The 115,343-nt window shown below is 35.8% G+C and carries 107 protein-coding genes, 10 pseudogenes and 2 riboswitches (2 of these 119 only partly in view); of the genes and pseudogenes, 24 read left to right on the forward strand and 93 right to left on the reverse strand.

Annotated features, from left to right (window positions below):
* A protein-coding gene (locus J6L97_RS05310; protein ID WP_057726703.1) for a hypothetical protein crosses the window boundary here: on the reverse strand, positions 1-334 show its 5' end (the start). It extends 695 nt beyond the left edge of the window; the window shows 334 of its 1,029 coding nt (coding positions 1-334); its start codon is at positions 332-334; its stop codon lies beyond the left edge, outside the window.
* Positions 335-508: 174 nt separating this feature from the next.
* Between J6L97_RS05310 and J6L97_RS05315 the strand changes: the two genes are divergently transcribed.
* A complete protein-coding gene (locus J6L97_RS05315; RefSeq protein WP_054832827.1) occupies positions 509-721 on the forward strand; it encodes a hypothetical protein in 213 nt (70 codons plus the stop codon).
* 36 nt (positions 722-757) lie between these two features.
* Here the strand turns inward: J6L97_RS05315 and J6L97_RS05320 are convergent, their stop codons facing one another.
* The 6 genes and pseudogenes from J6L97_RS05320 to J6L97_RS05350 form a co-directional block, all read right to left on the reverse strand.
* Positions 758-1,204, reverse strand: coding sequence for an HIRAN domain-containing protein (locus J6L97_RS05320; RefSeq protein WP_054832821.1), 447 nt, complete (start codon positions 1,202-1,204; stop codon positions 758-760).
* Positions 1,205-1,288: 84 nt separating this feature from the next.
* Complete coding sequence (locus J6L97_RS05325; protein ID WP_054832822.1) at positions 1,289-1,864, reverse strand: tetratricopeptide repeat protein; 576 nt, start codon at positions 1,862-1,864, stop codon at positions 1,289-1,291.
* An 8-nt stretch (positions 1,865-1,872) separates the two neighbouring features.
* Positions 1,873-2,538, reverse strand: a complete 666-nt coding sequence (locus tag J6L97_RS05330; protein WP_143436820.1) for a DUF6557 family protein — start codon at positions 2,536-2,538, stop codon at positions 1,873-1,875.
* 148 nt (positions 2,539-2,686) lie between these two features.
* A pseudogene (locus tag J6L97_RS11095) lies at positions 2,687-3,253 on the reverse strand (DUF3841 domain-containing protein).
* Positions 3,254-3,398: 145 nt separating this feature from the next.
* The gene (locus J6L97_RS05345) at positions 3,399-4,625 is read right to left on the reverse strand and encodes a protein NO VEIN domain-containing protein (protein ID WP_057726700.1); all 1,227 of its coding nucleotides are present in this window, start codon (positions 4,623-4,625) and stop codon (positions 3,399-3,401) included.
* Positions 4,626-4,647: 22 nt separating this feature from the next.
* Positions 4,648-5,565: a restriction endonuclease gene (locus J6L97_RS05350; RefSeq protein ID WP_057726699.1), complete on the reverse strand. Its 918-nt coding sequence runs from the start codon at positions 5,563-5,565 to the stop codon at positions 4,648-4,650.
* Between the two features lie 328 nt (positions 5,566-5,893).
* Between J6L97_RS05350 and J6L97_RS05360 the strand changes: the two genes are divergently transcribed.
* The gene (locus J6L97_RS05360; protein WP_263974522.1) at positions 5,894-6,697 is read left to right on the forward strand and encodes a restriction endonuclease subunit S; all 804 of its coding nucleotides are present in this window, start codon (positions 5,894-5,896) and stop codon (positions 6,695-6,697) included.
* A gap of 148 nt (positions 6,698-6,845) precedes the next feature.
* Positions 6,846-8,024, forward strand: a complete 1,179-nt coding sequence (locus tag J6L97_RS05365) for an IS256 family transposase (RefSeq protein WP_005728142.1) — start codon at positions 6,846-6,848, stop codon at positions 8,022-8,024.
* A 92-nt stretch (positions 8,025-8,116) separates the two neighbouring features.
* Here the strand turns inward: J6L97_RS05365 and J6L97_RS05370 are convergent, their stop codons facing one another.
* From J6L97_RS05370 to J6L97_RS05420, 12 genes are all read right to left on the reverse strand, one after another.
* Complete coding sequence (locus J6L97_RS05370; RefSeq protein ID WP_057727079.1) at positions 8,117-9,049, reverse strand: site-specific integrase; 933 nt, start codon at positions 9,047-9,049, stop codon at positions 8,117-8,119.
* A gap of 262 nt (positions 9,050-9,311) precedes the next feature.
* The gene (locus J6L97_RS05375) at positions 9,312-10,346 is read right to left on the reverse strand and encodes an IS30 family transposase (RefSeq protein WP_123811765.1); all 1,035 of its coding nucleotides are present in this window, start codon (positions 10,344-10,346) and stop codon (positions 9,312-9,314) included.
* Between the two features lie 37 nt (positions 10,347-10,383).
* Complete coding sequence (locus tag J6L97_RS11100) at positions 10,384-11,196, reverse strand: restriction endonuclease subunit S (RefSeq protein ID WP_318780433.1); 813 nt, start codon at positions 11,194-11,196, stop codon at positions 10,384-10,386.
* Positions 11,130-11,438 carry a restriction endonuclease subunit S domain-containing protein gene (locus J6L97_RS11105; protein ID WP_225907793.1) on the reverse strand — a complete coding sequence of 103 codons (309 nt, stop codon included), beginning with the start codon at positions 11,436-11,438 and terminating at the stop codon, positions 11,130-11,132. The genes J6L97_RS11100 and J6L97_RS11105 overlap by 67 nt, the downstream gene beginning before the upstream one ends.
* Positions 11,431-13,068: a type I restriction-modification system subunit M gene (locus J6L97_RS05385; protein WP_023488766.1), complete on the reverse strand. Its 1,638-nt coding sequence runs from the start codon at positions 13,066-13,068 to the stop codon at positions 11,431-11,433. Before J6L97_RS05385 ends, J6L97_RS11105 begins: the two co-directional genes overlap by 8 nt.
* Positions 13,069-13,077: 9 nt before the next feature.
* Positions 13,078-16,176 (reverse strand): type I restriction endonuclease subunit R, encoded by a 3,099-nt coding sequence (locus J6L97_RS05390; protein ID WP_057727052.1) that lies wholly within the window; start codon positions 16,174-16,176, stop codon positions 13,078-13,080.
* 126 nt (positions 16,177-16,302) lie between these two features.
* Positions 16,303-17,337 (reverse strand): IS30 family transposase, encoded by a 1,035-nt coding sequence (locus J6L97_RS05395; RefSeq protein WP_123811765.1) that lies wholly within the window; start codon positions 17,335-17,337, stop codon positions 16,303-16,305.
* Positions 17,338-17,526: 189 nt separating this feature from the next.
* Positions 17,527-18,228 carry a CPBP family intramembrane glutamic endopeptidase gene (locus J6L97_RS05400; protein ID WP_057727073.1) on the reverse strand — a complete coding sequence of 234 codons (702 nt, stop codon included), beginning with the start codon at positions 18,226-18,228 and terminating at the stop codon, positions 17,527-17,529.
* Between the two features lie 167 nt (positions 18,229-18,395).
* Entirely contained in the window at positions 18,396-18,536 is a 141-nt protein-coding gene (locus J6L97_RS05405; RefSeq protein WP_155515511.1) for a hypothetical protein, read from the reverse strand.
* 144 nt (positions 18,537-18,680) lie between these two features.
* Entirely contained in the window at positions 18,681-18,839 is a 159-nt protein-coding gene (locus J6L97_RS05410) for an LPXTG cell wall anchor domain-containing protein (protein ID WP_005719604.1), read from the reverse strand.
* 565 nt (positions 18,840-19,404) lie between these two features.
* Positions 19,405-20,631 carry a metallophosphoesterase family protein gene (locus J6L97_RS05415; protein WP_057727068.1) on the reverse strand — a complete coding sequence of 409 codons (1,227 nt, stop codon included), beginning with the start codon at positions 20,629-20,631 and terminating at the stop codon, positions 19,405-19,407.
* Between the two features lie 103 nt (positions 20,632-20,734).
* A complete protein-coding gene (locus J6L97_RS05420) occupies positions 20,735-21,100 on the reverse strand; it encodes a pyridoxamine 5'-phosphate oxidase family protein (protein WP_057727069.1) in 366 nt (121 codons plus the stop codon).
* A 202-nt stretch (positions 21,101-21,302) separates the two neighbouring features.
* On the opposite strand from J6L97_RS05420, the gene J6L97_RS05425 reads away from it, so the two are divergent.
* Positions 21,303-22,481, forward strand: a complete 1,179-nt coding sequence (locus J6L97_RS05425; RefSeq protein WP_005728142.1) for an IS256 family transposase — start codon at positions 21,303-21,305, stop codon at positions 22,479-22,481.
* 372 nt (positions 22,482-22,853) lie between these two features.
* Here J6L97_RS05425 and J6L97_RS05430 read toward each other — a convergent pair whose 3' ends face one another.
* The 3 genes from J6L97_RS05430 to treR form a co-directional block, all read right to left on the reverse strand.
* Positions 22,854-23,291 (reverse strand): hypothetical protein, encoded by a 438-nt coding sequence (locus tag J6L97_RS05430; protein WP_023488760.1) that lies wholly within the window; start codon positions 23,289-23,291, stop codon positions 22,854-22,856.
* Between the two features lie 178 nt (positions 23,292-23,469).
* The gene (gene treC / locus J6L97_RS05435) at positions 23,470-25,137 is read right to left on the reverse strand and encodes an alpha,alpha-phosphotrehalase (RefSeq protein ID WP_057726919.1); all 1,668 of its coding nucleotides are present in this window, start codon (positions 25,135-25,137) and stop codon (positions 23,470-23,472) included.
* 9 nt (positions 25,138-25,146) lie between these two features.
* Positions 25,147-25,872 carry a trehalose operon repressor gene (gene treR, locus J6L97_RS05440; protein ID WP_005726728.1) on the reverse strand — a complete coding sequence of 242 codons (726 nt, stop codon included), beginning with the start codon at positions 25,870-25,872 and terminating at the stop codon, positions 25,147-25,149.
* A 195-nt stretch (positions 25,873-26,067) separates the two neighbouring features.
* Here treR and J6L97_RS05445 point away from each other — a divergent pair, with 195 nt between their 5' ends.
* Positions 26,068-28,002 (forward strand): PTS sugar transporter subunit IIABC, encoded by a 1,935-nt coding sequence (locus J6L97_RS05445; RefSeq protein ID WP_057726920.1) that lies wholly within the window; start codon positions 26,068-26,070, stop codon positions 28,000-28,002.
* 64 nt (positions 28,003-28,066) lie between these two features.
* On the opposite strand, the gene spx is transcribed toward J6L97_RS05445, so the two are convergent.
* On the reverse strand, positions 28,067-28,468 hold the full coding sequence (gene spx, locus J6L97_RS05450) for a transcriptional regulator Spx (RefSeq protein WP_054832959.1): 402 nt from the start codon (positions 28,466-28,468) through the stop codon (positions 28,067-28,069).
* A 140-nt stretch (positions 28,469-28,608) separates the two neighbouring features.
* Between spx and J6L97_RS05455 the strand changes: the two genes are divergently transcribed.
* The gene (locus J6L97_RS05455) at positions 28,609-29,871 is read left to right on the forward strand and encodes a replication-associated recombination protein A (protein WP_023488756.1); all 1,263 of its coding nucleotides are present in this window, start codon (positions 28,609-28,611) and stop codon (positions 29,869-29,871) included.
* 335 nt (positions 29,872-30,206) lie between these two features.
* Here J6L97_RS05455 and pepT read toward each other — a convergent pair.
* The 8 genes and pseudogenes from pepT to J6L97_RS05495 form a co-directional block, all read right to left on the reverse strand.
* Positions 30,207-31,489: pseudogene (gene pepT, locus J6L97_RS05460) on the reverse strand (peptidase T).
* Between the two features lie 12 nt (positions 31,490-31,501).
* On the reverse strand, positions 31,502-31,957 hold the full coding sequence (locus J6L97_RS05465) for a GNAT family N-acetyltransferase (protein WP_013086343.1): 456 nt from the start codon (positions 31,955-31,957) through the stop codon (positions 31,502-31,504).
* 446 nt (positions 31,958-32,403) lie between these two features.
* The gene (locus J6L97_RS05470; RefSeq protein WP_057726921.1) at positions 32,404-33,609 is read right to left on the reverse strand and encodes a L,D-transpeptidase family protein; all 1,206 of its coding nucleotides are present in this window, start codon (positions 33,607-33,609) and stop codon (positions 32,404-32,406) included.
* Positions 33,610-33,683: 74 nt separating this feature from the next.
* Positions 33,684-34,250 carry an ECF transporter S component gene (locus J6L97_RS05475; protein ID WP_005719583.1) on the reverse strand — a complete coding sequence of 189 codons (567 nt, stop codon included), beginning with the start codon at positions 34,248-34,250 and terminating at the stop codon, positions 33,684-33,686.
* Between the two features lie 2 nt (positions 34,251-34,252).
* Positions 34,253-35,083 carry a pyridoxamine kinase gene (locus tag J6L97_RS05480; RefSeq protein WP_057726922.1) on the reverse strand — a complete coding sequence of 277 codons (831 nt, stop codon included), beginning with the start codon at positions 35,081-35,083 and terminating at the stop codon, positions 34,253-34,255.
* Positions 35,084-35,148: 65 nt separating this feature from the next.
* Positions 35,149-36,219 carry a serine hydrolase domain-containing protein gene (locus tag J6L97_RS05485; protein ID WP_005722311.1) on the reverse strand — a complete coding sequence of 357 codons (1,071 nt, stop codon included), beginning with the start codon at positions 36,217-36,219 and terminating at the stop codon, positions 35,149-35,151.
* Positions 36,220-36,400: 181 nt separating this feature from the next.
* Positions 36,401-37,015, reverse strand: a complete 615-nt coding sequence (locus J6L97_RS05490; protein ID WP_005719579.1) for a sugar O-acetyltransferase — start codon at positions 37,013-37,015, stop codon at positions 36,401-36,403.
* A gap of 16 nt (positions 37,016-37,031) precedes the next feature.
* Positions 37,032-37,334, reverse strand: coding sequence for a GNAT family N-acetyltransferase (locus J6L97_RS05495; RefSeq protein ID WP_081036429.1), 303 nt, complete (start codon positions 37,332-37,334; stop codon positions 37,032-37,034).
* A 71-nt stretch (positions 37,335-37,405) separates the two neighbouring features.
* On the opposite strand from J6L97_RS05495, the gene J6L97_RS05500 reads away from it, so the two are divergent.
* Together J6L97_RS05500 and J6L97_RS05505 are read left to right on the forward strand one after the other, a co-directional pair.
* Complete coding sequence (locus J6L97_RS05500; RefSeq protein WP_005728142.1) at positions 37,406-38,584, forward strand: IS256 family transposase; 1,179 nt, start codon at positions 37,406-37,408, stop codon at positions 38,582-38,584.
* Between the two features lie 204 nt (positions 38,585-38,788).
* Positions 38,789-39,967 (forward strand): IS256 family transposase, encoded by a 1,179-nt coding sequence (locus J6L97_RS05505; RefSeq protein WP_216786107.1) that lies wholly within the window; start codon positions 38,789-38,791, stop codon positions 39,965-39,967.
* Between the two features lie 34 nt (positions 39,968-40,001).
* Here J6L97_RS05505 and J6L97_RS05510 read toward each other — a convergent pair whose 3' ends face one another.
* Positions 40,002-40,241: a hypothetical protein gene (locus J6L97_RS05510; protein WP_223876407.1), complete on the reverse strand. Its 240-nt coding sequence runs from the start codon at positions 40,239-40,241 to the stop codon at positions 40,002-40,004.
* Between the two features lie 95 nt (positions 40,242-40,336).
* On the opposite strand from J6L97_RS05510, the gene J6L97_RS05515 reads away from it, so the two are divergent.
* Positions 40,337-40,969, forward strand: a complete 633-nt coding sequence (locus J6L97_RS05515) for a phosphatase PAP2 family protein (protein WP_054833094.1) — start codon at positions 40,337-40,339, stop codon at positions 40,967-40,969.
* Between the two features lie 336 nt (positions 40,970-41,305).
* Complete coding sequence (locus J6L97_RS05520) at positions 41,306-42,340, forward strand: IS30 family transposase (RefSeq protein ID WP_123811765.1); 1,035 nt, start codon at positions 41,306-41,308, stop codon at positions 42,338-42,340.
* Between the two features lie 61 nt (positions 42,341-42,401).
* Here J6L97_RS05520 and mmuM read toward each other — a convergent pair whose 3' ends face one another.
* The 7 genes and pseudogenes from mmuM to J6L97_RS05555 all read right to left on the reverse strand — a co-directional run bounded on the left by mmuM (position 42,402) and on the right by J6L97_RS05555 (position 53,028).
* Positions 42,402-43,391, reverse strand: coding sequence for a homocysteine S-methyltransferase (gene mmuM / locus J6L97_RS05525; protein ID WP_057727053.1), 990 nt, complete (start codon positions 43,389-43,391; stop codon positions 42,402-42,404).
* Positions 43,392-43,552: 161 nt separating this feature from the next.
* Positions 43,553-45,790, reverse strand: a pseudogene (locus tag J6L97_RS05530) (excinuclease ABC subunit UvrA); the annotation flags it as partial.
* Positions 45,791-46,071: 281 nt separating this feature from the next.
* Complete coding sequence (locus J6L97_RS05535) at positions 46,072-46,524, reverse strand: flavodoxin family protein (RefSeq protein WP_054833059.1); 453 nt, start codon at positions 46,522-46,524, stop codon at positions 46,072-46,074.
* 101 nt (positions 46,525-46,625) lie between these two features.
* Complete coding sequence (locus tag J6L97_RS05540; protein ID WP_123811765.1) at positions 46,626-47,660, reverse strand: IS30 family transposase; 1,035 nt, start codon at positions 47,658-47,660, stop codon at positions 46,626-46,628.
* 121 nt (positions 47,661-47,781) lie between these two features.
* On the reverse strand, positions 47,782-49,551 hold the full coding sequence (gene recQ / locus J6L97_RS05545; protein WP_057727012.1) for a DNA helicase RecQ: 1,770 nt from the start codon (positions 49,549-49,551) through the stop codon (positions 47,782-47,784).
* A gap of 119 nt (positions 49,552-49,670) precedes the next feature.
* The gene (locus J6L97_RS05550) at positions 49,671-50,930 is read right to left on the reverse strand and encodes a methionine gamma-lyase family protein (RefSeq protein ID WP_057727011.1); all 1,260 of its coding nucleotides are present in this window, start codon (positions 50,928-50,930) and stop codon (positions 49,671-49,673) included.
* Positions 50,931-50,940: 10 nt separating this feature from the next.
* Positions 50,941-53,028 (reverse strand): putative ornithine decarboxylase, encoded by a 2,088-nt coding sequence (locus J6L97_RS05555; RefSeq protein ID WP_057727010.1) that lies wholly within the window; start codon positions 53,026-53,028, stop codon positions 50,941-50,943.
* Positions 53,029-53,260: 232 nt separating this feature from the next.
* On the opposite strand from J6L97_RS05555, the gene J6L97_RS05560 reads away from it, so the two are divergent.
* Positions 53,261-54,733 (forward strand): APC family permease, encoded by a 1,473-nt coding sequence (locus J6L97_RS05560; RefSeq protein ID WP_057727009.1) that lies wholly within the window; start codon positions 53,261-53,263, stop codon positions 54,731-54,733.
* A gap of 47 nt (positions 54,734-54,780) precedes the next feature.
* Here J6L97_RS05560 and J6L97_RS05565 read toward each other — a convergent pair whose 3' ends face one another.
* Positions 54,781-55,287 carry a pyridoxamine 5'-phosphate oxidase family protein gene (locus J6L97_RS05565; RefSeq protein WP_005720258.1) on the reverse strand — a complete coding sequence of 169 codons (507 nt, stop codon included), beginning with the start codon at positions 55,285-55,287 and terminating at the stop codon, positions 54,781-54,783.
* A gap of 148 nt (positions 55,288-55,435) precedes the next feature.
* Entirely contained in the window at positions 55,436-56,614 is a 1,179-nt protein-coding gene (locus J6L97_RS05570) for an IS256 family transposase (RefSeq protein WP_005728142.1), read from the reverse strand.
* A 239-nt stretch (positions 56,615-56,853) separates the two neighbouring features.
* On the opposite strand from J6L97_RS05570, the gene pepV reads away from it, so the two are divergent.
* The gene (gene pepV / locus J6L97_RS05575) at positions 56,854-58,260 is read left to right on the forward strand and encodes a dipeptidase PepV (protein WP_057727013.1); all 1,407 of its coding nucleotides are present in this window, start codon (positions 56,854-56,856) and stop codon (positions 58,258-58,260) included.
* 101 nt (positions 58,261-58,361) lie between these two features.
* On the opposite strand, the pseudogene J6L97_RS05580 reads toward pepV, so the two are convergent.
* The 4 genes and pseudogenes from J6L97_RS05580 to J6L97_RS05595 all read right to left on the reverse strand — a co-directional run.
* Positions 58,362-59,201 (reverse strand): annotated as a pseudogene (locus tag J6L97_RS05580) (amino acid permease); the annotation flags it as partial.
* Positions 59,132-59,362, reverse strand: coding sequence for a hypothetical protein (locus tag J6L97_RS05585; protein ID WP_057727014.1), 231 nt, complete (start codon positions 59,360-59,362; stop codon positions 59,132-59,134). The pseudogene J6L97_RS05580 and the gene J6L97_RS05585, both read right to left, overlap by 70 nt.
* A 10-nt stretch (positions 59,363-59,372) precedes the next feature.
* The gene (gene crcB, locus J6L97_RS05590) at positions 59,373-59,750 is read right to left on the reverse strand and encodes a fluoride efflux transporter CrcB (protein ID WP_057727015.1); all 378 of its coding nucleotides are present in this window, start codon (positions 59,748-59,750) and stop codon (positions 59,373-59,375) included.
* A complete protein-coding gene (locus J6L97_RS05595; protein WP_005727168.1) occupies positions 59,747-60,145 on the reverse strand; it encodes a fluoride efflux transporter FluC in 399 nt (132 codons plus the stop codon). The genes crcB and J6L97_RS05595 overlap by 4 nt, the downstream gene beginning before the upstream one ends.
* 42 nt (positions 60,146-60,187) lie before the next feature.
* A riboswitch (Fluoride riboswitch) is annotated at positions 60,188-60,248 on the reverse strand.
* Between the two features lie 161 nt (positions 60,249-60,409).
* Here J6L97_RS05595 and J6L97_RS05600 point away from each other — a divergent pair.
* Complete coding sequence (locus J6L97_RS05600) at positions 60,410-61,225, forward strand: phage integrase N-terminal SAM-like domain-containing protein (protein WP_013086325.1); 816 nt, start codon at positions 60,410-60,412, stop codon at positions 61,223-61,225.
* Positions 61,226-61,321: 96 nt separating this feature from the next.
* Here J6L97_RS05600 and apf read toward each other — a convergent pair whose 3' ends face one another.
* The 3 genes and pseudogenes from apf to J6L97_RS05615 form a co-directional block, all read right to left on the reverse strand.
* Positions 61,322-62,014, reverse strand: a complete 693-nt coding sequence (gene apf, locus J6L97_RS05605) for an aggregation-promoting factor (protein WP_013086324.1) — start codon at positions 62,012-62,014, stop codon at positions 61,322-61,324.
* A gap of 287 nt (positions 62,015-62,301) precedes the next feature.
* A pseudogene (locus J6L97_RS05610) lies at positions 62,302-63,026 on the reverse strand (aldo/keto reductase).
* Between the two features lie 17 nt (positions 63,027-63,043).
* Positions 63,044-63,940 carry an aldose 1-epimerase family protein gene (locus J6L97_RS05615; RefSeq protein WP_057727016.1) on the reverse strand — a complete coding sequence of 299 codons (897 nt, stop codon included), beginning with the start codon at positions 63,938-63,940 and terminating at the stop codon, positions 63,044-63,046.
* A gap of 360 nt (positions 63,941-64,300) precedes the next feature.
* Here J6L97_RS05615 and J6L97_RS05620 point away from each other — a divergent pair, with 360 nt between their 5' ends.
* The gene (locus J6L97_RS05620) at positions 64,301-65,530 is read left to right on the forward strand and encodes an IS110 family RNA-guided transposase (RefSeq protein WP_080668519.1); all 1,230 of its coding nucleotides are present in this window, start codon (positions 64,301-64,303) and stop codon (positions 65,528-65,530) included.
* Positions 65,531-65,768: 238 nt separating this feature from the next.
* Here the strand turns inward: J6L97_RS05620 and hslU are convergent, their stop codons facing one another.
* The 6 genes from hslU to dprA all read right to left on the reverse strand — a co-directional run bounded on the left by hslU (position 65,769) and on the right by dprA (position 72,987).
* Positions 65,769-67,166: an ATP-dependent protease ATPase subunit HslU gene (gene hslU / locus J6L97_RS05625; RefSeq protein WP_057727017.1), complete on the reverse strand. Its 1,398-nt coding sequence runs from the start codon at positions 67,164-67,166 to the stop codon at positions 65,769-65,771.
* Positions 67,167-67,177: 11 nt separating this feature from the next.
* Positions 67,178-67,702 carry an HslVU peptidase proteolytic subunit gene (gene hslV, locus J6L97_RS05630; RefSeq protein ID WP_005720240.1) on the reverse strand — a complete coding sequence of 175 codons (525 nt, stop codon included), beginning with the start codon at positions 67,700-67,702 and terminating at the stop codon, positions 67,178-67,180.
* Positions 67,703-67,710: 8 nt separating this feature from the next.
* A complete protein-coding gene (gene xerA, locus J6L97_RS05635) occupies positions 67,711-68,619 on the reverse strand; it encodes a site-specific tyrosine recombinase/integron integrase (protein ID WP_005726225.1) in 909 nt (302 codons plus the stop codon).
* A complete protein-coding gene (gene trmFO, locus J6L97_RS05640) occupies positions 68,619-69,935 on the reverse strand; it encodes a methylenetetrahydrofolate--tRNA-(uracil(54)-C(5))-methyltransferase (FADH(2)-oxidizing) TrmFO (RefSeq protein ID WP_057727018.1) in 1,317 nt (438 codons plus the stop codon). The genes xerA and trmFO overlap by 1 nt, the downstream gene beginning before the upstream one ends.
* Before the next feature lie 22 nt (positions 69,936-69,957).
* Positions 69,958-72,069, reverse strand: coding sequence for a type I DNA topoisomerase (gene topA, locus J6L97_RS05645; RefSeq protein WP_057727019.1), 2,112 nt, complete (start codon positions 72,067-72,069; stop codon positions 69,958-69,960).
* Positions 72,070-72,138: 69 nt separating this feature from the next.
* The gene (gene dprA / locus J6L97_RS05650) at positions 72,139-72,987 is read right to left on the reverse strand and encodes a DNA-processing protein DprA (RefSeq protein ID WP_057727020.1); all 849 of its coding nucleotides are present in this window, start codon (positions 72,985-72,987) and stop codon (positions 72,139-72,141) included.
* Between the two features lie 98 nt (positions 72,988-73,085).
* Here dprA and J6L97_RS05655 point away from each other — a divergent pair, with 98 nt between their 5' ends.
* Positions 73,086-74,120, forward strand: a complete 1,035-nt coding sequence (locus J6L97_RS05655) for an IS30 family transposase (RefSeq protein ID WP_123811765.1) — start codon at positions 73,086-73,088, stop codon at positions 74,118-74,120.
* A gap of 106 nt (positions 74,121-74,226) precedes the next feature.
* On the opposite strand, the gene J6L97_RS05660 is transcribed toward J6L97_RS05655, so the two are convergent.
* The 5 genes and pseudogenes from J6L97_RS05660 to J6L97_RS05680 all read right to left on the reverse strand — a co-directional run bounded on the left by J6L97_RS05660 (position 74,227) and on the right by J6L97_RS05680 (position 78,562).
* A complete protein-coding gene (locus J6L97_RS05660; RefSeq protein WP_054833030.1) occupies positions 74,227-74,979 on the reverse strand; it encodes a ribonuclease HII in 753 nt (250 codons plus the stop codon).
* A complete protein-coding gene (gene ylqF / locus J6L97_RS05665) occupies positions 74,976-75,815 on the reverse strand; it encodes a ribosome biogenesis GTPase YlqF (protein WP_057727025.1) in 840 nt (279 codons plus the stop codon). The genes J6L97_RS05660 and ylqF overlap by 4 nt, the downstream gene beginning before the upstream one ends.
* Before the next feature lie 20 nt (positions 75,816-75,835).
* A pseudogene (locus J6L97_RS05670) lies at positions 75,836-77,429 on the reverse strand (cation:proton antiporter).
* 48 nt (positions 77,430-77,477) lie between these two features.
* The gene (locus J6L97_RS05675) at positions 77,478-77,708 is read right to left on the reverse strand and encodes a YozE family protein (protein ID WP_005722332.1); all 231 of its coding nucleotides are present in this window, start codon (positions 77,706-77,708) and stop codon (positions 77,478-77,480) included.
* A 2-nt stretch (positions 77,709-77,710) separates the two neighbouring features.
* Positions 77,711-78,562: a DegV family protein gene (locus J6L97_RS05680; RefSeq protein WP_005722333.1), complete on the reverse strand. Its 852-nt coding sequence runs from the start codon at positions 78,560-78,562 to the stop codon at positions 77,711-77,713.
* Positions 78,563-78,675: 113 nt separating this feature from the next.
* Between J6L97_RS05680 and trhA the strand changes: the two genes are divergently transcribed.
* Positions 78,676-79,341, forward strand: coding sequence for a PAQR family membrane homeostasis protein TrhA (gene trhA, locus J6L97_RS05685; protein ID WP_005720215.1), 666 nt, complete (start codon positions 78,676-78,678; stop codon positions 79,339-79,341).
* Positions 79,342-79,377: 36 nt separating this feature from the next.
* On the opposite strand, the gene J6L97_RS05690 is transcribed toward trhA, so the two are convergent.
* Positions 79,378-80,577 carry a CCA tRNA nucleotidyltransferase gene (locus J6L97_RS05690; protein ID WP_057727024.1) on the reverse strand — a complete coding sequence of 400 codons (1,200 nt, stop codon included), beginning with the start codon at positions 80,575-80,577 and terminating at the stop codon, positions 79,378-79,380.
* Positions 80,578-80,665: 88 nt separating this feature from the next.
* Here J6L97_RS05690 and J6L97_RS05695 point away from each other — a divergent pair.
* A pseudogene (locus J6L97_RS05695) lies at positions 80,666-81,118 on the forward strand (YitT family protein); the annotation flags it as partial.
* A gap of 60 nt (positions 81,119-81,178) precedes the next feature.
* Here the strand turns inward: J6L97_RS05695 and J6L97_RS05700 are convergent.
* Positions 81,179-82,357: an IS256 family transposase gene (locus J6L97_RS05700; protein WP_005728142.1), complete on the reverse strand. Its 1,179-nt coding sequence runs from the start codon at positions 82,355-82,357 to the stop codon at positions 81,179-81,181.
* 132 nt (positions 82,358-82,489) lie between these two features.
* On the opposite strand from J6L97_RS05700, the pseudogene J6L97_RS05705 reads away from it, so the two are divergent.
* A pseudogene (locus tag J6L97_RS05705) lies at positions 82,490-82,930 on the forward strand (YitT family protein); the annotation flags it as partial.
* A 43-nt stretch (positions 82,931-82,973) separates the two neighbouring features.
* On the opposite strand, the gene J6L97_RS05710 reads toward J6L97_RS05705, so the two are convergent.
* Together J6L97_RS05710 and J6L97_RS05715 are read right to left on the reverse strand one after the other, a co-directional pair.
* Positions 82,974-83,474, reverse strand: a complete 501-nt coding sequence (locus J6L97_RS05710) for an SLAP domain-containing protein (RefSeq protein WP_023488717.1) — start codon at positions 83,472-83,474, stop codon at positions 82,974-82,976.
* Positions 83,475-83,672: 198 nt separating this feature from the next.
* Positions 83,673-84,851 (reverse strand): IS256 family transposase, encoded by a 1,179-nt coding sequence (locus J6L97_RS05715; RefSeq protein WP_005728142.1) that lies wholly within the window; start codon positions 84,849-84,851, stop codon positions 83,673-83,675.
* A 228-nt stretch (positions 84,852-85,079) separates the two neighbouring features.
* On the opposite strand from J6L97_RS05715, the pseudogene J6L97_RS05720 reads away from it, so the two are divergent.
* Both J6L97_RS05720 and J6L97_RS05725 read left to right on the forward strand, forming a co-directional pair.
* Positions 85,080-86,392: pseudogene (locus tag J6L97_RS05720) on the forward strand (APC family permease).
* Positions 86,393-86,677: 285 nt separating this feature from the next.
* Positions 86,678-87,493, forward strand: a complete 816-nt coding sequence (locus J6L97_RS05725) for an AAC(3) family N-acetyltransferase (protein WP_005720204.1) — start codon at positions 86,678-86,680, stop codon at positions 87,491-87,493.
* Positions 87,494-87,534: 41 nt separating this feature from the next.
* On the opposite strand, the gene J6L97_RS05730 is transcribed toward J6L97_RS05725, so the two are convergent.
* From J6L97_RS05730 to J6L97_RS05800, 15 genes and pseudogenes are all read right to left on the reverse strand, one after another.
* Entirely contained in the window at positions 87,535-88,299 is a 765-nt protein-coding gene (locus tag J6L97_RS05730; protein ID WP_057726933.1) for a nucleoside phosphorylase, read from the reverse strand.
* A gap of 31 nt (positions 88,300-88,330) precedes the next feature.
* The gene (locus J6L97_RS05735) at positions 88,331-89,092 is read right to left on the reverse strand and encodes a nucleoside phosphorylase (protein ID WP_013086307.1); all 762 of its coding nucleotides are present in this window, start codon (positions 89,090-89,092) and stop codon (positions 88,331-88,333) included.
* Between the two features lie 49 nt (positions 89,093-89,141).
* Positions 89,142-89,642, reverse strand: coding sequence for a kinase (locus tag J6L97_RS05740; protein ID WP_057726938.1), 501 nt, complete (start codon positions 89,640-89,642; stop codon positions 89,142-89,144).
* A gap of 25 nt (positions 89,643-89,667) precedes the next feature.
* The gene (locus tag J6L97_RS05745) at positions 89,668-90,381 is read right to left on the reverse strand and encodes a coenzyme F420-0:L-glutamate ligase (protein ID WP_023488710.1); all 714 of its coding nucleotides are present in this window, start codon (positions 90,379-90,381) and stop codon (positions 89,668-89,670) included.
* Between the two features lie 2 nt (positions 90,382-90,383).
* Positions 90,384-90,779 carry a cytidine deaminase family protein gene (locus J6L97_RS05750; protein WP_057726934.1) on the reverse strand — a complete coding sequence of 132 codons (396 nt, stop codon included), beginning with the start codon at positions 90,777-90,779 and terminating at the stop codon, positions 90,384-90,386.
* Complete coding sequence (locus tag J6L97_RS05755; protein ID WP_081036431.1) at positions 90,739-91,551, reverse strand: MFS transporter; 813 nt, start codon at positions 91,549-91,551, stop codon at positions 90,739-90,741. The genes J6L97_RS05750 and J6L97_RS05755 overlap by 41 nt, the downstream gene beginning before the upstream one ends.
* The gene (locus J6L97_RS05760) at positions 91,475-91,939 is read right to left on the reverse strand and encodes an MFS transporter (RefSeq protein ID WP_081036432.1); all 465 of its coding nucleotides are present in this window, start codon (positions 91,937-91,939) and stop codon (positions 91,475-91,477) included. Before J6L97_RS05760 ends, J6L97_RS05755 begins: the two co-directional genes overlap by 77 nt.
* 25 nt (positions 91,940-91,964) lie before the next feature.
* On the reverse strand, positions 91,965-92,747 hold the full coding sequence (locus tag J6L97_RS05765; protein ID WP_057726936.1) for an alpha/beta hydrolase: 783 nt from the start codon (positions 92,745-92,747) through the stop codon (positions 91,965-91,967).
* A 39-nt stretch (positions 92,748-92,786) separates the two neighbouring features.
* Positions 92,787-93,308, reverse strand: a complete 522-nt coding sequence (locus J6L97_RS05770) for a GNAT family N-acetyltransferase (protein WP_005729577.1) — start codon at positions 93,306-93,308, stop codon at positions 92,787-92,789.
* A 256-nt stretch (positions 93,309-93,564) separates the two neighbouring features.
* On the reverse strand, positions 93,565-94,947 hold the full coding sequence (locus tag J6L97_RS05775) for a fibronectin type III domain-containing protein (RefSeq protein ID WP_054832971.1): 1,383 nt from the start codon (positions 94,945-94,947) through the stop codon (positions 93,565-93,567).
* Positions 94,948-94,996: 49 nt separating this feature from the next.
* A pseudogene (locus tag J6L97_RS05780) lies at positions 94,997-95,793 on the reverse strand (glutaminase).
* Positions 95,794-95,918: 125 nt separating this feature from the next.
* A complete protein-coding gene (locus J6L97_RS05785) occupies positions 95,919-96,284 on the reverse strand; it encodes a DUF6176 family protein (protein WP_057726939.1) in 366 nt (121 codons plus the stop codon).
* Positions 96,277-96,579 (reverse strand): MazG-like family protein, encoded by a 303-nt coding sequence (locus J6L97_RS05790; RefSeq protein WP_013086297.1) that lies wholly within the window; start codon positions 96,577-96,579, stop codon positions 96,277-96,279. The genes J6L97_RS05785 and J6L97_RS05790 overlap by 8 nt, the downstream gene beginning before the upstream one ends.
* A gap of 11 nt (positions 96,580-96,590) precedes the next feature.
* Entirely contained in the window at positions 96,591-97,400 is an 810-nt protein-coding gene (locus J6L97_RS05795; RefSeq protein ID WP_057726937.1) for a DUF2785 domain-containing protein, read from the reverse strand.
* Between the two features lie 4 nt (positions 97,401-97,404).
* Positions 97,405-97,857, reverse strand: a complete 453-nt coding sequence (locus J6L97_RS05800; RefSeq protein ID WP_054832970.1) for a GNAT family N-acetyltransferase — start codon at positions 97,855-97,857, stop codon at positions 97,405-97,407.
* A gap of 167 nt (positions 97,858-98,024) precedes the next feature.
* Here J6L97_RS05800 and J6L97_RS05805 point away from each other — a divergent pair, with 167 nt between their 5' ends.
* Entirely contained in the window at positions 98,025-99,203 is a 1,179-nt protein-coding gene (locus J6L97_RS05805) for an IS256 family transposase (RefSeq protein ID WP_005728142.1), read from the forward strand.
* Between the two features lie 129 nt (positions 99,204-99,332).
* Positions 99,333-100,094 carry a GNAT family N-acetyltransferase gene (locus J6L97_RS05810; protein ID WP_374197046.1) on the forward strand — a complete coding sequence of 254 codons (762 nt, stop codon included), beginning with the start codon at positions 99,333-99,335 and terminating at the stop codon, positions 100,092-100,094.
* A gap of 52 nt (positions 100,095-100,146) precedes the next feature.
* Here the strand turns inward: J6L97_RS05810 and J6L97_RS05815 are convergent, their stop codons facing one another.
* The gene (locus tag J6L97_RS05815) at positions 100,147-100,482 is read right to left on the reverse strand and encodes a hypothetical protein (protein ID WP_013086293.1); all 336 of its coding nucleotides are present in this window, start codon (positions 100,480-100,482) and stop codon (positions 100,147-100,149) included.
* 138 nt (positions 100,483-100,620) lie between these two features.
* Between J6L97_RS05815 and J6L97_RS05820 the strand changes: the two genes are divergently transcribed.
* Together J6L97_RS05820 and cls are read left to right on the forward strand one after the other, a co-directional pair.
* Complete coding sequence (locus J6L97_RS05820; protein ID WP_057726523.1) at positions 100,621-102,201, forward strand: ATP-binding cassette domain-containing protein; 1,581 nt, start codon at positions 100,621-100,623, stop codon at positions 102,199-102,201.
* A gap of 161 nt (positions 102,202-102,362) precedes the next feature.
* A complete protein-coding gene (gene cls, locus J6L97_RS05825; RefSeq protein ID WP_013086291.1) occupies positions 102,363-103,853 on the forward strand; it encodes a cardiolipin synthase in 1,491 nt (496 codons plus the stop codon).
* A 40-nt stretch (positions 103,854-103,893) separates the two neighbouring features.
* On the opposite strand, the gene J6L97_RS05830 is transcribed toward cls, so the two are convergent.
* The 14 genes from J6L97_RS05830 to pyk all read right to left on the reverse strand — a co-directional run.
* Positions 103,894-105,141 (reverse strand): tetratricopeptide repeat protein, encoded by a 1,248-nt coding sequence (locus J6L97_RS05830; RefSeq protein WP_005720185.1) that lies wholly within the window; start codon positions 105,139-105,141, stop codon positions 103,894-103,896.
* An 80-nt stretch (positions 105,142-105,221) separates the two neighbouring features.
* Positions 105,222-105,497 (reverse strand): HU family DNA-binding protein, encoded by a 276-nt coding sequence (locus tag J6L97_RS05835; protein ID WP_005720183.1) that lies wholly within the window; start codon positions 105,495-105,497, stop codon positions 105,222-105,224.
* Between the two features lie 158 nt (positions 105,498-105,655).
* A complete protein-coding gene (gene der / locus J6L97_RS05840; RefSeq protein WP_005720181.1) occupies positions 105,656-106,963 on the reverse strand; it encodes a ribosome biogenesis GTPase Der in 1,308 nt (435 codons plus the stop codon).
* 70 nt (positions 106,964-107,033) lie between these two features.
* Entirely contained in the window at positions 107,034-108,242 is a 1,209-nt protein-coding gene (gene rpsA, locus J6L97_RS05845) for a 30S ribosomal protein S1 (RefSeq protein ID WP_005720179.1), read from the reverse strand.
* 72 nt (positions 108,243-108,314) lie between these two features.
* On the reverse strand, positions 108,315-108,986 hold the full coding sequence (gene cmk, locus J6L97_RS05850; protein ID WP_057726524.1) for a (d)CMP kinase: 672 nt from the start codon (positions 108,984-108,986) through the stop codon (positions 108,315-108,317).
* Between the two features lie 51 nt (positions 108,987-109,037).
* Positions 109,038-109,499, reverse strand: coding sequence for an SAG1386/EF1546 family surface-associated protein (locus J6L97_RS05855; protein ID WP_054832727.1), 462 nt, complete (start codon positions 109,497-109,499; stop codon positions 109,038-109,040).
* 101 nt (positions 109,500-109,600) lie between these two features.
* On the reverse strand, positions 109,601-110,290 hold the full coding sequence (locus J6L97_RS05860) for an ECF transporter S component (protein ID WP_005720173.1): 690 nt from the start codon (positions 110,288-110,290) through the stop codon (positions 109,601-109,603).
* Positions 110,291-110,366: 76 nt separating this feature from the next.
* Positions 110,367-110,479, reverse strand: a riboswitch (FMN riboswitch).
* Positions 110,480-110,507: 28 nt separating this feature from the next.
* Positions 110,508-111,224 carry a pseudouridine synthase gene (locus J6L97_RS05865; protein ID WP_057726525.1) on the reverse strand — a complete coding sequence of 239 codons (717 nt, stop codon included), beginning with the start codon at positions 111,222-111,224 and terminating at the stop codon, positions 110,508-110,510.
* Positions 111,225-111,227: 3 nt separating this feature from the next.
* Positions 111,228-111,818, reverse strand: coding sequence for an SMC-Scp complex subunit ScpB (gene scpB / locus J6L97_RS05870; protein ID WP_005720170.1), 591 nt, complete (start codon positions 111,816-111,818; stop codon positions 111,228-111,230).
* The gene (locus J6L97_RS05875; protein ID WP_005720168.1) at positions 111,808-112,548 is read right to left on the reverse strand and encodes a segregation and condensation protein A; all 741 of its coding nucleotides are present in this window, start codon (positions 112,546-112,548) and stop codon (positions 111,808-111,810) included. Before J6L97_RS05875 ends, scpB begins: the two co-directional genes overlap by 11 nt.
* The gene (locus J6L97_RS05880) at positions 112,535-112,897 is read right to left on the reverse strand and encodes a hypothetical protein (RefSeq protein ID WP_005720166.1); all 363 of its coding nucleotides are present in this window, start codon (positions 112,895-112,897) and stop codon (positions 112,535-112,537) included. The genes J6L97_RS05875 and J6L97_RS05880 overlap by 14 nt, the downstream gene beginning before the upstream one ends.
* Positions 112,898-112,905: 8 nt before the next feature.
* Complete coding sequence (gene xerD / locus J6L97_RS05885) at positions 112,906-113,811, reverse strand: site-specific tyrosine recombinase XerD (RefSeq protein ID WP_013086287.1); 906 nt, start codon at positions 113,809-113,811, stop codon at positions 112,906-112,908.
* Positions 113,798-114,691, reverse strand: a complete 894-nt coding sequence (locus J6L97_RS05890; protein ID WP_013086286.1) for a CvfB family protein — start codon at positions 114,689-114,691, stop codon at positions 113,798-113,800. The genes xerD and J6L97_RS05890 overlap by 14 nt, the downstream gene beginning before the upstream one ends.
* A 126-nt stretch (positions 114,692-114,817) precedes the next feature.
* On the reverse strand, positions 114,818-115,343 hold the 3' portion of the coding sequence (gene pyk / locus J6L97_RS05895; protein WP_013086285.1) for a pyruvate kinase. It continues 1,244 nt past the right edge of the window; the window shows 526 of its 1,770 coding nt (coding positions 1,245-1,770); its start codon lies beyond the right edge, outside the window — the gene reads right to left on this strand; the stop codon is at positions 114,818-114,820.

The raw sequence follows: 115,343 nt of genomic DNA on the forward strand, positions 1-115,343 counted from the left end.
CCATGTAGGCTACTCCGCTACCTTCATTCATATATGAATAATCTGATTGATTCTTCAAGTCAACTTCGAGCCCGTTTTGCTTGCCATCAAGCAAAGCCTTATTCCAACTGCCAGAGTAACGATTACCTGCATACGCAACTACAACTGCAACAGTTTTTTGTGGAGTTAAGTCCTGAGCAGATAAATGCCTCATTCTTGTAGGCTTTTTATTATTTTTAACAGTTTTTGTAGTTGCATTTTTCTTTGGTGCAGTATTTTGCTTAGAGTTTTGACTGCATCCCGTTAAAGCTAAGCCAGCTAACAAAACTAACGATAGTTTCCCGATTTTTTTCATTTCATCCTCAACTTTCTAATCAACAATATTTTATCATTTATTTACCAGCTAAAAAGTGTCCAGAGAAAATGTTTCTAGCTGTCATTATACTTTCAGCTATTAAAGCACTACAATAGTGTGTACAGGGATACAGTCAAAGTAGCTGCAATTCTAAATATTGGAAAGGAAGATTTCATGAAATATCTATCAAGAAATCAAGCAGAGCAATGGCTGAATCAACATACGCTTTACGGTCAAAAGAAAAATGGTTTCACCAATAAATTTATGAGAACGTTAAAGAATAGCTATCGTTTGGTTCCTGATAAAGATAGCATCTTCGGCAAGAAATACAGCATGCGCGAATTAAAAGAATATGCGAATGATGTAAATCCTAGACAAATCGCTTAAGCAAAAAGGGCACCACTTCAATGTGATGCCCTTTTATTATGCTCTCATATAAACTTTTACTACTAAATACAAACGCTTGCCGTCCCAATGAAAAGTCTTGGTTTTGCCAAACAACAAATTGCCTTCATCCATCAAACGACTTAAGATCAAATTATTGCTTCTAGGTAAATAGCCTAGCTTAAGTCCGCCAGTTGTGTGCACGCTAATTGCATGCTCGTCGAATTCATTATTGGGCTCACGCATTAAAACCAGCGGATCATTTTCATGCAGTTTTGGCACAACGTGATCTGCTAAATCAAGGTACTGACTGCCAGCTAATTCGCAGCCATATAGAAAAACGTCACGTGCGTTGCTGGAATTACTATATTGAAGCCGCTTGAGTTCGTCCACTTGCGTTTGCAACTTTTCGACCTGATCAAGTAAGTCTTCAAAAATATTTTGTGGTGGAACATGGATAGTATCGTTAGGATTGTGGAATTGCATAGGTGTAGTCCTTTCTATGGTTGAGTTTTATTTTTCAATGACCTGATAAAAAATCATAATTGTATTAGTTGTAGTTATTTGTAGTTATTTGTTTTCTAATGCTTCATCCAAGCTGTGTTTAATCTCGCTTCTTAATAATTCAATTCTCTTAGCTATTGATTGCCACATGAATTTATCAGTAAAACGATCACAATAAGAATAAAATTCAGCTTCATTAATATAGTGAAATGCGATTAATATATCTTGATCCGTGCCATATCCTTTATACCAGCATAAGGCCAAGCGATAATAAATATCTGACATAATATCATCATCGTCGTTTGTTTCATTAAGAAGTTGCACAGCTTCTTGATAATATTCGAATGCTAGACCATAGTCTTTCTCTCCTGCATCCCCGTAAAAATAAATATCGCCAACTTTATAGCAAGCTTCTGCACTACCACTATCTGCAGCTTTCTTAAAACAATAGAAAGCCTTCTCATAGTCTCGCTTACCAGTGCGGCCATATTCATAAATGTAACCTAGATTGCACATAGCTTGAACATTTCCAAGTTTAGCTGCTTGAGTATAGTACTCTTGTGCTGTCACATAATCACCTTTGCGGTATGCCTTAGCACCGATATTTAATAATTCATTTGATTTTTGAAAATTCTCGTCCATTTTATGCCTTATTCTTTAGCTAAATTCTTAAGTATTTTATCAATCTCTTGTTGATGTAAATGATGATTGAACTTTTTATGCAAGCGATTGACTTCTTGAATTAACTTTTGCTTTTTAACTTCATCTTCTTTACTCAGTTTCGGTGGACGTGGTTCATCACCATATATGAAGTCCTCGAATTCTTCATATGAGCTAAAAGATTCCTCTAGGCCCTCATCTATTTCTTTGTCGGCTGCTTCCAACTCCTTAACCGCCTCGGGCAATTTTTCCTGTTCAACTCCGAAAAAAGATGCATCCCACAAAATCTCAATTATCAAATCATTAAGATAATATTGTGTCATTTCTGTATCAGCTACCCAGTAACCCATGATTTCTTCTTGAGGAGTATATTCAATCCCATAGTTGGGTGCTTCAACGCCTTTTTCTTGAAGATCAGCTACAGTACACAGTCCACGATTTGGGTCTAATTTGTAACTACCCAAATATTCATACATGTAAAAAATCATTTGTCTATCATTTGGCTTGACTTCCATGGTTTCGAGACGTTCTATATATTTTCCAATAACTTTATTTGCTCTTTCTTTTGCTTGAGCAATTGTTAGATCATCATCAAAACTATCCAATTTGTTAGGATGCTCATAGAAAAACTTTCGCAGTAATTCTTTTTTATCCATCTCACGCAATGTCTCTTGGACTGTTTTCATCTGCATCACCTTCCTTATATTGAATCATAACTAGATTATATTTGTTCATCGCCCATCAAACTACATTTTATATTGAAAAAATCCATGCACGATTAAAATATTGCACATGAATTTTCCGTTAATCAAATATTTTTCTTTTAGGTGTAAAAATCTTTAGCTGATGATTATCATAGTGATGGTAAACTTTGATAACATCATCATAGTTAATTTGCCAAATACAGCCTTGAATCCATTGACCATCTTTTTTTACATCAAAAATATGTTGCCAAGATTGTTCGATTATCTTTCGTTTTTCAAGTTCTGGAAGAGCCTCAATTCTGTCATCTACCTTAGAATACTTTTCAGAATCCATATCATCTGGAGGTACAAAACCATCCATTAAAACTACATGCCATAGATCAAAATCGCTTAATAAAATTTTATTTGCAGGCAATTCTAACTCGATACAAGCTTGATTTGAATAATACCTATTTTTGGAAACAGTGCGGTCATCTTGCGCATACCAACATCAGATAGGTGTAGTTGCATTTTCCGGAGGTAAAGAAATTTTTTCTTGCATCTGTTTAGCCATCCAGCGATAGGCTTTAGTAAATTCATCTTCTAGTAAATGATCACGAGGATGAAGTAACTGTGATAAATTTTCGTTGGTATAATAAACACCATTCTTTTTGATTTGCAACCACACTGACCATGGTTGGATTGTCCATACTTTAATGTTATATTCCCCCCTCCAACACCAGACGCGATAACTACCAATTTATTTTTTGATATTGATCAAATCTTTTTGAAAAATGGTTTTCATTAACTTTTCGGAATCATATCTGCCATGGTTACATATCTTTGACTCTAATATTAACTTTGTATTTAATGGGTTCAATTTGTACTAAATCATCCTTAAATGGATTTTTGATTTTATAAATAGTCGGTTGATTATCAATACTAAAAACATAGTAGATCCAATAATTAGTCAATTTCAATGCATGTTGTCTTTCATTTTCTGTCAGAACAAAATGAAATTTATCACTAGGCTGAGCATTGGTACTTTTGACTTCTATTTGACGCTCAGTACCATCTTTGTCATAAGATAGAATATCGTATCCAATTGCATCAGATTCTTGAGATTGCCATTTTATTCGTCTTTGTAAATCAGGATGATTACTCAGCCTTTTTCTCTCATATTCAAGTACTTGTTTTTCTCCAGTATATCCAATAACAATGTTTGTCTTTTGTTTCTGAACGTAGTCTATTTTTGAAATACCTTGACTATATTTTTTTACTTTTCGAGAGTTAAATTTTACAGCTTGCTTTTCATAAACAATTGGCTCTTTAATGATTGTTTTATTATCTATATCGGGAGTTAATAACTGGTACTTTTCCTGTATCTGTTCCTTGTTTTCCTTACCTAGAGCAAAAGCTTGCGGAAACAAATGGTATAAATAATTACCAAACTTAATATTATTCCAGTTCTGCATAGCTTTATCTTCAGATTTTAAATCTAAGAGTAATTTTTGTTTTTCAAATCTAGTAAGATTCTTAGATACATCGTCTTCATAAAATTGATATGTAAAAAAGTTTAGCATTCTATCTGAAAAAATATTGAGATATTTATCAGGGTAATATACAGATAAAATCTTCATCTTTACCATTGTTGCTAAGGGATGCTTTTGGATAGCCTCTTCATCTCCTGCCTTTCCTAATTCGATTAGGTCTGCAATTGCATTTCTTAGCTTATCAAAAGAAAACTTTAAATTCGGATTATTCTGAGGTATTCGCCAAACCTTATTTATAAGATACTTGTGTTTTTCTTGACTGTAATAAATTCCAAATTTTGAAGCAGTTGCGCCTTTAATACTGCCTAAACCAATTAGCTCTCTTTCTAAACGATTACAAAAAGTATCTTTTTTACCCTTTCCCTCACAATAATCATCTAATGTCATTTGGTTTCTAATGTATTCAACAGGATAAGAATTAACAAAGTTTTCTCTTAAGTCCTCTAAAATTTGATCATTTGAAGTATATGTATCTAATTTATAATCAAATTCACTTAGTTTGCGCATAATCTTTTGCTTTCTAATACAATTAATTTTCTTCTCTAAAAAAATCTTCTAGTTTATAAACAGTGACCGGCTTTACATATAACTCGTATTTGGTCACTAGATCAATTAACTTATCTCCGTCAATTAGAGTTATCACTCTGGTTCCGGCTCTCGAGGCTTTGATAGCATCCCTAGTAAACGTCGAAGTAGTAATAAAAATACCAAATTCTGCTCGAAACTTATCCATTGCACCTCTGAATTTATCAATTTCAGGAGACGAAACTGAGTTATTTGTTGACCAACGTTTAGCTTGACTGGCAACACGAGAAGTTCTAAAGTCATCGGTTGTTATATAGCCATATCCGTCTAATCCGCCATCACCAGTTAACTTAGTTCCAACATTCTCATCTATATCTACTTTCATTCTTTTAACTAAAGCACGACAGAATAATTCAAATTTTGCTGGCGAGAGGTTCATCAACGCACTTAAAATTTCACTTCGCCAACTCTCTTCGTCATCTGAATCTTCATCTGTTTTGGCCACTACCTCTTCATTATTACTAGTATCATTTATACTTTGATTTTCCTTACTCTTGTCTTTCCATAAAGGCACTGATATTTTATATACTTGTTCACTTAATTCTGTCCCATTTCCTTCAAATTCTCTACCCTTTTCAGTTAACTTTACGATTCCAGTTTTAGGTCGTTTTAGCATTTCAGCTAAGATTAAATTTGCAATAGCAAAATTAAAACTAAAGTTAAAAGGTAAATATTTTGAACCTTTTCTAGAAGTCTTAAAATCAGTTAATGTATTTTCTGGAATACTTGAGTCATTAGCAACCACAGATCGTTTCAAATCCTTAGTAGTTGATTGCCCACCTAATTTCTTAAGTTCGGTTAATATGGGAAGCATTAAATAAGCTTCTTGTTCATGCCTAGTTAACTCATTATATTTCTTCATCACTTTACTCTTTTCGTTTATGTTAATAACCCAAGTATAGCAAAATTCTCTAAGTTATTTGTCTCATTTTCGATTGGGCGCAACGTAAGTTGAGAAATATATTGATTGTGAATTCTGGTAAAGACTATAAAGAATTAAATAAAGGTAATGTACCTGTATACGGGACTGGTGGATATATGATGATATCCGTAGATCACGCACTTAGTCACAAAGATGCTGTAGGTATAGGAAGAAAAGGTAGCATAAATAAACCCCAATACTTAAAGGCTCCATTCTGGACCGTGGATACACTGTTTTTACTACGAAAGAAAACAATAATTTAGAGTTTATTTATTCCTTGTCTCAAACCATAAATTGGAAAAAATACGATGAGTCTACAGGATTACCAAGTCTATCTAAGAATACAATCAACAACATTTCAATAAAGACCCCTTCATATTTTGAGCAAAAAAAAATAGGTAAAATAATTTCACAAATAGATACTTTACTATCACTTCAGCAACGAAAAGCTAAACAATTAAAGCTGTTGAAAAAAGCGATGCTTCAAGATTTATTTACTGATAAGAATGTTCCTAAATTACGATTTAATGGCTTTGATGCAAATTGGATACAGTGTAAATTAGAAAAAGAAGCATTGCTTACTATGGGACAATCTCCTTCCGGATCTACATATTCTGATCAACCTTCTACTTATATTTTAGTTCAAGGGAATGCCGATCTTAAAAATGGATGGGTAAAGCCAAGGATTTGGACTACTCAAATTACTAAACTGGCTAAAAAAGGAGATATAATAATTACTGTACGTGCTCCTGCAGGAAAAGTTGGAAGAACAAATTTTGATGTGGTTTTAGGACGTGGTGTAGCATCAATACAGGGAAATGATTTTATTTTTTATTTGCTATCTAAAATGGATATGAATAAATATTGGAAGAAGTATGCTGCAGGATCAACCTTTGAGTCAATAAACTCTAATGATATAAAAAATACTAGGGTACACGTACCGAATCTGCCCGAGCAAAATCGAATTGCTAATTTATTTTTACGTTTGGATGATCTTATACGTTTTCAGCAAAATAAATTAAATAATTTACAAAAAAACAAACAATTTTTACTTCAAAATATGTTTATATAGCACAAAAGGGCATCTTGGAGACTGTAAAATAGTTTGTGTAAGGATGAATGATTCCTTAAATTTATTTCTTTAAACATTAGAAAAAGGAGTTCCTTTCTCGTATGATTGGTTTGAACAAAAAAACACATACAGAAAGAAGAACTCCTTCATGAATGATTTTACCAAAGATTTTGCTCAAGCTCTATTCAATCCAGACAAAATAAATGATTTATTGCGCAAAGAGCTACAACAGGCTGTTAATAACTTGCTAGAAGCTGAGTTGACTGCCTTTCTAGGCTATGATCCCTATGCCAGAAATGGCTGGAATACTGGCAATTCTAGAAATGGTGCTTATTTCCGCAAGGTTGATACCCAGTTTGGACCAATTGAAGTGCAAGTGCCTCGAGACCGCAACGGTCAGTTTCATCAGCACACGCTGCCTGACTACAAGCAGCACTCTGATGTTTTGGAAAGCACGATTATCAAGCTATACTCCAAAGGCGTAACTACCAGAGAAATCGCTGACTTGATTGAGAAAATGTATGGCAGTCATTATAGTCCAGCTCAAGTATCAAATATTTCCAAGCAGATGCTCCCCAAGATTGAGGCTTATCACAAGCGCAAGCTAAGCGACAAGTTTTTCTGTGTCTATTTGGATGCGACATACCTTCCTTTGCGCCGAGAAACGTTTGAGCGTGAAGCAGTATATATTGCCATTGGCATTAAACCTAATGGACATAAGGAAGTCATTGACTACTGCATTGCTCCTAGTGAGAACATTGAAGTTTGGACAGAGATGCTTCAAAACATGAAGTCCAGAGGCTTGAAGCAAGTTGAGCTTTTTCTTTCTGATGGTGTTGTTGGCATGAAAACAGCCTTGGCCAGGACTTATCCTAAAGCTCATTTTCAACGCTGCCTGGTTCATGTCATGCGCAATATCTGCGCTAAAGTACGCGTCGACGATCGTGAAAAGATCATGAACGAATTCAAGCAGATACATCAACAGACAAGCAAAAAAGAAGCTGCAGCTGTCTTGCACAAATTCTATGCCAAATGGAATAAAGCTTATAGCCATGTCATCAAAGGTTTGAAGGAAATTGAGCCCGATCTGCTAGTCTTCTACAATTATCCCAAACAAATCAGAGCTTCAATTTATTCAACCAATATGATTGAATCCTTTAACAACGTCATCAAGCGTAAAGCTAAGCCTAAGGCAGAATTTCCAACTGAACAGTCGCTTGATGCATTTATTGGCATCCAGGCAATGAGCTACAATGACCGTTATTTCAATCGAATTCATAAAGGCTTTGGTCAGGTTCAGGACACCTTAGAATCCTACTTTGATTAAATAAATAATTAAAAAATCAATTTACGAGAAAGATCTATTTACACAAAAGATTTGACAGTTTCGCATCTTGTATAAATGCCCTTTTGTTTCATTTATAATTGCGACAAGTGATGCAAGATTTTATCATTATCCTTATTTTCAAGTTCACGAATAATATGAATGTACGTTTCTTGTGTGGTTGCAGTATTGCTATGTCCTAATCTTTTGGCAACACTTGCAATAGAAACTCCTTCATATAAGAGCAATGAAGCATGTGTATGTCTTAACCCATGAATTGAAATTACTGGTATATCTAGTTCTTTACAATATGATGCCAGTTTTTGATTTAAAGTAGAATTGTAAATTCTCTGTTTTTTATCAAAAAAGATTAACTGCTCTTCTGCTTTATCATTGATCAATGATCTAAACTGTTGCATTAACTGCCAATCTACCATGACTGTTCTATTAGATGATTCATTTTTAGTTGGTTGGAAATACCCAATCTTTTCTTTATAATTCCAAGATTTACTGATAATGATCCTTTGCTTTTCAAAATCAAAATCTTTAGGCGTTAAAGCTAATGCCTCTGCAAAACGTAATCCAGTCTTAGCAATGAGTAAGAAGAACCAATCCCAATTAATTTCAGAGCCTAAATCCAAGGATCTGATTAATTTCTGTAGATCAAATAAATTTAAGTATTTGATCTTCTTTTTACTTGGTGGGCATCCCTTAATTATTGCTCTTCGAGTAGGATCACTTTTCAATAGACCATCATCAACCGCATCAAAAAGACTAGCTTTTAAATGGTGATGAAAATCTAACACGGTTGTCTTTTCATGATCTTGAGCATACAAATTTAAAATCTGTTGATAGCTACGGCGATCAAGTTCATGCATATGCAAGTTAGGAACAAGTTCCTTCAATTTTCTTTGCACTAAATAATATTTATTTAGTGTAACTGGACGAACAGCATTATCTTTGTAGATGTGAATCCAGTCAAGGTAATATTTGTAAAACAATTTAGTACTATACTTTTTCCGTGACATAGAAAAACCTCCTTAAATATTAAGTCACGTACTTAATTGTTTAGGGAGGTTTAATTTTTGCAAGATTTTAGATAAACATATTTTGGAGTAGGAACTGCTTTACTTTAGTTAATATTTTTATTTTTCGTTTAGAAAATTCAAGTTGGTCATCTAACCCTTTTAATAAATGACTTATCTTTTTCATTTCACATGAATTAGGAACAGCTATTTTTTGTTTTAAAAAATCTTTTCCTGAATTGTCAAATTAAGTGCAACAGTTAGGCTATGAGGAAATATATTGCTTGAAGAGTTCTTCTGCTGTGTGATATTGAAGGATTCGACGATGTTTGCGGTTAATGGCATCAGTTGCCTGTTGAACATAAGCAGCTGACTTATCTTTCATGCTTTTGCCTTTAGGGAAGAATTGACGCAGAAGTCCATTGCAGTTCTCATTGGTGCCTCTTTCCCATGGAGAATATGGGTGGGCGAAGTAGATCTGGCAGCCTTTGATCTTGGTCATATCCGCAAACTCAGAGCCATTGTCAAACGTGATCGATTTAAACCAGGCAGGATGTCTGTCAATCTCATTTTGAAGCAGCCTTTGGCATGTGCTTGCCCGATAGTCAGGAATCTTGATAACTACTTCAAAGCGTGTGGTTCTTTCGGTCAAAGTCATTAAAGCAGGCTGATTCTTGCGTCTGACGCCTTTAACCAGATCTCCTTCCCAGTGCAGCGGCGTTTTTCTGTCTTCAATCTCTTTAGGACGCTGTTCAATGGAATTGCCAAGATTCTTCTTGTGCAAAGCATGACCGCTCTGGCCGTGATGACGCTTGTTCCTGCGTCTTTTGAGCTTCATAGGCAGATCAATATTGCTTATGTCCAGCAAGCCCTGATCAATATAGCGATAGACAGTTGGTGTGCTGGGACAAGGGTAGCCTGGCATAGTCCTTTTGAATTCACCAACGAATTCATCGATGCTGGTGGCATCAAATTTAGCTTTGAAGCGTCTGGAGAGCATTCTCAAAAAGACAGCATAATGCTTCAATGGATTGCGCTGATAGCAGTTTTTGCGACGCTTCTCATAATAAAGCTGTGCAGTATCAGCGTAATAGTGCTCATACAATAAATAGCTGCTGTCTCTTTGCAGGACGCTTCCGCGTTTGATTTCGCGACTGATTGTCGACTTATGGCAGCCGACTTCTTGAGCGATAACAGTACGGGAAGTTATGCCGGAATCCAGCATTGCTTGAATTTGTCCACGTTGTACGCTGGTTAATTGATGATAGTGCTTAGAAATGCTAGAATTTGAATTGGTCATGAAGATCTTCCTTTCTTGATTTTTCGTCACTTCAAGTTTAGGTCTTCATGGCCTTTTTGTTTAACACTTGGTGTTGCACTTCAATTTTAAATCCGGGTAAAAAATCTTTTGTAGAAAGATTATTCATCATAGTAGCTTTAGTTGTGGATTTTACCAATACATATTTCATAATATGCTCATTGTGAATAGCATACTTCCAATAATTCAGATTTTCTTTATTTAAAGGTGTAAAAACATCAAAAACGTGAGAGACAATCCCATCACCTATATTATTTTGAACAAATCGACCGTGTGAAAATCCTTCACTTCGATTTCCCTCAAAAGCAATGTCTCCTTTTTTAAAAACATTATATGTTTTTAGATAATCTTTAGAAGAATTTTGTGATTCATGTTTAAAATACATTTTTGCAACAGAAATAATCTTGTCTTCACCATATGTTAAATCATTCTTTTCTTTAGATTTTTTATATAGTTTGTTAAAGGAAACAATACTCCAATCTTTATTAAATTCTCTATGTCTAATTATGGGTATTTTAGTCCCATATTCTGGATAAATATTATAGTAAATTGCTTGTTGTATTTGTTTTAAGAGTTTTTCTTTTCGTTGCTGAAGTGATAGTAAAGTATCTATTTGTGAAATTATTTTACCTATTTTTTTTTGCTCAAAATATGAAGGGGTCTTTATTGAAATGTTGTTGATTGTATTCTTAGATAGACTTGGTAATCCTGTAGACTCATCGTATTTTTTCCAATTTATGGTTTGAGACAAGGAATAAATAAACTCTAAATTATTGTTTTCTTTCGTAGTAAAAACAGTGTATCCACGGTCCAGAATGGAGCCTTTAAGTATTGGGGTTTATTTATGCTACCTTTTCTTCCTATACCTACAGCATCTTTGTGACTAAGTGCGTGATCTACGGATATCATCATATATCCACCAGTCCCGTATACAGGTACATTACCTTTATTTAATTCTTTATAGTCTTTACCAGAATTCACAATCAATATATTTCTCAACTTACGTTGCGCCCAATCATCATTGAACCCTTTAAAACGTAGAGCTGGCACACGTTTATCATCAATTTTAGTCATGATTTTCCTCCTTTAACTCCTTGATAATTGCATTCAAGCCATCCATGATATCGTCATCATCAGATGTTAAATCCTTAAGCATCCCTACCAACTCTTTTTGAGTTTTCTCAATTTCAATGTTAGTTTCATGTAGATCAGCTGCAACTTCTTTCAAATCTACAGGCGGCTCAGGAACAAAAGTATCGACATATCTTGGAATATTTAAATTGAAATCATTTTCCTTGATTTCATCAAATGAAGCCACATGAGCATAACGTTCAACATCTTTACGAGCCTTATAAGTTTCAATTATCTTATCAATATCTTCATCCCTTAAGATATTTTGGTTCTTTCCCTTTTCAAATCCCTTAGAAGCATCAATAAACAAAATATCCTTATTAGTTTTATTTTTCTTTAAAACCAAAATAACAGTAGGAATCCCAGTTGAATAAAACAAACCAGCTGGCATACCAATAATTGCATCAATCTGATTTTTCTTAAGTAGAGTTTCACGAATTTTACCTTCTTTAGCCCCTCTAAAAAGTACACCATGAGGTAAAACAATAGCCATAGTTCCATTCTGATCCAAGTGATATAAACCATGAAGTAAGAATGCATAATCGGCTTTAGTTTTAGGAGCTAAACCGTAATCTTTAAATCGTGGATCTTTAAGTTTCCGATCATTGTTATCCCATCTTTGTGAATATGGTGGGTTAGCAACGACTACGTCAAAATTAAGTGGATGTTCAACTCCTTGTGCATCAGTTTCACTAGGCCAATCCTCTTCTAATGTATCTGCATTTCTTAACTTCATTCTGTTATAGGGAACATTATGCATCATAAGATTCATACGAGCTAAATTGTAAGTAGTCGTATTTAATTCCTGACCATAATACAAAATTCGCTTATAATTCTTAATTTCATCTTTAACAGTTAAGAGCAAAGATCCACTCCCACATGTAAAATCATAAACAGAAGGTTTAATGCTATTTTGATCAAAAGAAACTGTTGCAAATTTAGCTAACAACTTTGAAACTTCATGGGGAGTGTAAAATTCACCGGCTTTTTTTCCAGAATTACTTGCAAATTCTTTAATCAAATACTCGTATATTCTACCTAGAATATCTTTTCCATTTTCATCCTTGTACTCAATCTGATCTACCAAATTTACAATCTCAGTCAAAGCTTTAGCTCTAGCCGTGGTTGTACCACCTAATCTAGAATTATTTAAATTCATGTCTGCAAAAATATTACTAAAGTCGCTTTTAGAGTTAGTATTCAGCTTTAAATTAGTATCAAAGCTATCTAACATTCTCTGAAAAGTGTCCGGCTTAATGGTACTATTGTTCACTTCATTGACAATAGATTTCCAAGTATATTCTGGTCCAATAACATATCCATTAACGCTAGCAATATATGCTAATAAGTCATTTCCATCCTTCTCAGAAGCTGCTTTCCTATACTCTTCATTAATATCTTCGGACTTAGTATCTGTTAGTAGCTTTTTTAAATACTGTTCTTGATTTTCAGAAAGATATCTATAGAACATGAAACCTAGAATATAATTTCTGTACTCTGAAGCATCCATGTTCCCCCTCAATCTATTAGCCATATCCCATATTTTATTTGTTATTTCTCTTGCCTTATCCATTTTAACTCCTTAATACTTGTTCGTTATTTCATCAGCAAACTTGTTAATACTGTCGCTTAAACTTCTAAGATATTTAAATTTACCTAATTCACGTATTTCTTCATCCTCGGCATCAGTTTTATAAACTAATGAAGCTTCTCTAATAATGGCATCTAAATCACCATCAATATTCAAATCATCTGCACCTTGTACGTGATTGTAAATAATTGCATTAACCTTTTGACTGTCTGGAATATCTACAAGTCCCCATTTACGCTTATATGTCAAAATATCTTCACGCATTGAAGTATTGGCATATCTCTCCAGCAATTCATCAATGTCATCTTGTCTTACTGGGTATGATTTAGCCTTTACATCATTGTTAAAGATGCTATCAACGAATTTACTAATCTGTTCGGCTTTCTTTCGATCATCCATCCGATCAGACAATTCTTTGATCTTTTTAACAGTCTTTTTGGCCTTTTCTTCTTGCTCTTCATGTTTTTGATTCATCAATTCTGCAATCAATTGTTTCAGGTATGTATATGAAACTTTTATTTCCTTAACATGCTCCATACTTAAGTCAATTGCAGTAAAATCAATGTTCTTCCGTTTAGCAATCTTTTTCTTCAATTTAATAGCTAAAGTAGTTGTCAAAATCTCTTCTTGCTGTTGAGATAAGCCGATTTCCTTAAGCAGTTTCTCAGGATGTTTTTCATCATATTCATCATCTTGCTTGGCCATTGCCATCAGATGATTATATTGCCTTAGATCCTTTAACATTTGGTCCTGTCTATCAGCTTCTAAGTCCTGAGGAACTCTAGTAAAGTTATCAGTAGTATCACTTAGAGTACTTACTACCTTTCTCAATTCTTTCTTCACTTCACTAAATGGGGGTGAAATTACAGTAGGTATATCACCCCCTAGGTCTTGCTGTTCATTTGCAGAATCTTTAGAGCCATATTCAGCTAGAGCTTTTTTCATCAACTTCTCGCTTTGAACGGGCCAACGATAGTTTACAACCCTACCAAAAGGCTTAGTTTGCATATCATAAACTCGATTAGTTCGAGAATATGCCTGAATTAACGAAGCGCCTTGAAGCGTACGATCAACATATAACGTGTTAAGTTGAGGAGCATCAAATCCCGTTAATAACTGATCAACTACAATTACAAGATCTAAATAATTTCCATCATAGATCGTGCGATTCAGGCGTGATACTAATTGTTCGGTATATTCCTTAACATCCTTTAATCCAAAGTTAGTGCCAAATTGAACATTATAGTCATGAATTGCTTCCACAAGTGAGTCATTATTATCCAATTGATTGTCACCATTAGAATTATCCATACTAAAGGTAATTCCAATCTTCAATGGTTTATCACGCAACTGATTTTGCTTTTTAAATTCTCGATAAAACATCATCGCCATCGGAGTAGATGGTTTCATTCCTCCAACGTGCGTAGTAAATAATGCATTATATTCCCCATTTCGAGAACGTTTATCCCAATTTTTTAGGACGTCTTTAACAACTAATTCTACGTGCTTCTGATTATTGTCATAAACACTGGGTTCAATCATGTCGTCCATATCTTCAGGCTTAAGGTTATTAATTCTATCCTGAATTTGTTTATCAGTATATTTAGGATATCTAGCTTTAAAGTAAGCAGGCAAATATTGTTTTTTTAGAACTTCATCGGATAAGGTTGTCTCAAAATCGACCTTAAATCCTAAAACATTATTATCTCTAATTGCATCTACAATAGTATATGCATGAATTAAATCACCAAATATTTCCCTAGTGGTTGAATGTCCATCAAACACTGGTGTACCTGTATATCCAACCCAAGCCGATTTTGGAAAGGCTGTTTTGATACTTTGTAACATATCACCGGAAGTTGATCTATGAGCTTCATCAACAATAAACAAAATATGCTTTTTGGCAATATTACTAATATCTTGTTTATCTTTAACCAGAGCTGCCATTTTTTGTAGAGAAGTTACAATGATTCCATTACCTTTAGATCTAATTTTTCTAGACAAAACCCATCTATTAGATGCATCAGTAACTACACCGCCGCTACCATTTTCAGCTTTTTCAGGATCATAAGCACTATACTCATCAACTGTCTGATTAGTAAGAGCCACTCTATCAACTAAAAATACAACTTTATCAACATTAGGTAATCGTGAAGCCAGCCATGCAGTCTTAAATGAAGAAATAGTTTTGCCCGAACCAGTTGCATGCCAAACATAACCAATCCCTTGAGGATCAATGTCAAAATTATGTTGACGCACTTTATCAATAATTGAGCTTGCTGCATAAACCTGATATGGTCGCATAACTTTAATCATCTGGCGTTTAGGCGTACCATCCAAAATTATGTAGTTGGTTGCCATTTGATGTGCCATTGGAATTGAAAGCATACTTGAAGTAAATTCTTGCCAATCGTATACAGGAGAATTATCTTTTTTACGTTGCCACTGAAATGCAAAAGTTTTATTAAAGGCTTCATCAGTAGTTCTAGCCATATATCTTATGTCGTGTGGCGTCATTGCAACTAAAATTTGTAAAGTGGAAAAAATGTCACCGTATTGTTGTTCATGAATATATTTGTGCATCTGATTTAATGCTTCATCAGAATCATGATAATCAGCTTTTTCTTCGATTTGAATAATTGGTAATCCATTAATGAGTAAAGTAGTATCGAATCTGCAAGACCTAAATCCAGGAATTACTGCTGGTCTTTCAATTTGATTAACAACTTGATACCGAGTATTTCCTGCACCAATTTGTGATTGATCAAATACCGTAAGATATACATGTTTTCCAGAATCTAGATCAACTTCAACTTGAGAAACACCATTAAGTCCATATAAAAATTGCCCTGCTTCATATGGTGTTTTCAAATTGGAAATAATACGTTTCACTTGAGCAAATTCTTCATCTGACAACGGCTCTTCCAATTTATCAGAATTATTTTCTTCAAGAATCTTTTTGAAATTTTGCCATAATTGTTCAGTTGTCTTTATTGAAGGTTCATATTTCCACTGCTTAACTCCACCTAAAGTCTCCAATTTATGAATTAACTTATTCTCAAATTCTAATTCTGCCTTTTCTATAGCCATTTCACTTCTCCTAATATTGATATCTATTTACTATTTTATAAAATTTTCGTTGTGAAGGAAGGAAAATTTCATAAAAGCAAGAAAAAAGAGATTACCTGAATTGTCAAATTAAGTGCAACAGTTAGGCTATGAGGAAATATATTGCTTGAAGAGTTCTTCTGCTGTGTGATATTGAAGGATTCGACGATGTTTGCGGTTAATGGCATCAGTTGCCTGTTGAACATAAGCAGCTGACTTATCTTTCATGCTTTTGCCTTTAGGGAAGAATTGACGCAGAAGTCCATTGCAGTTCTCATTGGTGCCTCTTTCCCATGGAGAATATGGGTGGGCGAAGTAGATCTGGCAGCCTTTGATCTTGGTCATATCCGCAAACTCAGAGCCATTGTCAAACGTGATCGATTTAAACCAGGCAGGATGTCTGTCAATCTCATTTTGAAGCAGCCTTTGGCATGTGCTTGCCCGATAGTCAGGAATCTTGATAACTACTTCAAAGCGTGTGGTTCTTTCGGTCAAAGTCATTAAAGCAGGCTGATTCTTGCGTCTGACGCCTTTAACCAGATCTCCTTCCCAGTGCAGCGGCGTTTTTCTGTCTTCAATCTCTTTAGGACGCTGTTCAATGGAATTGCCAAGATTCTTCTTGTGCAAAGCATGACCGCTCTGGCCGTGATGACGCTTGTTCCTGCGTCTTTTGAGCTTCATAGGCAGATCAATATTGCTTATGTCCAGCAAGCCCTGATCAATATAGCGATAGACAGTTGGTGTGCTGGGACAAGGGTAGCCTGGCATAGTCCTTTTGAATTCACCAACGAATTCATCGATGCTGGTGGCATCAAATTTAGCTTTGAAGCGTCTGGAGAGCATTCTCAAAAAGACAGCATAATGCTTCAATGGATTGCGCTGATAGCAGTTTTTGCGACGCTTCTCATAATAAAGCTGTGCAGTATCAGCGTAATAGTGCTCATACAATAAATAGCTGCTGTCTCTTTGCAGGACGCTTCCGCGTTTGATTTCGCGACTGATTGTCGACTTATGGCAGCCGACTTCTTGAGCGATAACAGTACGGGAAGTTATGCCGGAATCCAGCATTGCTTGAATTTGTCCACGTTGTACGCTGGTTAATTGATGATAGTGCTTAGAAATGCTAGAATTTGAATTGGTCATGAAGATCTTCCTTTCTTGATTTTTCGTCACTTCAAGTTTAGGTCTTCATGGCCTTTTTGTTTAACACTTGGTGTTGCACTTCAATTTTAAATCCGGGAAAAAAGAGATTAAAATATTGCATTTCAATCTCTATACCAAAGTTAATTTCTTTTTGACAAATTCAATTTAAGACTACATACTTTATAAATACTAATTTTCTTTTAAGCAATGATGGTTATAGGTCCAGATAGTTAGCAGTGATATTCCGCCTATCCATAAACCACTTACAATAATAGCGGACCATTTTCCTATTATATCTCCTGTTACCACGAGAGGTGATATATCAAAAGCAATGTGCATAATGACATTTAACCACATATTATTAGTGAATATTCTTATCGTGCACAGCATTAATCCTATAGATGTAACTGCAATTACCTGTTGGAAAGTAACTACAAAATCTTGTCTGGCTAAATTTACAAAATGGGCTAAGCCAAAACAAATCGAACTTAAAATAGCTGACCACAATAACACGTAGCGTCTTTTACTAAGTATTTTGGTAAACAAATTAAAAAGTAAATCACGAAATAAAAATTCTTCACAAAGTCCCGCAGCCACTGCTAACAAAAGAATTGTTATGATACTCATTACAGATTTATGCATTACTTGAACCCACTGTGACGCCTTAGCTAAGTAAAGAATAAATACTATTACACAAAATAATGCTGTAAGCCAACGTACTTTTCCTTGCTCAATTCTCTTGATAAATACTTTAAAACTTTTTCCGGCAAGCTTATTAGCAAAATGGGCACAAATTAATGCAATAACTAAACTAACAATTGCTTGTAATAATTTTCCATTACCACTATTTAAGAAACTAGGACCGAGAAAGAATAATATTTTCCCTCTCAAAATATTAGACTACGGTTAAAACAACAAAGGCTATTGTCATCTGCGATATTGAATATTTGTTTTTAGTTGCTTCTAAATCGTTTCCCATTTTTATGCTATGCCTTCTTTAGTTAACTGCTCACCGAAAGTACCAAAAACTGTCAAACTACTTCTAGGATCAGAGTAAATTAAGCTTTCAGCGCTGGAAGCCAATTTTGCGTATTCTTGATAATCTTTTTGTGAAGTTTCAAAGTTAGTGGTGCTGCGGCAATTGGAGACACAGCCAATAACGCAGTAGAAATTAAAATAAGTTTTTTATTGATTTTCATAATGAACCTTCGATCTAATAAATGCAGTTAAGATTTGATCAGTTAGTACTCATATCATTATTATAGCAGTTATAGTTATTTATTCCTTGATATTGAGCCTATCAAAAAAGAGATCGAAACCCAGTGTCTCAATCTCTTTCGATTTTATTTTGTTTTCTTCTTACGAGTCCATAATCCACTTAAACTCAAGCCAGACAGTAATAACCCTAACCATGAAAGATCACTATCTTGCCTACCGGTAGCTGGTAAAACAGACTTAGAGGCTGATCTCGGTGTAATTTGTTCTACTGTATCGTTTTTCATAATAGAAGTTTCCGTTTGAGCAGCTTTAGTTTTAACAGAGTTTAATCCTACTGGTGATGCTTCACTATGCAGACCAACTCGATGAGTGTAGGCTTTCTTTTTTTATCTTTGGCATGACGCTCAAGCTCTGTGGCCTTTGCTAGTGCCGGTAAGAATAGTTCTTCATCAGTTGAAGTCTCCTGACCTTTTTGTTCACTTGGATCATCAGAACTACTAATTGAAGATTCAGAAGATTGGTTAGTTTCATCAGATGCTACTTAATCCTAAAACAGAGAAGCCAATTATTGCGGACACAACACCCACTGATTCAAATAAAATAAATTTAGCACAATGAGTGCTCTTTTTAAATAGTCTAATCATATATTCTTAATAGATATGTAATTAAAGAAGCATTGCATATAGATTAATACTATTTTTCATGCCTTCTTTTCTTATTGAAATACTTGATTATAAGAGCAATATAGCTTTTATCAATCGAATTATAAAATAACAGTTATTTAAGTATAAAAAAAGCAGATCACCCAGACTAAGGTAATCTGCTTCCGTTTTACAGCAACTAATCTCACTACCACTTAAGCTTCAGTTTATGGCTACTTTGCTCTACCTGTAAAAATGAATCAACGTAACGCTTAAAACCAGGTAAATATTTGGCAATCAAATGATATTCTCGTGAATTAACAATTTCTTTCTTTTGGGCTGCAGAATAATTACTTTCACCTACAAAAAAGTTCCAATTCAATTGATCTATAAATTTTATGACCACGTTAGCATCATTTTTATCTGATAAAGCTTGCGCAATCTGATTTAGTTGCTTTTCATCCAAACTAAAAAACAAATGTTTCAAATATTGTGAAAAATCTGTTGGCACTTTTTGCTTTTCTTCTGCAGTTAACCACGATTCCATTTTGAAGGAATGCACCTGATATTGCATCCCCGCTTCGTCTAAATATAGCTGACCATATTCCTGCTTAGTCATACAAAAACAAGCTCCTGCTACCTCCGCAATTGGTCGATTAGCAAACGGACCAATAATATTCTGTGCGTTCATATGGCCAGAAAAGACTGCTTTTACATTATATTTTTGTAATAAACCTTGCAGTGCAAGTGCATTATCAAGAATATATCCCTGATAGATTACTTTATTATGGCGATACAGATTATGATGCATAAAGAATAGCACTTGTTGCTGCTTTTGCTGCGCATCAATTAATTCTTTTTCGATCCAGTTCATTTGAGATTCTGAAATTCGACCGTTAGTAATCGGATGAGTTTGTGATTCCTGCTTGCCATAAATATTTGAGTCAGCCAATATTAGTCGATACTGCTTATTCAGATTAACGCTATAAGCCAGTGAATCAGGATCTTCATGTAAAGCATAATGATAAGAATCAGCAAAGATCTCTTTCCAAATAGCTGGGCTAATTTGCGGGGTGTAATCTTCATGATCACCTTTAAACTTGCGAGCCCAGCCGTCAAAAATATCATGATTTCCTGGTAAAACTAAGAATGCAATTTTATTTTTAGTTAATGGCTTAAAAATATTAGCTAAACGTTCTCCTGATATTTTAGCGCCATTAAAGGTTACATCACCAGTAATTATCACTGCAGTGGGCTTCTCTTGGATTACTTTACGTACAAACGCGGTCAAAGCAATCTCCTGATAATCTAAGTCTTTACCTGCACTAGTGTTGCGCATATGCTGAAAAGCAAGACCATCATCATGTAAACTATCTGCAATTAGATGTGTATCTGATAATAACCAAAGAATTGGCTTCTTTTTACTAGTAATCACAATTTACCTTTTTCAAAAATCTATTTTCACTTTAACTACTCATCATTATACCAACAAAAAAGGCATCCCTGCTAGGGATGCCTCATTGCGATAAAATATTGAATTAAGCGTCGATTTCTTCGATCTTAATGTTAACTACGAATGCTTCAGGAGTATCAGTGCCTGAAACGATCTTCTTAGCGTAATCGTCGCCTTCATGAATTTCAGCATGTCCTAAAACACGAAATGCCTTATGAGTAGGAACATCAGCGACAACAATAGCTGCTACTGAACCATTCTTCAAGTTTGCATAAGCAGTTGACTTAGTCTTTTCAAGATATTGAATAGTTGAAGCATCAATTGCCTTAAGTGAAGCCTTAGGACCAACTTGTGGCACACCGTTAGCATTCACAGTTGCCATGTATGGTAACTGTGAGTTAAAAAATTCAATTTGTTCATCAGTAAGCTTAGTAGTATCTAATTTTTTCATAAAATTCGACCTTTCTTTTCTTAACTTCATTATTAATTATAAGCTATTTGCTAGAAAATAGCTATTATTTTGAGACTGTAAAATAGTTTGTGTAAGGATGAATGATTCCTTAAATTTATTTCTTTAAACATTAGAAAAAGGAGTTCCTTTCTCGTATGATTGGTTTGAACAAAAAAACACATACAGAAAGAAGAACTCCTTCATGAATGATTTTACCAAAGATTTTGCTCAAGCTCTATTCAATCCAGACAAAATAAATGATTTATTGCGCAAAGAGCTACAACAGGCTGTTAATAACTTGCTAGAAGCTGAGTTGACTGCCTTTCTAGGCTATGATCCCTATGCCAGAAATGGCTGGAATACTGGCAATTCTAGAAATGGTGCTTATTTCCGCAAGGTTGATACCCAGTTTGGACCAATTGAAGTGCAAGTGCCTCGAGACCGCAACGGTCAGTTTCATCAGCACACGCTGCCTGACTACAAGCAGCACTCTGATGTTTTGGAAAGCACGATTATCAAGCTATACTCCAAAGGCGTAACTACCAGAGAAATCGCTGACTTGATTGAGAAAATGTATGGCAGTCATTATAGTCCAGCTCAAGTATCAAATATTTCCAAGCAGATGCTCCCCAAGATTGAGGCTTATCACAAGCGCAAGCTAAGCGACAAGTTTTTCTGTGTCTATTTGGATGCGACATACCTTCCTTTGCGCCGAGAAACGTTTGAGCGTGAAGCAGTATATATTGCCATTGGCATTAAACCTAATGGACATAAGGAAGTCATTGACTACTGCATTGCTCCTAGTGAGAACATTGAAGTTTGGACAGAGATGCTTCAAAACATGAAGTCCAGAGGCTTGAAGCAAGTTGAGCTTTTTCTTTCTGATGGTGTTGTTGGCATGAAAACAGCCTTGGCCAGGACTTATCCTAAAGCTCATTTTCAACGCTGCCTGGTTCATGTCATGCGCAATATCTGCGCTAAAGTACGCGTCGACGATCGTGAAAAGATCATGAACGAATTCAAGCAGATACATCAACAGACAAGCAAAAAAGAAGCTGCAGCTGTCTTGCACAAATTCTATGCCAAATGGAATAAAGCTTATAGCCATGTCATCAAAGGTTTGAAGGAAATTGAGCCCGATCTGCTAGTCTTCTACAATTATCCCAAACAAATCAGAGCTTCAATTTATTCAACCAATATGATTGAATCCTTTAACAACGTCATCAAGCGTAAAGCTAAGCCTAAGGCAGAATTTCCAACTGAACAGTCGCTTGATGCATTTATTGGCATCCAGGCAATGAGCTACAATGACCGTTATTTCAATCGAATTCATAAAGGCTTTGGTCAGGTTCAGGACACCTTAGAATCCTACTTTGATTAAATAAATAATTAAAAAATCAATTTACGAGAAAGATCTATTTACACAAAAGATTTGACAGTTTCATTATTTTGCCTTAGCTTAATTGATTCTTACATTTATCATACACAAGATATTGTATTTAATAAAATGTGTTTTTAATTCAATTTCTCTTGCTACTAATATTTTTATTAAGTAAACAGTCGTTGATATATCAATGCTTATAAATGCTGGCAAAAAGTCAATGGTTGAATTTTATTTTTTTAGCCAGTAGTATATTATCTTGCATTAGTTAATAAGTGATACAAGATATTGTGCTTATTAAAATACAAAACAAAATCAGTGCGAAACTCCCACATTTTTATGTTCACATAGGGTTCGCACTGATTTTTTTTCTTAACTCAAATCTTTCTTAGTAACTGCCAAATGTGCCTTATCATTGATAAAGACCCAGATTGGCAAATCTATTCCTGTTGAATCAGTCAAATTATTTACAATTTCACTGATAAAAAGCTGGACCATTTTCTTAGGCGGTTCAGTAAAGTCTCTTCTTTGCGGCGTGTACCATAAACCTGTGATTGGCTTTTTAGTTTGTCGATCGAAAATACAATTCAGGGTTTCATCATATTGATCAAATGAGGCCTTGTAGACTATATGTAATGGATGATGTGCCAAGTTCTCGACTAACTGATAACGCATATCGTCCGCAATTCTTCCTTTACTAATCATCATTAAACTGGTAACTGGACCATTTTCTTTTTCAAATTTTTGCAACTTGCCTTGTTTGACTAGCTTCTTTTCAACTGAAATAAAACTATCAGAATCAACTAACATCGTTTTTCCTTCTCTCTACTATCTATTATAAGCAAGCTGTCAATTACTTTACATAATTTTGCTTATTATGCAAAAAAAAGAAGCCATGACCTGAAAATCATGACTTCTCGCGAATTCCTCGTCCGTAAATCGAAATCTTCACGAACATTTTTACCTTAACACAATTAATTATACTAGTCTAATTAATTTTAATTACTAAAGCTTCATATGGCTTCAATGAGATATTCTCTTCTAGTTTGCCATCTTGTGCAGAATAATTGCTCAATACGAGTTGATAATTCTTATTTTGATATTGTTCGGGCAATGGTGCTACATGATCAGTACCATAGAAATTAGTGAAAACTAATATTTTTTTAGCTTCATCCTTCAAAAAACGTTCATAGGCAAAAATTTGTGGATCATCTTTTAAAAACATTCTAATATGGCCATCAGAAATCAGTTGTTCGTGCTTACGCAACTTGATCAATTTTTGATAGTAAGCAAAAATTTCACCCTCGTGTAATTCTTTTTCAACATTAATTCTATCTTGATCTGTTGGTAAAAGCCATGGCTTTGATTCACTAAAGCCAGCAAATTTACTATCATCCCAGTGCATCGGCACACGAGAGTTATCTCGTGCTTTAGTTTTTACTATTGCAAATGCTTCATCATCGCTTATTCCCTTTTGTTTCAATGCCGCAAAAGCATTTTTAGCTTCAACATCTACATAATCATGAATTGAAGAATAATGTGGATCCATCATTCCTATTTCTTCGCCCATATAAATGTAAGGAGTTCCGCGCATACAATGTGTCGCAGTAGCAAGCATTTCGGCAGATTTCTCTCGATATTTACCAGTATCACCAAAACGGTTAAGGGCCCACGGCTGGTCATGATTGTTCCAGAACAAAGCATTCCAACCGCCACCTTGATCCATTTTTTCTTGCCATTCAGTAAATAAGTGCTTTAATTTCATGAAATCAAACGGCTCTTTAGTCCACTTTTCACCGTTTTTATAATCGACTTTTAAATGATGGAAAGTAAAGACCATGGACAATTCATGCTCACTCGGCTTAGAGTACTCAATCGAATTAGCAATAGTAGTTGAAGACATTTCACCCACCGTAATTGAGTCAGGATCTTGACCAAAAGTAGCGCGATTCATTTCTTTTAAATATTGATGCACTACTGCTGTATCAGTATAAAGACTCTTTTCCTGACTTGGATCACCAGTTGAATCAACTAACTTTTCATCCTTACCGGTCACGTTAATTACGTCAAAACGGAAACCATGTACTCCCTTTGAACGCCAGAAGTTAATTACTTTGAACAATTCTTGACGAACTTCTGGGTTATGCCAATCGAGATCTGCTTGAGTTGGATCATATAAATGTAGGTAATAATAATCCGTATCACCAAATTTTGCCCAAGCTGGTCCACCAAACTTACTTTGCCAATTATTAGGCAAGGAGCCGTCAGGCTTAGCTTTCCTTAAGTAAAAGAATTTGCGGTACTTTTCGTCTCCTGCCAAAGCTTTTTTAAACCATATATTTTCGGTTGAACAATGGTTTAGCACCATATCCAACATGACGCCAACGCCTATTTCTTTTAGCTTTTTAGTTAATTCCTCAAAGTCAGACATTGTGCCAAAGCGAGGATCAATTCGGTAATAATCCGCAATGTCATAACCGCCATCATTCTGAGGGGATACAAAAAAGGGATTAAACCAGATCATATCAACGTTAAGCTTCTTGATGTAATCGATTTTAGCGATGATCCCTGGAATATCACCTACTCCATCGCCATTAGAATCATAAAAAGATTTGGGATAAATTTGGTAAATTACTTTTTTGCCTAAATCCGTCATTTTTATCTCCTATAACTTAATTTTTTGTCTACGAGCAAAGTCAATAAATTTAAACTTTTTAGGATTATGAAAGGATAAAGTTAACTGAAACAGCGTTGTATCTGCTAAAAAATTATGACTAGCTACTAGTACTGCTTCCTTACTATCCAATTGCAATTTCTCTTGTAAATCAGCATCGATTTCTTCTACCGTAATTGCCTTAGTTGCATAGGATATATCTAGCCCTAATTTATTTTCTAAATAATTGTAGATTGATTTTTCTGCTTCTTCTGACGGAAGCTCAGTAATTGGTGGATTAAATAAGAAATCACAGTCCAGCACTTCTGGTTCATCGTTAATCATTCTTAAACGTTCAACATAGATCCCTGCATGCTTCTTTTGTTCAGGGAAGAATTTCTTGAAAATTGCCGGCAAATCATCAACCATTTCATCATTAAGTAGCTTAGTTTTTGCATTCATTCCTAATGATTTATTTAATTCCGCAAAGCTAGAAATTCCTGAAATAGGAAACGAAAACTTTTCCAAATTAAGGACGATCGAACCTTTGCCCTTGATTTTTTGGATTAATCCTAACGAGGTCAATTGCTGCAAAGCTTTACGGACTGTTTCGCGTGACGCGCCATAAAGCTCTGTCAATTGATTTTCACTAGGCAAGCGCTCGCCTTCCTTAAATTGTTGATGTTTAATCTTAGAAGCTAAGTCTTGAGCGATCAGTTCAGATTTTGCTTTAGTCATCTTGACCTTGTCCTTTCTTAAAATCATGTTCATTATATTTTTGATGTACGTACATGTCAATAGATATATCTAAAAAACTATATTGCAGGCATGTAATCATTTTCATAAAAATCTATTTACAACTTGTACGTACAGGAATATTATAATAAATGAATTTTGTGAAAACGCTTTTATAGTAAAGGGAGAATAACACTTATGAATAAAAACGAAATTGCATTACTTGCTCCTGCTAATGGTCAAGTAATTGCACTAAGTAAAACAAGTGATCCTATCTTTAGCAAAGGAACTATGGGTGATGGTTTTGGTTTAACACCAACTGATAATATAGTTCTTGCACCAGTTAGCGGCACTATCTCAATGATTGCTGAAACAAAGCATGCGATCGGAATTACTACTAAAGATGGTCTAGAAGTATTGGTCCACATGGGAGTTGATACGGTTGGACTTAAAGGTGAACCGTTTGATGTAGTAATTAAAAATGGTCAGGAAGTTAAAGCTGGTGACCAAATTGCCACGATGAATATAGAGATGATTAAAGCAAAAGATCTTGATACTACGATTATGACTTTAATCACCAATTCATCTATGAAACTTGATGGCTTAGATGTAACTGAAGGTAAAGCAGAAGCTGGCGATACAGTTGCTCGAGCTTATTTAAAGGAGTCAAAAGAAGATAGTTCAGACAAGAAACTTTCGTATGATGAATTAGCTACTTTCATTATTAAGAATGTTGGTGGTAAAGATAATATAAATAACCTGATTCACTGTATCACACGTTTGCGCTTTTATTTGAAAGATGAGTCTAAAGCCAATGATGATATTTTAAAAAATCAACGTGGCATACTTGACGTTATGCATGCTGGTGGTCAATATCAAGTCGTAATCGGTAATGAGGTTACCAATGTTTACGATGCAGTTATGAAACAATTGCCTGGTCTTAGTGACAATCCTGCACCTCAAACTAATAATCAGGATGATGGTAAAAATCCTGTTTCTAGAGCCTTTAGTAATCTAATTGGTTTTATTACCGGCTCAATGAGTCCTGTAATCGGTGTTATTGCAGCATCGGGTATCATCAAAGGCTTACTTGCACTACTCACCCTTCCACAACTTGGTGCTTTACTTAGCGTCAAGAGTCCGGTCTATGTCACAGTTAGTGCTATGGCCGACTCTGCTTTCTTCTTTCTACCAGTTCTAGTAGGATTTGCAGCCGCTAAGCGGTTAGGATCCGATCCAATGATTGCTGCAGTAATTGGCGGTTTCTTAGTTTATCCACAAATGATTACTTGGGGCAAGAGTATGACGACAATGTTTAGTCTTGGATCTTGGAACTTCCAATTCTTAAACTATTCTTACTCTATCTTTCCAATGATTTTAGCTGCTTGGCTAGCTAAAGAATGTGAACAGTGGTTAAAGAAAGCTTTGCCTAGTTACTTGCAAATGATCTTTACCCCATTAATTACTATCCTTGTAGTTTCAACTATCACATTAGTTATTACCGGTCCAATCATTCAAGGAGCCGCAAATGGTATCGCAGTCTTTATTAACTGGCTAGTATCTGCATCTGGCTGGGTTGGCGGCTTAATAATCGGTGCCTTTTATCAGTTATTGGTTATTTTTGGTCTTCACTGGGGCGTTGTGCCACTAGTTGCTCAACAAATTGCCTCAACTGGTCAAAGCTCATTAAACGCAATTATCTGCGCAACAATGGTTTCCCAAGGTGCAGCTGTTCTTGCAGTCGCAATCAAATCAAAGAAAGCAGACATAAAAGAGCTAGGAATTGCAGCAGCTATTTCAGCCTTCTGCGGTGTTACTGAACCCGCTATTTATGGTATTAACTTAAGATATAAGAAGGTCTTTGCTTCAGGTTGTATTGGCTCAGCCTTCGGTGGCCTAGTTACTGGTTTAATGCATGGTACTATGTATGGCTTTACCGGTGGTCTAATTGGCTTCTCAAGCTTTTTCAACCCGGCCCATCCTACTCAACTAAATAGTTTCTATACTTTCCTAATTGCCAGTGCTGTTTCAATTATAGTTTCATTTATTGCAGTTTGGGTATGGGGATATAATGACAACATGACTATGGGTAAAAAAGTAGCCAAGAAGCAACGCCCAGGTTCAGCTAAATAAAAATTTAGAGCAAAATAAAACGATGAATCACCCACAAAGGTAAATTCATCGTTTTTTGTCTTATTTAAGCAGCATCAGCAATCCGTTGTGCCTCAATTAATTCAGCTTTTCTGATATCACGAGGCAAGAACTGACGAATATCTTCTTCATTATAGCCCACCTGCATCCGATGGTCGTCTGCAATAATAGGTCTCTTTAATAATCCTGGATTCTGAGTAATTAAATCAACCATTTTAGACAATGACAAGTCTTCATTCAACTTATTCTTTAATTGTTTGAAAGACTGTGAACGAGTAGATAAAATATCCTCAGTTCCATTTTCAGTTAAAGACAACAGATGAAGGACATCTTCTTTAGATAATTCCTTAAAGACGTTCTTTTCCTTGAAAGAAAGATGATATTTGTTAAGCCATGCTCTCGCCTTACGTGAAGATGCACTACTTGTTGACATATAAAGAGTAATCATACAATACGCCTCTTTCTAAAAAACTCGTTAACTTCTCGTACATTAGTTCTATTGTATAACTTACTTTTTGATAGTGCAAGCTATTTTTACAAAAAAATTGTAGAAAATAGTATACTTACCTTACTGAAAGAAGGAATTTGATGAATTTTAAAACACCAATTGCCGAACAAATGAGGCCGCAAACACTGGCGGATATGGTAGGCCAAAGTGAGTTGCTGGGACCAGGAAAGGCTTTAAGAAATATTATCAAGCAGCATGTTAATATTTCTTTACTTCTCTGGGGGCCTCCTGGTACCGGAAAGACAAGCTTAGCTCAAATTATTGCTAAAGAGAATGATTATCCCTTTGCTTCCTTTAATGCTTCAATTGATAATAAAGCACAGTTGAACAACATTATTAATGCTTATAAGTATCAGACCTTCGTTCTTTTAATTGATGAAATCCACCGTATGACCAAAAATCTACAAGATTTTTTATTACCTTATTTAGAAAATGGTCACGTTCTACTTGTTGGCTCTACCACTGAAAATCCAATTATGTCGATTGTGCCTGCAGTGCGGTCACGTTGTCAAATCTTTGAGTTCAATCCTCTAACAGAAGACGATATTGCAGCTGTTTTGAACAAGGCATGTACTAAGGTCCTTAAATTAGTAGATCACCAAGTTGAAAAAAATTCGTTAAATTTGATAGCAGCTGCAGCTGATGGCGACCTACGAATTGCTTTAAACATTTTAGAGACTGTTCATGCACTTAATCCTAAAAAGATCACCTTAGCAAATGTTAAATCGTTTACTAAGCAGCAATTCTTTAGCTATGATAAGAATGCCACTAAACATTACGATTATTTAGCTGCATATTCTGACTCTATGGCTGGCTCTGACACAGATGCTGCACTTTATTATCTTGCTATTTTGCTAAAAAATGGAGATTTAGCTTCGGTTGTACGGCGTCTGCGTGAGATTCCATATACTTATATTGGCTTAGCTAATCCGCAACAAGTAACTCAAATTGTTACTGCAGCTAATCAAGCTGAAAAGATAGGAATGCCTAAAGCTAAATATCCACTAATGTTTGCAACAATGTTAATGTGTATTTCGCCAAAATCAGGAGCATTTGAGGAAATTTGGGAAAGACTTGATCAAGATAGTGATCATCCCAATCGGTATCCCATGCCTAATAGTTTGCGTGACTTTCATTATAAACACGCTAAAGAAATCACGGGAGCTGGCCTAGCTGAGTCACCTTTTCAAGCTCCGCATCAAATCGCCAAGCAAAATTATATGCCCAAGGGACTCAAAGGCAAACAATATTATTTCCCAAAAGACAATCAAAATGAACGCAGATTATATGAGCAATACCTAAAATTACATCGTTATATTTACGGCGAAGATTATCAAAAATAAAGGACAGCAATGCAATTGAGCATCCCTGTCCTTTTTGGTTAGATTATAAATTAATTGCTTCTACGAGAGAAGATTCTCGTCCAGCCACCTATATGGTAGTTCTATTTAAGTTATTTGTTAAATGCTAATCGAAAAAACTTTACGTACTTTTTACGTATTTTATTACCAATAATAACAAAAAAGCAGCGGCGCAAATACAGCGTCACTGCAATATGTAGCAAGATTATCAATGAAGAAAATGGTATTTATCACTTCTAAGGAGGAAGGATATTTCATCTAGCCACTTATATCCTAATGCTACAGTATTAATTTGTTAAATAAAACGGCTATTAAATCTACCAATATTTTTCTAGTGGCTTTTCATTCCTACCAGTGCGAGTTTGACGCAAATGTTCAGTCACAATATTAGTCAACACTTCGGCTAATTTATCAATCTGCTCAACAGTCACATATTCGTATCGGCCATGATAATTGCCACCACCATTAAATAAGTTAGGTGTAGGAATTCCTTTAGGCGAAATAAAGTTTCCATCAGTTCACCTCTAAAGGATTGTACATTTGGCTTTAGTCCAGACTTGCGATAAGCATCAAGAGCCAGATTTACAATATATGGCTTGTCCTTAATATAGTTGTAGATATTTTCATATTGCTCACGAATATTTACAGTAAATCTATTGCCATACTTTTTGTTCATCTTTTTAACTAGATCGCGAATAAACTGTTCTTTACGGTTATATTCACTTTGATCAAAATCACGAATAATCATGCTAATATCGGCATGATCAACATTGCTTTGAGCATGTAGAACCAAGAAATAACCATCATGATTACGTGACTTTTCAGGCACTTGATCCTGAGGTAAATTAGACAAAAAATCATTCATCAAAGTTGTTGCGTTAACCATCAGACCATATGCTTCACCGGGGTGAACTACAGTCCCTCTAATATGGATCGTAACCTCTGACGCATTAAAGGTATCGTATTCAAAATCTCCTGGCCGCCCATTGTCTAACGTATAAGCGAATTCTACATTAGGAAAATCAGCTGGATCAAAATATTGACCACCACAGCCAATTTCTTCGTCTGGACCAAAAGCAACAAAAACATCACCGTGTTCAATTTCAGGATGTTCAGTTAAATATTTAAGCATTGCTAATGCCCCAGTGATTCCAGCCTTATCATCAACTCCTAGCAAAGTATGACCATCAGAAGTAATTAAGGTTTGTCCTTTTAGATTTAATAAGTCTGGAAACTCAGTTGGATCAAGAACAATATTATCTTTCTCATCTAGGATAATTTTCTGACCATCATAATTTTCGTGAATTTGTGGCTTAATATTAACTGCGTTAAAGTCTGCAGTATCCACGTGAGCAAAGAAGCCAATAGGCGTTACCTTTTCTGCTGTGTTTGCACTTAACTTTCCAATTGCAAAAGCTGTTTTTTCATTATAGTAAGCATCAAGCCCAAGCTCTTTCATTTCCTTTACTAGTTCCTTGGCCAGCTCAACTTGGCCAGGTGAGGAAGGAATCTGATCATGATGTTCATAATATGAGCGAGTATTCTTTTTAGCTAACTGAATAAACCGTTTTTCTTCATAATCTAAATTATAAAAACTCATTAATATTGCCTCTTACACTAATTCCATCGTATCACTTGAAACTGGCTCAGACTTGGGGTCTGACCACCACGGCTCTTTAACTGTTTTGATAATTTTAAAACCATGCTTTGCATACAGCGCTTTAGCTGCTATATTTGCGCTAAAGACTTCTAGCCTAATCGGCCGTCTAATATTTGGTAACACTGAAGCTAGCAATTGATCACCAATACCACGTCGTTGAAATTGAGGATCAATATAAAAATAAGCTAAATTATGTGGCTTATACGCAGCAAAGCCAGCAAATTCATTATTAACTTCTACAATCCTAATCTCAGAATCAAAGAAATTATACCAGTATGGTGCTTCCTTAAACGGAATAAAATATTTCTCCACTCCGCCTATTTTCATTTCTTGCAAACGAGCCGCATCATGAACCCGGCACAAATCTTCGTAATCTAAACTTTGAAAACATCTAGTTCTTACTTGCATAATTTACTCCTTTAGGTGAAAGAGTTAATAAATTTTTATTTTTTCTTTAATTATACAGAAGTGAATTATACATTTAAAGATTTTAGTTCCAATTCAACCAGTCTTCATCAAAAAACTTAACTTTTTCTTCCTGTGATTCTAATTCCTCTTGTTGCATCATAGCTATTATCATCTCATCTTTCTATTTTCAGACCATTAGTTCGCATAGAAATTATATCAAACAAAGGTTCATCTTTCTACTCTTTTTCAAAAAAATATTAATTGAGTTAGTAATAGATGTGAATTACCTATATTTTTATCCACAATCGCGATAATATCGGGCTTCAGAGCCATGTTTCACGTTTATTGTTTACATTTAGCTGTTTTTCCAAGTAATCAAATAGCTTTTCACCTTATAAAAATTGTTTCATAAAAAAGGATCCAACTTAATGGATCCCTTAAACATGTTATTCGTAAATAATTACAGGTTCGCCCTTTTTAATATTGTTCCAAACGCTTCGAATCTCGCTTGGCTTAACATTAACACAACCATGTGAACCACCTTTTAGATAAGCGGTCTTGCTCCAATCAGTCCGCCAAGAGGCATCGTGAAAACCACAGCCACTTAAGGTAAATGGCATCCAATACTTAACTGGAGAAGCATAACTTGAACCATCATCATTGGTCCCCCGCAATGTACTTGGTGATTCCTTATAGTGGATATACCACACCCCACGCGGAGTTTGATCACCCTTAGAACCTTCCATAGTACCGGTAACCACATCACGAAGATGAACGGCTAGTTTACCCTTTTTGATCAACCATACCTCTTGCTTTTTCAATGATACAACAGCATAAGTATCACCAATTTCTTTATTTGAATAGCCATAGCCGTGAGGATAAGTGCTGTAGCCTAAACCGTAAAGTGCATCTGCACCATCAAAGTTTTTTTGGCCTTTGGCAAATGCTTCGAGAAGTAAGCGTTGCGTCTTTTTAACATAAACGCCCCAACCCCAAGTCTTATTCTTTACCGTTATCGTTTTGCCTTTAACTTTATTGCCCTTTGGCACTGTAAATTTATAGCTCTTGTGTAATGTTGAAACTTCTTTATCAATTTGATTTAACTTAGTCGTTAATTTACTAGTATCACCAAATTGATAGCGATTATCTCGATAAGTCACATTATTCAATAAATCTTTGGCCTTTAATTGATAATTTTTGCCATTAATTTTATAAGTAATCTCTGCTTTGCTTAAGTCAGTTAGTTTCTTTTTAGCTGTAGCTAAATTACTAGTAGTAAACTTATAAGTCTGAGTCGATGGAGTTTTAGTTTGTTGCTTCTTAAAAAAGGCCTTTGTCTCGGGCTCATCTAATGATTGGACTGTAGTGTTATAGCTATAAACCAGTTCGTTATTTTTTAACTCAACTTGATTTTTAGCTTTTTGGTTAACTTTAGCCATTGCCTTAGTAACGGTTAGCTTTCCTACTTTAACTCCATCGATTGTAACATTAGGGTTAAAGTGAGTTTTAGCATATTTTTCTGCTGCAGCTTGTGTTGCCACACGGTGATTATGAATGCCAAAACCCGCGATTACTCCAACGATAATTAAAACTGCAATCGTTAAAATAATAATATTGTTTCGTTTATTCTTTTTCTTTAGGTCTTCGTTCATACTATCCTACCTTTTATGCCAGTAATAATATCTTTAATATAGCACCTTGCAAATTTCGTGTAAAATCTATTGATTTATCTAACCTTTTTTATAATTAGACGACTAGCATCCCGCAAAGCAAAATATAAAATTGGTGTACAAATTGCAGTAGAAATTGAATTGATTACAGTTGCAGGCAAACTAACAAAGGCTCCAACTAACGCTACTTTAAAGCTCGTCCCCACCATTAAAGCTTCAACAATCGAAACGCAATAAGTAGTGAATATCTTAGTTACCCCTGCAATAATACCTAAAATAATAATATTTCTTTTACTATCTTGATAGTGCATTCCTCGATAAACTGCTGTCAAAACCGAAGCCACTACTACTACCTCAAGCATAGTTAACCATGATGTTGCGGCATAGCCATTTAACAAATCAAAACCACCTAGACCAATAATTCCCGCAATCATGCCATTACGATAACCTAAATATAAAATTGCTACAGCAGTTAGCGTATTTCCAAAATGAATAAATGGGCGTCCTACCATAGCAGGAACGGGGATTCTTAACACCCAGATCCCAATATAAATAATTGCCGCAAAAAGTCCCGTTAAAACTAAAGCTTGTAAAGAATTCTTGTTTTCTCTAAATATCTGCATTATTAATTATTACTCCATCTCTTCAGTAAATCTGATAAAGCTGCTGCATAATTTGGTCCTAGACGTGAATCTTGCTTGGGTGTTTCCCTGATTGCTTGTGCAACAAAATCGGCCGCAATTGAACACGCTTTTTCTAAATTTTCTTTATGCATTACAGCAGCAAAAAATGCACTTGCAAACAAATCTCCCGTACCAAAATAATTACCTGGGAGTTTTTTCTGAATTAAAGACCAACTATGATCGGCTGTAATTCCAACTTCCGCAATTTTTTCCTTATTAAGTGAAATACCGGTAATTATGACATTCGGGACACCAAATTGACTAGATAATTCAGCCGCAAATTCTGTTGCTGTTTTCAATGAATTACTAGTTGCCTTTTTGCCTAATAAAAATGCTGCCTCCGTCATATTCGGCGTTAAAATCGTAGCCGACTTAACTAGATTTCGCATCTTTATTACATAGTTTTCATCAATGCCACGATAAAGTTCACCGTGATCACCCATTACTGGATCAATCAAGATCAATTTATTTTTTTGTTTAAAATAGCTAATCTTTTCTGTCCAAAAATCTAATGCACTTTTGCCCAAATAGCCTAAGTATACAGCTGAAAAATCAAAACCAACCTTTTGCCAATGGGCCATAATCTTAGCCATTTCATTATTCAAACTTAAAAAAGTATTCTCACCAAAGCCACCCGTGTGTGTAGACAAAATTGCAGTAGGCAATACGGTCGGGCTCAAGCCACATGCTCCTAAAACAGGTAAAGCTGCACTAAGTGATACTTGACCAGCACAAGATAAATCTTGGCTAACTAATACGCCACCATTAACCATCTTTTTTACTCCAATCAAAAAAATCCTGCTTTAAGCTTAACATGAAGTTTAAAGCAGGAAAAATTTTATTTTGCGCTAAATGTATTAGCCTTGATATGATTCAAAATTTGATAACCAATTTGTTTATTTCTGTTTTCATCATTTTGAGTTTGATTTAAGAACATAATCAAACCATTTTGATTATCTGTAGTCATCTGAATCCAGTTACCAAAGTGAGTGTTATATAAGTTACCATATGCTAACTTCAAGTTATCATTATTCTTCATATATAAACCACCTGAATAACCATTTGATGAACGTGATGTTAAATGAGTCATATAATCAAAGTCTGTTCGACTCAAAATTTGCCCATTGGTTAAACCAAGTTGAATACGGTAATAGTCCATTGGAGCTGAGAACAAATTACCAGCACCTACCAATTGAGAAGCTTGAGTCTTTTTAACATATTGAGCCCATTGGTAATTCTTTTGATTCCAGGTATATGAGATACCATCCGTCATCCCGGCTGGAATATCTTCCAAGAAATAAGTTCGCTTTAAGCCAAGCTTATTAATAATTCGTTCCTGCACATTTTGCTTGTAGCTTTGTCCAGTTTCTTGACGTATAATTCCAGCTAACAAAATATAGTTGGTATTATTGTATGAAAAATTACCAGGTTGATTTTGCGTAGTTGAGTTTAGCTTATTAACAACCCAATTAATTGCATCAGCTTCTGAATAAACACGTCCTCTATTTACTTCAGTATCAGCTGCTGTCAATCCAGAAGTATGCGTCATCAAGTTGCCGACGGTAATATTATCAGCACCTTTTAAATTAGGATACCACTTAGAGATCTTAGTATACTGTGTAAACTTCCCTGCAGAAATTAATTGGGTGATAATTGCGCCGGTAATTACTTTTTGCAAAGAACAAACAGGATAAACTACCTTACTATTTCCCGCACCTAATCGCTTGCCATAATAACCGTAACCATAAGAAATTTGTTGTGGTTGTCCATCTTTTACTATAACTACGGTACCACGAGCATAATAACTAGCTAATGTATTTCTAACAAAGCTCCGCATTTCAGTTTTGTTATAACTTGCTGCCTGAACTGTCGAGCTATTGGCATTAGCAATTGCCATTCCAACAGGCATTGAAGCAGCTATAGTTAACGAAATGGTTGATTTGATTAATGTTTTTTTAAAATTAATACGTTTCGTTTTAAATTCCCCCAGCAATGTTATGTAAATTCTACCCATAATACTAGCATTTATTTTTTTCATTGGGGTTACAATTTTGATAAAGAATCAATGAGAACGTATACATTTTCTTTTTCTAATATGGATAATTATTTAAATGATCTTGATCAGTAATCTGACGTATTACTTTAGCCGGTACCCCTAGTGCCAATGAATTATCTGGAATATCTTTAGTAACTACCGATCCAGCTCCAATAACGCAATTTTTACCAATTTTTACGCCGGGACAAACAGTAACATTGCTGGCTAACCAACAATTATCGCCAACAGTGATAGCTGCTCCATATTCAATATCGGCTATTTTTCCGTCTGATTGCTTGCGAGCATTTCTTTGAGTTGGCAACAAAGGATGCAATGGAGTCGCAAATGTTACGTTAGGTCCACACATTACATTATTTCCAATTGTTACGGGACAAGTATCCAAAATAGTCAAATTGAAATTAGAATAAAAATTATCTCCTAAGTGTGTAAATTGGCCATAATCCACTTCAATTGGTCCTTGTAAATATACATTTTGACCATGATTCGGAAAAAGACGATCGATAATTGCTTTCCGTTCTACCTCATCTTCATCAGTAGTCATGTTGTAATCACGTGATAAGCGATGAGCTAAACTGGAAATCTTTTTCAGTTCTTCAGTATCTGGGCGATATGGTTTGCCTGCCAACATTTTTTTAGTATTTTCTTCCATCGATAAAGCCTACTTTCTAATTTAATCGCTTACTTAAATAAATCATGTCTAGTAGCTGATGTCCAGCTTCAAAAATCGGATGATCATAATTTTTTACAAAAAAATCTTTGATCTTACCTGAGCGTTTAAAACCACATTTTTCATAAAAAGGAATAGTTAAGGGGCTATCACCCGTTCCAACTTGCAAAATTTGATATTTATTTTGATACTTCTTAGCAATAAAATTAATCAAATGTTTAGCATACCCTTTACCTTGATCGAGACTGTAAAATAGTTTGTGTAAGGATGAATGATTCCTTAAATTTATTTCTTTAAACATTAGAAAAAGGAGTTCCTTTCTCGTATGATTGGTTTGAACAAAAAAACACATACAGAAAGAAGAACTCCTTCATGAATGATTTTACCAAAGATTTTGCTCAAGCTCTATTCAATCCAGACAAAATAAATGATTTATTGCGCAAAGAGCTACAACAGGCTGTTAATAACTTGCTAGAAGCTGAGTTGACTGCCTTTCTAGGCTATGATCCCTATGCCAGAAATGGCTGGAATACTGGCAATTCTAGAAATGGTGCTTATTTCCGCAAGGTTGATACCCAGTTTGGACCAATTGAAGTGCAAGTGCCTCGAGACCGCAACGGTCAGTTTCATCAGCACACGCTGCCTGACTACAAGCAGCACTCTGATGTTTTGGAAAGCACGATTATCAAGCTATACTCCAAAGGCGTAACTACCAGAGAAATCGCTGACTTGATTGAGAAAATGTATGGCAGTCATTATAGTCCAGCTCAAGTATCAAATATTTCCAAGCAGATGCTCCCCAAGATTGAGGCTTATCACAAGCGCAAGCTAAGCGACAAGTTTTTCTGTGTCTATTTGGATGCGACATACCTTCCTTTGCGCCGAGAAACGTTTGAGCGTGAAGCAGTATATATTGCCATTGGCATTAAACCTAATGGACATAAGGAAGTCATTGACTACTGCATTGCTCCTAGTGAGAACATTGAAGTTTGGACAGAGATGCTTCAAAACATGAAGTCCAGAGGCTTGAAGCAAGTTGAGCTTTTTCTTTCTGATGGTGTTGTTGGCATGAAAACAGCCTTGGCCAGGACTTATCCTAAAGCTCATTTTCAACGCTGCCTGGTTCATGTCATGCGCAATATCTGCGCTAAAGTACGCGTCGACGATCGTGAAAAGATCATGAACGAATTCAAGCAGATACATCAACAGACAAGCAAAAAAGAAGCTGCAGCTGTCTTGCACAAATTCTATGCCAAATGGAATAAAGCTTATAGCCATGTCATCAAAGGTTTGAAGGAAATTGAGCCCGATCTGCTAGTCTTCTACAATTATCCCAAACAAATCAGAGCTTCAATTTATTCAACCAATATGATTGAATCCTTTAACAACGTCATCAAGCGTAAAGCTAAGCCTAAGGCAGAATTTCCAACTGAACAGTCGCTTGATGCATTTATTGGCATCCAGGCAATGAGCTACAATGACCGTTATTTCAATCGAATTCATAAAGGCTTTGGTCAGGTTCAGGACACCTTAGAATCCTACTTTGATTAAATAAATAATTAAAAAATCAATTTACGAGAAAGATCTATTTACACAAAAGATTTGACAGTTTCCCTTGATCTTCGAGACTGTAAAATAGTTTGTGTAAGGATGAATGATTCCTTAAATTTATTTCTTTAAACATTAGAAAAAGGAGTTCCTTTCTCGTATGATTGGTTTGAACAAAAAAACACATACAGAAAGAAGAACTCCTTCATGAATGATTTTACCAAAGATTTTGCTCAAGCTCTATTCAATCCGGACAAAATAAATGATTTATTGCGCAAAGAGCTACAACAGGCTGTTAATAACTTGTTAGAAGCTGAATTGACTGCATTTCTGGGCTATGATCCCTATGCCAGAAATGGCTGGAATACTGGCAACTCTAGAAATGGTGCTTATTTCCGCAAAGTTGATACGCAATTTGGCCCAATTGAAGTGCAAGTGCCTCGGGATCGCAACGGTCAATTTCATCAGCACACGCTGCCTGACTACAAGCAGCACTCTGATGTTTTGGAAAATATGGTCATCAAGCTTTATTCAAAAGGCGTGACTACCAGAGAAATAGCTGATCTAATTGAAAAGATGTATGGCAGCCATTATAGCCCGGCTCAGGTATCAAATATTTCCAAGCAGATGATTCCAAAGGTTGAGGCTTACCACAAACGCAAGCTAAGCGACAAGTTCTTCTGCATTTATCTGGATGCGACATACCTTCCTTTGCGCCGGGAAACGTTTGAGCGTGAAGTAGTCTATATTGCAATTGGCATCAAGCCTAATGGGCACAAGGCAGTCATTGACTACTGCATTGCTCCTAGCGAGAACATTGAAGTCTGGACAGAGATGCTTCAAAACATGAAATCCCGAGGCTTAAAGCAAGTTGAGCTTTTTCTTTCAGATGGCGTTGTTGGCATGAAAACAGCCTTGGCTAGAACTTATCCTAAAGCTCATTTTCAACGCTGTTTGGTTCATGTCATGCGCAATATCTGCGCTAAAGTACGCGTCGACGATCGTGAAAAGATCATGAACGAATTCAAACAGGTACATCAACAGACAAACAAAGAAGAAGCCATAGCTGTCCTGCATGACTTCTATACCAAATGGGGCAAGGTTTACAGTCATGTTATCAGAAGCTTGAAAGACATAGAACCAGATCTGCTGGTCTTTTATAACTATCCCAAGCAGATCAGAGCTTCAATTTATTCGACTAACATGATTGAATCATTTAACAATGTGATCAAGCGCAAAGCTAAGCCTAAGGCAGAATTTCCAACTGAACAGTCGCTTGATGCTTTTATTGGTATTCAGGCAATGAGCTACAATGACCGTTATTTCAATCGAATTCATAAAGGCTTCGGTCAAGTTCAGGACACCTTAGAATCCTACTTTGATTAAATAAATAATTAAAAAATCAATTTACGAGAAAGATCTATTTACACAAAAGATTTGACAGTTTCTGATCTTCTGGATAAGTGGCTATATTTTTTATTTCTACTGTATTACCATTTTCAACCGTAATAACACATTCAGATCTAACTTTTCCTTTATCAATCAAGATATACATAATTCCACGTTCTAAATAGCGATCAATCATACTCTCTTGTTCATCAGCTAACAAAAGTAAGTCTATATACTGCTTCTTATTAGATTTTATCTCTTTAATTTCCATGATTATTTTCCAATTAATTTAAAATTTTTCTCTTTCTACTCATATTCTATGATAAACTCATTATTGTTATAAAAATAAGTATAAACGAGGAAAAAATGCGCAAAAAAAATATTTATTCTATTTGTATCGGATTACCGATCTTTTTGATTCTTGCATTCTCTATTATGGCTCATGCAAGTTGGGTTACCGGCTTTGACAATTTCTTTGAAGGCTTAGTCCACAGTATTCCTAATCTGCAGAGCATTATGCATGTAATTACATTTTTAGCAGATACTAAAGTTGACTTAGTTTGGATGCTGTTGATAGCTGTCATTCTTTGGCTGAAAAAGCAGCGTCCTCTTTCGGCAAGTATTGTCATTTCACTAGTTACAGCTGATGCTTTTGGTTGGATTGTTAAACATATAATCCAACGGGCACGACCAACTGCTCACTTAGCTGCTGATGATGGCTTCAGTTTTCCTAGTGGCCACACATTAGGAATGGCGATCATTGTTTTCTGGCTAATACTAATATTGATTCCAGCTTTAGTTAAAAATAAAACTGCTAAAATCTGGCTCACTGTTTTATTAGCTATTTGGCTTGTTTTAGTAATGATTTCAAGAGTTTATCTCTACGCTCACTGGCCAAGTGATGTTTGCGGCTCAGTTGCTATAGGCTTAATGTGGATTGGCTTAGTAGATGCAATTTGGGATAAAGTTACTCCACAAACAGACAAAAATAATTTTTAAGATTAAAAATAGTCGACGATAAGTCGGCTATTTATTTTGGGCAAAAAGAAAAAGTCACTAAGGAAAATGTCCTTAATGGCTTTTCTACACCTTCAAATTTCTTCCTATCAGCAGATGTCATAAGAAACATCTTGCTTAGCCTTTTCATCCTCGGAGCGCTCATCACACGCTCCGCTACTATAATATCAAATAAAAATAAAAAGATAAAGATTTTTACTTGATAAATTTCAAAAAAAGTACCCGGATTTAAAATTGAAGTGCAACACCAAGTGTTAAACAAAAAGGCCATGAAGACCTAAACTTGAAGTGACGAAAAATCAAGAAAGGAAGATCTTCATGACCAATTCAAATTCTAGCATTTCTAAGCACTATCATCAATTAACCAGCGTACAACGTGGACAAATTCAAGCAATGCTGGATTCCGGCATAACTTCCCGTACTGTTATCGCTCAAGAAGTCGGCTGCCATAAGTCGACAATCAGTCGCGAAATCAAACGCGGAAGCGTCCTGCAAAGAGACAGCAGCTATTTATTGTATGAGCACTATTACGCTGATACTGCACAGCTTTATTATGAGAAGCGTCGCAAAAACTGCTATCAGCGCAATCCATTGAAGCATTATGCTGTCTTTTTGAGAATGCTCTCCAGACGCTTCAAAGCTAAATTTGATGCCACCAGCATCGATGAATTCGTTGGTGAATTCAAAAGGACTATGCCAGGCTACCCTTGTCCCAGCACACCAACTGTCTATCGCTATATTGATCAGGGCTTGCTGGACATAAGCAATATTGATCTGCCTATGAAGCTCAAAAGACGCAGGAACAAGCGTCATCACGGCCAGAGCGGTCATGCTTTGCACAAGAAGAATCTTGGCAATTCCATTGAACAGCGTCCTAAAGAGATTGAAGACAGAAAAACGCCGCTGCACTGGGAAGGAGATCTGGTTAAAGGCGTCAGACGCAAGAATCAGCCTGCTTTAATGACTTTGACCGAAAGAACCACACGCTTTGAAGTAGTTATCAAGATTCCTGACTATCGGGCAAGCACATGCCAAAGGCTGCTTCAAAATGAGATTGACAGACATCCTGCCTGGTTTAAATCGATCACGTTTGACAATGGCTCTGAGTTTGCGGATATGACCAAGATCAAAGGCTGCCAGATCTACTTCGCCCACCCATATTCTCCATGGGAAAGAGGCACCAATGAGAACTGCAATGGACTTCTGCGTCAATTCTTCCCTAAAGGCAAAAGCATGAAAGATAAGTCAGCTGCTTATGTTCAACAGGCAACTGATGCCATTAACCGCAAACATCGTCGAATCCTTCAATATCACACAGCAGAAGAACTCTTCAAGCAATATATTTCCTCATAGCCTAACTGTTGCACTTAATTTGACAATTCAGGTTCAAAAAAAGTATATGAATTTTTAAAAATCAAATTTGTATATTGCTATCATTTTTAACCTTTTTTAGCTCTGATTTAACTGATTTGCTTTTAGTATTGTTAATTGTCTTAAAAAAGGCGGAAATTTGGCCAATTTCTTTTTCGGTAGTCGAACAACAGCCACCTATTATTCTAGCACCATGTTCATACCACTCTTGACTTAACTTTTTAAAATCGAATTTTGCATTAAATGGAATCCAATTGCGCTCAAATTCGTTATAAACGCCACCCAAGTTAGGATAAATGACAATTTGTTTATCAGTAAAATCATGAATTTTATCAATTACTGCAGTTGCTAAAAATGGTTTAAAGCAATTGGCTCCAATCGCAAATACTTGATCATATTCATTAAGCTTTTGCACTACCCGCTTTAAAGGAGTGCCATCACTAATTTTAGTTGTATCATGCAATGTAAAACTTACATACACTGGAATTTCCGGAGCATTTTCCTTTAACCAATCTAAGATTGCTACAACTTCATCCAATTTAGGCTGAGTTTCAAGTGCGAGACAATCAGGTTTATTTGCCAATAAAATCTTCAATCGTGGTAAATGAAAATTAAGATATTCCTCCGTTGTTAGAGAATAATCTCCGCGAAATTCATCCCCTTGAGCTAAATATGCACCATAAGGTCCTACTGAAGCCGCTACATAATTATGAATTCCCGTTGTCTTTGCAAAATCATCACGGGCTTTTTTGGCAATTTGAACTGCATTAGTAATCAATTTAGTAGCCTGGTCTTGTGTAAAACCATGTTTTTCAAAAGCTGGGATATTTGCTTGATAAGTATCAGTAATTGCCATCTGGGCTCCAGCCTTAAAATAATTCATATGTACTTGATAAATTTGAGCAAGATTATGTTCTAATGCAATTGCTGTCCAAAGTTCATTATTTGTATCAATGCCTAACTTTTCAAGAGCTGTAGACATTGCACCATCTAAGATTAATCCTCGATCACGGATCTGTTTGAGCAAATTCATTTTTCTCACCTTAGTATAAATTGAGTAGATAGTTAATATACAGTTAATTTATATTTAATATTACATTAATCTTAGATCTGTTTCAAATATTATTTCTTCCTATGTCTTATTTTTTAGCTACAGTTTGCTATAAATTTATTTAATGCTATTTTCATATAATATTAAAATAGATTTTCGAAATCATGTAAATAATTGGCCAAATAGTGTGCCGTTAAACTTTCAGGCTTTTGCTTTAATTCTAAAGGCTTACCCTCTTGGACAATCCGACCACCGTTTTTACCACCACGTGGGCCTAAATCAATCATGTAATCACAATTGACAATTAAATTTAAATCATGAGTGATTGTAATAATGGTAGCTCCCTGATCTAACAACTTTTGCATTACTTGGACCAGAACCTTCACGTCAAGAGGATGCAAGCCAATCGTAGGTTCATCGAAAACAAACAATGTATCATTTTGTTTATGACTAAGATGAGTAACAAGTTTAAGGCGCTGAGCTTCTCCACCTGACAAAGTTGGTGTATCTTCTCCCAAATGTAAGTAATCCAAGCCTACTTCTTTTAACAATTTTAGCTCTCGTTCAATCTTAGGCACTTTAACAAAAATCGGTAGAGCTTCATTAACATCTAGATTTAGGACATCAACAATTGACAGATCATGCCACTTCACCTTTTGTACATCTTGATTATAACGATCACCATGACAGGTTGGACAGACTTGTTGCATATCTGGTAAAAATTGGATATCAAGAGTCACAATTCCTGTACCACCACAAGTAGGACAAGCTCCTTGTTTATTATTATATGAAAACCAACTTGGCGTATAATGCTTCTTTTTAGCGAGTGGCTGACTAGCATATAACTTTCGTAAATTGTCCATAATTGAAGTATAAGTTGCTACAGTTGACCGAGTACTTTTACCAATTGGAGATGCATCAACACTTACTACATTTGAAATTGGGCTAGAAAAGCTACTAATTTGTTTTGGCAATTTTTCACTTTTGCTTTTTGCTATAATAGCGGGCACTAAACTATCCAAAATCAAACTAGTTTTACCGGCACCTGAAAAACCAGTTACTGCAGTTAATTGGTTTAGTGGGATTTTAGTTTTTACATCATGTAAATTAAAATATTGCTTTACTTCAAATGAAATAGAATCGGAATTTATTTGATTGGCTGGCTCTCTGGCAAGTAGCTTAGCACTGCCATCCAAATATGGTCGAATTAAAGAATGCTGATCATGTTTGATTGCAGTAATTGAACCTTGATCCAAAATCTGACCACCTTTTTTACCTGAACCTGGTCCAATCTCAATTACCTCATCAGCTGCTTTAATAATGTCAACATTATGATCAACAACTACTAATGAATTGCCCTGAGCAACTAATTTTCGTAAAACCTTAATTAATCCTGCAACATTAGCAGGATGGAGACCAATAGAAGGCTCATCCAAGACATATAAAACTCCAGTAGTTTCAGTACGTAATGTTCTTGCTAATTGAATTCGTTGCAATTCACCTGTCGATAAGGTATTTCCACTTCTAGCCATAGTCAAATAGTCTAGCCCTAAGTCTAATAATGGTTGCAAATTATCCAAAAACTCCTGAATAATCGAATGAGCCATTTTATGCATATTAGTTGGTAAAGTTGCTTGCACATCTTTAACCCAGGTAACTAAATCACCTAACTGCATTTCGGCCACCTGATTAATATTTTGCTTACCGATCAGCTGTTGTAACAATTCTGGTTTCAAACGACTACCATGACAAAGTGGACAAGTCGAATAAGTAAAGAATTCGGCTATTCTTTTTTGCGCACGTTCTGATTTGCTGCTCTTTGCTGAGCGGTAAACGGCTTGCCGAGCATTTTCATATAAGGCATTAAAATCATGAAATACCCTGCCAGTTCCTGATAAAAAGTCCATTTTATATTTCTTTTCAGGACCATTTAAGACAAAATCTTTTTCTTTATCAGTAAGATCTTTATAAGGAATGTCGATCCTAACACCAGCATGCTCTGCAACGTTAGGCATAAAGTTCCGTCCTGGCAAGCTCCAAGATGCAACTGCACCATCTTTAATTGACAAATTTTCATCCGTAATCAGTTTAGATTCATCTAGTTGCCGTACCTTACCAGTTCCACCACACTCAGTACATGCACCATCTGAATTAAAAGCAAATTGTTCGGCACTTGGTGCATAAAATTTTACACCACAGACTGGACAAGTTAATTGTCCCATTTGCTCACCTGACATACTCATTGCCTTTGCAATTGCCAAACTCGGCTTCAAGCGGTGTCCATTAGGACAAACTGGAGAACCCAAACGAGAGAAAATTAAGCGTAAAACATTAAAAGTCTCACTCATGGTTCCTACTGTAGCTCGCTCATTTGGTACACTTTAAGTAGATAAAGTAAGCGCTTACTTTTAAAAGACATAGAAATGAGGTGTTGTTGTGATATTGATTAAAGAAACCGTTGTTTTTTCTTTTGATAGATATAAAAATACCACATATTTAGAAACACCTATCAAGCTAGGAGTCATGCGTAACGGCGCTTGATTCGTGTCCTAAATAAAAAATGAGGGTTACATTTTGTAACTCTTATTTTTGTTCTTAAAATACAAAAAAAATCAGTACAAAACACGGAGTTTGTACTGATTTTTAATATTCTAAAGGTTAATTATTTAACCCAATCGCGGACTTCACTATCATCACGTGCAACACCAACAACATTCAGACCTTTAGCCCATTCTTTAAAGTGACTGACATAAGCCTTATGGTTAGTGCCTGCTGAGGTAAAGAATGATGCAACTTCACCACGGTAGTTTTTCATCTTTTCAAGTAATGGCTTAATTGGAGTTGCAGGATAGCCTGACCAAACAGGGCTACCGACTAAAATCAAATCATAATTATTAAAATCGATATCATCCATTTGAATTTCAGGATAAGGAATCTTACCTTGAATTTGATCTAGAGCAATATCGTTGGTCTTGTACATATCTGAATCAAAAGCGTCAGGAGCAACAGTTACTTCCTTTAATTCGCTGTTTTCAATTTCGCCGTTAATCTTTTCAGCCATGTTCTTGGTATTGCCTTCCCAAGAATAATAGATAATTAATGTTTTTTTAGCCATAAATATAGTCCTTCTTTCATTTACATTTATTGTAATAAAAAAAGACCGGTTTGACCAATATTTTAATATCCTGAATTGTCAAATTAAGTGCAACAGTTAGGCTATGAGGAAATATATTGCTTGAAGAGTTCTTCTGCTGTGTGATATTGAAGGATTCGACGATGTTTGCGGTTAATGGCATCAGTTGCCTGTTGAACATAAGCAGCTGACTTATCTTTCATGCTTTTGCCTTTAGGGAAGAATTGACGCAGAAGTCCATTGCAGTTCTCATTGGTGCCTCTTTCCCATGGAGAATATGGGTGGGCGAAGTAGATCTGGCAGCCTTTGATCTTGGTCATATCCGCAAACTCAGAGCCATTGTCAAACGTGATCGATTTAAACCAGGCAGGATGTCTGTCAATCTCATTTTGAAGCAGCCTTTGGCATGTGCTTGCCCGATAGTCAGGAATCTTGATAACTACTTCAAAGCGTGTGGTTCTTTCGGTCAAAGTCATTAAAGCAGGCTGATTCTTGCGTCTGACGCCTTTAACCAGATCTCCTTCCCAGTGCAGCGGCGTTTTTCTGTCTTCAATCTCTTTAGGACGCTGTTCAATGGAATTGCCAAGATTCTTCTTGTGCAAAGCATGACCGCTCTGGCCGTGATGACGCTTGTTCCTGCGTCTTTTGAGCTTCATAGGCAGATCAATATTGCTTATGTCCAGCAAGCCCTGATCAATATAGCGATAGACAGTTGGTGTGCTGGGACAAGGGTAGCCTGGCATAGTCCTTTTGAATTCACCAACGAATTCATCGATGCTGGTGGCATCAAATTTAGCTTTGAAGCGTCTGGAGAGCATTCTCAAAAAGACAGCATAATGCTTCAATGGATTGCGCTGATAGCAGTTTTTGCGACGCTTCTCATAATAAAGCTGTGCAGTATCAGCGTAATAGTGCTCATACAATAAATAGCTGCTGTCTCTTTGCAGGACGCTTCCGCGTTTGATTTCGCGACTGATTGTCGACTTATGGCAGCCGACTTCTTGAGCGATAACAGTACGGGAAGTTATGCCGGAATCCAGCATTGCTTGAATTTGTCCACGTTGTACGCTGGTTAATTGATGATAGTGCTTAGAAATGCTAGAATTTGAATTGGTCATGAAGATCTTCCTTTCTTGATTTTTCGTCACTTCAAGTTTAGGTCTTCATGGCCTTTTTGTTTAACACTTGGTGTTGCACTTCAATTTTAAATCCGGGAATATTTTAATATTATTATTTTAGCTATTTTCCTTTTCTTTTGATTATTTCCATCATAGCCTGACCATACTTTTTCATCTTCGCTTGCCCTACACCACTTACCTCTAAAAATTCACTTTCATTTTGTGGTTTAATTTGTGCCATATCGTGCAAAGAGCGATCTGAAAAAATCATAAATGCTGGTACTTTTTGCTGCTTAGCTAATTCCAAACGCTTTTGTCTTAAAGCTTCAAATAAAGTATCACTTTCTTCACCAGCATGAGTAGTAGTTACTGAAATCTTAGCAATTCGCCGTTTGACTACAGTTTTGCCATCTAGTACATCCCACCCATGATTAGTTACATGCACTAGTGGATATTTGCTACCTTCAACTTCTAGATAACCTGAAGCAATTAAATAGTCAATCAAGCTTATAGCATCTTTTTGCTTCATTCTTAGAGAGCCAAAAGACTTATATTGTGTAGCATTCATTTCTTGCATGCGCTGATTTTTTGAGCCAATCAAACATTGAGCAACTATCGTTTTTCCAAAGCGACCATCTAGTTCATAAACCATACTAATCACTTTTTGAGCATCAATGGTAATGTCAGTCAATTTATCCTGATTTAGACAATTTGAGCATTTGCCACATGGCGGACAATCTTGACCAAAATAACGGACGATAAATTGCTGCAAACATTCACCAGTATTAGCATAATCAGTAATTGTTTGCAACTTACGATATTGCAGTTCTCGATATTTATCATCCGCATCTGATTCATCAATAAAGTAGCGATATTGACGCAAGTCACCAGGATGATAGATTAAAATCGCTTCGCTTTCTTCCCCATCACGGCCTGCCCGACCTGCTTCTTGATAGTAACTTTCCATATTACGGGCACTTGAGGCATGAATCACAAATCTGACATTACTTTTATCGATCCCCATTCCAAAAGCATTAGTTGCAACAATTACTTGAAATTCATCAAATTGAAAAGCTTCCTGTACTTGACTTCGTTCTGAAGAATCCATTCCACCATGATAAGCACCAACAGAGATTCCTTTCTTAGCCAAATAATCTGTCAAACTTTCAACTTTTTTACGTGTATTAGTGTAAATAATCCCTGCTTTATCCTGATGTGCCTTAATATATTCTGAAATATATAATGGAGTATTTTGTGGTGAGTTGACCACTTTAAACGATATATTAGGGCGAGCAAAAGAGGTAACAATCATATTCTCCTTGGGAATATTCAATTGTTCACAAATATCATCTTGAACCGCAGGCGTGGCTGTCGCTGTTAAAGCTAATATATTTGGTCTGCTTTTTAGTGAATTGATTCCATCTAATAATTGACGATAAGCAGGTCGAAAATCATGTCCCCATTGTGAAATACAGTGTGCTTCATCGACAGCAACTAGATCAATATCTAAAAAATTTAACTGATATCTAAAATAATCAATCGCTAAACGCTCAGGTGTAATATAAATTAACTTAATTTTGCCTTTATATGCCTGACGTAAAATTGGATTAACCTCTTCTTGCGGTGTAGTAGAATTTAATGCTGCCGCATTAATTCCATTTTGCTTTAAATTATCAATTTGATCTTTCATTAAAGAAATTAATGGTGAAATAACCAAAGTTACACCGGAATTAATCAAAGCTGGTATTTGATAACACATTGATTTTCCGCCACCGGTTGGCATAACCGCTAACACATTTTGCTTTTTTAAAACTAAATCAATTACTTGTTTTTGACCTGGGCGAAAATTTGTATAGCCAAATATATCTTTTAAAACTTCTTCTGGATTCATAAACTTATCCTAACTAGTTAAATTGCTACTTTTTATTCTAAATTAACAATTTACCCCAAACAAGATAAAAAGATTCACACTTTTAAATAAAGAAAAATGTGAATCTTTTAGAGTTAAATTTACTTATAAAATGTTTCTTCTACTGCATGAGTAATCGCAATCTTATCATGAGCATAGGACAAACCGCCTTGAATATAAAGCATGTATGGTTCACGTAAAGGGCCATCAGAAGAAAGCTCAATTGTTGATCCTTCAACAAAACTTCCCGAAGCCATAACAACTTCATCTTCGTAACCATCCTGATGATATGGAATTGGGTCAACAAAAGAGTTCATAGGTGAATAATGTTGAATAGCCGCACAGAATTTTACCATCGGATCCGGCTCACCAAAAGTAACAGTTTGAACAATATCACTACGTGGATCACTCCATTTAGGTGAAACCTGCATCCCCATTTCTTCTAATAAGGCTGCAGTAAAGACCATACCTTTTTGAGCTTCACCAGTAGTATGAGCTGCCATAAAGAATCCTTGGTAGATATCGCGCAAATAACCCCAAGTTGCGCCTTCACCTTTTCCAGCTCCTGGCACTGTCAACCGTGAACCAGCACCATCAATTAAGTCTTGTCGCCCAACTAAGAAAGCTCCCCCTTTTACTAGACCTGCACCAGCATTCTTATAAAGGGAACCAGCCATCATATCAGCACCATAAAAAGTTGGTTCTTCACATTCAGAGAATTCTCCATAACAATTATCAATAAAAATATTAACATCTGGACGAACTTCTTTAATGAACTTAAGCATTGGCTTAATCTTAGCCATAGTAAAAGTCTTACGAGTTGCATAGCCTAATGATCTTTGAATTGCCACTACTTTAATTGAAGGATCCATGATATCTTTTTTAGCTTGATCATAATCAACCTCGCCGTCTTTTAATTCTGTAGTCTTAAACTTGATGCCCCATTCCTTCATGTTGCCTGGTTTATTGCCAGCTAAGCCAATAACTTCTTGAATAGTATCATATGGCGTACCCGTCAAATAATAAAGCGTGTCACCAGGACGAAGCATACTAAATAAACCAACAGTAATTGCATGAGTACCTGAACCAAATTGTGGACGAACTAGAGCATCATCTGTTTTAAAATAGTCAGCATATATATCTTCAATCTTATCACGACCTATATCGTCGTAGCCGTAGCCTGTTGATGGAACTAGATCTTCTTCACCAACATGATGTTTTCTAAATAGGTCCAATACACGTTGTTGATTATACAAAACTTGTTCATCAATTTCTTCTAGACGAGGTTGAATCATTGATTCAACTTTAGTCACTTTATCGCTTAACTCTTTTGGTAAATTCTCTTTCCAAGAAAAACTCATTTTTAACTCCCTATTTATTTTTGATTACTTCTGCTTGTACGCATAAACTACCATTATTATTTTCGCTCAGATATACTCCCTGAATCTCTGGCACAAAACCAGGAAACTTTTCAATAGCATGCGCCAAGACTTCAAAGTACTTTTGGTCTACTACTCCCCATTTTTCACCAGGTGCAACAATGAAAACTCCTGGTGGATACGGCAAAGCTCCTTCGGCAGCAATTCTTCCAACAACATTTTCTAGGTTGACCAGTTCATTTTGATCCTTTTTAAAAAGCTGATCAGCTGTAGCTGGTGTCATTTGATAGTCTTGCATCCCTGATTTAGAAAATAGCTTTTGCTGTAATACAAAAGTATTATTTTCCTGATAGTACTCATGCATCTCTTGACACAACTGTTTCAGGGTATAGCCTTGATAACGCTTTGGATACTCATTATATAAAACCGGCAAAACATCTTTCATTAAGTCATCTTCTAGATAGTGTTTTTCAAAACTTAAAAAAGCTTCAAGTAAAGTATCTAGTTCTGCTTGACTATCTCCCGGTGTAAGTAAAAACAACAATGAATTCAAATCATTTTTAGCTCGAATAATATGATTTTCCATTAAGTATTCTGCCACTACCGCGCCTGGAATACCCGTTTTCTCATACTTTTCATTTTTTACATCAATCCCGGGAGTTTTTACCGTAATCTTCAATGGGTCAATCATTGCTTCGCCTGGAACCATTTTACGGAAACCGTGCCAATCCGTATTTTGTCCCATTTCCCAATATTCTGCATTGGTAGCCAATTCATCAGTCGAAATTTCGGCAAAATTGTCAGGAACTAATGGCTTAAATAGCTTAGACTTTTTGAGTAGTTTTTTCCGCCATTCAATTCCCATTCGCAGAGTTTGATCCCACCACTTTTTATTTCCTGCTCCAGCAGTAACGTAGGAATTAACTGTTAATGAAGCATAAAGTGGGTATGCATAACTGGAAGTAACAAACTTCAGATAAGCATGATTAAAGTGCTTATGATCAACATATCGTTTTTGTCCTTTAATATGAGCATCCTTTTTTAGAATCTGTGACGCTTGAGCCATACCTGCTTGCTGTTTATGTAATGACTGAGTAACCAAAATACCTGGATCATCAGGACCCAAGTTAAGTAGAAGTGGTGATAAATGTCTCATAATTGGTACGAATTCTTCAAAGCCGCCCCAGGCACAGTCAAACAGAACATAATCACAAAGTTTACCGATTCGGTCAATAATCCATTGTGCATCATAAAAGACTCCATCATAGGTTTCTGCTTGTACGATTGCTAACCTAAATGGCCGCTTAGCCTTTGCCTTTGCCGGATCTATCTTAGCTACTTCAGCTCTAATTTTATCTTCAGTTAAGAAGGCTGGATCCATTTCTCCAATTAGTCCAAGTGCATTTCGATCAGTTGGAATGTAGACCGGCTTTGCTCCGCTCATTACCAAGGCAGAATTATACAAAGATTTATGATTATTTCGATCAAATAAAACTAGATCGCCTTCAGATAAAAGTGCACTTGCGCAAATAGAATTAGCTGAAGTCGTTCCGTTGGTACAGAAGTAAACCTTATCTGCATGATAAGTTTTAGCAGCTTTCTTTTCTGCATTAAGTGGCGTTCCAGCATGCGTCATTGTATCCCCTAATTGAGGAACAGTATCACTTGTATCGGCAAACATTAGATTTTTACCAAAGAACTTATTAAAAACTACTCCGGCAGGATGTTTGTCATAATATTGCCCATTATGGTGACCCGGTGTAGTAAATGAAATTGGTTTTGCTTGAGCAAAATTGATCAAGTCGGTCAAAAAGCCTGGCACCATTTGCTTTTCATATTCTGTAGCTTTCTGAGTGACTTGGTCTTCATCTACCTGATCAGTTACTTTAATCAATGGAATCGGAAAGCCAGATTGTTCTCTTAGAGCTTCTGCTTGTTTTATTCCTAATGCATCATCATTTTTGACAACAATTGCGGCAAGTTCAGCACTATTTTGTACATCGCCAATTGGAATTGACGACCAACCTTTCATCTTATTAACATTGACGCCATTTCCAATGGCAATTTTCAAAAAATCCATCCTTTTTCTTTCCATTTTGTCCACGAAACCGTTTTACATATTGCAAAACTTTAAAAAGTCTTTATAATTTTTCTACAGTATAGCGTACTTTTTGCATTCTTTCTTAAAATACGCTACAGCTGAAATTATTATATAAATATTGGAGGTTTTTAACAAGTGCATTTGCCTTGCTCGCCTCCGAGAACAGCTATGTCAACACAACGATAAAATAGCTTAACTTGGAGGAATTTTTATGTCAGAAACAATCGAAACAGTCAATTTCGAACCCGGCAAAAAACACTACATGTCATGGCCGGTTATTGCATTGATCGACTTCGTAACGATTATCAGTTTTGAAAATATTTTTTATCCATTTCAAAATCAAGGTTTATCAGTAGTTGTATCTTGGATTTTCCTACTCTTCGCCTACGTTATTCCTTATGCATTGATGTCTAGTCAAATGGGCCTAACCTTTACTGATCAAGCCGGTGGATTGGCATCTTGGGTACGTCATTCATCTAACGATACACTGGGCTACTGGACTTCATGGATGTATTGGGTTCAAACTGTTCCTTATTTGGTCGATGTTTCTAATTCAGTTATTGTGTCCTTTTCATGGATTATTTTGGGCAACAATACTTTAGACAAGCATATGTCTACTTTTTGGTTTGGGATTTTGACCTTTGTCATTATTCTTGCCTTTATTTTGGTTGAAAATGCAATCAAGAATTCACTTGAACTACTATCTTTAATTGGTGGTGGTGCAATGTTTATTATGTCTATGCTCTTTGTTTTACTTGCTGTTTGGTCAGTTATGCATGGACACCATATTGCTACCCAACCATTTAACTTGGCCGCATTTAAGCCATCATTTAGTTTACGTTACTTTTCTACCACTGGTCTTCTAATCTTCGCCATGTCTGGTGCAGAACTTGCTGCTCCTTATATCGTACAAATGCGCGATCCAAAACACGAATTTCCTAAAGCAATGTGGATGTTGGCTTTGATGACTGGATTCTTGACTATCTTCGGTACTTTGGCTTTAGCAATGTTTTTCAATGCTCATCATATTCCACATGATTTCAAGATGAACGGACCTTACTATGCATTTCAACTACTAGGCGAAAGCCTTGGTTGGGGCAAAGTATTAATGTACATCTTTGCTGTTGTTCAAGCCCTCTTTATGATGGCCCAATTAGCAGTTTTACTTGATGCATCAAGTCGTGTCTTTGCCGGTGACGTTGCCGACAAATTCATGCCAAAATGGTTAACTGGGAAAAAAGACAAAACAGGTCGTCCAGTTCACTCGTACACTTTAACTTGTGGTTTAGCCTTATTCTTGCTTTTACTTACTGGGACTTTGCCAAATATTAATTCAATTTACAATTGGCTTTTAAATATCAATGGTATTATTTCCCCATACAAGACTTGTTGGGTATTCTTCGCTTTCATTATGTTACGGATGCACCAAGAGAAGTTCCACTCAGATTATGTCTTCGTTAAAAATAAGACTGGTGCCCTTATCATGGGCTGGTGGTGCTTAATCTTTACCTTTATCTGTGCTACTTTAGGATTTATTCCTCAAGAAGCAGAAGCAACATTCGGTAGCGCAGCCTTTAATCACCAATTAATTATGAATATTATTACAGTTATCGTACTCTTTGGCTTAGGCTTCTTACTACCATACTTAAGAAAACGCGAAGAACGTAAAGAAATGAATATATAAAATAAACATGCTTCGATCAGTTCGAAAATCGAGGCATGTTTATTTTATTATTCTAAGATTTCAACCTGCATCTTACTAGGAACATTAACAAAGTCGAATTGTTTTTGAAAAACATGATCAAACCGTAAATCATAAACAGAACCAATAATTGGTGTTAATGCAAAAGCTCGTAAAGTGTTCATATCTTTAGTTTTATTAGCATAAATATGATGCATTTGTGGTTTGATTTTATAAATTCGTTCTAAATATTGTGGACTTACCTCATCAACATAGCCTTCTAGAGTGAAACCAATGCTAGTGAGAGTTTCTCTTCCGCGCAAAGCGGTAATTGAAACTTTATTGTGTCCCTTAATATGGCGATAAAATGACTTCTGATTAGTCGTTGCAAAAATCAGACGACCATCTTCATTAAAGTCAATATCGATAATATTGGTATGTGGATCACCATTTTGATCAACGGTACCAAAAATTACTGAATGGAAACAATCAACGATTAGATCTAGGAATTCGTCGTTACTTAAATTACGATCGAGTTCAGGAACATGTTGTCTCATAATAATCTTTCCGTTTCTATATACTTTCTGTAATTTTTATCTATATTATTTCTTATAGTGTACATGACACAATTAACTAAAAACAAGAAACTGTCAAATCTTTTGTGTAAATAGATCTTTCTCGTAAATTGATTTTTTAATTATTTATTTAATCAAAGTAGGATTCTAAGGTGTCCTGAACCTGACCAAAGCCTTTATGAATTCGATTGAAATAACGGTCATTGTAGCTCATTGCCTGGATGCCAATAAATGCATCAAGCGACTGTTCAGTTGGAAATTCTGCCTTAGGCTTAGCTTTACGCTTGATGACGTTGTTAAAGGATTCAATCATATTGGTTGAATAAATTGAAGCTCTGATTTGTTTGGGATAATTGTAGAAGACTAGCAGATCGGGCTCAATTTCCTTCAAACCTTTGATGACATGGCTATAAGCTTTATTCCATTTGGCATAGAATTTGTGCAAGACAGCTGCAGCTTCTTTTTTGCTTGTCTGTTGATGTATCTGCTTGAATTCGTTCATGATCTTTTCACGATCGTCGACGCGTACTTTAGCGCAGATATTGCGCATGACATGAACCAGGCAGCGTTGAAAATGAGCTTTAGGATAAGTCCTGGCCAAGGCTGTTTTCATGCCAACAACACCATCAGAAAGAAAAAGCTCAACTTGCTTCAAGCCTCTGGACTTCATGTTTTGAAGCATCTCTGTCCAAACTTCAATGTTCTCACTAGGAGCAATGCAGTAGTCAATGACTTCCTTATGTCCATTAGGTTTAATGCCAATGGCAATATATACTGCTTCACGCTCAAACGTTTCTCGGCGCAAAGGAAGGTATGTCGCATCCAAATAGACACAGAAAAACTTGTCGCTTAGCTTGCGCTTGTGATAAGCCTCAATCTTGGGGAGCATCTGCTTGGAAATATTTGATACTTGAGCTGGACTATAATGACTGCCATACATTTTCTCAATCAAGTCAGCGATTTCTCTGGTAGTTACGCCTTTGGAGTATAGCTTGATAATCGTGCTTTCCAAAACATCAGAGTGCTGCTTGTAGTCAGGCAGCGTGTGCTGATGAAACTGACCGTTGCGGTCTCGAGGCACTTGCACTTCAATTGGTCCAAACTGGGTATCAACCTTGCGGAAATAAGCACCATTTCTAGAATTGCCAGTATTCCAGCCATTTCTGGCATAGGGATCATAGCCTAGAAAGGCAGTCAACTCAGCTTCTAGCAAGTTATTAACAGCCTGTTGTAGCTCTTTGCGCAATAAATCATTTATTTTGTCTGGATTGAATAGAGCTTGAGCAAAATCTTTGGTAAAATCATTCATGAAGGAGTTCTTCTTTCTGTATGTGTTTTTTTGTTCAAACCAATCATACGAGAAAGGAACTCCTTTTTCTAATGTTTAAAGAAATAAATTTAAGGAATCATTCATCCTTACACAAACTATTTTACAGTCTCAAAAACAACTTTAATGCTCATTATTTTCCCATTTTAAATGTATAATTGTTTAATATTAATTTTTCTGGTAAAATTTTAGCTAACAAAAAATAAGAAAAGAGGCAGAATATGAATATAGATTATAAGAAATTGGCCCAAGCCAAAAAGGACGACATTCTTCGTGATCTTGACGAATTAATCGCAATCGACTCATCTGAGGATTTGAATAATACTTCCGAAGAGTATCCTGTTGGTCCAGGTCCAGTTAAGGCAATGAAGAAATTCTTATCGTTTGCACAGCGTGATGGTTTCCATATCAAAAATGTTGACAATTACGCTGGCCGTGTCGACTATGGTACTGGTGAAAAACGTTTAGGCATTATTGGCCACATGGACGTGGTTCCAGCTGGTGACGGCTGGGTAACTGATCCTTTTAAAATGTTAATTAAGGATGGTAAAATCATTGGTCGAGGTTCTGCCGATGATAAAGGTCCTGCCCTAGCTGCATATTATGGCATGCTTTTACTTAAAGAAGCTGGATTTGAACCTAAGAAAAAGATTGATTTTATTGTGGGAACCAATGAGGAAACTAATTGGGTTGGCATTGATTACTACCTAAAACATGAGCCAACCCCTGATCAAGTATTCTCACCTGATGCCGAATTTCCAATTATCAACGGTGAACAAGGAATCTATACCCTGACCATGACCTTTAAAGATGACAATAAAAAGGGATCAGTAATCCTTAAGTCATTCAAGGCCGGTATTGCCGAAAACGTAACTCCTCAAAAGGCCTATGCAACTATTGTTGGTAGTGATTTAGCCACAATGAAGGAAAAATATACTAAGTTTTTATCAGATAATAAACTTGAAGGCGAATTCACTATTGAGGGCGATGAAGCTAAGATTGAATTAACTGGTCAAGGTGCCCATGCATCTGCACCTCAAGTTGGTAGAAATGCGGCTACATTTTTGGCAGTATTTCTAGATCAATTTGATTTTGCTGGTCGCGATAGAAGCTGGCTTCATTTCTTAGCCGATGTTGAACATGAAGACTTTAACGGCAAAAAATTAGGCGTTGCTCATCATGATGACTTGATGGGTGATCTCTCAAGTGCTCCATCAATGTTTGACTACGAGGAAAATGGAAATGCTGTTTTGAAAGATAATATTCGCTATCCTCAAGGTACTGATCCAGATAAGATGGTTAAGCAAGTTGAAGAAAAATTTGGTGATATCTTAACTCCAAGTTTTGCTTCATTTGAAGAACCTCATTATGTACCTGGAGACGATCCATTAGTTCAAACCTTGCTCAAAGTTTATGAACGCCAGACTGGTAATAAAGGTCATGAAGTCGTGATCGGCGGTGGGACTTATGGGCGTTTATTTAAGCATGGAGTTGCATATGGCGCTCAACCTGAAGATGCTCCAATGGTTATGCACCAAGCAAATGAATATATGAAGGTAGATGACCTAATTAATTCAATTGCGATTTATGCCGAAGCTATCTATGAATTGACCAAGGACGCCGAATAAAAATTTTTACATGTATCAAAAAAGCTTATATACTGATCTTGTTTTAATGCAGTATATAAGCTATAGAAAGTTGCTAGTGTCATATATCACTAGTGACTTTTTTATTTTTCCAATAAAATTTCTTCATTATTTTTCTTAGATTTTAGCCAAAAATGATGTCCCAAGTAACAAATAGCTACAAAAGGAATTGTATAGTACAATGCTACTCTTTGAGTTGGATCGAACCAGATTAACACACAAGAAAGTAGGCTTGATATAAATGCAAAATATGGAATTACAGGATACCATGGGGTCTTGTACTTCAATTCACTGAGTTGATGACCTGAGTTTAAAAATGCCCTTCTAAACTTCAATTCTGACCATGCAATCGCCGTCCAAACGAATACAACAGCTAATCCAGAAATAGAAACTAATACTAGATAAACCGTCGAGGCAGCAACTTTACTAGAAATCAAAGCAAAAATTCCGCCTAACATACTTACTACTAATGACAATACTGGAATACCACGCTTATTAGTTTTGGTGAATGCTTTAGGAATTGTTCCTTCGTTGCCCAACGACCAAAGCATTCTAGTTGAAGCATACAAACCTGAATTGGCCGCAGAAATAATTGCAGTCAAAACTACGAAGTTCATAATATTTGCAGCAAATGGCACATGAATTAGGTCAAGCACATACACAAATGGGCTTTGAGTTACTCCAGCCGTATGATAAGGAATTAATGCAGCCATAACTACAATTGAGCCAATAAAGAAGACAATTAAACGCCAAAGTGTTGTCCTAATTGCTTCAGGAATAGCTTTCTGAGGATTCTCTGCTTCACCAGCCGTAATGCCAATAAGCTCAGTTCCTGAAAAAGCAAAGTTTACTGTTAGCATTGTTGTAAATACTCCACCCCAGCCGTTGGGGAACCAGCCATTTTTATAAAAATTAACCAATCCCAATGTGCTTGATAAACTTTGCTCAACTGATCAATCAAAGCTGTTGCGGTCCATAATTTATTATTAGTATCTACGCCTTGTTTTTCCAATTCATACGACATTGCACCATCTAGGACTAATCCCTTATTTTTAATCTGTTCAAGCAAACCCATTTTTTTCATGCTGTCAACATTATTTTAGTAAATTTCCTAAATAATAGCCGCAATAAACTAGAACCAAGCCACCCAGATATGATGACACCGCGTAGAATACAAGACCACGATAATTTTTACTCTTATAAAGCTCAACTAATTCTGTATTCATAGTGGAAAAGGTTGTATAGCCACCCATTACTCCAGTTCCTAGTAATGCATAAATAAAAGTGTTAGCACCAATTCCAAAAATCAAGCCTAAAATTAGTGCTCCAGTTAAGTTAATAAACAAAGTCGGTGTAGGTAAATTAGAAAATTTATTACCAATCCATTCCCAATGCTTTTTACCATAATTAGTAATAGCATAACGAAGCATAGCTCCAATTGATGCACCAATTCCTGCAAGCAAAAAATTCATCGTGTATTCCTTTCCTTTCTTACTAATTGACCAACTTTTTTACCAATTTTCATTCCTAACATAGCAAAAACAAAGCCAAAAATAATTGAGCTAAAGTAATAAATTACTGCTTCGATTGGCAAATTAGCCTGCATATTTTTTAAAACATCAAGATTAAAAGTTGAAAAAGTAGTAAATGCACCTACAAAGCCAGTACCTAATCCAACTACAAGCCATTGCCTAATCTCTTTAGTTTCAATAAAAAAGTAGGTGAAAAACGCTAATAAAAAGCAACCTATGACATTACCCCAAAAAGTACCATAATAGCTGAAGTTTGCATTTAAACCAGCACGTGCCATACCACCAAAAAAGGCGAAAATAGCGATACTAATGTAATTAATAAATTTTGAATTCAAACAGATTCCTCCCACAAAAAAACGTCTACTCTACCCCTATCGGATAAAGTAGACGTCATTAGATTTTACTCGGTTAATGGCGAACGTCATCACCTATTCAGTTGACAGTTATCATCATACGACTTTTCTGTTTGGTTGGCAAGTTGTATTGTGTACGTGTCGCAAAGCGACACGCAGTTTAATTATTTAATAAAAAATTTAGTAACAACGTGCTTGAAATAATGTATAATTATTTTTAACGAATGTTTGAAAGGAGCCTCAATCTTGACTTTTCCATATGAAGATAAATTTCGCATTTACTGTAAACAACAAAAGAAACTAGCCGATTCAACTATTTCTCTAGCCTGTTCTTCAATTTCAACTTTTTGGGATTATTATTCTGGTAGTTTAGATGCTACTGAAGCAAATGTAGAAAATGTTACAACTGGAGATATACGTAACTTTTTAGATTCACTTGAAAATAAACTCCATATGAAAAGTAATACAGTAAATAAATATCTTAGTCACATAAAGATGTATTTTGTTTTTTTGAATGAATATGGCTACATCATTACTTATCCATTGCTCACTTTACGTGGTAATCGCTTCAATCGTAAGCAACACTATGTTATTGGCTGGGAAAATTATTTATCAGAATTAATTCAAATAAAAAATATTCATCCTGAAACTATCAAGATGATGGCTGCTATTGCTTGTGGTTTTAAGCCAAAAGAAATTATGATTTTGCATGTAAATGAATTGTTGGCAAAAGTTAAAGAAAATGATGTCAGAGAATATATCCAAAATCACACTAATTTTGCCAATAACGATAATCCCTATCTGTTTGCTCGCCGCGATGGCAAACATTACGCTTCTGATTTTAATATTAACCAAAAAATTGCCCCTGACCGTTCAATAGTCGGCATGCCATTAACTACACATAAGCTTCGGATGTCTTATGTCTACTCTGTTTTGTCTAATTCAAAATTAACAGAAGCGGATTATATTGAAAAATTACATCTTTCAATGAAAACTTTAAATTACTACCGTAAAAATATGACACTCTATGTAGAAACAAGTAAATTTGAATTAAAAAAATAAACAAGCAAAAACGACTACCCATTTCGAGTAGTCGTCTTTGTTTGTTGAAGGTGAAATTTCAACAAATCTATCTTAGTCAGAACTTGGAGTTATCTATTAGTACCAGCCATTTGCTTGCCAGAAATTTTTAGCAGCGCTCCAAGAGCCATATCTAGATTTGACATAATTATCCGCTACACGTTCTTGGTTAGCAGCTGAATAATCACCATTCAAATAAGATGAAGAAAGTTGATACTTACCTACATATTGGCCATTTCTAGCACTGTATGAGCCACCAGATTCTTTGCTTGCGATCCATGCCTTTGCACTAGCTTCGGAACCTGTTGCGGTTGATGAATATGAACTAGTTGTTGTCGTCTTAGGTGTGTAGTTCACATTTGAATAAGTGTATGAACTTTGACTTTGGCTAGCTTGTGTAGTTTGTTGAGCTGGCGTTTGTGTTTGAGTGTAGGTATTTTCTTGTCTAGCTTGAGTATTTTGGCTAGTAGTATAACTAGTTGCTAATACCCATTGATTTAAGCCAAGATCATACCACTTCTGTCCCTTTGAATCATAAGCAGTTTTTATAATCTTCCAGTTAGTACCTGCTGCTAAAGTTTGACCAGTTGCAACTGGATTTTCATAGTTATTGTAAACGGTAGTAGCTTGTGTAGTTGTATACACTACTGCATCATTTTGCACAACGGCAGCTTGTGCTTCATTATTATCTAGTTGATTGATTGCACCAATACCTGCAAGTGATAAAGCAGCAACAGCAATAGTCTTAGTTAAAATAGATTTAGTTTTCAAAAAACATCTCTCCTTAAATTAAAACGTCAATTATTATTCGTCATTTTTGTTTTATTATTCTCTTGCAATTGACATTTTATATAATACCTGCTTCGAGTTGCAGTTCCATCACAGCCAGATCACACAATGATTAAAGAAAAATGTTTTTTCGTAACAGTTGGAAATATTTTTAATAAATCTAGATTTCTCTGCAATATTTGTAAAAATCATGCAATATATAAACAAAATTTGACGACAAAATAAGCATCCCTACGCCATAAAAGATCGTTTTAGGGATGCTTATTTAATTAATAATCTAATTCTTGGTCCATACTTGCAGGCCAGCCACCAATACCACGTTTTTGATCAAGGCCACGCAATGTCTCCATCTCTTCAGCAGTAAATTCAAAATCAAAAATATCCAAATTATCCTTCATGTGTAACGGATTCGTCGAGCCAGGAATAGTCATGATATTTTCTTGTACCAAGAAGTGTAACGCAATTTGTGGCACTGTCTTATTATACTTCTCAGCCAAAGAAAGTAAGGTTGGGTCATTAAATAAAGCCTTCATCCTTCACCGAGTGGTGACCAAGATTCATGTACAATATTATTTTCAATTAAATATTTATGCATTTTCTTTTGTTGCTTAAAGACAGACGTTTCAATTTGATCAACTACTGGCTTAGTATCGAAATTATTCATAATTTCATTTACTTGATCATGGTTGAAGTTACTCAGTCCAATTGAACGTAGCTTTCCCGCCTGATATGCCTCCTCAAGTGCCTGGTAAGTACCTAAACTATCAGACATAGGCCAGTGAATAATCATTAAGTCAAAATAGTCTTGCTGGGCGCGAATTAACGATTCATCAATCCCCTTCTTCGTCTCTCTATAACCACTTGTTTGCGCTTTAGTGGTCAAAAAAATGTCTTCACGTTTAATGCCCTTTTGTTAATAGCATTGCCTACTTCTGCATGTTCCAAAGCCGAAGATTGGAGTTTTTACACCGTTATTAAAAGTTAAATATTTCATTTTTATTCCTCAATATTTTATTCAGGATCAGATGCAGAGTGATAAGTAATACTAAATCCAGCTTGATATTCTTTACCTGGCTCCAAATGATTCATACCATATTTGTGCTCTAGCTCACCATCAGCATCTTCTCTATCTGCAATTCCCCACCATGGTTCAATACATACATAATTAGCGGTCTTTGGATATTGTGACCAAATGCCAACATATGGTGCATTTCTAGTCCAAACATTGATGTGGAATTTACTCTTATCAGTTCTCAAAGATACTTTATTGTCATGACCATGTAATTCATAAATCAAGGCATCATCTTTAAATAGCTCATCACTTAAACCAATAAAACTATCAGTCGAAGCTAGAGAACGATTATTCCAGTCAAGATATGCTCCTTTAAGTGGGATTTTTACCCTAGCAATAGATGGATGCATATCGAAATAATAATCTTCTTTCTCTTCCCCATTATTTACTGGTAAGTTAAATCCAGGGTGACCACCTACACCAAAAATCATAGTTTCATCTGATTTATTGACTACGCTAAAGTTTTCTTCCAATAAATTATTCATCAAATTATAGTTAACTCTGAATTCAAATTTAAATGGATACATTTCACGCGTTTTTTCATTATCTTTCAGTAAGAACGTGATACTTTCTTGTGTATGATTCTCCACTTCAAAATCACAATCACGGGCAAAACCATGCTGACCCATATGATAGGTCTTACCTTGATACTTATATTCATCATTCTTAAGTCGCCCTACAATTGGAAAAAGTACAGGTGCATGTCTGCCCCAGATCTCTGGATCAGCTTGCCACATATATTCTTCACCGGTATGAGCTCCTTTAACGCTCTGAACCTCAGCTCCGTGATCCGAAATCACTACTTCGATAATATTATTCTTGATTGTGTAATCCATAACTAAATTTCCCTCTACATATCAAACAGTTAAAAATCATAATGTAATCGCTTAATTATTTATATTTTAACATTAATGCGTCAATAAGCCAGAATAAAAACAAAAGAAACATACTAACCTAGTGTTGGATCATGAATCGACGGATTCACGATCTGGCACTTTTTATTTTGTCTAAAATAGAAAGTGAAGATAAAGCAAATCAAGTCTTCAGCTTTTTAGACACTTGATGTCGTAAAAGAAACGGACTGCTTTACCACCTATTCTTAAGTCTCTTCGAAGTCTGTGGGCACTTAGATGCCGTGTTTAGAAAATTAGAATTAATAGGTTGATAAAGAGGTTTATCTTCACAGCGGAGGTTATATTATGGAATCACAAATTATTTTCGGTATTGATGTTAGCAGTAAATCTTCCACAGTTTGTGTGGTTAATGACCGGATCAAACAAGGCGAATCTTTTAGAATCTCTAATGATTCCTTTGGCTATCAAAAACTTTATGAGCAACTGAACCAATATTTGATAACTCCTTTAGTTGTTTTCGAAGCTACTGGTGTTTATTCTCTAAGCCTGCAAGCTTTCTTAGAGGATTATCATATTAAGTATTTGAAGCTTAATCCGCTTAAAGCGAAAAAGCTAATGGACAATAATTTACGCCATAATAAAACTGATAAGGTAGATGCTTATCGCCTGGCTTTAATTCAATTTAATGCCCCGCAAAAGCTGCGTGATCCACAGCCCAGAGAGTATCATGAACTTCAGAATGCCAGTCGCTATTATGAAGAACTTACTAGGAGTATAGTTACTACTAAAAATCAATTGCACCGCAACCTCCAATCCACTTTCCCACAAATTGAAGAAATACTGTCTCATCCATCTGGCAGAATTTATTGGGCGCTTGTTAGTCTTTTCCCACATGCTGGATATGTTCTAGAAAAGAATGAGACACAGGTAACTCAAATGCTTAATTCTATTTCTGGAATAGGACAACAAAGGGCACGGTACTTAACCACAAGATTATACGCTTTTGCTAGAGAAGCTTATCCTTATGATTCCAAAGATAGTATTATCGTTAGAGCTATTCAAAGGAACATTTCTAATTTATTTTCACTCCAGCAAGAACGCGACTATGTAATTAACTACATGGAAAAGCTGGCTAAAGCAGTAAACGCTCGTGCTTTATCCATCTATTTGAGTATCCCAGGGGTTGCTAGAATTACAGCAGTGAGATTAGTAGCAGAGCTCGGTGATCTAAGACGGTTTAGCACTTCAGCTCAAATTGATGCGTTTGTTGGCATTGATCCAGGAAGGTACCAATCTGGTGAAAAAGACAGTTCTCTTGGCATTACCAAGCATGGCAATCATATTGCCAGAAAAATACTTTATCGAGTTATTACTCAAATGGAGACGGTAAAGGCTACGCAGCCTTGCCATATAACTGATTATTATGACAAGAAAAAACGATCTTCAAATAGCCAAGGCTATAAGAAAATCGCCATTGCATCAGTCCATAAACTGATACGCACAATGTTTGCTCTTATCAAACATGATCAATTATATGATTACAACATAGCCACCGAAAATAAAAGACTTTAGCTGAAATCAAATAATCAACTTAAGTATAAGCAACCTATGGAAAAACTACAAGTATTCATAGGCTTATTTGTGGTACTTTCGCTTTTTCTTAAATTTAAACTCTTATTTGCTTTAACCTTATTCGCATCATTAAAACAAGTAAATTTATTTTCTTAAATCATTGATAATACTTGACTTTGGGTAGAAAAAAAGCATTCAAACTTTGAATTGAATGCTTCATTCGTGATTCTTTGATCAATTAGAGAATAAATTTAGTTAAGTCTTTATTCATAATAATATCGCCTAACTTATCTTCAACATAGGCTTCAGTAACTGTGATTTCACCCATTTCCATATCAGGCCCTTCGTAAAGAACGTCTTCTAAGAGCTTTTCAAGAATAGTTGAAAGTCGACGAGCACCAATATTATCAGTGCCTTGGTTAACATTAAAGGCAATCTCCGCAATTTTATCAACGGCTTCTTGGGTGAAGACTAACTTAATGCCATCTGCCTTCATTAAAGCAATGTATTGCTTAAGCAATGAATTTTGTGGATCCTTCAAGATCTTGACAAAATCGTCCTTGGTTAAAGCGTTAAGCTCAACCCGAATTGGAAAACGTCCTTGAAGTTCTGGAATCAAATCACTAGGCTTGCTTTCAGCAAAGGCACCTGCAGCAATAAACAAAATATGATCAGTTGAAACTGGGCCATATTTTGTATTTACAGTTGAGCCTTCAACGATTGGTAAAATATCTCTTTGAACACCTTCACGAGAAACTTCACCAGAATTACGTTTATTACCAGCAATAATTTTATCAATTTCATCAATAAAGATAATTCCGTTATTCTGGCTTCTTTCAATAGCATGTTGATAGATAGCGTCATAGTCAACTAACTTACGTGATTCTTCTTGAATCAAAACTTCACGTGCTTCTTTTACTGATAAAGTACGCTTAACCTTTTTCTTAGGCATAAGATCACTAAGCATTGAACCCATATCCATCCCCATTTGACCCATCATGTCACTCATTGGGTTGGCCTTAGGAGCTTGTTCTACCTCTATGGTAACTTCGTGATCTTCAAGTAAGCCTTTAGCTAGCTTTTCAGCCACATCCATTCGTTTGTTTCTTACATCAGCAGAAACATCCTCTTCATGATCTTCTTCGCGATTATTTTCTCCCATCAACATAGACATCATATCTTGCATTTGCTGCATTTGATTTTCACGACGTTCATGTTTCTCTGCTGGAGCTAACAAACGAACCAATTCTTTATTTGCTTCTTTAGTTGCTTGAGTCTTTACACGAGCAAATTGGTCCTTTTCTTCCATTCGTACGGCTTCGGAAACCAAGTCACGGACCATTGATTCAACGTCACGTCCTACATAACCTACTTCAGTAAACTTCGTTGCCTCTACTTTAACAAAGGGAGCTTCTACAATATCAGCTAAACGACGAGCAATTTCAGTTTTACCTACACCAGTAGGACCAGCCATTAATAAATTCTTAGGCGTTACTTCACGTTGCATTTCTTTAGATAACTGCATTCTACGGTAACGGTTGTAAAGAGCTATCGCAACTGATTTTTTAGCTTCATCTTGGCCAATAATATATTCGTTTAAAATTTTAACTATTTCTTTTGGGGTCTTAATAGCCATTTCCTTCACTCCTAAATTTCATCAGTGACAATTTTATCATCAGTGAAAACATCAATTCCTGAAGCAATCTTTACAGCTTCATGTGCAATTTCATCGGCCTTCATATCTTTTGCGTGTCGAGTCATGGCAATCGCTGCGGCTTGAGCAAAATTACCACCTGAACCAATTGCAACTACGTTTTCATCAGGTTCAAGTACTTCACCATTACCTGAAATTAAAAGTAGGTCTTTGTCATCAAAAGCAATCAACATTGCATTTAATTTTTGTAAAGTTGGATCCTTACGCCATGCTTGAGCCATTTCCACGGCAGCACGACGAAGATCGCCTGAGTAGCTTTCGAGCTTGCCCTCAAGCATATCTTGAAGGCTGACTGCATCAGCTACACCACCGGCAAAACCAATTACTACACGATCATGGTAAATACGACGAATTTTACGCGCTGTTGCCTTGGCAATAACTTTTTCGCCTAAGGTTACTTGTCCATCACCGGCAATTGCTGTTTTTCCATTAAATCTTACTGAACAAATTGTTGTCATGTTAAACCTCAACTTTCTTTATTACGAGGAAAATATTTTTGATAATCTGATTTTAAATGAGCCATTGTTACATGAGTATAGATTTGCGTTGCTGATAGACTACTGTGTCCTAATAACTCTTGGACACTTCGCAAATCTGCTCCATTATTAAGCATCGCGGTAGCAAAGCTATGTCGCAACTCATGTGGGTGTACTTTACCACTAATTCCTGCCTGATTAAAAGTTTTTTGCATTACAGTTTCAATTCCGCGGCTAGTAATGCCAGTTCCTTGATTATTTAAAAATACATGCTGTTCATCATCATTTTTAAGTAATAATGGACGTGCATTTTCTAAATAAGCAATCAAAGATTTTTTTGTTTTATCATCAAAAGCAACATAGCGGTCTTTATTTCCTTTACCGTGAACCAAAATTGTCTGTAAGTCTAAATCAAGTTGATTCAAAGTAAGATTACTAACCTCACTTACCCGCATTCCTGTCGCATAAAACAGTTCAAACATTGCCAAATTTCTCATCGTCAAAGGCTTATTTCCTTTCAATGAATCAAAAACCTGCTTTAATTCAGGCTGGTAAAAAAATTGCGGTAATTTTTTCTCACCACGGCGTAAAGTAATACCCTGAGTTGGATCGATTGCCACTAGTTTGCGGCGGGTTAAAAAACGGTAAAAAGAATGCAGGCTGGACATCTTGCGCAACTGACTACTACGGGCTAACTTGCGTTCTGCTAAATGTTGTAGATAAACCTGGATATCACGTTCTCTTACTTTAGTCCAACCTGGGAATCCACCATTTTCATGCCAAAACCTTTCCGCTTCATGCAAATCTGTTTGATAAGCTAAAACGGTTTTCGCACTATAATGACGCTCATTTTGTAAATATGATAAAAATTGATCTAACTCACTTTGCCTTTGGTTCATTAATCTAAAACTTCCGTCTTAAATTCATCTAAACTAGCAAGACCACGTTCACTGACCTTCTCATGGCGCTCACGCTTCTTGCGAATCTTCTTACCCTCTAGTGGAGGTAGCAAAGCAAAACTAGCATTCATTGGTTGGAAATGTTTAGCACTCGTAGTAGTTATGTAGTTAGCCATTGAGCCTAACGCAGTATCTTTTGGGAAAGCCACAGTATCTTTCCCCATAGCTTCACGTGCTGCATTAATTCCTGCTACTAAGCCACTACCTGCACTTTCTACATAGCCTTCAACACCTGTCATCTGGCCTGCAAAAAATAATCCAGGCTGCTCTTTTGCCTCGTAAGAAGCTGTCAAAACTTCTGGTGAAGCCATATAAGTATTACGATGCATTTTACCATAACGAACGAAACGTGCATTTTCTAAGCCTGGGATCATTGAAAATACTCGTTTTTGTTCACCAAATTTCAAATGAGTTTGGAAACCAACAATATTATACATTGAAGCTGCAGCATTATCTTGGCGCAACTGTACAACTGCATAAGGAGTTTTGCCTGTATGTGGATCTTCTAATCCTACTGGTTTAAGTGGACCAAAAAGCATTGTTTTAGCACCACGCGCTGCCATTACTTCAATTGGCATACACCCCTCAAAAACATCGCTATTTTCAAAACCATGTAATTGCGCAGTTTCAGCGTTAATTAATTCCTGACTAAACTTTTCATATTGCTCTTTAGTCATAGGACAATTCAAATATGCAGCTTCACCACGATCATAACGCGACTTTTTATAAACAATGTTCATATCAATCGAGTCAGCGGCCACAATCGGAGCTGCTGCATCAAAGAAATTTAAACTATCAGTTCCAGAAAATTTTTGAATCTGTCCAGCTAAAGCATCACTAGTTAACGGACCAGTTGCAATAATTGTAATCCCATCTTTCGGAATTTCAGTAACTTCTTCTTCGTGAACAGTTACATTCTCTAACCCACGCAAAGTGTCAGTTACGTATTTACTAAAACTATCACGATCAACGGCTAATGCTCCACCTGCAGGCACTTGAGTTTTGTCGGCAGCTTTCATGATCAATGAATCTAAATGGCGCATTTCTTCTTTTAAAAGACCTACAGCATTAGATAATTGATTTGATCTCATTGAATTGGTACAAACCAGTTCCGCAAATTCACCAGTTTCATGAGCTGGAGTCTCCTTTTTTGGTCGCATTTCATAAAGGTCAACATGAATACCACGCTTAGCTAATTGCCAAGTTGCTTCACTACCAGCAAGACCTGCACCAATAACTGTTACATTTTTTGGCATTTACTCACCTATATTTTCTATGTTAATTGTTTTTTTCGTTTTCACTGTCTTCACGATAATCACCGTTAGGACAAAGAATCACTGGACCTTTTTTAGAATGCTTTTCTACTAAAAAGTGGCCATCATTTGGACAATTTCTGCCAATTGGCTTGTCCCATGAGACAAAGTCGCATTCTGGATAACGAGAACAGCCGTAGAATTTACGATTTCTACGTGATTTCTTTTCGACAACCTGACCTTTGCCACATTTTGGACAAACTACACCGATTTCTTTAATGATTGGCTTAGTATTACGACAATCTGGGAAACGAGAACAAGCATAGAACTTGCCATAGCGTCCCATCTTAATCACCATTGGTGCACCACAAATATCACAATTAAAGCCAGCTGGCTCATCCTTGATTTGTACCTTTTCGATTTCACTATCAGCCTTATTTAATTCTTTCTTAAACGGTTGATAGTATTCGTCAACAACATGAACCCAATCCTTTTTACCATCTTCGACTTCATCCAATTCATTTTCAAGTCGGGCGGTGTAATCAACATCAGTAATATCTGGGAAGAAGCTTTCAATTAAACCATCAACAATTTCACCTAATTCAGTTGGTACAATTGAACGACCATCAAGTTTAACATAATAGCGGCGTTGAATTGTATCTATTGTAGGTGCATAAGTTGAAGGACGGCCCACGCCATTTTCTTCCAATGCGTGAACTAATGATGCTTCAGTATAGCGTGCTGGTGGTAACGTAAAGTGCTGTTTGTTATCGGACTTAGTCATCTTGACCTTGTCACCCTCTTCAAGATCAGGTAAGTCAACATTCTTTTCTTGTTGATTATCATAAACCTTGGTGAAACCAGCAAATTTCAATTTAGAACCAGTAGTTCTAAAAATCACACCATTTTGAACAATATCTGCACGAACAGTATCATAAACAGCTGGGGGCATTTCACTGGCCAAAAAACGTGACCAAATCAATTTGTATAAACGATATTGTTCCGTAGTTAGGACACTCTTTAATGACTCCGGTGTGCGATATACAGATGTTGGGCGAATGGCCTCGTGAGCATCTTGTGCGTCCTCTTGATTCTTAAAATGGCGTTGACTCTTAGCTGCAAATTCTGCACCATAATTTTCATGCAAAAACTTAGAAGCCTCTTGTTGGGCAACTGGTGATGTTCTCTTAGAGTCAGTTCTCATATAAGTAATCAAACCAACTGTTCCTTGCTTACCTAAAGAAATCCCTTCATATAATTGCTGAGCAATACTCATAGTTCTACGAGTACGATAACCTAAACGCTTATTGGCTTCTTGCTGCATTGTAGAAGTTGTAAATGGGGCTGCTGGCTGACGCCGACGTTGCCGAGCAACAACTTTATCTACTACAAAGTCCTTTTTCTTATCGATTTTAGCCAAAACATCCTTAACAGAATCGATATTAGGCAATTCTTTCTTTTTGCCATCAACACCATAAAAGGTAGATTTAAAAGTTTCTTTGCCCTTAGCAAATTCCGCATCAATTGACCAATATTCTTTTGGCTTAAAGTTCTTGATCTCCTTTTCACGATCAATCACTAATTTTAAGGCAACTGATTGTACACGTCCTGCAGATAAACCTTTTTTAACTTTGGCCCAAAGAATTGGTGAAAGTGAATACCCTACAATTCGATCAAGTACACGTCTTGCCTGTTGGGCATCAACCGTATCCATATCAATTGTCCGGGGATGCTTGAAGCTTTCTTTAACTGCATCCTTGGTAACTTCGTTAAAAGTTACTCTATTCTTGGCTTTTTCGTCAAGATTCAATGCGTGCGCTACGTGCCAAGCAATTGCTTCGCCTTCACGATCGGGGTCGGATGCTAAATAAACATCCTTGGCCTTCTTGGCTTCGCTTTTTAATTCTTTAATGGTATCGCCTTTACCACGAATGGAAATATACTTAGGCTTATAGTCGTCTTCAAAGTCGATTCCCATTTGTGACTTAGGCAAATCACGAATATGCCCCTTGGAAGCAATAACGTGATAGTTTCTTCCTAAATATTTTTCAATAGTCTTAGCTTTTGCAGGTGATTCCACAATGACTAAGGTCTTTTTACGTTTTTTTGTTGTTTTACTTTTCGCTTTAGTAGGCATTAACTGCCTCCTTAATTCTTATTTTATTTTATGGGTACAGTCCAAAAATAACTAATACTTTCTGAATTGTCAAATCTTTATCTTGTTAAATTTAAAATCAACAATTGGCGTAGCTCCTGCTTCAATTAATTGATTGGGACCTGCAGACAATGCATTAGTAATTGGTCCAGGTACTGCATAAATATCGCGATTTTCTTGTAACGCTAAATTAGCAGTAATCAGTGAACCCGACTTTTCTTTAGCCTCAGTAACGATTACGCTTTGACTTAAGCCGGCCAAGATACGGTTGCGTTCAGGAAAACGATACGGACGCGGTGGTGTATCAGGCAAATATTCACTAATCAATAGTCCCTTTTGCACAATCTCTTCTTGTAAAGCAAAATTTTGCATTGGATATGAAAAATTTAAACCATTGCCAATAACCGCAATTGTTTTTCCTTGGTTGAAAAGTGCAGCCTTATGAGCTAAGGCATCAACGCCTTTTGCTAAGCCACTTGCTACAACCTGACCAGATTGCACAATATTAGGTACCAAGCGATTAATAACATCTTGACTATACTTAGTCGGATAGCGTGAGCCAACAATTGTAATGATTTCTTTTTGCAGTAAAGAAATATTTCCTCGGGTAAACAATACCATAGGTGGTCGATAAATTTGACGTAGTTTTTCTGGATATGCTTCATCGAAAAAACTGATTACGTCACACTGCTGTTCAATTTGTTGTACCATTCGATCCAACTGATCATCCTGAAAAGCGCGATAGCATGCATCCATTAGCTCCTCAGTTAATTCAATTTGTTCTAATTCTTCAAATTCAATTTCTGTTTCATCAGTTAACTGATTAGCAATTGTCAGCAATTTAACATAACCAATCCCTTTTTGCAATTTTAATTTTAGTAGAAATTCTGTTTTTTTCATACCCGGATTTAAAATTGAAGTGCAACACCAAGTGTTAAACAAAAAGGCCATGAAGACCTAAACTTGAAGTGACGAAAAATCAAGAAAGGAAGATCTTCATGACCAATTCAAATTCTAGCATTTCTAAGCACTATCATCAATTAACCAGCGTACAACGTGGACAAATTCAAGCAATGCTGGATTCCGGCATAACTTCCCGTACTGTTATCGCTCAAGAAGTCGGCTGCCATAAGTCGACAATCAGTCGCGAAATCAAACGCGGAAGCGTCCTGCAAAGAGACAGCAGCTATTTATTGTATGAGCACTATTACGCTGATACTGCACAGCTTTATTATGAGAAGCGTCGCAAAAACTGCTATCAGCGCAATCCATTGAAGCATTATGCTGTCTTTTTGAGAATGCTCTCCAGACGCTTCAAAGCTAAATTTGATGCCACCAGCATCGATGAATTCGTTGGTGAATTCAAAAGGACTATGCCAGGCTACCCTTGTCCCAGCACACCAACTGTCTATCGCTATATTGATCAGGGCTTGCTGGACATAAGCAATATTGATCTGCCTATGAAGCTCAAAAGACGCAGGAACAAGCGTCATCACGGCCAGAGCGGTCATGCTTTGCACAAGAAGAATCTTGGCAATTCCATTGAACAGCGTCCTAAAGAGATTGAAGACAGAAAAACGCCGCTGCACTGGGAAGGAGATCTGGTTAAAGGCGTCAGACGCAAGAATCAGCCTGCTTTAATGACTTTGACCGAAAGAACCACACGCTTTGAAGTAGTTATCAAGATTCCTGACTATCGGGCAAGCACATGCCAAAGGCTGCTTCAAAATGAGATTGACAGACATCCTGCCTGGTTTAAATCGATCACGTTTGACAATGGCTCTGAGTTTGCGGATATGACCAAGATCAAAGGCTGCCAGATCTACTTCGCCCACCCATATTCTCCATGGGAAAGAGGCACCAATGAGAACTGCAATGGACTTCTGCGTCAATTCTTCCCTAAAGGCAAAAGCATGAAAGATAAGTCAGCTGCTTATGTTCAACAGGCAACTGATGCCATTAACCGCAAACATCGTCGAATCCTTCAATATCACACAGCAGAAGAACTCTTCAAGCAATATATTTCCTCATAGCCTAACTGTTGCACTTAATTTGACAATTCAGGTGTTTTTTTCATAAAAAAAGCCCTCCACTATTTATTACGCAAAAAGAGACCATTATTTTTTTATAAATTGAAATTTATTCAAAAAAATCACTGACTGGAGCAAATGTTTTGCGGTGAATTGGCGTAGGGCCATACTTTTTCAAGGCTTCAATGTGCTCCTTGGTGCCGTATCCTGCATTATGATGAAAGCAATATTGAGGGTATATTCTATCATAATCATCCATCAATTGATCTCGAAAGACCTTGGCCACAATTGAAGCTGCCGCAATTGAATTCGACTTAGCATCTCCCTTAATCAATTTAACTTGGGGTAGATTTACTGGCACATTCATTGCATCTACCAAAAGTGCATTCGGCTTAACATCAAGTGCTCGTACTGCTTGAGCCATCGCTTGACGGTCAGCTTCATAAATATTAATTTGATCGATTACCTCTGCACTTTTTACTCCAACACCAACACTAACTGCTTCCGCTAAAATTTTAGGATATAACTTAAATCGTTTCTCTGGGCTCAATTTCTTCGAGTCGTTTACATCTAATAAATCAAAATCTTGATCAATTATCACAGCAGCAGTTACTACCGGTCCAGCTAAAGGGCCACGTCCTACCTCATCAACACCCGCTACTAATTGTCCCTTTTCCCAGAACTTTTTTTCATAAGAAAAGCGACGCAAAAACTCTTCTTTTTTTGCTAGTAATTTTGCTTGACGCTTACGATAACTAACTAACAATTTTTGTACGCCGGCCCGCGGATCTGCCTCAAGTTCGTTAATTTGGGCTTCAGAGACCTCAGATTTCAACAGTTCTTTTATTTCTTTAATTGTCATGGTCTATCTAACGTAATCCTTCCGATTGCACCCTTACGCAATTTTTGTAACATAAATAATGAAAAACGATCATAATCATCACGCATGCCATATTTTTCAGTCATTGCCAAAAGCAAATCTGGATCAGCCATATCAGCAATTTGCTGTTCAGGTAATTTAGAAAATTTAAGCAGATCCTTAGCATAAAATTCACGTAAATTTTTCAAAACAAATAATGCTACATCATCTGCATGAAAAACACTATCCTTAATTGCACCGAAAGCAGCTAATTTATAACCAACTTCCTGATCAGAAAATTTAGGCCATAAAATCCCTGGTGTATCGAGCACTTGAATATTAGCATTTGTTTTCAGCCATCTTTGTCCCTTAGTTACACCTGGTTTGTTACCGACTTCAGCCACGTTCCGACCAACTAAACGATTAATCACCGTTGACTTGCCACAGTTAGGAATACCTGCCAAAGCAATTCTAATAGTAGGATTTGAGGCCCCTCGTGCTTCTAGCTTCTCTGTTTTAGCAGCTGCCGCCTTTTTTACTAAGGAAACCAACTTCTGCATATTAGTATTGTGCAAGGAGTCAAGTGCCAAAACATACTTATTATCTCCAGCTAATTCTGCTGCCCATGCCTTTGTTAAAACTGGATCAGCTAAATCAGCCTTATTTAAGATAATAATATGTGGTTTATTACCAACTAGTTCTTCAATCATTGGATTTCTTGAAGCTTGCGGAATTCGGGCATCAAGTACTTCCACCAAAACATCAATCAGTCCTAACTTATCTTCCAGTTGATTACGAGCCTTGTTCATATGCCCCGGATACCATTGAATTGTTGCCATATTATCTCTTCTTTCTAAAATTAATCATTTTCATCATCTAAGAACACCACTTCTGACATCAAAATCTGTCTATATAAAGCCAGAAAGCCTCAACGATATTCTCTCTTGTTGTGCAATTTTACCTAAATAGTCACGTTCTTGTCTAAAAGCATATCTATATACCTCAGCTCTAAATTCTTTCTGATCATCGGGCAATTCTTTTTGTTTAATTGTATACTTTATTTCCCTAGCAAAATCAACTATAGAAGTTTGATTCATTTGTGCTCTTAAATCGAATTCTAGTTGTTTTCGAATCTTTTTAGGTAAATAGATCTTTTTCATTTGATCCATAGCATACTCAATCATTGCCACACGAACTCGATCAACTTCCTTTCTCTGATCAAAATCAGGTATATCTTTGTCCAAGATCATGTGAAAAACAATTATTGGAACAATCATACTTAGTAAAATAAGCGTAATTTCACTCACCAAAATTAAATGGAAATCTGCTACATTAATGCGTAAATCATATAACGTATATGCCAAGGCAAAAGTAACTGCTCCATGAATGCCACCCAGACTAAAAACCAATGCTTCTTTATTACTCGTTTTTCCTTTAATAGAAGGGCTAAATCGATAATAAAAGTATCTAATAAGCAAATTAGCTAGGTATAAAATTATTCCGATCAAAATCGCATCAATTGTTTGTTGATTAAAAATGTCTTCCCTCATTGACCGAACAATGATGATTCCCAAAAGCAAAAAGACAATCCCATTTAAAATATCAATCAGAAGTTGCGATAATTGATTACTGTTATAAAAAATAAAGGCATTAGTAAGCCTGCTTCGCTCAGATTCAACGTTATGAATCAATCCGGCTGCAACGACTGCAATAATTCCAGAAACGTGAATTTCTTCTGCTAAAAAATATATTATTAACGGTGTCAAAAAGAATATGACTTCAACCGGCATTGCAACACCAGCAGATAAATGATATTTGGAGCGAAAACTTTCCTGACGCAAGAAAACTAATAAAGTAGCCACCAAAGCTCCTAGAAAAATACCTCCACCTGCAGAATATAAAAAATTACCTATTGCTTGTCCAATCCGTAATTCTTGATGCAAGTACCAATCAACTGCCATATTAAGCAAAATGATACCTGAAGCGTCATTAAACAAAGACTCATCTTTTAGGTAAAAAGCAATCTTCTTAGGCAGCTTCAATCCATGTGTTACAGATTCTGTTGCTGTAGCATCTGTTGGCATTGAAATTGCAGCCAGAATAAAAGCCAGTGGTAGAGAGACCCATACTAAAATAGATCCCGAATCCCGCAGTTATAGTTGCCAAGATAATCATAATAACCGTTAACCCAATATTGCACGCCACGAACGTAAAACATTATACAACCTAGTACGTTGTCCCTCAAAAAATAGTAATGGTGCTACAATCAAGCCCATAAATAATTCCGAGCTAAAGTCCTCAATTAATGAATTAGTTTGTGGTACTAGTGCAATAGCCGCTCCAATCGCCATTACAATGTAATTAACTGATATTCTCTTCAAAAAGCGTTGTTGAATAATCGTCGCAAATGCTACCGCAAAGACGATAAAACCAATAAAAATTACTACCTGCATTTTTCTACCCACTTAATAAAAAAGCCCAGGCATCTATCAGGCTTGGGCTTAATACATCATTTTGTCTTCATACATTCGATAAGCACGATCAAAAATTGACATACTTGGTAAATAACTAGCATTCAATTCCAAATAATCTGACAATTTCTCATAATCTTGTTCTTGCTTAGGAAAAGTCAGGTCATGCTGTGCATTATTCGCAAATTGAGCTACGTCATCAGCTGAATCTGCATCCCTTTGCGTCATTAAATATCGATAAAAACTTTCTCGGTAAGCCATAATTACTCCACATAATATAAGATCGCATAAGCGCCATTGCCAGCATGTGTTGCGATAATTGGACTTGTCTCTGCCACTAAAACATTAATTGCAGGATTGATTGCACGAATTTTTTCAGCTAATTCTTCCATTAATTCAGGTGTATCAACGTACGAAATGCCTACTTCTTTAATATGCTCTTTATTATCTGCGATTTCTTTTAACACTCGTTCATCAAAAGCACGTGTAAATTTCTTACCTCGTCCTTTTTTGGCTACGATTAACTTACCTTGTGGCATCTGAAGAGCGATTCTAATATTAAGCATAGTAGCAATTCGACCAGAAAGTGCACCTAAACGGCCACCCTTGATTAAGTTTTGTAAATTAACTACCATCATTTCCAGTTTTTGAGTACTACGAATCTTTTTAACATGATCAATAATCTCAGCCATGCTTTTACCAGCCTGAGCATCCTTAGCAGCAGCCAAAACTTGGAAGCCTTCTGCCCTGTCGGTTAGTTCAGAGTCAATAATTGTAACATTATCGCTTTGACCTGCAATTTCTGCAGCTTGACGAGCGGCATCTATCGTACCACTTAATGATTTAGCTAAGAAAATACCAATCACTTGACTGCCATCTGCAGTTAATTTTTTAATCACATCAACAAAACGGCCAATTGGTGGCTGACTAGTCTTAGGTAAGCTCTCCGCTTCGTTCATCTTCTTGACAAAATCACTTCTAGTGATATCAATCCCATCCACATATGACTTACCGTCGATGGTAATCGTCAATGGGACTACTGTAATGTCATATTTTTCAACTTCTTCTGGTGTTAATTGGACGGAAGAGTCCGTCATAACTTTTATCTTCGACAACGTATTCGCCTTCAATTCTAATTTGTTTACCCGATTTATGATAAAATGTAAGCAACATATATACTGTATTGTATCAAAAAACTATTAGAAGAAAAAAGGATTGATTACACTTCATGAAAATTAGCAAACTTTGGCAGCAACCAGAACAACGATCAGAAAGGTACTACCTTCTAGATAATATTTTTAGTGCCATAACTCATGGGATTGGTTTCGGACTAGCAGTTACCGGCTTAGTAATTTTAATTGTAAAGGCAGCTCATACAGGCAGCCCGATGCGAGTTGTTACTTTCACAATTTATGGCTCTTGCCTGGTACTGCTTTATTTATTTTCCACACTATATCACAGTTTAGTTTTTACACGGGCCAAAAATATTTTTCAAATTTTTGACCATTCTTCAATCTTTCTTTTGATTGCAGGATCTTATACTCCATATTCACTTGTTGCAATTGGTGGAGCCTGGGGTTGGACTTTATTTGGCTTGATCTGGGGCCTAACCATCTTTGGCATCATTTACTACATCTTCAATCGTGGTAAACACGTCATACTTGATACAATCCTCTATGTTGCTATGGGATGGTTAGTTATCTTGTCAGGATCTTATTTATATGTTCGCTTAAGTCCAACTGGATTCTGGCTATTAGTTAGTGGTGGCATTGCTTACACAATCGGCGCGATTCTGTTCAGTATGCGCAATGTTCCCTTTATCCATACTATCTGGCATTTATTTGTTATGCTCGGTTCAATCTTAATGTACTTTTCCGTTTTACTTTATGTTTAAAAAATGTAGCAGTTGAATTCTGCTACATTTTTCTTTCTATTCAATTGTAGTCAAATAGCTTTCAATCGCTTCTTGATTATTCTCAACTTCACCTGAAACAACTAACTCTCGAATTTTATTCAAAGTCTGCCCCAATTTTGCACCTGGTCGCATCCCGCGATCTATTAAAAATCTCCCATCAACGGCTAGTTCCGACGCTTTTTTAATAGGTAAAGCCATATAACGATCAACTAAAGCTTCTGAAGAAATTGGTTGACCAACAATATGAGCAACGTCAATCGTATTAATTAATGTCTCTTCCCCTGCTAAGAATAATTCATAATCACTAGGAGCATGACTAGAAAGTAAATCAAATAGATTAATAATTCTTTCGACTTGCTCAGTCATAGCATTAGAGTTTTTCCAGTCACGCATAAAACGATGAATTTGTTCATTCGGTAATTTCAATAGCAAAATTATCAGTGACCACAAACTATTTTCCATCGTTGGACTGAATTTTAACTGTGGGAAAATAGCTAGTTGATCTTTTTTTCCGCCAAAATCAGGTACATCTTCACTCAAATTTGTATCAAGAAAAACCTGAAAAGCTTGCCGAGCATGTGGTCCTAAACCTAATTTTACAAATTCTTCTCGAATTCGTTCAACTGAAATTTTTTTAAGTAATTTATGATTATCCTTAATTGCCTGTTGGGTCTTGCTTTCTAACTTAAATTCAAGTTGACTCATAAAACGTACGGCCCGCATCATTCGCAAAGCATCCTCGTGAAATCTTTTTTCTGGATCACCTACAGCACGAATAACATGGTTTTTGAGATCATCTAGTCCGTTAAATAAGTCAACAATTTGCCCTCGTGTATCCATTGCCAAAGCGTTAATCGTAAAGTCTCTACGCTTTAAATCTTCATCTAAGTTTTGAACAAATGTTACATGATCTGGACGACGAAAATCTTGATAACCCGATTCTGTTCTAAAAGTGGTAATCTCATAACTTTCACCACCATAAAGGACAGTCACCGTTCCATGTTTAATTCCTGTATCAATTGACTTATCAAATAACTCTTTTACCTCTTCTGGATAAGCACTAGTAGTAATGTCTACATCATGAACATGACGATGTAACAAAACATCGCGGACAGAACCACCCACAAAGTACGCTTCAAAGCCTGCATTTTCTAATATCTGTAACACGGGCATTGCCTCGGTAAAAATTTCTGGTAAATTATCTATCTTTATCATATTAAAATCTCAATTCTTATTGTCTTTATTATTACTTTTGCTATACACTTTGTTAAAATTGAGGAAAGACATAAAGGAGGTAATCATTATGCGTAAGATTGACAAAAGTATCTTAATTGATATCCTCATGATCGCGCTAGGCTGTGCTATTTACGCTTTAAGTCTAGACATGATTTCTGTCCCCAATAAACTAGCCGACGGCGGACTAAGTGGTATTTCACTTCTTCTGCGGCATTTTTGGGGCATCAACATGGGACTATCGACCCTTGTATTGAATATTCCACTAATTTTGTTAGGCTATCGCTTTATGGGCAAACGTCTTTTAGCCTATACAATCTGGGGAACGCTCAGTCTTTCCTTTTTCTTATGGTTTTGGCATTCAGTACCTATTATAAAACAATTAGATTTAGAACACGACCTCTTCCTTTCAGCAATTTCTGCTGGGTTATTGTCTGGAATCGGATTAGGGTTAGTATTTAGATATAATGGTACTTCCGGTGGAACTGATATTATTGCCCGAATCTGTCAGATAAAATTTGGAAACTGTCAAATCTTTTGTGTAAATAGATCTTTCTCGTAAATTGATTTTTTAATTATTTATTTAATCAAAGTAGGATTCTAAGGTGTCCTGAACCTGACCAAAGCCTTTATGAATTCGATTGAAATAACGGTCATTGTAGCTCATTGCCTGGATGCCAATAAATGCATCAAGCGACTGTTCAGTTGGAAATTCTGCCTTAGGCTTAGCTTTACGCTTGATGACGTTGTTAAAGGATTCAATCATATTGGTTGAATAAATTGAAGCTCTGATTTGTTTGGGATAATTGTAGAAGACTAGCAGATCGGGCTCAATTTCCTTCAAACCTTTGATGACATGGCTATAAGCTTTATTCCATTTGGCATAGAATTTGTGCAAGACAGCTGCAGCTTCTTTTTTGCTTGTCTGTTGATGTATCTGCTTGAATTCGTTCATGATCTTTTCACGATCGTCGACGCGTACTTTAGCGCAGATATTGCGCATGACATGAACCAGGCAGCGTTGAAAATGAGCTTTAGGATAAGTCCTGGCCAAGGCTGTTTTCATGCCAACAACACCATCAGAAAGAAAAAGCTCAACTTGCTTCAAGCCTCTGGACTTCATGTTTTGAAGCATCTCTGTCCAAACTTCAATGTTCTCACTAGGAGCAATGCAGTAGTCAATGACTTCCTTATGTCCATTAGGTTTAATGCCAATGGCAATATATACTGCTTCACGCTCAAACGTTTCTCGGCGCAAAGGAAGGTATGTCGCATCCAAATAGACACAGAAAAACTTGTCGCTTAGCTTGCGCTTGTGATAAGCCTCAATCTTGGGGAGCATCTGCTTGGAAATATTTGATACTTGAGCTGGACTATAATGACTGCCATACATTTTCTCAATCAAGTCAGCGATTTCTCTGGTAGTTACGCCTTTGGAGTATAGCTTGATAATCGTGCTTTCCAAAACATCAGAGTGCTGCTTGTAGTCAGGCAGCGTGTGCTGATGAAACTGACCGTTGCGGTCTCGAGGCACTTGCACTTCAATTGGTCCAAACTGGGTATCAACCTTGCGGAAATAAGCACCATTTCTAGAATTGCCAGTATTCCAGCCATTTCTGGCATAGGGATCATAGCCTAGAAAGGCAGTCAACTCAGCTTCTAGCAAGTTATTAACAGCCTGTTGTAGCTCTTTGCGCAATAAATCATTTATTTTGTCTGGATTGAATAGAGCTTGAGCAAAATCTTTGGTAAAATCATTCATGAAGGAGTTCTTCTTTCTGTATGTGTTTTTTTGTTCAAACCAATCATACGAGAAAGGAACTCCTTTTTCTAATGTTTAAAGAAATAAATTTAAGGAATCATTCATCCTTACACAAACTATTTTACAGTCTCAAAATTTGGTATTTCGTCTGGCAAAATGCTTTTAGCTTGTGATGCAATAGTACTCTTCGCATCCCTATCTTACTTAGACATCAAGCATATGCTATACACATTATTAGCTTCTTTTGTCTTATCCCGAGTAATGGATACCGTTCAGCAAGGTGCATACACAGCCCGTGGTTTATTAATTATCTCTGACAAATATGAACAAATTGGCAAGATGATTGATTTAAAACTAAATCGTGGTTTCACATATCTAAAAGCTTTAGGTGGCTATCAACAAAATGAAAAACGTGTAATTTATGTTGTAGTCGCACCGCGGGAAATTCCATCAATCAAAGCTTTAATCAAGCAAGAAGATCCACATGCTTTTGTTTCAATAATTGAGGTAAATGAGGCAATGGGAGAAGGATTTACTTATAAAAAACCACATCGCTTTTTCATCCACAAGTAAAAAGCTATACCATGATGCATTTCATGATATAGCTTTTCTTTTACTAATAATTAATAATTACAGTCAATACGTTATTAGCTTTAACGTATTCGTTTTCTCCAATTTGAATGAATGGCCGTTCATCAATTTCTTTATGGCCAAGATTTTTAACTTTAGAGCCTTGTTTAACAAACTTACCTGGAATTGGCTGACCATTTTTATCATAAACATATGATGGATGCTTAATGCGGTTAATTGTCTCGGCTGTGTCCTTAATGTATGGTAAAAATGCCCCTTCCTTAACGAATTTATTCTTACCAATCTTCACAAAATTATTGCCATTAATTGATTTAATGCCTAGGATCTTGTAAACACGGCCCTTTTTTAAATGTCCAACTTTTTCTCCTTTGCGGTTAAAAATCGTTGCTTTTCTAGTCAAGTTTAACTTTTTACCCTGACGAATCGGATTAGTTAGAGCTGCGTTAACTGTCTGAGCAGTCATCGCACCTAAACTTAAGGAGGCTAAGACTACTCCTGCCATATACATAATTTTTTTGTTCATCATGATCTCATCCCCTAATCATTACTTAATCTTCTTACTTATATTTTAACAAAAAATGCAGAGGTTATACACTTTTCTCTATTTTTATTTATGGGATGAATAACACTTATTCTTTGCAATCTTTCATGGCAAGAACTAAGAAACTGTCAAATCTTTTGTGTAAATAGATCTTTCTCGTAAATTGATTTTTTAATTATTTATTTAATCAAAGTAGGATTCTAAGGTGTCCTGAACCTGACCAAAGCCTTTATGAATTCGATTGAAATAACGGTCATTGTAGCTCATTGCCTGGATGCCAATAAATGCATCAAGCGACTGTTCAGTTGGAAATTCTGCCTTAGGCTTAGCTTTACGCTTGATGACGTTGTTAAAGGATTCAATCATATTGGTTGAATAAATTGAAGCTCTGATTTGTTTGGGATAATTGTAGAAGACTAGCAGATCGGGCTCAATTTCCTTCAAACCTTTGATGACATGGCTATAAGCTTTATTCCATTTGGCATAGAATTTGTGCAAGACAGCTGCAGCTTCTTTTTTGCTTGTCTGTTGATGTATCTGCTTGAATTCGTTCATGATCTTTTCACGATCGTCGACGCGTACTTTAGCGCAGATATTGCGCATGACATGAACCAGGCAGCGTTGAAAATGAGCTTTAGGATAAGTCCTGGCCAAGGCTGTTTTCATGCCAACAACACCATCAGAAAGAAAAAGCTCAACTTGCTTCAAGCCTCTGGACTTCATGTTTTGAAGCATCTCTGTCCAAACTTCAATGTTCTCACTAGGAGCAATGCAGTAGTCAATGACTTCCTTATGTCCATTAGGTTTAATGCCAATGGCAATATATACTGCTTCACGCTCAAACGTTTCTCGGCGCAAAGGAAGGTATGTCGCATCCAAATAGACACAGAAAAACTTGTCGCTTAGCTTGCGCTTGTGATAAGCCTCAATCTTGGGGAGCATCTGCTTGGAAATATTTGATACTTGAGCTGGACTATAATGACTGCCATACATTTTCTCAATCAAGTCAGCGATTTCTCTGGTAGTTACGCCTTTGGAGTATAGCTTGATAATCGTGCTTTCCAAAACATCAGAGTGCTGCTTGTAGTCAGGCAGCGTGTGCTGATGAAACTGACCGTTGCGGTCTCGAGGCACTTGCACTTCAATTGGTCCAAACTGGGTATCAACCTTGCGGAAATAAGCACCATTTCTAGAATTGCCAGTATTCCAGCCATTTCTGGCATAGGGATCATAGCCTAGAAAGGCAGTCAACTCAGCTTCTAGCAAGTTATTAACAGCCTGTTGTAGCTCTTTGCGCAATAAATCATTTATTTTGTCTGGATTGAATAGAGCTTGAGCAAAATCTTTGGTAAAATCATTCATGAAGGAGTTCTTCTTTCTGTATGTGTTTTTTTGTTCAAACCAATCATACGAGAAAGGAACTCCTTTTTCTAATGTTTAAAGAAATAAATTTAAGGAATCATTCATCCTTACACAAACTATTTTACAGTCTCAGAACTAATCTTAGCTTGTAAGCGTTTGTCAATATTAAGCAATCAAGAGGGTGAAAACAATGCCAAAAAAACAGTTACTCCCAAGAAGCTTTCGTTCATGTCTATTTACTTCTTGGGAATTAATGGGGTAATTGGGTCCGGTGCCTTTTTACTACCTCAAACAATCTATAAAGATATGAACTTGATGAGTGTTTTCGTAACAATTTGTGCTGCTCTTACAGTAAGTATGGTTGCTCTTTGTTATGCTGACTTGTCAAGTCGTTTTACTGGATCAGGCGCAGCTTGGCTTTATTCATATCACGCCTTTGGGCGATTTACTGGCTACGAACTTGGAATATATACTTGGTTTTTATGATGCTGTACATATGCGGCAGAAATAGTAGCTTTGTTAACTATTTTAAAGACTTTGTCCCCTGTTTTTAGTAATCACGCTGTTTACTACGGGATAGCTATTGGAATAATTGTGCTGTTTACGATTATTAACTTATTTGGTCGGACAATTGTAAAATTAGTCGATAACTTATCCTCTGCTGCCAAAATGATTACTATTCTGATTTTTATCATCATTGGTGCCTTTTTTATTCATAAAATGAACTTTACACCTGTGATTCCTAAAGCAGCAACCTTAGAGGTGTTGGCCCTTACTTCAAACATTTTGGTGCTGCATTTAGTGTAGTATTTTACATGTTTACTGGATTCTCCTTTATTCCAATTGCTGCAAAACAGATGAATAATCCAGAGAAAAATATTCCCAAAGTATTGATCTCAGTGATGATCACTGTGACTATTTTATATGCATTAATGATGTTAGTAGCTATCGGGATTTTAGGATCCAAGATGGTTAATTACAGTACGCCTATTGCTGTAGCTTTTCAAAAGGCCGTTGGTGATTGGGGCTACGTTCTAGTAATTGCAGGGATGCTGATTAGTGTTATCGGCGTTGCTTTTGCAGGATCTTTCAATACTCCATCGTTGATTGCTTCTCTTGCTAATGAGCACGCAATGTTACCTAAATGGATTGGAAAAAAGAACAAGCATGATGCTGCTTGGGTGGCCATTTTACTTAGCGCTATCATCACCATGATTTTAATCACACAATCATACCTCTTCTTGGTATCCTGCATTGTATTGGCTTCATTTATTCAATATGTACCATCTATCTTAGCAGTAATCAAATTCAAGCATACTAATGAATTTCCAAATAACGGTTTTAAACTCCCATTCAGCTATGTTATTCCAGCTTTGGCATTAATTATTTCATGCTACATGGTAACCAATTTCACTTGGAAAACTATTTTGGTCGGAGTAGTCGTAGGGGTATTAGCCGCAGTAGCTTACTTCTTCATTGAAAAAGATGAAAAAGTTGAAGAAAAGCATCAAAAGTATTTGTCAAAAATGCGCAATAAATAATTTTCAAGTTATAAGGACGATGACTATCGAATATCGCCCTTATTTTTTTGATCAATTAAGACTTTTTAGTCTGCTTTTAAATCTATTTTTCAACTTATACATTATGAAAGCCCATCTCCTCTCATAATATTTAGTGCTAAACTGTTAGATAGATTAGTATTAGAAAAGAGCAACAACAAATGAGTAATCATAAAGCTAAAATAAATAACGCTGAAATTAAAACTAGAGTACCCCGCTTCAGACCAAGCCAGTAAAAAACTTAAGTTAACACAAAAGGAAAAACATATGTCTGAAGAGATAATTAACACAGTCACAACAAAAAATGATTTTAAGAGTGCATTGAGAAATGCGGGTATTAAAGATGATGATACCGTATTAGTTCATACTGCACTAAGTAAATTCTATTACGTTCCTAATGGTCCAGAAACCATTGTCGAAGCCTTAAAAGAAGCTGTGCCTAATGGAACAATAATGATGCCCTCACAAGTTTCCACGAATTGTGATCCAGCCACTTGGGAATATCCACCAGTACAAAAATCTTTGATTCAAGTAGTTAAGGATGCTATGCCACCTTATAATCCTACAACATCAATGACAGAAGGCTTAGGGGTTACGCCAGAGTATTTCAGAACTTTGCCAGATGTTGTTCGAAGTACCCATCCTTACTTGCCAATTGCTATTTGGGGCAAAAACAAAGTAAAGATTGCACAGAATCAACCTTTAAATATTCCTTATGGAATTGACAGTCCTTTAGATTATTTGTACCAGAATAATGGCAAAACTATCTTTTTAGGAACTGATTATGAAACGTGTACAGTTTTGCACTATGCAGAATCCACAATTGGTAGAAAAACCGAAACATGTTCTGCTGCAACTAGTCTGGATGAAAGCGGCAAAACTATTTGGACTGAATATCAAAATATTGATATGGATTCATATGATGACTTTAATGAATTAGGGACAGAGTTTGAAGCAAAGCATCCCTCTGCTATCAAAAAGGTTAAGTTAAACAATGGTGTCATCAAAGCAATAAATGTAAAACCGCTAATTGATTTTGCTAGAAAATGGTTTATAAAAAAAGACAATAATCATTCAATTTAATAATAAAAGGAAGAAGTCACTTTCAACTTCTTCCTTTTTCTTTATTTAATCTTTGTTAAAACCTTTGCACCTATATTTAAACCTACACTATGCGATTTACCGCCCCAATCACGTTCATCATAATTATCCATATCAGCTAAAGTATCTGCAGTGAAAAGAAATTGTGCAAAATCAATCTTTCTAAACTGAGCACATGCTGCTAAAGCTGCACATTCCATTTCTACAGTTGACGCACCTAACTGACAAAATTGTGCCACTTTTTTAGGCGTTTCTCTAAAGAAACCATCTGTTGTCCAAGTCGTTATCTCGTCATATTCTATATTTAGCTCAACTAAAATCTTTTCTACTTCCTTCAAAAATATAGAATCTAGTTCCACAAGTTGTCCAGGATTCATATAGTGAAAAGATGTCCCTTCATCTCGAATTGCACGTGTTGGAAGTAGCATCGCATTTTCAGGTAAATCTACTAAGGCACCTGCTGTTCCAATGGTTAACACCTTTTCTACTCCATAAGCAATTAGCCATTCAAGCAACTGTACAGCTGCCGGTGCTCCCAAGGGCGCTTGACACAAAGTGAAAAATTCGTTATTAATTTGAACTTCATAAATTTTAGGATTAAAAGAACATGACTCAAATTCACCTAAAGTACGATGAAAATGGTGATCTAAAAATGCATTAATTTCTTTTTCCGGCACGAATGCGTAAAGCAATCTTGGATGAAACTGAAATGGCTCTTGATCATGATTTGGTTCAAGAACTGCATGCTTATTTTTGTCAAAGTCTAAAATGAATGGTTGTTTGTTCATATTTTACACTCCATTTTTAGTTGAAATATTATCATAAACTCGCTAATACCTGAGATCCAATATTCAAGCTAACGCTATATGAATCATGGCCCCAGTTACGTTTATCATAGTTATCCATATCAGCTAAACTATCGGCAGTAAACAAAATTTGTGCAAAACTTATATTTCTAAATTCTGCACAAGCAGCTAAAGCTGAGCACTCCATTTCTACAGTTTTTGCACCTAGTTTTTTAGCTTGCAAAACTTGATTAGGTGTTTCTCTAAAAAATCCATCTGTTGTCCAAGTTGTTCCCTTTTCATATTGGAAACCTAAATTTTTTATTTCATTCTCAACTCTTCTTACAAAATTTTTATCTAATGCAATAATCTTACTTGGTTCTTTGTAGTAAAAAGATGTCCCCTCTCCGCGAATCGCTTCTTGAGGGACAAACATCGTGTTTTCAGGTAGATTATCCAAAGCTCCTGCGTTTCCAACAGATAAAACTTGTTTAACTCCGTAGTTAATCAACCAATCCAAAAATTTAGTTGAAGCTGATGCTCCTACTGGAGCTTGACACAAAGTGATTAATTGGTTATTGATTTTCACTTCATATACTTTTGGTCTAAACGAAACAGTTTTAAATTTACCTAAAGTCTTATGAGAGTGTTTATCTAAAAAAGATTTAATCTCATCATCTGGAACAAACGCAAAAAGTAATTTTTCATGAAACTTATACTGTAAATTTTCGACTCCAGGCTCTATTACAGCTTTTTTATTTAAATCAAAGTCTAAAATAAATGGTTCTTCATTCATGTATACCCTCTCCCTTAAATATCCTCATTAAAACAGTCTCGAACCATCGCTAGTCCTCTACTTGAATATCATTCATCACAATTTCAACTTCATCGTCTAAATTCATCTGACTAGTAAAAGCATACTCGGGAATAAAACCAAGATAATCTTTTTCATTCCACCATGAGCGCATTTTTTCTTCACCAAAAGAATGTTCATGACGAGTTTTATGGCGTTTCATTGTTTCTTCAAACGGAATATCAAAATAATAGGCATAAATTTGATCACCAAAAAGCTGCTGAGATTTTTTGAATAAATCAGCATACCATTTCGCATTCAAGATACCTTCTAAAATAGTGTAAGAACAGTGATGATAACCATACTCAAGCAAGTTTTCTAATAATGGCAAAGCAAATGTCTTTTCTCCGTCTTTAACATTCAGCATTTCTCTTCTAACTGTATCTTGTGGAATCAATAGTGTATTGTGTGGCAATCGACGATGAATTTCTTTAGACAGTGTAGTTTTGCCACTGCCAGAGTTTCCTCGAATTATAATTAATTTTGATGTCATCATAGAAATCTTCACTTTCTTAAAACTAGTTCACTGCATCCCTAATTGTTGCAAACTTATCAAATGTATAATCTATACCATGAATTTTAACAATAGGCAGCATTTTCCCTTTTTGCCCCATCAATAATCCTGCAGAGGCGGCTAACATGTCACAGATAGTTTCAACATTAGTTTTATCTTCATGCTGACTTTTTCTTAAACCAGAAATACCATACAATCCAACTGCTACTTGAGTGGCACCCTTTTTATCAATTCTTCCATCACTATCGGTAATTATGATAGCTACTCTGACTTTTAATTGATTAAAAATATCATCACTAATTCTCTTAGCAATTTCATCACAATTTTTAGGTAAAACTATTGCAGTACCAGCATCAATTTTATCTACACCTGCACTAGTTAAAAACAAACCATTCGGCAGCCACCCGCCAATAAAGTTCTTAGATGTCTGCAGCTTCTTACCACTCTTATCACTGGTTTGATCAATGATAATTTGAATTAATCTTGGATCTTTTCGGGGTATTTGCTGATGCAAACGTAAGGCTAATTGACTTGGACTAATAGAATTTAAGTCAACAAACAGACCTTCAGATTTAGAAATCAACTTAGAAGCAATACATAAAACATCATTATTATGTATAGTAAAAGCTTCTTTTTGAATTGTTTTAATTATTTCTGCACTTAAATTGCACTTTTTCTCTATCTTTGGAAAATTATGCAATGCTTCAATTGTAATCATGACTATAACCACCAATCAGGAGTTAATTCACCAAGAGTAACAATTTTTTCATTTTCATAATCAAGCATTACTTCAACATCTTGATAGTGTCCCTCCATCAATTGCGCCATAAATTCACGGCAGGCTCCGCATGGTGCACCAGTTTTACCATCTGGCATAATTGCCAATACGCGTGTGATATTTGACTCACCATTAGTAACCATATTAAAAAGTGCATTGCGTTCAGCGCATACTCCTAAAGTACTCGCAGTATCAACACAAACCCCGGTATAGGTTCTACCTGAATCAGATAAGACTGCAGCTGCAACTCCACCAGCTTCCATATGGCTTGATATTTCACGAAATCCTTGAACTGCTTTAGCTTTTTGATACATTTTTTGCCATGTTTTGTCTAACATCTTTGTTCTCCTTTATTAATGGTATGGTTAATAAAACAATTCCAAAATATATTGCTGATACAAAGAACATCACATTTAGATTTTCAAATACTTTCATAATGCTATTACTTATGAACAATGAAACACTAACCAAGATCTCTGCAATAAATGAAATAGTCGAAAGCATAGTTGACTTATTGCTTTTTCCATAAATAGCCTCATTACTAGTAGCTGAAATTTGTCCCGACATCATTCCCATCAATAGTTCAATTAATAGAAAAAGACAAAACAGTATATATTTATTTTCTAGAGTTCCACTTAATACAAATGCACCAATCATGCACACAGTATTCAATAAAGTAAGATTCTTTGAATTAACAGAAGTAGAAATTTTACTAAATAAAACTGATCCTAGAATTAATGCACACATAAATAACGTGTAAACCAGCGAAAGATTAAAACCCAATTTTTCAACATAAATAATTGACCAATAGATAAGGATAAATTGCGTTCCACAATCATAACTCACATTTAGCAACAATAATATCCAGAAGTTTCTTTTCCTAAAAAAACTAACAATATTTTTAGCGCTACATTCAACTTGTTTTTTATTAGAAGCTCTATTATCTGAAAAGGATAGGATACTTATCATAAACCAAATAAGGGCTGGATATAACACAAGTCCAAGCATTGCGAACCATATCAGTGCAGTATCTTTAATTCCAAATAGCCCAGTCCCAATATTTCCACCGATTAATGTGGTTAAATTCAAAATAATTACTTGCATCCCCATTAGTTTGCTCCTGTAAGTCAGTTACATAGGCAAGTAAAGTACCTGAATTAAGTGCTAAGCCAATACTATATAAAAGCTCTGCCGTTGAAAAGAAAAAGAAGTTTCTAAAAAGAATTAGAATGAAAAAACTCGTGGCAATAACTGAAGATGACAGAGCTAGAACTTTCAATCTTCCAATTTTATCTGCCAAATATCCAGCTGGAAGGAGTCCAAACATAATACCGATATTTTGAAAAGATTTTATTGAACCAATATTTGCATCCGGGATTCCATTTTTAGCATAAAATAATGAAAAAATTCCTGACATTGATGATCGGAAAAGTGTAAAAACTGCTGTAAAAACTAAAAATAAAATTGCAATTTTAAAACTTACACTCTTTAATCTCATGACCATCAACTCCTATTGTTTTTTCTTAAAAATCTATAACTTCTTCAACTATTTCTGCAATTTTCTTTGGATATTCAAAATGAATATAATGTGAATCACCCATAACTACAACTTTAGATTGCGAATTATTTGAAACGTATTCTGACCGCATATATTCATTTTCACGATACTTCTCTGTAATAACAACACTTGGTGTTCTATCACTTATCCTGGTAGTATTTTTCCAAAACGAATCATTTTCGTAGGCTGCTTGTGCTTTTAAATTATCCTTTTCATCAAATTTCTTCGCATTTTGCTCTGTAGTTGTCCAAAACTTTTTATTTTCTTCTGGAGTAAAAATTTCTCTAAGATCAGCTTCAATTTTTTCTTGAAGTTTTGCCATGTTTTTATTTTTCTCAATATAAGCTGGTTCCTTTGGAGGATTTAACATGATTTCTCTAGTAGTTGGCTCAATTCCTACAAAAGCCTTCAAATTATTGATTTTATCTTTCATTTGCATAGCATACACACCGCCAATGCTATGAGCCAAAATTATAACTTTTTTTGCATTAAAATCGTTAATAATTTTAGCTAATTTAGTAGCTTCGTCTGATACTGTATAGTCCTTTAAAGACTTGCCACTAAAGCCACTATTCAAATAATCTGATGCAAAATAGCCATACTTATTGGGCAAAGCTTCAATTACTTTTGAAAAAGATTGTGCTGTATCAAAACTACCAAAGCCATTCAAAAAAACAACTAATGGATCTCCCTTTCGATAGGCAAAATTAATCTTGCCTAATTCAGTTTCAATATCGCTTCTTTGCATAAATTTCTCCCTTTATTAAAACTTTGAAGTCGTTATATTTTAATTATTTCTTAGCACAAATACCTTATGCCCATTTTCATCATCTTTTAAATACACGAAACTACTTCGCTTAGCTACATTCTGACTAGCGGAATTCTTAGGATGAGTTCTTAAAATCAAATAATCAAGCTTCAACTGTTCAAATGCGTATTTCTTAAGAAATTCGACAGATTCAGTCATAATTCCTAAATGTTGAAAATCATTAGAAAGCCAATATCCTACTTCGCCAGATTCATGATTCAAATTATGTAAGTCAATCATGCCAGCTGGCTGTCCATCAACTAAAATAACTAGGTTGAATGCTGTACCATCAACCATTTTTTGTTGAAACATTTTAATTGAATCGGCTTCTTTTTGAACAGAATCAATTTTGTTGGCCCAAACTAACCACTTAGAAAACTCAGTAAGATTTTTTTGAAGTTGATCAAATAAGTCTTTTGCTTGCCAAGTCTCTGGAAGAACTAATTCGATTTCTTTATTTTTAGTTAGAAATTTATGTAAAACAAAAGCAGTATGACACATTTCGAGTATCTCCTTTCCTCCAAAATACGTTGTATTAAATATTACTTAAATAAATTTAATATTTCAAGAGGATATTTATAATATTTTCACACGTAAAAAACCAGGAAGATAGTTTTTCTCCCTGGTTTCTCCAGCATATTCTTAAATTAAATGATTTTCTTTATACCAACTAATAAAATTGGCCAAAAAATAAGCAGAGACCTCTAAAATCTCTGCCTATTAGCCACAAATTTTTCATAGCCAAAAATAATTATACTTAATTACCAGCTGGTGTTACGTTTACCGTTACTGTCTTTATATCCGACCATGGACCAACTATATTACTGTTGAGGCCACGGACACGTATCTCATATGTCTTACCTTTTTCGAAATAGCAAATACTATTTTTATCAGAGCTGGATGTAATTTCATCACCATTACTTGATGATGATAAGAAACTTTGCCATTCACTCTGACCTTTTAAGCGATATTGAACTTCATAACTACTAATATTTTTATTAACCGGCCATTTAATATCGATGTATGGTTCATCACTACCATTATCATCATAATAGCTGATATCAACTGGGATTTTATCTGGCACATTCTTATTATCCGTTACAGCATGATAATCGATCGTCTTTGCATCAGAAAGTTCACCATTAATATCAAATCCGTTCGCACGATTGATAGGTAAAACAGCGACTTGATATGTCTTACCATTAACAAGGCTCTTAGATGGAATTACCGTGCTTAATGATTCACTTGCTTTAATTCTTGGCACAGCAGCAGGAATATAGCCACTGCCACTATTTATATAGATGACATATTCAGTCGCACCTTCAGACTTAGTAAAATCAACTTGCAATCCGTCTTTTACTGGTGTCAACTTTGTAACTTCATTTTTGACTGGTACTTGGTCAGTATTTTCACCTGTTATTTTGAAATTAAATAAACCACGAGTTTGAATGTTTAATTTGTACTCACCTTTTGCGACATACCAAGTTATCTTTTTATTATCTTGTCTACCATTGAACATTGAAGATGGCAGGTAATAACTAAAGCCATTCTTACTTTGCATAGTAATGATTGTTCTATGACCATTGTAATAAACCGGCATCGAGTTCATGCCCATAGTTAATTTTTGTGACTTATCAACTTTTAATGTGTAACTATGATACGTGCTATTTTTATAGCTACTAAACATGTCAGAAAATCCCTTTACCTCTTGTCCTAATGAAATTTCAGGACTATAAGTATAGCTGTTTGTAGTGCGGTAAATTGTATAATCATCTAACTGTTTTCTAAGTTTAGTCAATTTAGTATAACTAATTCTAATTTTTCTTGATCCCGGATTCTTAGCAACTACTTTGTAATTTCCGGATCTAAGATAATACTCTTTAGTATTTTTCTTATCGGTTGAATAAGGAATGGCCTCCCAATCAATACTATTGTAGATTCTGATCTTGGCATTTGTATTAACTGTTACTCTACCAGCTTCTTTTAAATGAAGCTTATAAGTGTTGCCTTTGCGTACATAACTTGTGCCTTGAGTCGGAATTTGGATCGTAGCAGCTTGAACAGTAGAAGAATTTGTATTTAAAAATAGTACAAATGCTCCTGCCAATGAAGTTGCAATCAGATATTTATTAATTTTCATAATTGTTGTCCTTTCATAAGCTATTATAATGCTTTATTGATTTTATACCCTAACTAAAAATATCCCACCTATATTCTTTGCTTACATCCTCGAGCAGACTTAAGCCGGCAATACTATTACCAACTTCATCAAGTGGTGGACTAAAAATGCCAATCCCAGCCTTATTAGGTACTGAAGAAACGAGCCCACTCCAACACCACTCTTAGTAGGAATACTAATTTTAGCTGAATATATTCCTGATGCATTATACAAGCCTGTTGTCATCATTAAAGACTTAGTAAAAGTCGCGGTAGTACTTGAAACGATTCGCTCATTGTCCCATGGCTTAATTCCATCATTGGCTAAAACAGCACCAAAATTAGCTAAGCTACGTGCCGTTACCATCATTGAACATTGTTTGAAGTAAGTAGTTAAACTTTCTTCAACATCGGCTTTCAAAATTTCCTTAGCTTTCATGTAATAAGCTAAAGATCGATTCATATCGCCTGTCTTTTGTTCAGACTTAAAAATCTCTTCATTCAACTTAATTAGAGGATCATTGCAAATTTCTTTAGTAAAATTAGAGTCAAAGCTAAATCCTGTTTGTCTTGCACCGACAACTGAGTTAACAAAATCTAAACCCAAAGTTTCAATTGAATAAAGTAATGTAATGACTTTGGAGATGCTTTCAATTGCAAAGTAAGTTTCACTATCACCAGCTACTGAAATTTTTCCATCGTTCAAATTATAAATTGCTATTCCAAGTTGTTCTGGTTCTACTTCCGCCAATGCTGGAATGTACGTTGCAACATGACCATTCACTACTTGTGGTAAATTTTTAGTTACTAAGTTTGCTAAATCAGTCATACTCTGCATCCCCTTTCATTCTTATTTTACAAAAAAGACAGATTCTCCATAAGAATCTGCCTCACGTTCAATATTTAATCTTCAAACTTGTCTAAATTTTAACTCTATATGTTTTTCTTATCACACTAATTTTCTGTATTTTGCCCAATTATTCTTTCAACAGCCGGTGCAATTAAGTTCTCTTCTAGCTTCATGTCAACTGGCTTATACTCCATATCAATACATTCATCCCAATATTCAAGATGTTTCTTATCGATATAACTTTCTGACTCTTCAACGGCATTTCCGCCTTCTCCTTGAACTGAATACCAGTAAAAATATGTATATCCATCTGGATTTTTCTCCTTAAAGACACTTTCCACGTACATCTTTTCACCAGCCATTGTGGCCACAGTATCAGTGTGATGATCATTCAAAAAATCCATCCATTCTTGTGCTTTTTCTTCTTTTCCTTTTTTAATTCTAAAACGCGTTAATTCTACCTTAGTCATCATTGATTATCTTCTTTCCATTAATGTATTTTCGCTTTGCATTAATCACCATTTTCTTAACAATATCTTCTCCCAGATCACTGCCAAGCATTTCAGAGATTCCTAATAGAAAAATGGCTACATCTGCTAATTCTTCATTGATATTTTCTTGGTCTTCTTTTAGCCAAGCTTGAAACAGTTCATTTACTTCACCATACAATAATAGCAGTTCAAACTTCACATCAGTGGTATTAAAATTATGTTTTTTCTTGTTCTCAATAACGGCTTTTTGAAGTTTCTTGGTATCAATAATCATAGTTTCAATCCTCAATATTCACTATTAAACTTTTTCTCTACTATTTCTTTCACATTAAGATCAAGCAATGAAATAGAATTTAATTTTACATATATATCTTGTAATAATGACTTCAGATTATTAAATCGATAATATTCTAAAAGTTCATCTGAATAAGGATCAAAAGCAAACGATTTTATCCAATTAACGAAATTATCAGAATTGATCTTATTTGCTTTAAATCCATTTACAAAAACATCAGCTAACCAATATTCTTCTCCGTCAATAAAACGTCTATCGACCTTATTCAACATTTCTTTAACTGCTAATAAAAAAGCATTTACCATTTTGTGATCAAAATCATCACAAATTACACTATCTGCTAATGCATCTGAGCAATGTGCTATTGCATGAACCCAACCATATTTTTTTGAAAAACCAGTAAAATCATGCTCATTAGCCAAATAATTGATTAAGTTTTTAAATACTTGTTGCTCTTCATTTTTATTTAAAACCTGATAATAACGAGAATGTTTATCATTATTGGTTCGAATAATTAAATCCCATAACAAGCATGTAAACGATCTAGTTAACGTTGCTTCTCCACTTTCTTTAATGCAATAAAACAAAAGATTTCTTTCTTCAATTTCATTTATTAAAAATACAACTTGTTTTTTGGTAAATTTTCCTTCAAAAAAGCCAGCACCCCAACTATTACATACTAAATCATCCCGTATTTCACTTTTAGAGTTTCCAATATTTTCAAAAAACCAGTTCACTTCTTCGTTTGAATATTGAGATTGGGAATTACTCAATTTTCGTTTTAATATTTCTAAATCCATATACTCACTTCAATTCCATTGAATCCTGAGAAAAATCAACTGGATATTCATTCGACCATTTCTCAACTACTGTCTTTATTACTTTGAAACCAAACTTTTTATACAGGGATTTTGCTACAAAATTGTCGCTAAAAACTTCCAATTTAATTGGCTTATCTAAATACAATAATGCTGTTTTCATTAACTTAGTTCCAATTCCTTGTTTTTGAAAATCTGAATCAACATATAAGAATGCCAGTTCATGCGGTCGTAAGCCAACGAATCCGATCAATTTTTCTTCTTTAATGGCTACATAAATTTTGCAGTTTAACAAATAATCTAAATATGGTGCATCCTTCAACTGCAAAAATACCCGCTCTATGTTAGCTGTCTTTAACTCTTGCATGAGAGCTTTATCCATTACTTGACATAACTGATCAAAATACCGCTCGTTATAAAGTTTAATTCTTAAATTCATATTTCACATATTTTTATTTACATTAATTATATTTTTGAGACTGTAAAATAGTTTGTGTAAGGATGAATGATTCCTTAAATTTATTTCTTTAAACATTAGAAAAAGGAGTTCCTTTCTCGTATGATTGGTTTGAACAAAAAAACACATACAGAAAGAAGAACTCCTTCATGAATGATTTTACCAAAGATTTTGCTCAAGCTCTATTCAATCCAGACAAAATAAATGATTTATTGCGCAAAGAGCTACAACAGGCTGTTAATAACTTGCTAGAAGCTGAGTTGACTGCCTTTCTAGGCTATGATCCCTATGCCAGAAATGGCTGGAATACTGGCAATTCTAGAAATGGTGCTTATTTCCGCAAGGTTGATACCCAGTTTGGACCAATTGAAGTGCAAGTGCCTCGAGACCGCAACGGTCAGTTTCATCAGCACACGCTGCCTGACTACAAGCAGCACTCTGATGTTTTGGAAAGCACGATTATCAAGCTATACTCCAAAGGCGTAACTACCAGAGAAATCGCTGACTTGATTGAGAAAATGTATGGCAGTCATTATAGTCCAGCTCAAGTATCAAATATTTCCAAGCAGATGCTCCCCAAGATTGAGGCTTATCACAAGCGCAAGCTAAGCGACAAGTTTTTCTGTGTCTATTTGGATGCGACATACCTTCCTTTGCGCCGAGAAACGTTTGAGCGTGAAGCAGTATATATTGCCATTGGCATTAAACCTAATGGACATAAGGAAGTCATTGACTACTGCATTGCTCCTAGTGAGAACATTGAAGTTTGGACAGAGATGCTTCAAAACATGAAGTCCAGAGGCTTGAAGCAAGTTGAGCTTTTTCTTTCTGATGGTGTTGTTGGCATGAAAACAGCCTTGGCCAGGACTTATCCTAAAGCTCATTTTCAACGCTGCCTGGTTCATGTCATGCGCAATATCTGCGCTAAAGTACGCGTCGACGATCGTGAAAAGATCATGAACGAATTCAAGCAGATACATCAACAGACAAGCAAAAAAGAAGCTGCAGCTGTCTTGCACAAATTCTATGCCAAATGGAATAAAGCTTATAGCCATGTCATCAAAGGTTTGAAGGAAATTGAGCCCGATCTGCTAGTCTTCTACAATTATCCCAAACAAATCAGAGCTTCAATTTATTCAACCAATATGATTGAATCCTTTAACAACGTCATCAAGCGTAAAGCTAAGCCTAAGGCAGAATTTCCAACTGAACAGTCGCTTGATGCATTTATTGGCATCCAGGCAATGAGCTACAATGACCGTTATTTCAATCGAATTCATAAAGGCTTTGGTCAGGTTCAGGACACCTTAGAATCCTACTTTGATTAAATAAATAATTAAAAAATCAATTTACGAGAAAGATCTATTTACACAAAAGATTTGACAGTTTCATATTTTTATTTATTATTAAAATACCATATTTTTATAATATTACAATAATCGAATGGAGATAAATATATGAGAACAAAAATCAAAGACGCACTTGCGCTCGGTGCATCAATCATTTGCATTGCTTTATTAATATTTGTATCGTATATACAAATTCAAACTCATGTTTACAAAGGCCTTATCTGGTATGGTTTATTAATTTTCATCTTGGCATTTGCATCTGTAATTTACGTCAGAAAACTAATCAAGAATAATGCTAACGATGATCAAAATGATGACTCAGATGAACAAATGCTAAAATTAAAAGACTTTAATTCACGATACCTAAACGATATTTGGAAAGATGGCTTTACAGCAGAAAAGCCGGAGTGGACTAAATGGAATGCACCATATTTTAACGACTATACTGCTTACCGGTCCTTTTCTAGTTTCAAGCAAAGCTCGATCACTGAATATTTGTTAAGTCACTCCTGTAAGGCTATTACTATAAATGACCAAGCAATAGGGATGGTTTCAAAAAACTGGATTGATAAAACAACCCTTTGGCTTGAAATTGGAATAGTTATTTATAATCCCAATTATTGGCATGGTGGCCTTGGAACAAGAGCTTTAGAAAAATGGATTACTGATATATTTTCTGAATATCCTGATTTAGAACACATTGGTTTAACAACCTGGAATGGCAATCTAAGAATGATGCATTTAGCTGAAAAAATTGGGCTAAAAAAAGAAGCTCAAATTCGCAGAGTTCGCTATTTTCAAGGCTTTTATTATGACAGCCTAAAATATGGCGTTTTAAGATCTGAGTGGGAAAAATGCAAAAACAAATAAGGATGATATCTTGACAATTTACTGCCAGTTATCATCCTTATTTCAATTTGTATCAAATATTAAAAGTCATTCCTAGCAAAATAAGCAGTACAATTGCCCAAACAAATCCTGCAATCAATCCCAAAATCCAGGCTAACCACCGCTTCATCTTCTTACTCAATATTATTGCAGTCAGAACAAACATCGCGCTTTCAGAGATAATTACTGGATAAGTAACCCAAGATCTTAGATTAAAAATTGGTAAAAGAAAACTAATAATTGTGGCAGTAGCAACTATAATAGCCGGTACCCTTATAGAAATATTTTCATTAAATGAAACTGCAAAGCCAATAACAATTGCAATAAATAATGGTGAGATATTAATAAACGGCATCATACTTTCTTGCATAAGCATCCCCTCTAAATCTTTTTATTAAAATAATATCTAATACTATTTTAATTTTCAACAAAATATGCTATATTATTTTCATCAAAGAAGAAACGACTTAAAATAAGTCACTTTGATGGGGTCTAGAAAGGTATATTTATGTCACTGAAGTATGCTAACAAAAAGAAGCTAGCACTTTATGTCTTTTTAGCCTGCATAAGTGCTTGTGGTAATGTCGTTATCGCTTATGTCACGAAGATCATGCTTAATAGCGCCCAATATCATCGTGGCTCATTAAAGCAATTAATTTTTATCGCTGCATTAGGAGCAGCATCACTAATCATTATCATGTTTCTCAACTTTGCTTATAGATACTTGCGCTCCGATATTACGCGTGATATTAACTTGAAGTTAAAAGATAAAACTATTACTTATTTAATTGCTCAACAAAATGACTCGCAAAAAGATGGTCTAAATTTAATGACCAATGACCTAAAGCAAATTGAAACACTTAAAATTACAAATGAATTAATGATTATTTCCGAATTTGCTGCTTTTACAATCTCAATTTTTGTCGGTTTAATCAATTCTTGGCTTCTAACAATAATCTTCGTTATTGCTACGGTCATCCCGGGATTTATCCAAAAAATTTTCATTAAAGATATTCAAAACAAATCCGCTGTCTGGGAAAAGCAAAACGCTGAATATACTCAAGCTACTGTTGATGCTATTAACGGATCAAAAACTGCTATGCTATATGACGCACAGATTCCCGTTGTTTCTTATGTAATTAATCGGGCAAAAGAAATGGAAGATGCCTTGAGAGCATTAAACTACACCCAAGGTGCGATTTCTACATTAATTATTACCATTGCTGATATTTTCAGCTTTATCATTCCATTCCTAATCGGTGCAATTTTGATGTTCAATGGGCAAATTGGTGCTGGTACTTTAGTAATGATTGTTCAGCTTTCAAATGACTTCATTAATCCAATTACAATGATTTTTGACCAGCTCAATCAAATTCGCTCAACTAAACCAATTTGGGATAAAGTCGAACAAGCTCTTAAGTTTAAAGGATCTCCTACTTCAACTGAATCAGCTTCTACTTTTAATGAATTAAAAGTTAAAGACTTATCATACTCAGTAAACAATAAAAACATTTTAAACAAGGTTAACTTTAACGTTAAAGCTGGTGAAAAAATACTACTGATGGCACCAAGTGGTTTTGGCAAAACTACCCTCTTAAAGCTTTTAGCTGGGCAATTAACTCCAAGTACTGGTTCAATTATCATTGACCAAAACAATTTAACCGGCAATTGGCAAAAATCTCATGAACACTTTGGCTACATCAATCAAAAACCATTCATGTTTGATCGCAGTCTTCTCTTCAATTTAACTCTGGGCCAAAAATATTCCGACAATGAGTTGCAAAATGCAATTAAATCAGCTGGATTAGCAGAGTTTGTTAAGGAAAAAGGCCTCAATTATCAAATTGGACAAAATGGTAATAATCTATCCGGTGGTCAAATTCAAAGAGTTGAAATAGCTCGTGCAATCTTAGCAAAACGTCCAGTTTTACTAGCAGACGAAGCTACAAGTGCTTTAGATAATGATTTATCTTTGCAAATTCACAAAACTCTACTAGAAAACTCTAATTTTGCAGTAATTGAAGTTGCTCATAAAATTTCCAAACAAGAAAGAGCAATGTTTGATCGAATTATTAACTTAGACAACTAAAATTTAAAAATGACATTGACTGCAAATCATCGTCAATGTCATTTTTTATTATCAGTATTACTTTACATAATTTATATTATTGTTTAACTACAAAGATAGTTTTTTCTTTAGTTTACTGTTAAAATTACATTTGCAATAAACAAAAAATAAGAGGAGTTTTTATGATTTTAACCTGGGATATTATTCGCAGAACAATCGAGATTTTATGGATTATCAATATCGCCTTTGCAGTCTGGACTGTTTTTCGCAGTCATCGTAGCGTTGTTTCTACTTGGGCTTGGATGTTAGTATTAACTATTTTGCCCGGCATTGGCTTTATTCTATATCTTTTCTTTGGGCGTCAACTTTCACATGACGAAATTTTTGCTATTCAAAGTGCTCAAAAAGAGACGCGTAATCGTTATCTCAAAAAACAAAAAGCTATGTTGGCAGAACATGATCTTTTACCCGAAAAAGAGCGCAAACCACGTGCCCGCATGTTATCAGAGCTGAATTTAAACAACGATGATGCTATTTTAACTTTTGCCAATAAAGTTAAGGTTTTCACCAGTGGACCCGAGTTGTTTGACCAAATAATTGCTGATCTTAAGCAAGCTAAAACATCGATTAGTTTAGAGTTCTACACTTTTTATAATGATAATCTAGGAAAGCGTGTCTTACGGGCCTTAGAAGAGGCTTCTGCTAAAGGAGTAAAAGTCAGAGTTATTTATGATGTCTCTGGCTCACGTGGTACTAAACCTGCTTTTTTTAATCATTTAAGAGAGCTTGGTGGCGAAGCACAGCCTTTCATTTCTACTTCTAAAAAGCATTGGTTTACTACACCACGACTAAATTATCATTTACACCGCAAATTAATCGTAATCGACCATCATATTGGCTATATTGGTGGCTTTAACATCGGTGATCAGTACGTTAATCAATCTAAAAAATTTGGTCATTGGCGCGATACACATTTACGTGTTGTTGGGCAATCACCTATCCTAATGGAAACACGCTTTGCCATGGATTGGAATACTTCTATCAGACGAACTGCATTACCTAAATTTGATCTAAGCGAATTACATGCTTTTACTGTCGAACGTAAAGATCTTGACAACGATGATAACGTAGCAATGCAAATCGTTTCTTCAGGTCCCGATAACCAACATTATGGCATTCGCCGAGGATATGAGGGCATCATTGCTGGGGCTAAAAACTATATCTATATTCAAACACCCTATTTAATTCCTGAAGAATCCATTTTAGAAGCATTAATTATTGCTGCTAATAGCGGTGTTGATGTACGCATCATGATCCCTTGCATGCCAGATCATCCCTTTGTTTACCGAGCTACCGAATATTATGCAAAATATTTAGTTGCTCATGGCGTTAAAATTTACAAATATAATGATGGCTTCATCCATGCCAAAACAATGGTTTCTGGCTCCAATATCTCATCTGTTGGTTCAGCCAATCAAGACTTCAGAAGTTATACCTTAAACTTCGAGGTTAACGCTTTTAATTACAATCTTCAATTAACTCAAGAACTTAAACAAATTTTTGAAAAGGACCTAGCTAGTTGCAGTCTTCTAACTAATGAATACTTTAATCAGCAATCTAAATGGCTTAAGTTTAAACAATACTTTTCACGTCTGTTGGCACCTATTTTTTAGAAATAATAAAACCACGAAGCAAAAACTTCGTGGTATTTTTTTACAGATTATTATAAAGATCCTGCATTTCATCATCTTCTGGAGCTAACTTAAGATATCTTTCTAGCAGTTGTTTTGTTATTTCATCATTATTTTGTACATTGAAAAAGATTATCATTTGGCGCAAAAAGTCTGGATTATCCTTGAAATCCGGATAAGCTAGTAAAAATTCGCTCTGTGCTTTCTGAATATCATCCAAATCCTCATATGATAATGCCATATTCCAATGTGCCTGTGGCTCCACGCTTTCCTCATCTAAGTTACTAAATAAGGCAATATTCTCCTTAGCCTGGTGTTCATGAACATATAGGTTAGATAGCTGCATACGTAAATCACTATTGTCTGGCGCTACTTTTAACCCCTTTTCAAGTAAGTCACGAGCTGTATCCAATTCATTCAAATTAGCTGCTGCACGTGCTCCCATTGAATAAAGTGTTTCATCCAGTTCATTGTACGCTAATCCTGCTTGAGCAGTCCTCAATACTTGTTCATTGTCATGCTGATGATCATAAGCTTGTGCTAATAATGGATACGCATTTACATAGTCAGGACTTTGCTCAATCACTTCATCTAAGAACTTAATTGCCTGCTTATCATCACCTACAGATAAGAGAACTAATCCTGCTTCATACTTAGAATCAATATCTAAAATACTATTTGCATGTTCACGAATAACTTTGGCAGCTTCTTCATAATTACCTAATTTGGCAAAAGTCGCAAATAATCTTTGGTACAGATTTACTTCACTAAAAGTACTTTGACGTTTGATTAAATCTTGATATAACTCAAGTGCTTGTTCATAATTACCACTTAAATATTCAATCTCTGCTAAACCAAATTTAATAGCATCTTCTTCTGGAGCTAATTGTAGTGCTCGTATTAATTTGTCCTTAGCTGTTTCTATTAAGCCGTTAGTTTGGTAATAATCAGCTTGTACTAATAGACTATCCAAATAAGCTGAAGAGCTCTCAGGGACATTATATAAAAGCGACAGACCATCGTCATCATCGCCATCATTTAACATAATCTCTGCCAAGTAAACTTTAAATAAATCTTCTTTAGGAAATTTAGCTATTAAAGCTCGATATATTTCTTTTGCTAAATCTGTAAAACCTAAGCCAGTTAGGTTTTCTGCTAAAGATGACAAGACCTCGGGAGCATCATTATCTAAAGCTTCTTTTAAAAGGTGTTTGTTTTGTGAAAAATCATGATTTTGAATTGCATCTAGTAATTGTTCAGAATAACTCATAATACCTCCAATCAAGTTACCATTGTACTAAAAAAAGACGCCGGAACAAAGTCCAACGTCCTATCACATTAGTTAAGCTATTACTTAACGGCATCCTTAAGAGCTTTACCTGGCTTAAATGCAGGTACTTCACTAGCTGGGATTTCGATTTCATCACCAGTTTGTGGGTTACGGCCCTTACGAGCAGCACGGTGACGTACTTCAAAAGTACCAAAACCGATTAATTGTACCTTTTCACCCTTAGCAAGGTTTTCTTGAATTGAATCAAGGATAGCATCAACAGTATTTGCAACTTGCTTCTTAGTTAACTTAGTTTTTGAAGCAACTTCTGAAACTAATTCAGCCTTATTTGCCATGAATAATTCACCTCCTGAATTTGAACCTAATGTTCAAAAAATTTTTCTTTGTTTAAGCTAAACAAGGAAAAATGATCACAACTAATCATGTTCCCTAAAAACAAAAATATCACAAAAACCTTATAACAACAAGGTCTTTGTGATATTTTGCTTATCTTTTATTTACGTTTACGTGGCAAAATCTTGATTGGTGTACCCGTAAAATCAAAGTTTTGTCGTAATTGATTAATCAAAAATCGTTCATATGAGAAGTGCATCAGTTCTGGGTCATTCACAAATACAACAAAAGTCGGTGGATTCGTACTTACTTGGGTCATGTAATAAACACGCAATCTCTTACCCTTCACCATTGGAGTTGGAACTAACTTACTTGCTTCAAGCAACAAGTCATTTAAGACACTAGATTGAATTCTTTGATTTTGATTATCATAGACTTCTTTAACCATATTAGGAATTTGATCTAATCTTTGACCTGTCTTGGCAGAAACAAAAAGAATAGGAGCATAGTCCAAATATTGAAATTCATCTCTAATTTCACGTTCAAATTCTTTAGCGCTTGTACTATTCTTTTTCGGCAAATCCCATTTGTTAACGACAATGATGATTCCACGACCCGCCTCGTGAGCATATCCAGCCACATGCTTGTCTTGTTCTCTAATGCCTGTACTTGCATCGAGGACAAGTAAAACCACGTCTGAACGCTCAATAGCACTCATAGCGCGCATTACAGAGTACTTTTCTGTCTTCTCATACACTTTGCCTCGTCTTCTGATTCCGGCAGTATCAACGACCTTAAATTTTACACCATCATGAGTAAACGGCGTATCGACAGCATCACGAGTTGTTCCTTCTTCATTAGCAACAATTACCCGATCTTCACCAAGTAATTTGTTAACAATTGAAGACTTACCTACATTTGGTCGACCAATCACGCTAAAAGAAATAACATCATCAGCTTCAGTATCTTTATCGTCAGGAAAATCATTAACAATCTGATCAAGCAAATCACCAATACCAGTACCATGACTACTTGAAACAGGAATCGGATCCCCCAATCCTAAACTATAGAAATCATAAATATCGCTTCGCTGTTCAGGATTATCAGCTTTATTTACAGCTAAAATAACTGGCTTTTTAGTACGGTAAAGAAGATGAGCTATTCTTTCGTCTAAATCTGTCACGTGATTTACCACATTGGTTAACATCACGATAACATCTGCTTCTTCAATTGCAATTTCTGCTTGAGCTCTGATTTCTTCCTCGATCTTGCCGCCTTCCCAGGTAATACCACCAGTATCGATCAAATCAAACTTATGCCCCATCCATTCGGCTTGAGCATAATTACGATCTCGGGTAACACCGGGTTTGTCCTCAACAATAGCTAAACGTTGATTAATTATTCTATTGAAAAGTGTTGATTTACCAACATTGGGTTGACCAACAATTGCAACAACTGGTAAAACCATTTCTCGCCCTCCTTTACTAATCTAAACATAAATAAAAAAGCCGACTCAAGTCGGCTTTTTTATAAAATGACTACTTACGGTCCTTTAATTGGTCACCAATGATGTCACCTAATGCAAAGCCGTTGTCGTTATCACTCATGTACTTCTTGTTTACTGAATTTTCGTTACGTGAACGACGTGGACGAGAATTATGATTTTCTGAAGAAGCGTTTGAGTCAGCAGCCTTGATTGAAAGTGAGATTCTTCTATCACTTGGGTCAATGTTCAAAACCTTAACCTTAACACTTTGACCAACCTTTAAAACATCGCTTGGCTTGTCAACATGCTTGTTTGAGATTTCTGAAACGTGTACCAAACCTTGAATACCATCAGCAACTTCAACGAAAGCACCAAAGTTAGTTAATGACTTTACTTCACCTTCAAAAATATCGCCTTCGTTTAAGTCAGCTGTAGCTTGTTCAAATGGAGAAGGTTCAGTTTGCTTAATAGACAGGGAAATACGATGTCTGTCATTGTCGATACCAATGACCTTAACCTTAACATCTTGACCAACCTTTAAAACATCGCTTGGCTTGTCAACGTGCTTGTAAGAAATTTCTGAAATATGAACTAAACCGTCAACACCACCAACATCGATAAATGCACCGAAGTTAGTCAAACGTGAAACCTTACCTTCAACAACGTCACCAACAACTAATTGTGATGCAACCTTGTCAAATGCTTCTTCACGTTCTTCTTCAACTAAATCCTTGTGTGAAAGGATTAAGCGGTTCTTGTTAGGATCAATTTCGGTAATCTTAAGTTTCATAGTCTTACCAATGTAAGGCTTAAGATCTGAAACGTAACGGTTTGAAATTAATGAAGCTGGTAAGAAACCACGTGTACCAACATCAACAATTAAACCACCACGAACTGATGAAGTTACAGTACCTTCGACAGCATTTCCGTCTTCGAAGTCTTTTTGTAACTTGTCGTAGGCTTCTCTTTCCTTTAAGCGGGTAACTGAGAAGAAGAATTCACCATTTTCCTTGTCGCCACCGGCTCTTCTTAATACTAAGGCCTTAAACTTGTCACCAGGCTTAACTAAATCACGTAAGTCTGCGTTACGGTCTGAAGTGTATTCACGACGAGTAATGACACCTTCAACACCAGCGTTTTCAACACCAACATCGATTTGGCCGTCTTCAATGTCTAATACTTCGACATCGACAATATCTCCGACCTCAACTCCTTGCATTTGCTTTAATGCGTCTAAAAATTGATTACTGTTTTCTGACATATGTACCTCCCAATATCATGTCCCATTTTATAGGAAACCGAGATATTTTTCTACTATTTTGTGCTATTTTTTCTAATTTTTTTGTTTTTTTTCGATTTGAGCTAAAATTGCCTCTACAACTTCGTCAATCGACATGTTTGTGGTGTCAATTTCAATTGCATCATCTGCCTTTTTTAGCGGTGAAATTTTGCGGTGAGAATCTTTATAATCTCTTGCTGCAATATCTTTTTCAATTTCACCAACTGTTTGGTCAGATTTAATACCACGCTCTTTAAAATCTAATAAACGACGTTCAGCACGTGATCTTGCTGAAGCAACTAAAAAGATCTTAACTTCAGCGTTAGGTAAAACAGTCGTACCAATATCGCGACCATCCATAATGACATTTGTCTTGCCTGCCATTTCACGTTGCAGACTTACCATTTTTTCTCGTACTTTCGGCAAAGCGGATACTTCCGAAACATTAGCTGAAATTTCAGGCGTTCTAATTTCTTTAGAAACGTCCTTTCCAGCTACATATACTTTTTGCTCACCATTTTCAGATTTCAATTCAATTCCATCTTCATCAATGGCATTCAAGATACCCGCTTCATCACCATAATCTAAGTTATGATTACGAGCAATCACTGTACATGCACGATACATTGCCCCTGTGTCTATATAGACAAAGGATAATTTACTTGCAATGATTTTAGCAACTGTACTTTTACCTGCTGATGCAGGACCATCTACTGCTACTTGCATTCTAATAAAAAAGAGATCTTATCATCGACCCCTTTTATCCTTTCTGAAAGATTATTTCAACTTAAGTGTCTGACCTGCTTCAATATTTGAAGAGTCTTTAAGATTATTTAATCTGGCTAATTCATCAACAGTCAAGCCATTCTTTTCTGCAATTTCATTTAAAGTATCTCCACTTTGGACTAAATAAGTCTTAGGAGTAGCAGAACTACTAGATGAGCCTGAACTAGCCTTTTCAGACTTTTTCTTGCTAAAAGAAGATGATGAGGTTTTCTTAGTCTTAACAGACTTGGATGATTTAGAAGAAACCTTCTTAACTGTTTGAACTTCTTCAGCTTTTTCTGAATGGCTTGAAGCCAAACGATGAACAACTGGGATAAGTGCAATTAAAATAACCGCTAAAATTATAATAACTGCTATCCAACGTGCTGATCCACTAGGCTGACTATCTTGTGAGCTTCGCTTTTCAGTAGGTCGTTCATAGTGCTGATATGGCCCGGTTGACTTTTTATCCATCAAAAATTCCTCCATTCACTTAACGGATTAATTTTAGCATATTTTAGGATGCTTTGAATATGAAAAATCCCATCAACTTAAAAAATTGATGGGATGATAACTTAATTCAAATTAAATCTCTTACGAACGAATGGCTTAATTGTTTTCAAGGTAGCTTCAAACAATAAGTAAACAGCCACAGCGTTAATTAATCCTTTTAACAAGTTAAAGGGCATGATAATACTAAAAATGTAGGTTGACATTGATGGTAAATGCAATAACTGACCCAAGTAAACTTTCTCAGTAAAGCTTAACAAGGCACTATAGCTATTAATAGCAGGCAAGTTTGGTACCGCTGTTACTGCGTAAATAGGAGTCAAAACGAAGGCATTAGCCAATGACATCACTGCTGCCATTGCGATAATCCCAATTACCAAACCACAAATTGGTTTAACTCTGCCCATCATTGTCTTGCGGTTATCCGCACTCACATTTTTACTTAATAAATAAAATGGAACTGCAAATGACATTGAAGCTAAGAATGCTGCTAGATTTCCAACAAGGCTTGGTAATGCAAAACCACTAAAAATTAAACTAAGCAACATTCGAATTAAAGCAATAATAACTCCCGGTACAATGCCAAAAATAAACATTCCAATTGTAATAATGACATCTGAAAAATCAAACTTTAAGAAGGCAACTCCAGGCATGATTGGAAATTCAAATTTCATAACTACAAAAGCAATACAGCCAATTAAAGCATATGCAATCACATTAGTTAAACTACTATTCTTGGATTTAGCTTGATCCATAACTTACTTTCCTTTCCCAAAACAAAAGGTCTATTGCTTCAGCAACAGACCTTAAAAAGTGTAGTAAGTTTTTTTAGCCTGTCTTCTTCCATCTAGACTTTAACTATCGGTATCTAACGATTCAACCACTGACGTGGGTCGCGGACTTTCACCGCCGGTCGGGACTTTCACCCTGCCCTGAAGACAATAACCTTGAATATTTAATTACAGTTATAATTTAGTTCAATTGCATTAATTTGTCAACTTCATGCTTCGATAATTCCCGATATTGCCCTGATGTAAGCGAATCCAGAGTTAAAAAGGCATATTTTTCACGAGCAAGCTTATCAACTAAGTGACCTACTGCTTTAAACATTCGCTTAACTTGATGATAATGTCCCTCATGAATTGTAATTTGGACAATTTGTGTGTCTTTCTTATAATCAGTTTTCAATACTTTGACCTTGGCAGGCGCAGCCTTAAAATGATCCAACTTTACTCCTTGAGTCAAGGTTTTAATTTCATCAGGAGTTAAAATCCCTTTAATCTTGGCTACATAGACCTTAGCCACTTCATTTTTAGGGTGCATCAATAAATTTGCTAATTTGCCATCGTTAGTCATTAGCAATAAACCTGACGTATCATAATCTAATCTTCCTACTGGATACAAACGATATGGTAAATCTTCGAAATAATCAACTACAGTTTTTCTACCACGATCGTCTTCTGCAGTCGAAACAACGCCGCGAGGCTTATAAAACAAATACGTGTGTAGGCTTTCCCGCTCAATTGGTTCATCATCGACTGTAATATTACTAAAAGTATCGACTTTAGTACCTAGCTTAGTAACAACATGCCCATCTACTTTAACTCGACCGGCTACAATCATTTTTTCAGCTTTTCTTCTTGAAGCGATTCCTGCTTCCGCAATTACTTTTTGTAATCGTTCTGCCATTTTCTATCCCTCTTTTTCTAAATGTTTGTCTGCGCTACCTTTTGAATCGAATAAGTCAATCTCCTCACCATCAGTTGTATCCTCAAAGTCTTCGATTAACGGTAAATCAGCCAAACTTTGATAATTAAAATATTGTAAAAAATAATCAGTTGTAACATACAACTTAGGATGACCTGGAGCATCTTTTTTGCCGTCTTGTTTAATTAATCCTCGCCAAATCAATGTCTGTAAAGCTCCTGATGAATTTACTCCACGAATATCATCAATTTCTATTCTAGTAATTGGTTGTCGATAAGCAATAATTGAGAGAATTTCAAGTGCTGATTGACTCAAATTCTTAGTTAAATCTTTTTGAAAATACTTTTCAATTATCTTAGCTGTCTGTTGACTAGTTGTCATCTTATAAGTATTTGCAATATGAATTATTTGCATTCCCGAGTCTGGATCAGCCTTCATTTTTTGCTGCAAACGAGTGACTAACTGACCTAGCTCTTCACCATCAACTTCAAGTAGTTCAATTAGATTTTGCTCCTCAAGCCCATTGTCACCTGCGACATACAAAAGAGCTTCTAAATTTGCTAGTTTACTTGCCATTCGTATCAATTCTTTCTAAATTTAAATCACCGAATTCACGTGCTTGTGTAATCTGAATTAATTGTTTTTTACACAATTCTAGTGTCGCTAAAAATAAGCCAATAACATCTGAGATATTCTGCATTTTGTCCGCGCAAGCAAAGAAACTAACTTGCCTTTTTCGTTTCAATTGTCCATGCAAAAAATCCATCATCTCATTGATCGGCGTTTCTGCTACTCTAATTGAAGCGGTATCTGGTTGCTGCAACTTCAAACGATGTAAGACCATCGTAAAAGTCGTCGCTAATTCTTGTGCAGTTATCTGACCCTTAGGCAGCGGTTGAACTTTAGCAGTGGTTGATACACTAGCTTCTTTAGCAACTGTAATCGGTACTTCTTCATTACGTTCTTTAAAATAAGCAGATATTTTCTTAAACACAGAATATTGTACCAATTGTTGCACTAATTCGTCTCTTGGATCTTCATCAGGTTGAATATCATCTACAAAATCGTTTTGAGGCAACAAATACTGTGATTTAATTCGCAATAAAGTTGATGACATGACAAAATACTCGCCTGCAATTTGTAAATTTAAGCTTTGCATTTGGCGCAAGTATTCTAAATATTGACTAGTTATTTGGGCAATTGGGATATCATAAATATCAATTTTTTGCGATTGGATCAAATGCAGTAATAAATCAAGTGGTCCTTCAAAATTCGGTAATTCTAAAGTTAAGTTACTTTTGTCCATTATCTTCTTCTACCGTTTTTAATAAATTTGTATATTCTGGTACAGCAGTTATTCGTTTATCTGGATATTCGTGCTTTAGTTCATCAACAATTTTCCGTTCATAACTAATCTCACGAAAACCAGGAGCTAAAGACAAATATCTAATAATTACAAACTGATTAGATACTTGGGTTCCTATTACGCCCACCATATTATTTTGACTATTACGATAAAGATACAAAATAAAGTCATTTTCATCCTGATTAAGCGTGATTTCTTCTTTTAAGTTTTCGATATTTTTAAAATCAGGTAAATAGGATAGTAATCCCATTGCTATCTTCTCATAATCTTTTTTATATTGTATTAGCATTTAATCACCTAAAGACGAGGATGTGTCTTCTGATAAACATTTAAAATTTGCTTTTGTGATAAATTGGTATAGATCTGTGTCGTGCTAATATCAGAATGTCCTAATATTTCTTGCACTACTCGCAAATCTGCGCCGTTTTCTAGCAAATGTGTTGCAAACGTATGACGTAAAGTGTGTGGCGTGACATCTTTAGTAATTGCCGCCATTTGACAATACTTTTTGATCATCTGCCAAATAGCCTGTCGTGTAATCTTTTTTCCTCGATTATTTAAAAAAATATGTTCATCGCTTTTCCCTACTTGTAAAATTAGCGGATCACGAACTTCATTTTCATATTTTTTTATCCAATCAAGAGCAACAGGACTAATTGGAATCAATCGTTCTTTTTCGCCTTTACCAAGAACCCGAACTAAGCCTAAATTGTCATGTAAATCCTGCAACTCCAAATTAATTAATTCGCTTACTCTCATTCCCGTGGCATATAATGTCTCTAAGATAGCACGATCACGTATACCTAACTTTCGTTTAGTATTTGGCTGCTCAAGTAGCCTATTCATTTCAGCTTGAGAGAGAGCTGTCGGCAAACGACGTTCTTTTTTAGGCAAATCGATTTCCAACATTGGATTTAACTTTTGAATATTTTGCCGAGCTAACCATTGATAAAATTTACGCATGCTAGAAATAAGTCGACTAATTGAGCTGGTTGCTTTGTTCAAATCACGCTGCCGAGCTAAAAACGCATCCACATCGCTTGCTTCAGTTGGCCATGAAGCCATACCTTCATTTTCTACAAAAGTTCGAAATTCTTCTAAATCTTGACGATAAGCATTAATTGTATTATCACTTAATCCTCGTTCAACTTGACTGTAGCGTAAATAATCATCAATTTGATCTTTTAAATTATTCTTCTCCATTATCGTTCTCTTCTGGATCCTTAATTAAAGTAATCGTACCTGCTGTTTTATCTTCTTCAATTAATCCAGCCTTGAGCAAATGACCGACCGCACGTTTAAAAGCTGATTTTGAAATACCAAAGTATGATTTAATTTCTTGTGCACCTGATTTGTCATAGAAAGGTAGAGTCTTGGTTTCTCTTCTCCGCAAACTCATCAAAATCATTTGCGCATCATCATCAATTTCTTCAAAAGCACGAGGCAAAGCACTCAAATTCAAACGTCCATATTGACTGACACCGACTACTCTACCCTTGAATTGCTCACCTAGTCTCATAGGACGTGGCATCTGCGATTCATGTACAAAGCCAAGATAATAATCACTAGTTAAAACAAATGCTCCTATCTCTCGTGTAGCATAAACCGTTGCAAAGACATTTTCATTATTCATTCCACGTGGAAAGTTAGCAGCTAATTGGTCAAAAATATTTTCATCTGCTAGCTTAGCCCAAATACGATCTTTTTCGTCAGTTTCTAATCTTACTAAAAGTCGATCATCACGTCGAGGCCATCTTTCTTTTTCTCTAGGAAGATCATCCATTGATAAAACAACGTCTTTATCAGGTAGACCTACATCAACAAAGACGCCTAAGCCTGGACGTACCTCGGTTACTTTTCCCCAACCATATTGATCGGGTTGCGCGAATGGCAAAAATTGTGTCATTTCTCGATCATGACTTTTATTATCATAAATAAAACCTTCGACTTCATCTCCAATTTTAGGAATATCATCTTGCGTAATCTCGATCTTCTTCAATTCATAAGTCAGTCCATCAATTTGAACATAATAAGCTTTATCGTTTTCGTCAGTAATTTTTCCTTTACGAACTGTTCCAAGCATTTAAAAATCTCCTACTTTACATATTCTTACATATAAGTATAAGAGATTTTTATGCAAAATAAAATAGCCAGCACTTAAGCTGGCTATTTTTTGATTAGCTAATCTATCTAAATTATATTCTTAAAATTAAAGGTTTGAGATTTCGCCTTGGTAGATAGCACCACGACGAGCGTCAACAGTAATAGTTGAACCATCAGAAATCTTGTCAGTAGCGTCAGTAGCACCAACAACAACTGGGATACCTAATGATAAACCGATAACTGCGGCATGTGAAGTTAAACCTGAAGCTTCAACAACTAAACCTGAAGCCTTCTTGATAGCTGGGTTGTAGTCTGGGTCAGTAGTCTTAGCAACTAAGATGTCGCCTTCCTTAACCTTGCTGTTTGCTTCTTCAGCTGAGTTAGCTACAACAGCCTTGCCGATAACTGAACCGTTACCAACACCTAAGCCTTGAACTAACTTGTTACCGATGATTTGTAACTTCATTAAGTTAGTTGTACCTGAGTCACCAAGTGGAGTACCTGCAACGATAATTACAAGGTCGCCATCCTTTACGTAACCCTTTTCCTTAGCTACCTTAGCAGCCATTTCAAACATGTCATCAGTTGACTTAGGCTTTTCAGTCAATACTGGTTGTACACCCCAAACGATA

It is taken from the genome of Lactobacillus crispatus, assembly GCF_018987235.1.
GTDB classification, from domain to species: domain Bacteria; phylum Bacillota; class Bacilli; order Lactobacillales; family Lactobacillaceae; genus Lactobacillus; species Lactobacillus crispatus.

Bases quoted from the DNA above. Each gene is read 5' to 3' on its own strand.
- J6L97_RS05315 (WP_054832827.1), top strand. From the start codon at position 509: ATGAAATATCTATCAAGAAATCAAGCAGAGCAATGGCTGAATCAACAT.
- J6L97_RS05320 (WP_054832821.1), bottom strand. From the start codon at position 1,204: ATGCAATTCCACAATCCTAACGATACTATCCATGTTCCACCACAAAAT.
- J6L97_RS05325 (WP_054832822.1), bottom strand. From the start codon at position 1,864: ATGGACGAGAATTTTCAAAAATCAAATGAATTATTAAATATCGGTGCT.
- J6L97_RS05330 (WP_143436820.1), bottom strand. From the start codon at position 2,538: ATGGATAAAAAAGAATTACTGCGAAAGTTTTTCTATGAGCATCCTAAC.
- J6L97_RS05345 (WP_057726700.1), bottom strand. From the start codon at position 4,625: ATGCGCAAACTAAGTGAATTTGATTATAAATTAGATACATATACTTCA.
- J6L97_RS05350 (WP_057726699.1), bottom strand. From the start codon at position 5,565: ATGAAGAAATATAATGAGTTAACTAGGCATGAACAAGAAGCTTATTTA.
- J6L97_RS05365 (WP_005728142.1), top strand. From the start codon at position 6,846: ATGAATGATTTTACCAAAGATTTTGCTCAAGCTCTATTCAATCCAGAC.
- J6L97_RS05370 (WP_057727079.1), bottom strand. From the start codon at position 9,049: ATGTCACGGAAAAAGTATAGTACTAAATTGTTTTACAAATATTACCTT.
- J6L97_RS05375 (WP_123811765.1), bottom strand. From the start codon at position 10,346: ATGACCAATTCAAATTCTAGCATTTCTAAGCACTATCATCAATTAACC.
- J6L97_RS11105 (WP_225907793.1), bottom strand. From the start codon at position 11,438: ATGACTAAAATTGATGATAAACGTGTGCCAGCTCTACGTTTTAAAGGG.
- J6L97_RS05385 (WP_023488766.1), bottom strand. From the start codon at position 13,068: ATGGATAAGGCAAGAGAAATAACAAATAAAATATGGGATATGGCTAAT.
- J6L97_RS05390 (WP_057727052.1), bottom strand. From the start codon at position 16,176: ATGGCTATAGAAAAGGCAGAATTAGAATTTGAGAATAAGTTAATTCAT.
- J6L97_RS05395 (WP_123811765.1), bottom strand. From the start codon at position 17,337: ATGACCAATTCAAATTCTAGCATTTCTAAGCACTATCATCAATTAACC.
- J6L97_RS05405 (WP_155515511.1), bottom strand. From the start codon at position 18,536: ATGAAAATCAATAAAAAACTTATTTTAATTTCTACTGCGTTATTGGCT.
- J6L97_RS05410 (WP_005719604.1), bottom strand. From the start codon at position 18,839: ATGAAAAACGATACAGTAGAACAAATTACACCGAGATCAGCCTCTAAG.
- J6L97_RS05420 (WP_057727069.1), bottom strand. From the start codon at position 21,100: ATGAAAAAATTAGATACTACTAAGCTTACTGATGAACAAATTGAATTT.
- J6L97_RS05425 (WP_005728142.1), top strand. From the start codon at position 21,303: ATGAATGATTTTACCAAAGATTTTGCTCAAGCTCTATTCAATCCAGAC.
- J6L97_RS05430 (WP_023488760.1), bottom strand. From the start codon at position 23,291: ATGTTAGTTGATTCTGATAGTTTTATTTCAGTTGAAAAGAAGCTAGTC.
- treC (WP_057726919.1), bottom strand. From the start codon at position 25,137: ATGACGGATTTAGGCAAAAAAGTAATTTACCAAATTTATCCCAAATCT.
- treR (WP_005726728.1), bottom strand. From the start codon at position 25,872: ATGACTAAAGCAAAATCTGAACTGATCGCTCAAGACTTAGCTTCTAAG.
- J6L97_RS05445 (WP_057726920.1), top strand. From the start codon at position 26,068: ATGAATAAAAACGAAATTGCATTACTTGCTCCTGCTAATGGTCAAGTA.
- spx (WP_054832959.1), bottom strand. From the start codon at position 28,468: ATGATTACTCTTTATATGTCAACAAGTAGTGCATCTTCACGTAAGGCG.
- J6L97_RS05455 (WP_023488756.1), top strand. From the start codon at position 28,609: ATGAATTTTAAAACACCAATTGCCGAACAAATGAGGCCGCAAACACTG.
- J6L97_RS05465 (WP_013086343.1), bottom strand. From the start codon at position 31,957: ATGCAAGTAAGAACTAGATGTTTTCAAAGTTTAGATTACGAAGATTTG.
- J6L97_RS05470 (WP_057726921.1), bottom strand. From the start codon at position 33,609: ATGAACGAAGACCTAAAGAAAAAGAATAAACGAAACAATATTATTATT.
- J6L97_RS05475 (WP_005719583.1), bottom strand. From the start codon at position 34,250: ATGCAGATATTTAGAGAAAACAAGAATTCTTTACAAGCTTTAGTTTTA.
- J6L97_RS05480 (WP_057726922.1), bottom strand. From the start codon at position 35,083: ATGGTTAATGGTGGCGTATTAGTTAGCCAAGATTTATCTTGTGCTGGT.
- J6L97_RS05485 (WP_005722311.1), bottom strand. From the start codon at position 36,219: ATGCCTGTTGGAATGGCAATTGCTAATGCCAATAGCTCGACAGTTCAG.
- J6L97_RS05490 (WP_005719579.1), bottom strand. From the start codon at position 37,015: ATGGAAGAAAATACTAAAAAAATGTTGGCAGGCAAACCATATCGCCCA.
- J6L97_RS05495 (WP_081036429.1), bottom strand. From the start codon at position 37,334: ATGTTTAAAGAAATAAATTTAAGGAATCATTCATCCTTACACAAACTA.
- J6L97_RS05500 (WP_005728142.1), top strand. From the start codon at position 37,406: ATGAATGATTTTACCAAAGATTTTGCTCAAGCTCTATTCAATCCAGAC.
- J6L97_RS05505 (WP_216786107.1), top strand. From the start codon at position 38,789: ATGAATGATTTTACCAAAGATTTTGCTCAAGCTCTATTCAATCCGGAC.
- J6L97_RS05510 (WP_223876407.1), bottom strand. From the start codon at position 40,241: ATGGAAATTAAAGAGATAAAATCTAATAAGAAGCAGTATATAGACTTA.
- J6L97_RS05515 (WP_054833094.1), top strand. From the start codon at position 40,337: ATGCGCAAAAAAAATATTTATTCTATTTGTATCGGATTACCGATCTTT.
- J6L97_RS05520 (WP_123811765.1), top strand. From the start codon at position 41,306: ATGACCAATTCAAATTCTAGCATTTCTAAGCACTATCATCAATTAACC.
- mmuM (WP_057727053.1), bottom strand. From the start codon at position 43,391: ATGAATTTGCTCAAACAGATCCGTGATCGAGGATTAATCTTAGATGGT.
- J6L97_RS05535 (WP_054833059.1), bottom strand. From the start codon at position 46,524: ATGGCTAAAAAAACATTAATTATCTATTATTCTTGGGAAGGCAATACC.
- J6L97_RS05540 (WP_123811765.1), bottom strand. From the start codon at position 47,660: ATGACCAATTCAAATTCTAGCATTTCTAAGCACTATCATCAATTAACC.
- recQ (WP_057727012.1), bottom strand. From the start codon at position 49,551: ATGAATCCAGAAGAAGTTTTAAAAGATATATTTGGCTATACAAATTTT.
- J6L97_RS05550 (WP_057727011.1), bottom strand. From the start codon at position 50,930: ATGAGTTTTTCTTGGAAAGAGAATTTACCAAAAGAGTTAAGCGATAAA.
- J6L97_RS05555 (WP_057727010.1), bottom strand. From the start codon at position 53,028: ATGGATTTTTTGAAAATTGCCATTGGAAATGGCGTCAATGTTAATAAG.
- J6L97_RS05560 (WP_057727009.1), top strand. From the start codon at position 53,261: ATGTCAGAAACAATCGAAACAGTCAATTTCGAACCCGGCAAAAAACAC.
- J6L97_RS05565 (WP_005720258.1), bottom strand. From the start codon at position 55,287: ATGAGACAACATGTTCCTGAACTCGATCGTAATTTAAGTAACGACGAA.
- J6L97_RS05570 (WP_005728142.1), bottom strand. From the start codon at position 56,614: ATGAATGATTTTACCAAAGATTTTGCTCAAGCTCTATTCAATCCAGAC.
- pepV (WP_057727013.1), top strand. From the start codon at position 56,854: ATGAATATAGATTATAAGAAATTGGCCCAAGCCAAAAAGGACGACATT.
- J6L97_RS05585 (WP_057727014.1), bottom strand. From the start codon at position 59,362: ATGAAAAAAATGGGTTTGCTTGAACAGATTAAAAATAAGGGATTAGTC.
- crcB (WP_057727015.1), bottom strand. From the start codon at position 59,750: ATGAATTTTTTGCTTGCAGGAATTGGTGCATCAATTGGAGCTATGCTT.
- J6L97_RS05615 (WP_057727016.1), bottom strand. From the start codon at position 63,940: ATGGATTACACAATCAAGAATAATATTATCGAAGTAGTGATTTCGGAT.
- hslU (WP_057727017.1), bottom strand. From the start codon at position 67,166: ATGGCTATTAAGACCCCAAAAGAAATAGTTAAAATTTTAAACGAATAT.
- hslV (WP_005720240.1), bottom strand. From the start codon at position 67,702: ATGACAACAATTTGTTCAGTAAGATTTAATGGAAAAACAGCAATTGCC.
- xerA (WP_005726225.1), bottom strand. From the start codon at position 68,619: ATGAACCAAAGGCAAAGTGAGTTAGATCAATTTTTATCATATTTACAA.
- trmFO (WP_057727018.1), bottom strand. From the start codon at position 69,935: ATGCCAAAAAATGTAACAGTTATTGGTGCAGGTCTTGCTGGTAGTGAA.
- topA (WP_057727019.1), bottom strand. From the start codon at position 72,069: ATGCCTACTAAAGCGAAAAGTAAAACAACAAAAAAACGTAAAAAGACC.
- dprA (WP_057727020.1), bottom strand. From the start codon at position 72,987: ATGAAAAAAACAGAATTTCTACTAAAATTAAAATTGCAAAAAGGGATT.
- J6L97_RS05655 (WP_123811765.1), top strand. From the start codon at position 73,086: ATGACCAATTCAAATTCTAGCATTTCTAAGCACTATCATCAATTAACC.
- J6L97_RS05660 (WP_054833030.1), bottom strand. From the start codon at position 74,979: ATGACAATTAAAGAAATAAAAGAACTGTTGAAATCTGAGGTCTCTGAA.
- ylqF (WP_057727025.1), bottom strand. From the start codon at position 75,815: ATGGCAACAATTCAATGGTATCCGGGGCATATGAACAAGGCTCGTAAT.
- J6L97_RS05675 (WP_005722332.1), bottom strand. From the start codon at position 77,708: ATGGCTTACCGAGAAAGTTTTTATCGATATTTAATGACGCAAAGGGAT.
- trhA (WP_005720215.1), top strand. From the start codon at position 78,676: ATGAAAATTAGCAAACTTTGGCAGCAACCAGAACAACGATCAGAAAGG.
- J6L97_RS05690 (WP_057727024.1), bottom strand. From the start codon at position 80,577: ATGATAAAGATAGATAATTTACCAGAAATTTTTACCGAGGCAATGCCC.
- J6L97_RS05700 (WP_005728142.1), bottom strand. From the start codon at position 82,357: ATGAATGATTTTACCAAAGATTTTGCTCAAGCTCTATTCAATCCAGAC.
- J6L97_RS05710 (WP_023488717.1), bottom strand. From the start codon at position 83,474: ATGATGAACAAAAAAATTATGTATATGGCAGGAGTAGTCTTAGCCTCC.
- J6L97_RS05715 (WP_005728142.1), bottom strand. From the start codon at position 84,851: ATGAATGATTTTACCAAAGATTTTGCTCAAGCTCTATTCAATCCAGAC.
- J6L97_RS05725 (WP_005720204.1), top strand. From the start codon at position 86,678: ATGTCTGAAGAGATAATTAACACAGTCACAACAAAAAATGATTTTAAG.
- J6L97_RS05730 (WP_057726933.1), bottom strand. From the start codon at position 88,299: ATGAACAAACAACCATTCATTTTAGACTTTGACAAAAATAAGCATGCA.
- J6L97_RS05735 (WP_013086307.1), bottom strand. From the start codon at position 89,092: ATGAATGAAGAACCATTTATTTTAGACTTTGATTTAAATAAAAAAGCT.
- J6L97_RS05740 (WP_057726938.1), bottom strand. From the start codon at position 89,642: ATGACATCAAAATTAATTATAATTCGAGGAAACTCTGGCAGTGGCAAA.
- J6L97_RS05745 (WP_023488710.1), bottom strand. From the start codon at position 90,381: ATGATTACAATTGAAGCATTGCATAATTTTCCAAAGATAGAGAAAAAG.
- J6L97_RS05750 (WP_057726934.1), bottom strand. From the start codon at position 90,779: ATGTTAGACAAAACATGGCAAAAAATGTATCAAAAAGCTAAAGCAGTT.
- J6L97_RS05755 (WP_081036431.1), bottom strand. From the start codon at position 91,551: ATGGGGATGCAAGTAATTATTTTGAATTTAACCACATTAATCGGTGGA.
- J6L97_RS05760 (WP_081036432.1), bottom strand. From the start codon at position 91,939: ATGAGATTAAAGAGTGTAAGTTTTAAAATTGCAATTTTATTTTTAGTT.
- J6L97_RS05765 (WP_057726936.1), bottom strand. From the start codon at position 92,747: ATGCAAAGAAGCGATATTGAAACTGAATTAGGCAAGATTAATTTTGCC.
- J6L97_RS05770 (WP_005729577.1), bottom strand. From the start codon at position 93,308: ATGTGTCATACTGCTTTTGTTTTACATAAATTTCTAACTAAAAATAAA.
- J6L97_RS05775 (WP_054832971.1), bottom strand. From the start codon at position 94,947: ATGAAAATTAATAAATATCTGATTGCAACTTCATTGGCAGGAGCATTT.
- J6L97_RS05785 (WP_057726939.1), bottom strand. From the start codon at position 96,284: ATGACTAAGGTAGAATTAACGCGTTTTAGAATTAAAAAAGGAAAAGAA.
- J6L97_RS05790 (WP_013086297.1), bottom strand. From the start codon at position 96,579: ATGATTATTGATACCAAGAAACTTCAAAAAGCCGTTATTGAGAACAAG.
- J6L97_RS05795 (WP_057726937.1), bottom strand. From the start codon at position 97,400: ATGGATTTAGAAATATTAAAACGAAAATTGAGTAATTCCCAATCTCAA.
- J6L97_RS05800 (WP_054832970.1), bottom strand. From the start codon at position 97,857: ATGAATTTAAGAATTAAACTTTATAACGAGCGGTATTTTGATCAGTTA.
- J6L97_RS05805 (WP_005728142.1), top strand. From the start codon at position 98,025: ATGAATGATTTTACCAAAGATTTTGCTCAAGCTCTATTCAATCCAGAC.
- J6L97_RS05810 (WP_374197046.1), top strand. From the start codon at position 99,333: ATGAGAACAAAAATCAAAGACGCACTTGCGCTCGGTGCATCAATCATT.
- J6L97_RS05815 (WP_013086293.1), bottom strand. From the start codon at position 100,482: ATGCAAGAAAGTATGATGCCGTTTATTAATATCTCACCATTATTTATT.
- J6L97_RS05820 (WP_057726523.1), top strand. From the start codon at position 100,621: ATGTCACTGAAGTATGCTAACAAAAAGAAGCTAGCACTTTATGTCTTT.
- cls (WP_013086291.1), top strand. From the start codon at position 102,363: ATGATTTTAACCTGGGATATTATTCGCAGAACAATCGAGATTTTATGG.
- J6L97_RS05830 (WP_005720185.1), bottom strand. From the start codon at position 105,141: ATGAGTTATTCTGAACAATTACTAGATGCAATTCAAAATCATGATTTT.
- J6L97_RS05835 (WP_005720183.1), bottom strand. From the start codon at position 105,497: ATGGCAAATAAGGCTGAATTAGTTTCAGAAGTTGCTTCAAAAACTAAG.
- der (WP_005720181.1), bottom strand. From the start codon at position 106,963: ATGGTTTTACCAGTTGTTGCAATTGTTGGTCAACCCAATGTTGGTAAA.
- rpsA (WP_005720179.1), bottom strand. From the start codon at position 108,242: ATGTCAGAAAACAGTAATCAATTTTTAGACGCATTAAAGCAAATGCAA.
- cmk (WP_057726524.1), bottom strand. From the start codon at position 108,986: ATGCAAGTAGCAGTAGATGGTCCTGCATCAGCAGGTAAAAGTACAGTT.
- J6L97_RS05855 (WP_054832727.1), bottom strand. From the start codon at position 109,499: ATGGATAAAAAGTCAACCGGGCCATATCAGCACTATGAACGACCTACT.
- J6L97_RS05860 (WP_005720173.1), bottom strand. From the start codon at position 110,290: ATGGATCAAGCTAAATCCAAGAATAGTAGTTTAACTAATGTGATTGCA.
- J6L97_RS05865 (WP_057726525.1), bottom strand. From the start codon at position 111,224: ATGGCAGAACGATTACAAAAAGTAATTGCGGAAGCAGGAATCGCTTCA.
- scpB (WP_005720170.1), bottom strand. From the start codon at position 111,818: ATGGCAAGTAAACTAGCAAATTTAGAAGCTCTTTTGTATGTCGCAGGT.
- J6L97_RS05875 (WP_005720168.1), bottom strand. From the start codon at position 112,548: ATGGACAAAAGTAACTTAACTTTAGAATTACCGAATTTTGAAGGACCA.
- J6L97_RS05880 (WP_005720166.1), bottom strand. From the start codon at position 112,897: ATGCTAATACAATATAAAAAAGATTATGAGAAGATAGCAATGGGATTA.
- xerD (WP_013086287.1), bottom strand. From the start codon at position 113,811: ATGGAGAAGAATAATTTAAAAGATCAAATTGATGATTATTTACGCTAC.
- J6L97_RS05890 (WP_013086286.1), bottom strand. From the start codon at position 114,691: ATGCTTGGAACAGTTCGTAAAGGAAAAATTACTGACGAAAACGATAAA.